Genomic DNA, 115343 nt, shown 5'->3' on the forward strand with positions numbered 1-115343 from the left:
GATAACCTTTTTAGCTTGACTAACAAATGTTGGAGAATTACCAACAGAGGTAGTCGGTACTAAAGAACCATCTTCGTTGATTTGACATACTTCAATTATTGCTACATCTAAATCTCCGAAAAATCCATAACGAATATTTTGTGCCATTGTGCTTAAATGCATATCGATGTATTTAACATCTCCACTATTTAAAGCCTTTCTCATATCTTTATTGGTTTGATATGGAAAGCGGCGATTAATACCATTAGCACGAGTTAACGCACCATCAGCTTCATCACCTACGGAAGCACCTGTCCACAAATCGATTTTGAATGGTTCTTTTTCCATTCTTTCTGCCAATGCCAATGGCACAACTTTTGCATAACCCGATGGTGTAAAGCCGGAAATACCAACTTTGTCATTAGGGTTAATCAACTGAGCTGCATCATAAGCAGTGACAATTTTACCTTGCAGGTCCACATTTTTTACGCGGTCTTTGATGTCTATCACCATAACCATCTCCTTTAAGAGTAACATTGTTAAACGACAATTGAATCTCTTTGGTCTAATACGTTCCTTAAACCGACTTCATCGTAGTCCACATCCAATGTATTGTCAACTTATATGACTAAAATGTATTTTTTATCACACTCCGACTGTGCATTATGACCAAAACGCATAGGTTTTTACATTTTCACATAAGTTTTATTCACACCGATATAACTCACAGGAATTATCAATTTAATAGTATATATTGTTGTTTTTTATGTATATCGAACTATCTCAATACAATATATAGAGCCTTATCAATATAATAAAAAAATAATATATACAGAAACTGACCGCTACACCTCCTATAAAAATATAGATATACAAAAAACCGGTTTTCAAATGCAAGCAATAATGTTCAATTATTCTAACATTAGAAAACCGGTTAAATATACTTAAGCTTACCCTGCTAAGGTATGTATAAATTATACCATACTATGAAATTGTATCGCTACCATAAAACTTACTAATTATACAAAATATACCTTTTACATATGGGCCTTTGTGGAAAGTTGTACTTTCACAAAGGCCCCAACCCAACCAAGGAGTTGCCAAAAAACAATAGTAACTTGATGGCTATAGAGCTCAAAATCAGACAATCCACTAAAAAGAACTCCGATAGCTAAAGCGCCTATACCTATCTGTGCAGCTTGTCGGAACATATCCCCTTTCAAACGAACAGATGTAATAACATGACCGACGATAACTGCTAGGAATGATAGCAAGCCAGGAATACCTGTTTCAGCCAATATATTTAAATATAAATTATGGGCATGATACATCAACACATTAGGACCTTGAATGTAATAGTTATACTCTGGATAAACTAAGTAGAATGTATTCCACCCAATACCAAAGATTGGATTTTCTCGTACGATATACATTGTGCTATCCCATAGAGCCCAGCGAAGATCTGATGACGTATCATGACCTTGGAATATAGACCAAAGTCGCGAAGCAACTTCCCCTTCATAGAAGTATAGAATTAACGGTACCACTAACAAGGATAAGAATAGTCTTCGTTCTACGAAAATAGCCCAATACAGAATCATGGCCGCAAAACTAATCCAAATGCCACGCGAATAGGTTAATAACATCGTTAAAAATAATACAACACCAATAATCAGCATTGTAACAACTTCACGAGTACGATTCTCTTTCATATAAACAAGAATATAGCTAATACATACACTTAGTACCATCAATAGATAAGCCCCTAACAAGTTAGGATTTTGCAATGTAGACGCCATTCGACGCATCAATTTAGGGAATTGTGCTGCATCTACCCATTCTTTTATATGTATATTAGGAACAAATATATACTGATAGGCCCCAATAATGCATACAAGAACGGCTGTACCTAAAAAGGCACGAAGAAAATAGTTCCACTGTTTAGGTGTTCGGATATAGGTACGAACTAAATAGTACATGCCCCCACCCGCTACAATTTGGTAGAACCAGCTCTGAATAGACCAATCCCAGTTTGGGGACATTAACGACGATATACCTGTCCAGATAACAAAGATCATAACAGTCCAAGATAAATAACCTGTCGGCAAACTCAATGATTTACTAGAAATCAAATCATATAATGCTAGACCTATAGCCAACCAGAGAAGTACATCTCCCACCATTGGCTGAAGTGGCATCGCAATGACAACACCATAGATTAATCGTTCAATATAAAAGGTAAGTCGTTTCTGATTAGGAATGAGTGAGAGTTCCATATTCTCACCTCAATGGCTCATCTCATGGAAAAACCACTGACGAGCATCTCCTAGAATATATAAAGAACCACATACAGCAATGATATCACCAGTCTTTGTATGTTTATAAGCCAATGCTAATGCAGCCTCAACAGATTCTGCAGTTTGAGCCGTCACCTTAGGTACAGTACGACGAATCACTTCAACCAAGTTTTCAGGTACCTCTGTTCTATCTGTTGGTGCAGGTACAGCGAGGACTGTGTCGCCAGATTTAATTACTTCACGAATAATAGCCTCTTGATCTTTATCTTTAAGGATAGCCATTACCACCGTTTTCGGTGTGTCCTTAAATAATTCATTGTACGTCATGGCAAAAGACTCAGCCCCTGCCGCATTGTGAGCACCGTCAAATATAAAGGTACGATCTAAGCCTCGTTTAACTTCAAAGCGCCCCGCCCACGTAGTGCGGGCAAATCCTTCACGCATCGTTTCTTCACTGATGTTCGTATCCTCTTTCATCAATAAACGTACGGCCATCAATGCACAAGCGAGATTTACAGATTGGTGAATGCCAGCCATCGTCGTAAACAACATAGCAGGTGCAGCATCGTTAGAACTAATCGTAATCATTTGACCACCCGTTACAGCGCTGCGGCTATCAATACCAAAATCTTTATTAAAAACATAAAGCTTGGCATGTCGTTTTTTAGCTACGTCCTCAATGATATTAAGAGGTGTATCTTGTGCAGCTGTCACTACAGGCACCTTAGGTTTAATAATCCCCGCTTTATGGCGTGCAATTTCCTCGACAGTATCACCACAATATGCTTGATGATCTATTGTTACATTAGTAATAACAGATACTTTTGGAGTCACGATATTAGTAGAATCTAGTAAGCCACCTAAACCAACTTCTACTACGGCATAGTCGACACCTTGCTCCTTAAAGAATAAAAATGCGGCAGCTGTTAATATTTCAAATTGTGTTGGCGCTTCTATTCCATTGTTAATAATAGTATCTACGGCAACCTTTACGCGACTAATTAATGTCCCAAAGGCTTCCTCTGTTATATTTCCATCATTAATTTGAATACGCTCCGTATAGGATTGAAGGTGAGGCGATGTAAATCGCCCCACCCGTAATCCACTTGTAAACAGTGCGTAGGAAATATATGAGGTAACCGAGCCCTTACCATTTGTACCTGTAACATGAACAATTTTATAATCTTCTTGTGGATTCCCTAACACATCCATAAGAGCCGTAATTCGTTCAAGGCCAGGTTTAATACCAAATGAAGATGCCTGCTCCAAATAGGCTAAGGCCTCCTGATATGTCATATAAACCTCCTATTATAAGGTTTCAAGGAACGCTTCACGTTCCAATAACGCTTGTTGTTTTTGTTTATATTCTTCTAACTTTTCTTTTTCTTTTGCTACTACAGCTTCAGGAGCTTTTGCTAAGAAGCCTTGGTTAGACAATTTACCTTCCAAACGAGAAATTTCTTTTTCCATTTGGATTTTTTCCTTTGCAATACGCTCTCTTTCTTTTTCACCGTCAATCAAGTCTTTAAGTAAGAGATATACTTCCATACCATTGACAACGGTTACAGTCGCATTTTCTGGTTTTGGATCATCGGTACTAAGAATTGTTACTTTCTCAGCCCAAGCCAATGTTACGAAGTAGTCACTATGTTCTGCTACAGTTTTAGCTAATGCTTCATCTGTTGGCGCTACGATAACCTCAGCTTTTTTACCTAAAGGCACATTCATTTCAGCACGCATGTTACGAATACCTTTGATAGCATCCATCATAACTTCCATTTGACGTGCTGCCCCTTCAAGATTATCGAATTTCAATGCTTCAGGCCATTTAGTAACAACGATGCTGTCCCCTTCGTGTGGCAAATGTTGCCAAATATGTTCAGTTACGAACGGCATGAATGGATGTAATAATTCGAGCATATGACGTAAGATTGTTACAAGTAAATATTGAACTGTACGACGATCACGTTCGTTGCTTTCACTATACAAACGAGGTTTCGCTAATTCAATGTACCAATCGCAGTACGTATTCCAAATGAAATCATATACGGAACTTGCTGCTTCACCAAGTTCGAATTTATCGAGATTAGATGTTACGCTTTGTACTGTTTCATTGTATTTTTGAACAATCCATTGGTCTGCTAATGTCAAATCATCTGCTGTTGGAACGAAACTTTCATCATAATTAGTAAGGTTCATCAATACAAATTTTGATGCATTCCAAATCTTATTGGCAAAGTTACGGTTAGCCTCAACACGTTCCATATAGAAACGCATATCGTTACCAGGTGTGTTGCCAGTTACAAGAGTAAAGCGCAATGCATCAGCACCATATTGGTCGATAACTTCAAGCGGATTAATACCATTGCCCAAAGATTTACTCATTTTACGGCCCTGGCTATCGCGAACAAGACCATGAATAAATACATGTTTAAATGGAATTTCATGTTCAAACTCAAGAGCCATAAAGATCATACGAGCAACCCAGAAGAAGATAATATCGTAACCAGTTACAAGCACACTTGTTGGATACCATTGTTTAAGTTCTGGAGTTTGCTTAGGCCAACCCATTGTGGCAAACGGCCATAAACCAGAGCTAAACCATGTATCAAGAACATCTGGATCTTGTGTAACATGACCGTGGCAATGAGGACATTCTGTAATATCTTCACGGCTAACGATAGTTTCACCACAGTCATCACAATACCATGCAGGAATGCGATGGCCCCACCACAATTGACGAGAAATCGTCCAATCGCGGATATTTTCAAGCCAGTTCACATATGTTTTTGTAAAACGTTCAGGAACGAACTCTACTTCGTGGTCTTTAACAACCTTAAGAGCGGGCTCTGCCAATGGTTTCATATCTACGAACCATTGTTTAGATACCATTGGTTCGATGATTGTATTACAACGGGAGCAATGACCTACTGCATGGTCATGATCATCGATTTTTTCAAGTAGGCCTAATTCTTTAAGTTCTGCTACTACTTGTTTACGCGCTTCTTCACGAGGTAAGCCATTAAATTTGCCAGCACCTTCATTCATTGTTGCATCATTGTTCATAACAACGATGGATTCCAAATTATGACGTTGGCCCATTTCAAAGTCATTAGGGTCATGAGCAGGTGTAATTTTTACACAGCCTGTACCGAAGCTAGCATCTACATAGTCATCAGCAATTACAGGAATTTCTCGATTAACAAATGGCAAGATCAATGTTTTACCAATGAGATCTTTATAACGATCATCATCAGGATTTACTGCTACTGCTACGTCACCAAACATTGTTTCTGGACGAGTTGTAGCAACAACAACAAAACGATTATCTTCACCTTTTACAGGATATTTAATATGCCATAAATGGCCATGTTCGTCTTCATGCTCAACTTCAACATCAGATAACGCAGTGGCACAACGAGGACACCAGTTGATGATGCGTTCACCGCGATAGATCAAACCTTTTTCATAAAGGCTTACAAATACTTCGCGCACTGCATGGTAATACCCTTCATCCAAAGTAAATCGCTCACGGTTCCAATCACAGGATGCGCCAAGGCTACGGATTTGTTTTACAATAGTATCACCATATTCTTTTTTCCATTCCCACACGCGCTCTACGAATTTTTCACGGCCCAAATCATAGCGAGATTTTCCTTCTTCTTTAGCAAGCATCTCTTCTACTTTGATTTGTGTAGCAATACCAGCGTGGTCTGTACCTGGCATCCACAATACATTGTAGCCTTGCATGCGTTTGAAACGGATGAGGATGTCTTGTAATGTGTTATCAAGGGCATGCCCCATATGCAACATACCAGTTACATTAGGAGGTGGTAATACGATACTAAATGGCTCTTTATTCGTGTCTACTTCTTCGTGAAAGTATCCTTGATTTTCCCAATAAGAATACCATTTGCCTTCTATTTCACCAGGATTATATGTGGTTAAATTTTCGTAGGTTTTCATCGTTCCTCCTAAAAGACTCCTTAGCGCTTCATAATTTTAGCCAATACAAATAGGCTTGTTTCATATAGCAATATCATAGGTAATGCAATCATCGTTTGCGAGAACATATCCGGTGTAGGTGAAATGACAGCACCTATGATAAAGGATATAAGAATAAATATCTTTCGCTTCGTTTTTAAAAAGCGTGATGTAATTAAGTTGAAATATCCCAAAATAATTAAGATCAACGGCAACTCAAAGATAAATCCAAAGGGCAGTACAAAGGATAATACAAAGTCCATATACTGACCAATAGAAAACATCGGCTGTAATTCATCTGTAGCAAAGCCCATAAAGAACTTCACTGCTGCAGGCAATACGAGAAAATAAGAAAATACAATACCTATCCCGAATAGACCAATTGCTACTGGTAAGATCCAGTTAGATAGCTGCTTTTCTCGCACAGTTAGTGCAGGCTTAACAAATAGCCAAATCTGATGCAATATAATGGGAGCGGCTATGACTAAGCCACCTACAACAGACACCTTCATATATGTAAAAAATGCTTCAGTAGGTCTCATATAATAAAGCTTGCCAGCCGGTTTTAGGAGTATTTCCAATAATAAGTCTACATAATAATAAGAAATACAAGTTCCCACAATAACCGCTACAGCTATTATAATCAATCGTTTTCGCAGCTCTGAAAGATGTCCTACAAGGGACAATTCCCTTGCTTCATCCATCATCTTCTGCTCTATAGCCGTATAAACTGGTTCATCTTCCACATCCTCAGAAATGTGTTGAGTTGCCACCTTATATCGTTCTTGCTCAGACTTTTGTTCTGCTTCACGCCTTTTTTGACGAACTACACTATCAAAAGAAGGTTTTTGCATGGGATATTCGAAATCCGATTTTGGTTCGAATGGTTCCATATTATACCTTTCTATCAGCCAGATTTTCTACAGCCATCACAAGAAATTCCTTCCCTGGGAAATCACGCACTGCAGCGAGTGCCGCTAGAGCATCTTTACAATATTTATCAGCTACAGCTAATGTATTATCAATTCCACCTTGAGCAATAACATAATCAATAATGTCTTGCTCATTACCACCATTATTTAAGCCTTTAATCTCTTCAAGCAATTTATCTTTATTACCATCGTTAACGATGCTTAATAACGGATACGTCAATAGTCCCTCTCGAAGATCATTCCCTACAGGCTTTCCCGTTGTTTCCGCTGTTTCACGATAATCCATAATATCGTCTGTAATTTGGAATGCCATGCCTAATGCATGACCATATTTTTTCAACTCTATGATTTCATCCTCTTGCCAATCTCCTAAGAGACCACCAAGCTCCATACAGCCTTCCATGAAGTCTGCTGTTTTCTTTTGCGTCTTTGTCATATAACGCTCTATGCCTTGATCGATGCGATATACATCTTCCATTTGCATGAACTCACCTTCTACGAGGCATGTAATAATATGAGAGAATACTTGAAGATACTTCATATTCGTCATTTCAGATACGATTTTAAATGCTTTAGCAAATAAATAATCACCACTAAGGATAGCTACCTTATTGCCTTTATGCATGTGAATTGTATCCTCCCCACGGCGAATTTCAGCTTGATCTAAAACATCGTCATGGATAAGTGTTGCTAAATGAAGCATTTCAACAGCCTCAGCAATTTTAATGCGTTGACGCTCTATAGATGTACCTGCATTAGCAATCAATAGACACAATTGAGCGCGCAAACGCTTACCACCTGCTGCTGATAACGGTCGAATCAGTGCATTGAAGTCCTCTGCACCGGTATTAAAAGATGATGCAAGAGACTCTTCGACACGCTCTAAATCTAGAGCAATGCGTTCCATAATCTCTAATTCGTTCGTTTGACTCATGCTTCATCTCCTACCAAAATTTTATTGATTCGTTGTTGTAAAAGCTCACGTCCAGTATGCTTTAAAGAGCTGTACAAAATCGGCGGGGTAGCCGTTGGATATAGCTCTTTAATAATAGACAAGTTTGCAGACTTTTCTTTAGCCGTCAATTTATCGGCCTTGGTCACTACAATTTGTAACGGAACACCGGCTTCGACGAGCCAATCAAAGGCCACCTTATCAATGGCCATTTCAGGATGGCGACCATCGATAAGTAAACACAACAACATCAATCGTTCAGAATGTAAAATATAATCGGCAATAAAGGAAGACCACAGATTGCGGTTTCCTTTATTTGTCTTTGCAAAACCATAACCAGGAAGGTCCACGAGAAACCAGTTATATCTGCGTTCCTCGGTGTCAGAAATATCCTCTTTTGATTCAATATCAAAGTAGTTTATCGTCTTAGTCTTACCTGGCTGACCACTAACGAGGGCTAACCCACGATAGTTACATAAAGAATTAATCAACGAAGACTTGCCCACATTAGAGCGTCCAAGGAAGGCGATTTCTACGGTATCCCCTTCAGGATATTGATCCGCCTTCACACAGGAAGTATTATATTTTGCAGCTATAATACGAGGCCCCTTTGGTTCTTTTCGTGTATATTGTGGTTTTGGGCCCATTGGTTTAGTGGATTTTTTCTTCTTTTGCATTACACAAGTGCCTTTGCTAATACTTCATCCATTGTCTTAACTGGCGTAATGATGAGTCCTTCTTTCACAATGTCAGGTAATTCTGCAATATCCTTTTCATTGCCTTTTGGAATCAACACCTCTTTAATACCATGAGACAAGGCTGCTAATAATTTTTCTTTTAAGCCGCCTATTGGTAATACGCGGCCACGCAATGTGATTTCACCAGTCATGGCAATATCAGAACGAACCTTGCGGTTAGTCAAAATAGATACCATAGCTAATGTCATTGTAATACCTGCAGAAGGACCATCTTTAGGGGTTGCCCCTTCTGGCAAGTGAACGTGAATATCAAGCTTTTTATAAAAATCTTCTTCAATCTTTAAAGCTTTTGCATTATGGCGAATATAACTCATAGCCGCTTGACCAGACTCTTGCATAACCTTGCCGAGACTACCAGTTAAAGCCAATTTACCGGTACCATTCATAGTTGTAGCTTCACATGGTAATACTACACCACCAACAGATGTCCAAGCTAATCCATTTACATAGCCAACTTGTGCTTTCTTTTCTCGCTCTTGGTCAACAAAGATTGGTGCGCCTAAGAATTCGTGCAGATTCTTAGTAGTGACTTTTGGTGCGTCTCCGCCTTCTTCAACTACTTTGAAAGCAATCTTACGGCAAATCTTAGCAATTGTTTTCTCTAAAGTACGAACACCTGCTTCGCGAGTATATTCGGAAATTACCTTTCTTAACACAGCATCAGATAATTTAACCTTGTAATCTTCAAGGCCATTTTTCTTAATTTGCTTAGGTGTTAAGTAACGCTTAGCAATTTCTAGTTTTTCTTCTTCCATATAGCTGGACAACTCAATAATTTCCATACGATCTAACAATGGACCAGGAATATTAGATGCTACATTAGCCGTAGTAATCCAGAAAACTTCAGAGAAGTCGAACGGTACTTCGATAAAGTGATCACTAAATGTGCTATTTTGTTCTGGATCCAATACTTCTAATAACGCTGAAGATGGATCACCTTTATAATCAGATGCTAATTTATCAATTTCATCCAATAAAAATACAGGATTCTTAGTACCTACATTTTTTAACCCCTGAATCATACGACCAGGTAAAGCACCAATATAAGTACGTCGATGTCCACGAATTTCAGCTTCATCACGAACACCACCTAAGGATGCACGGATAAACTTACGATTCATTGCTTTAGCAATAGAGGTAGCCAAAGAGGTTTTACCAACGCCTGGTGGGCCTACTAAACAAAGAATAGAGCCACTATTTTTACCGGTTAATTTACGAACCGCTAAAAATTCTAAAATGCGTTTCTTAACCTTTTCAAGGCCATAATGATCGGCTTCGAGCATAGCATGAGCGCCCTTGATATCTAAGCGGTCTTCCGTTAATTCATTCCACGGTAATGCCAATACCCAATCTAGGTAATTGCGCAAAATTGTTGCTTCCGGCATCAATTGAGGCATGCGGCTGTAACGAGAAATTTCTTTATCAATACGCGTATGTACGTCTTCACTTAGGTTAAGTGCTTTTAACTTAACTCGTAGTTCTTCTGCCTCCTCCTCGGGATCTCCTTTATCACCCAACTCATCGTGGATAACGCGGATTTTTTCGCGCAAGAAATATTCCTTCTGCGCTTTTTCCATAGATTGACGCACTTGATTATTGATGGAATTTTCCAAATCAGAGATTTGTAATTCCATATTTAAAATGCCTACAATCATGTTAAGACGACGAGCTACAGATAATTCTTCAAGTAACTCTTGACGTTTCAAATTATTAATAGGCAATAGAAATGCAACTTGGTCAGCTAATTCACAAGGATTGCGTAATTCCATAACGCGCGTTACACCTTCATCAGTAACTGATTTAGCTTCTTCTGCCCATTCGCCAAATTTAGCTTGAACCAAACGACGATAAGCTTCAAGCTCTACATCGTCTTCAAATTCAGACGCCACTCGTTCATAGTCTCCTATATAATAAGGGTCCATGCTAGTAATATTCATAAGACGAATACGAGTGATGCCCTCTACAAGAACACGTACTATACCACCTGGTAAGCGCAACATTTGTTTAATTTTTACTAATGTACCCATTTGGGCTAAATCATGAACTGTTGGTGCATCTACAGCATCATCTTTTTGAGTTACGACGGCTAAAATGCGGTCCTCATTCATTGCGGCTTCCACCGCCTTAATGGATTTGTCTCGACCGATATCGAGGTGAATCACGATATTCGGGTATACTACCATGCCTCTGAGAGGTACGGTAGGGATCCCAACTTCGAGTAAATTCATACTTCCTCCAGGTATATATATTATGAAAAGAAACTCATTCCTACACAGAAATGAGTTTCTTCGAATTACGATTTCAACTGGATGTCTTGGTCTGCCTCATTTTTGAGTATAGGTTCACCTGTGCTTAATACGGATTCACGATTCACAATGCACTTAGTTACTTCCGGCATGGAAGGAACCTCAAACATTACGCGTTTCATCACCTTTTCAATGATAGCACGCAAACCACGAGCACCTGTTTTTCGCTGTAATGCTTCATCAGCGATTTCTTCTAATGCATCTTCAGTGAAAGTTAACTCTACACCATCAAGGGATAGAATTTTTTCATATTGTTTTGTTAATGCATTTTTAGGCTTTGTCAAAATTTGAATTAATGCATCTCTGTCTAATTGATCTAATGTCACCATTACAGGCAAACGTCCAATAAACTCAGGGATCAAACCAAATTTTAATAAATCTTCAGGTACAACATCTTTTAAGATAGCCGATATATTACGTTCTTCTTTACGCTGTACATCTGCACCAAAACCAAGTGTTTTCTTAGCGGTACGCTTAGTAATAACCTTGTCCATACCATCAAATGCTCCACCACAAATAAAGAGAATATTCGTAGTGTCGATTTGAAGCATTTCCTGATTAGGATGCTTTCTACCACCTTGAGGAGGAACAGAAGCAACGGTACCTTCTAAGATTTTAAGCAATGCTTGTTGTACACCTTCACCAGACACATCACGTGTAATAGAAGGATTTTCAGACTTACGAGCAATTTTATCGATTTCATCGATATAGATAATGCCACGTTCAGCCCGAGCTATATCATAATCTGCAGCTTGAATAATTTTGAGTAGGATGTTTTCTACATCTTCCCCCACATACCCAGCTTCAGTTAAGCTTGTAGCATCTGCAATAGCAAATGGTACTTCTAGCATTTTCGCTAAGGTTTGAGCCAATAGTGTTTTACCACTACCAGTAGGACCAATGAACAATACATTAGCCTTTTGTAATTCTACATCATCTACTACATTATCTGTTTGTAAGCGTTTGTAGTGATTATATACGGCCACAGCTAAAGAGATTTTAGCATCATCTTGACCAATAACATATTCGTCAAGATGAGCTTTAATTTCTCTAGGCGTTGGCAATTCTTTTAAATTGAAGTCGTCCGTCTCAACCGCACCCAACTCATCTGCAATGATGCGTTCACAAACTTCAACGCATTCGTCACAAATATACACGTTAGGACCCGCCACTAATTTGCGGACTTCTTCGCTTGTGCGTCCACAAAAACTGCAGCGCATAGTATCTTTATCTTTTGCCAAGGGGCGCCTCCATTACTTGCTTTCTACAGGTTCTCTTGTGAGTACCTCATCGATTAAGCCGTATTCAACGGCATCCTGAGCACTCATGAAGTTATCGCGATCTGTATCGCGAGCTACTACTTCAATATCTTGTCCACTGCGAGAAGCTAAGATACCATTTAACTCTTCACGCATGCGAAGAATCTCACGGGCATGGATTTCAATTTCAGATGCTTGCCCTTGCACACCGCCTAATGGTTGGTGAATCATGATGCGCGCATGAGGCAACGCATATCGTTTACCTTTAGTGCCAGCTGTTAAAAGCACAGCACCCATGCTCGCTGCAGAGCCTACACAAATAGTAGACACATCTGGTTTGATATATTGCATCGTATCATAAATAGCCATGCCGGCAGTTACAACACCGCCAGGGCTATTGATGTACAAATGGATATCCTTATCAGGATCCTCTGCTTCTAGGAATAACATTTGCGCAATAACCGCATTTGCCACATTATCATCGATGGGGCCACCAAGGAAAATAATGCGATCCTTTAACAAGCGAGAGTAAATATCATAGGAACGCTCTCCGCGTTCACCTTGTTCAACTACGATTGGTACATACATATAATCACCTTTTCATGTACCTAGTTGAGCAAACTATTATTCAGCCGCTTCAGCGCCTTTTGCATTATCAATAATGAATCGAGCTGCTTTTTTGCGAGCTACAGAGCCTGCCAACATAGCTACACGACCTTCTTTTGCAATAATATCCCAAACTTCTTTAGGATCTGCCCCAAAGTTTTGAGCCATAATGAAGATTTCACGGTTCATATCATCTGGAGTTACTTCGATACCTTCAGCAGTTGCAATAGCATCCAATACTAAATCAGCGCGTACGTTTTCAGCTGCGGAATCTTTGTATTCAGAGCGTAAATCTTCGATAGTTTTATTGGAGAATTTCAAGTAGTCATCAAGTTTCAAGCCACGGCCTTCCATATTCATAGCCAATTCTTGAATCATTTGTTCTACGCGATCTTTAATCATTACTTCTGGGATTTCTACAGTTGCATTTTTAACAGCTGTTTGAATCAAGTCAGCATTGTAAGTATCGATTGCACGACGGGAAGCTTCTTCCTCCATTTTAGTGCGAAGATCTTTTTTCAATTCTTCAATAGTTTCGTAAGAGCTTGCTTCTTTTGCAAATTCATCATTCAATTCAGGCAATTCTTTACGTTTAATATCATGGATATGAGTTTTGAATTCTGCTTCTTTACCAGCAAGTTCTGCTACGAAGTAGTCTTCAGGGAATGTTACTTTTACAGTTACATCATCACCAGCTTTAGCGCCAATTAATTGATCTTCGAAGCCAGGAATGAAGCTACCAGAACCGATTTGTAATGGGTAGGATTTACCTTCACCACCATCAAAAGGTTTACCATCAACGGAACCAGCAAAGTCGATTACTGCGAAGTCATCTTTTTGAATTGTAGCGCCTTCTTCAGCAACAACCATTTTTGCTTGTTGTTCACGAATATTGTTCAACTGTTCTTCGATTTGTTCATCAGATACTGTAGCATCTTGTTTTTCTGCTTCTAAGCCTTTGTAATCGCCAAGTTTAACTTCAGGGCGTTTAGTTACAGTAGCTTTGAAAATCAAATCTTTGCCTTCTTCGAATTGTTCTCGTTCGATTTCAGGTTCAGATACAGGCACGATATCATTTTCACGAAGTGCAGCACTATAGTTTTGGCTAGCCAATACTTCAAATGCTTCTTCCAAGATAGCTTCTTTGCCGAAGTTCATTTCCAAAATACGGCGAGGCGCATGTCCTTTACGGAAGCCAGGGATGTTCACTTGACCTGCAATGCGTTTTACAGCTTGTTTAATGCCCTTATCTACTTCTGCTGCAGGTACTTCAATAGTTAACGTTACTACGTGTTGATCAACAGGATTTACAGTTGCTTTCATTTAAAATATGTCCTCCTCGAAGGGCAATATGCCCAAATTTCTGTAGTATATTATGCACTCCTAATAATAACATAAATGCAAGGTCAATGCAATTCTTCTCAATATACACTAAAAGACCACCCCAAAATGGGTGGTCTTTACATATTTTACATAATTATGCTAATTAGTTATCTTTAGCAATCAATTTGATAATGTCACGACGAGACAAAATCCCGATCAAACGATACTCTTTATCTACAACTGGCACATTTTTCAAATGTTGATCAAGCATAACAGATACAATTTCTTCTACATCTTTATCCGGTGTGGTTGTAATTACTTCATCAGTCATCAACTCATGAACGTGAGATGCCAATAATTTTTTGAATTGAGCATTGTATTCGCCAATGCCATTGTAATAGATGCTAGCGCCTAATACATTAACATAATGAGGCACATGAGGACGTACTTTTTTATATAGTAAATCACCTTCAGAGATAATACCTAACAACTTATTATCATCATCCACTACGGACACAGCTGTTAAATTATATTTAACCAACAAATCAGCTACATCAGAAATCGGCGCATCTTTGCCAACAGTAACAGGGTATTTATTCATTACTTCTTGGATTTTCATAGTGAATTCCTCCTTACAAATACATCTTGCTTTATTATACTATTCGCCACAGTATAATAAAACTCCTTTTTTCTGAAAGTATTATACAAATAATTTTTAAATCTACTTCTTCTACCAATGATAAGGTTCATTGCGATTAATTTTTGATGCTCGATATATTTGCTCTACGAGTAACAATCGAACCATTTGATGTGTAAAAGTCATAGGGCTAAAGGATAATTTATAATTTGCAGTCTGACGTAATGTATCACTCACCCCAAAGGCACCACCAATAATGAAGGCCATATCGCTCACACCATCCACCTCAAGTTTAGATACCGTCTTAGCGAGTTCTTCAGAGGACATCGTTTTGCCATACACGTCAAGTAATACGGTATACGCATTTTTAGGAACCGCTTTTAATAAACGGTCTCCTTCTTCGGCAACAACTTGTTTGCGATCCGCATCACTCGGCTTATCTCCAATTTTACTTTCATTCAGCTCTGTAATTGTAATACCACCATAGGGACGCATACGTTTCACAAACTCTGCTACACCCTCACGTAAATAAGCATCCTTCAATTTACCAATACAGACTATATAAAATCTCATTTTTACCTCTTCACAGATTGGATGGACACGATTTCATTAGGTTGACCATGTTGCAGCTTCATTTCAGGTCCAATACGAACACCACCATCCACAAGCATTTTACCAATGGTTTGAGTAACAAGGACAGCGTTATTATTATTTTCAGATCGATGAGCCAATATAACTTGCATAAAATTAGGACGCTTCATCATGAGTAGAGCTTGTGCAGCCATTTCATTACTCAAATGACCTTCATCACTAGCCACACGTTGTTTTAAAAACGGCTGATAGGGTCCGAAACGCAACATATGCGGATCATAATTTGCCTCTAGCACTAACAGCGTCGTATCATCAAGCCTGCGTAAAATATCATCTGAAATCACACCTGTATCAGTAACAACAGTTGCCTTATCGTTCCCAGCAAACACATTTATTCCAATTGGATCAGCCGCATCATGACTTACCGAAAACGGCTCTACGGTGAGACCGCCCAACGTTAAACTGCCCTTTGTAAGCTCAATCAATCGATTCTTCGGTACGATTAACTTATCTTGAATTTCACGCCATGTGCCCTGCTTCGTATACACAGGAAGATCAAATCGTTTTAGTAATTGTTGTAGTCCCGCAATATGATCACTATGTTCATGACTGACGAATATGCCCTCCACCTGAGCCATGTCTATATGCAATTCTTTTAACCCATTGACAATGCGCCGGCAACTAATGCCTACATCATGCAATATGACAGAGTTCCCTTTTTTTATTACTGTACAATTGCCCTTGCTACCACTGGCAAGGACATGGACCTCCAACGGTGATGATTCACTCATCAAAACACTCCATATACTTAATCATAAATCTATTATTTCTGTAAAAGTCAATAGCTTAGTTATTTAGTTAAACATTGTATTAACTCATTTAAATTCAAGCTATTATTACGTTCTTTCAGATAATTTAGTCAAACGCTCTACAAAGTACGACATATTAGCCTCAATATCTGGTCCTCGACGGAACATGTCACCGCCAACGAGGAACATAGTATCATTTCCGTACAGCTCAACGAGTTCATTAAGACGAGCATCTGTAACACCACCACCCGGTGCCGGGCAAGCTGCTTTCATCAAACCTAATGGCTGTTTAATGTAAGAGGAAATCCTCTTGCATTGTTCCTCTGTAAAAGTAAAGCGTCCACCATAAGATACGAAAATTGGCATATCAGCCCCAAAGATACGAGGTAATAAACCTAGTTGTAAATAGTCAGCTACTCCAGATACACCAGGGCTTACAAATCCACCAGAATAAGCTGGATGATGAATAATGGGCAATCGTAAGTTTTCATCAGTAGCTAATTTGTGTAACCAACCGAAACCAACGAGACCTGCAGCCACCATGAGAGCTGTAGCACCAGCCTCTTTGGCAAAATAAGCGCGTTCTAACACATCTGTACCATCACCTGATACGTTTGCAGCATATAAAGTATGTGTACCATGTACAGCATTCATTTCCTGTACCATAGCAGCACATCGTTTTACACGATCTTTATATTGAGAGAAGGACTGATTAGAAATACCATGATCATCCTTTATGACATCTGCACCACCACGTGTGTAAGCGCCACACATACGAGCCAATTCTACATTCGGTGTGCCCATCGGCTTTACAACGGCTTGAATCATTGGACGCGTCGGGGTTTCCACTAATCGACGAATTCCTTGTAAGCCAAATTGTGGTCCCTTAAACACATCGTAAAGTGTTGGACATAGTTCAATATCTACTACCCAAATATGTGGCTGTAACGAAGAATTACCAAAGACAACATTTAAAAATTGTGTAGCCTCTAAGGCCGTGGTATCTACGTGATATGAAATACGAGCCAAATAGTAACGAGAGGTGTCAATTACAGCATTTGGCATCACACCTACATTGATATAAGGAGAGTCTTCTACTATAGGTTCAAGAGATTCTAGTCGACCAGTAATAGTTTCTTTAATGTATGGATCCGTTACAAACTCATAAGGAAATTCTATAGTTTGCTCCACTTGAACAGCCCAAGCAATTGATTTTGCTTCTTCATATGTACTCGCTTCTATTCTATATGTAACTATAAATCGCTCGTCTTTCATAATGCGTCTCCTTTGCAATAATATTATTTAATTATATACCAAAGTAGTATACGATTCCATAAAAAAAGACCTCACTCCAAATCAGAGTGAGATCTTTTTAACAAACGAAACCATATATATTGATGTTTTACCTATACTAACAAGGTTTCTACTGTGAGAGACAATACATATAATCGCATGAGAGTAAACTCGTCTAACTATATCTTATTGGTAGAAATGTTTAGGATAACCTTTGAATCGTGTGAAGTGGCGATATTTACGAGTCGCACGATTAGGTTCGTTAACAGTTTTATAACCAAAACCATTAAACATTACATTTAAAATAACAGCTACTATACTACCAGCTGTGATACCAGATTTCAAAAGAATTTGAGCCCATGCTGGAAAGTGTGTATAGAATTGAGGTGCTGCAAGAGGAATCATGGATACCCCAATACTAATGGCAACTAGCATCAGGTTATAGTTACCATCGAAACTAACTTTACCAAGAGAACGAATCCCACTGGCGATAATCATGCCGAACATAGCAATCCCTGCGCCCCCTAGTACAGCATTTGGAATACAAGCTACGATAGCGGCTAATTTAGGGAAAAGGCCTAATAAAATTAAAATTACACCAGATGCTGCTACAACGAAACGACTCTTAACACGTGTTACAGCAATAAGACCTACGTTTTGAGCAAATGCTGTATACGGAAAACTATTAAGGATACCACCAATAATAGTAGACAAGCCATCCGCGCGAAGTACCGCAGCCAATTCATTTTGACCAATAGGTTTATCTACAATTTCACCTACCGCAATACTATCACCAGTTGTTTCTACCATAACTACGAGCATTACAATAATCATAGATACAATAGAAGCAAAGTCAAAGGTTGGAAGACCAAAATAGAATGGTGTTACAACAGAAATCCATTGAGAACGTCCTACCTCTGAAAAATCTGTAATACCAACAATCATAGCTAAGGCTGTACCGAGAATAAGGCCAACTAAGATTGCCAAATTACCAAGGAAACCTTTACCAAATCGATAAGTTAATATAACGAGAACAAATGTAGCTACACCAAGAGCTATGTATAGTGGATCGCCAAAGTTTTTATTGCCTACGCCACCCCCCATCCAGTTAACAGCTACTGGCATCAAGTTGATACCAATAATAGTAATGATAGTACCTGTTACTACAGGTGGGAATAGCCGAATCAAACGACTGAAAAATGGTGCCACAAGGAATGTAAAGAGACCAGCTACGATAATCGCACCGTAAATCGTATTGATATCATGCTGTTGACCAATCATAATCATAGGGCCTACAGAAGCAAATGTAACACCTTGAATAAGAGGAATACGCCCGCCAACTGATCCGAATCCTAATGTTTGAATCAATGTAGCTACACCACATGTAAATAAGTCAGCTGTAATCAAACGAATTAAATCTTCAATTGGCAAATGCATAGCTTGTGCAATAATAATTGGTACAGCTACTGCCCCAGCATACATAGCCAGAACGTGCTGTAAACCATAAGCGAATAACTGCGGGATTGGCAGCATACCATCTACATGGTCGACACCAGATGCACCTTTACTCATAAGAATCACCTCATATCTTACGTTTTAGTTACTAGTTAAACAATATAGTCATACTATCGTACATGATAGAGTTTAGAAATCTCATCGACTTCACGTGGGAACCTTGATGGCTAGGGGCAAAAGCCCCTACCATTAAGCAAATATTCTATTTTTTATAACCTGTATGTTTAATCGGCAAGGACCTACGTGGTTCTCCGTCGATACGACGATACGCATTTGCAATAGCCGGTGCAATCGGAATGCTAGAAATTTCGCCAATACCTTTAGCTCCGTATGCATATTGTTCTGGTGTCCCTTTTTCGATAAGACTTACATGAATTGGAGGACATTGGGTAGCTCTAAGAAGTCCTAGCGTACCGTATTTAGATGTTACATACCCTTCTTTATAAGGGAAGTCTTCTGTAACTGCATAACCCATTCCCATAATGGCACCACCTTCGGCCTGACCTGTACAGGATTGAGGGTTCACTACACGACCTACATCGTATGCTACATGTAAATTAGCAACCTTATTGTCTTCACCAATTGTTGCTACACATGCACCATAACCATAGGCAACGTGATTTTTTGGATGCGATTTATCAGAATTAAATGGATCTGTTTCACCGAGGAACTCTTCATAAATCTCTACGCCATTCAGTTCTTCTAATGTTTTAGAAGCTAACATTTCTTTTAAGCGAAGACTTGCTTTGCGCGTTGCTTCACCGGTAAAGAGCGTTTGACGAGATGCAGTAGTTGTACCAGAATCTGGTGTGCGTACTGTATCAGGACGTTCTACAAATACTTTATCCGCCGTTAAGCCTGTTGTTTCACAAAGTACTTGTGTTGCCATAGTAGCCATGCCTTGACCAATACAAGCAGCACCCGTACGAATACGAACTTTACCATCACGTACTTCTAAAATAACGCGACCCGTATCAGGTAGTCCTACACCAATACCACTATTTTTCAAACATACCGCAAGACCAGTACGATCAGAGGCATAATATGCATCTTTTACAGCTTCCAAACATTCTACTAAAGCGGTTTCTTTGGAACAAATTTGGCCATTTGGTAATGAGTCACCAGGGCGCACAACATTTTTATAGCGGAATTCCCAAGGATCCATGCCTACCAACGCAGCTAATTCATCAATATTTTGCTCTTGACCAAAGATAGTTTGTGTTACGCCAAACCCACGAAATGCACCACCAGGAACAGTATTTGTATAAACACATACACCATCAAAGGCAAAATTATCAAAGTGATAAGGGCCACAAGAATGGGTACCAGCACGTTGAAGTACAGGACCTCCTAAAGATGCATACGCGCCACAATTAGAAATGATATTTACCTTACTTGCTACCAGATTACCTTCTGCATCACAAGCTGTTGTAATATCCATTTCCATCGCATGACGTTTAGTATGGATATTAAGACTTTCTTGACGAGAGAATAGAACCTTAGTTGGTTTACCTGTAAGCCAAGCTACGAGAGATGCATGATGCTGTACGGTCATATCCTCTTTACCACCAAAACCGCCACCTACGAGCATGCTATGAACCTTTACAGATTCATTTGGAATGCCAAGCATACGAGCAACTTCACGCCGATCATCATAAACATTTTGGCTACCTGAATGCAGATGAATTTCGTCTCCCTCACGATATGCAACGGCACATTCTGGTTCCATAAATGCATGGTCGGTTTGAGGCGTAGAATAATGATTTGTTACTACAAAAGCAGCCTCTGCAATAGCCTTATCTACATCGCCACGAGATAACGTTTGACGAGACAATACATTTCCCTCTGGATGTAATTGAGGAGCATCTGGTTTTAGCGCTTCCAATGGATCTAGTATGGGTTCTAATTCAGTATAATCAACTTCAACTAAAGCCAATACTTCATCTAGATACTTCTTCTCAGTAGTTGCTACCAATGCAATTGCATCGCCTACATAACGTGTAATATCACCTTCGGCGATAAGTACATCCCAATCCGGTACTAAATGACCAGTCTTATTGAATGGTACATCCTTAGCGGTCAATGCCGTTACACACGCTGGATGTTCAAGAGCTTTAGATACATCAACACGATCAACTCTAGCTCGTGGGTATTTAGAACGCAATGCTTTGGCATAAATCATGCCATCCATATAGATATCATCAGCATATTGTCCAGTACCTAATGCTTTTTCCTCAGCATCTACACGGTGTAAACGAGCGCCTACATTACCATTTGTATCCTTTTCTGGAACTGGTAAATTCTCACGGAACATTTTTGCAGCTAACATAATGCCCTCTTCAATTTTTACATAGCCTGTACAACGGCAAATATTACCTAATATCGCCTTTTTAACATCGTCAGGTGTAGGGTCATTATTTTCGTCAATCAATACTTTTGCACTAATAATCATACCTGGTATACAGAAACCACACTGCACCGCTCCGCATTCACCAAAAGCATAGGTGTATACTGCTTTTTCTCGTTCAGATAAACCTTCAATCGTGACAATTGATTTACCATCTAATTGAGATAGTTTGCTTACACAAGCCTTTGCTTTTTTTCCGTCTATAATTACTGTACACGTACCACATGCACCAGCACTACAACCTTCTTTAGTGCCCGTCAGCTTTAAATCAGCTCGCAAGAAATCAATTAAACGTTGATCCTCTTGAACCTCATATTGGGTGCCATTCACTTGAAAGCGGTACATATATAGCCCTCCTCTCATTAAGGAATACATTCACCAAGATATGATTCTGTTAAGGATCCATCTTGTACCACATGGTGACCTCTAAAGATAACATCTCGAACCTTGCCAGTTACAGATATTCCTTCGTAAGGTATATAGTCAGCCTTTGTATGGGCGGACTCTTTTGAAAGCACATGTTCTATATGCTTATCTACAATTGTTATATCCCCATCACTACCTACAGCTAATGTGCCCTTCTTGGGATACATGCCATATAACTTTGCTGGGTTTTCACTAACTAATTTCATAAAATCTACAGCGCTCATATTGCATTGGTTAACCAACACATCATAAGCAATGATACCCCGTTCTTCGGCTCCAGGAATACCTCCAGGAATTCGGGTAAAGTCATACCGACTCTTTAATTTTTGATCATTAAAGGTAAAGCTACAATGGTCGGAACCAATGGTTTGGAATACACCATTTACTAGTGCATCCTTCAATGCCATTTGATCTTGTATCGTTCTAAGTGGAGGACTCATCACATATTTAACCCCTTCAAAATCAGGTAATTTATATCGTGATTCATCAAGCACCAAATACTGTGGACATGTTTCACAAGTCACTTGATGTCCTAATGCCCGCTCACGTAGAACTTCATCTACGCCTTCTTTAGAACTTACATGCACAATATGCACGGGATACTCTAATGCAGCACCAATTGTACTAAATCGCTTAATCGCTTCCGATTCAATCATGGCCGGTCTTGTGAGTGGATGATTGTCTACATCTAATTCACCACGTTTACGTTTATCTGCTACAAAGGCATCGATAAGATCACCGTTTTCACAGTGAGCCCCTACAAGCGCACCCGTTGGTTTTATAGCTTCAATAGCATCATAAATTTCTCGATCTGTTAAACGGAAGCCATACGCTAAGTACACTTTAAAGGACGATACACCAGCTTCTACAACCTTTGGTATTTCATGAGATACCTCTTCATTCATTTCTACAAGCTCCATATGGAATTTGTAGTCACAGGAGCAATGCCCCAAGGCACGCTCCTTATGAACTTCTAACCCTTTACAAAGGGATCCATCCTCAGGAGAAGCAAAGTTGATGATTGAAGTAGTGCCGCCAAGAATAGCAGCCTTTGTACCACTATCAAAATCATCTGCAGTAGACGCCAAGGCATTTGTCATTTGAAAGTGTGTATGAGGATCAATAAATCCAGGGAACACATAGCAACCTTTTGCATTAAGAACTTTAGCCCCTTCTGGAACAGAAAGGTATTCATCAATGGCGACAATTTTGTCGCCATCAATTAATATATCTCCGGTAAGGATTCTGTCAGTTAAGACCAATTCCCCTTGTTGTATGATAATCATGATACATAGTACACATGCTCTTTACAGAAGGCATGTACAACTCCTTTCAATTCTTCAGGTAATGCATCAATGTCACATACGGCTTCTTCACCTTTAAAGCGATAACCACAGCTAGTGCCTTTGATGTAGAAACCATCATTTGTACTATCTGCTAAAGCTTCAGCATTGTGGAAGAATGTAATACGATCCTTGTATGGTTGACAAGGTTCTACGCAATGACACGCACAGTTACCACATTCATTACAGCTTTGATCAACATGGATGATCAATTTAGCATCATTTACAGTAACGACTTCATTACATCTATTAGGACATACGCGAACACAAGCACCACACACTACGCGACAGTGGTAGTCAGAGCTATGTGTACCAGGGAAGGATGGCATTGCTTCGCGTTTTTTCTTCATAGCATCGCTCTTCTTGAAAATTTTGTTCTCAGCGATGTCTTTAGCGAGTTTAGCTATAAGTTCTTTATGAACTTTTAAAGCAGCATTGTAATCAGTAGATTCCACTTCGTCTGCTAAGCCTTTGAAAGTATTGTAACCTTCACCTTGTAGAAGAATTGTACATACTGTTACAGGCCAAATACCACAATCAAAGATAGCTTTGATATTTTGTTTTACAGCACCACCACTATAAGACATAGGTAAACGTTCGCCGAATTGAGCACTTAGGAGCTCAGCCACACCAATTGTTACAGGTAACAAGGATTTACCAGACATATACATTTGCTCGCCTGGCAATTCATTGTTGTGAATTTGTACAGGGAATGTATTTGTCAATTTAACACCGAAAATCTTATTGTGTTTTTCACCAAGAGCGATAAGACGCTCTAACATCGGAACAGCTTTATCGAATTGAAGGTCAACTTCAAACTGATGATCTTCAAAGTCAATGTATTCAAAGCCAGCGTTATCCAATAATTCTCTAATGCGTTTTGGACCTAACAATGTAGGATTACATTTCAAGTATAAATGAAGTCCCTTTTCACTGATAAGATAAGAACAAATGGATTCGATTTCTTCTGCTGGGCAACCGTGCATTGTGGACAATGTAATTGCTTGGCAAAGTTCATCACTGATAGAGTTGATATAATCAGCATCGATATGTTCAAACTCATCTACATGGTCAAGACACCATTGTTTACATGTATCCCACATAGGGGATTGAGATGCATTTCGCATGGTGTTGATGAATTTATCAACCATAGGGCTCTTGATACCAGCCAAGTTGTAGCCAACACTCATGATGAATAAAAAGCCATCTGGATTGCCTAAACCTAATTCTTTAGAGATTAATTTCAATGCGAACCAAGCTTTGATATATTCATCAGCAGCTTCATCACAGCTATATTCAGAAGACCACTCTACGTTATAGGCTTCGTCTACAGAGTAGATACAAGGTCTAGGAATACCTAATTCTTCACCGTACATGATTTGTACGGTTTTTAATTCGATGCAACGAGCACCAGCTACATAGGATGCCACAATGTTTTGTGCCAACTGTGTATTAGGGCCAGCTGCTGGGCCTACAGGATTTTCAATGGATTTACCAAAGATAGATAAGCGTTGATCATGATTCGTACGATGAATTTTATTTACATTGTAAATACGATTGTACATCTTGTACTCAGTCATAATGTGGTTCATCAAATTTCCGAAACTTACCGGATACATAATGTCACTCATAATGTCACACTCCTTTAAAGCGTTTGCGTTATGGGTTTAGTCGTTTCCATAAACCTTTAGATGTTGCTAAAACTTCGTCCATTACTTCAGCTTTATCAATGCCTTGTAATTTACGATCAATCATGCGTGGTACACCATCACTAATAGTTGTTACCACATACATACCATTAGTACCGAATAGTAAGTGACCATTGATGTTGTTTTCATCAAGTGGTGTTGGTGCTGCGTAATCAAGAACAATTACGTCAGCTGCGGCACCTTTTTTAAGGATGCCTACCGTAGTATCGAAGAATTCATTAGCCATTTTGCGATTGTTTTCAAATAGCATATGAGGTACTTCGCCCCAGCCTACATATGGTTTATGTTGCTCATGTTTCACGAGACAATTCGCTACTTTATAAGATTCGAGCATATCATTTGTATAACCATCTGTGCCAAGCCCAACAGTGATCCCTGCATCTAATAGTTTTAAGATATCTGTCGTGCCTACTGCATTACCCATATTACTTTCTGGGTTATGTACGACCTTAGCTTGAGAGTTTTTCAATAATGCCACATCTTCGTCAGTTACGTGTACACAGTGACCAGCGATGCTCTTAGGGCCTAAAATACCTGCCTCTACGAGGCGTCTAACAGGTGTCATGCCATATTTTTCTTTACTATCTGCCACATCTTCTGGGCCTTCAGCAACATGAACGTGATATCCTAACTTGTCTTCATTTTGTGCTTTCACATAATCTAATGTTTCAGGACTTAGAGTAAAGGATGCATGTAAGCCCATCATAGCAGCGAGTCTAGATGGATCTTTTTTAGCCTCTTTACCAAAACGTACATTTTCTGCAACAGCGGCTTTCATCTGATCAACACCGTTACGGTCAGACACTTCGTAGCACAAGCAAGAGCGAACACCAAACTGTTTAGCTACATCTGCAATGATGGATAAGCTGTTAGGCACTTCACCATAACTTGCGTGATGGTCAAAAATAGTAGTTACACCATTTTCGATACAGCCTAAATACGTAAGTAATGCACTTGCTTTTACATCAGGAGCGGTCAATTTATTATCTAAGTAGAACCAAAGTCCTTCCAAGATTTCACCGAAGTTAGTCGGTGCCGGACCTGGCAATGATAAACCTCGTGCAAGAGCGGAATAAATATGGTGATGTGCATTAATGAAACCTGGCATAATTAGGCCACCATGAGCATCAATGATTTCTGCATTTACATACGTTTTACATAATTCATCATATATACCAATATCAACAATTTGAGTCCCGTCGATAGCAATAGCACCATCATAAATGATAGGTCTATCAGCGTCGCGAGTAATAACAGTACCTTTTCCTAATATAATCATGTGGGCACCTCCTCAACGATTCGTTGAAATGCATACTTATAAACTTATATATTATTATAATACGATACGTGTGCCTGTTTTTCCTGCTATACCATCTTTAGATTTCTCTAATAATGTGACAATTGAAACACGGCCTTTTTTGGATTCTGCAAATGCTATAGCGGCTTCTACCTTTGGTTTCATCGAGCCTTCTGCAAACTCACCAGCTGATACAAATTCTTTAGCTTGTGTAACGGTTATTTCATCAAGCCATTTTTCATTTTCTTTACCAAAGTTAATGGCAACCTTTTCAACAGCTGTTAAAATAACGAGAACATCAGCATCAATTTCTTGGGCCAATAAACTACTAGTCCAATCTTTATCAATAACAGCAGCTGCACCATGAAGTTCATTACCTTCTTTAGTTACTGGGATACCTCCCCCGCCACAAGCAACAATTAATTGTTTACCTACTAAACCTTTAATTGCTTCTAGTTCAATAATTTCTTTTGGTGCTGGAGATGCCACCACACGACGATAACCACGCCCCGCATCTTCTTTTACCACATAATCGTAATTCTTTTCTGCGTATTCAGCTTCTTCCTGAGTCATAAAGTGACCAATTGGTTTTGTAGGATTTTGAAAAGCTGGGTCATTTTGATCAACAAGTACTTGTGTAACCATGGTCATTGTTGGCAAATCTTTAATACCACGATTTAAGAGCTCTTCGTGAAGAGCATTTTGTAAGTCATAACCAATATAAGCTTGGCTCATTGCTACACATACAGATAATGGAGTGTTTGGTTGACCTTCTACTTCACGAGTCAATGCAGCCATCGCATTGTTGATCATACCAATTTGAGGTCCATTACCATGTGTTACCACTACGTCACAATCAGCTTCTACTAAATCAATGATTGTTTTAGCTGTACTTTTTACTGCAATTTTCTGTTCTGGTAAGGAATTGCCTAATGCATTCCCCCCTAGTGCTACTACAACTCTCTTTTTCATGTTATGCCTCATAACAAACTATTAAGAATAAAAGGAGCCATCAATACGGATGGCCCCTAAACTTTACTTTACGGTTGAACTCGTTCGGTTCCCTTCCGTTCTAATTCTTTTAAGGTTTCTACAGGATTTTTAAATTTGCTAAGGAAAATCATAGCTGCAATAACATATGGTTTGTAGCTTGCTTCCTTATAAAGAGGTATGCGGTAGCGATCAAATACTGTTGCATCTACTTCGCCTTCTTCACAACTTACACCTGTAATATCTGCTGGTAAGCAATGTAAGTAAAGAGCTTTGCCGTCCTTTGTGAGACTCATCATCTCTTCCGTACATGCCCAATCTTTATGTTTACCATTTTCTTCAAGAAGAACTTTTTCTAATGCTTTAATACCTTCATGATCATTTTCACCATACAGTTTTGTACGTTTTTCCATTGCACCGAATGGAGCCCAGCTCTTAGGATATACGATGTCTGCATCTTTGAAAGCATCCTTCATGTCGTTAGTTCTACGGAATGAACCGCCGCTAGCTTCAGCTTGTTTCTTAGCGATTTCTTCAACTTCCGGCATTACTTCATACCCTTCTGGATGTGCTAATACAACTTCCATACCTAAACGAGTGAATAAACCAATAGCACCTTGAGGTACGGATAAAGGTTTACCATAGGATGGAGAATACGCCCACGTCATAGCAATCTTTTTACCTTTAAGGTTTTCTACACCGCCAAATTCTTTGATGATATGAGCTGTATCAGCCATGATTTGCGTAGGATGGTCGATATCACATTGGAGGTTTACAAGCGTTGGGCGTTGCTCTAGTACACCATCTTCATGACCTTCTTTAACTGCATCAGATACTTGATGCATATAAGCATTCCCTTTACCGATATACATATCATCACGAATACCGATAACATCTGCCATAAAGGAAATCATATTAGCTGTTTCACGAACTGTTTCACCATGAGCAATTTGAGATTTACCTTCGTCTAAATCTTGAACTTCAAGACCTAGCAAATTACAAGCGGAAGCAAAGGAGAAGCGAGTTCTTGTAGAGTTATCACGGAATAAAGAAATGCCAAGGCCACTGTCAAATACTTTAGTAGAAATATTGCGTTCTCTAAGAGCACGTAATGCATCAGCTACGGCCCAAACACCTTGCAATTCATCATCAGATTTTTCCCAAGTTAAGAAGAAATCTTCGCCGTACATTTTACTAACGTCTAATTTTTGTAAAGTTTCAATACTTTTATTGAAGTCTGTCATCTGTAAGTCCTCTCTTTCAATTCCCTAAAGGGCTACTTAGGATCTAACTTTATACGATGCCTCATCAAATGTTGAGGTACCATATGAAATTCTTAATATCAACTATTTTCAGTTATTTTCGTTAAAATAAATCTAATTCAACGTATGTGATATTAGTCTTTGCAGTATACGGATGGTAATAATGCATATACAGCAGCACATGTTACAAGATCTTGTTTCCATGTAATTTCGTTAGGAGCATGTGCTTGTGCTTCTGCACCAGGACCGAAGCCAATACAAGGGATGCCATTACGACCCATGATAGATACACCATTTGTGGAGAATGTCCATTTATCAGTTAATGGGCGAGCTTTACGCATTTCAACTGTATCTTCTGCACCAATACGTTCGTTGCCATATAAGCTAGTGTATGCTTCTTCCAAAGCTTCTGTTACTTTATGATCTTTAGGAATTACCCAAGTTGGGAAGTAACATTCGATTGGATATGTCAAACCAGTCCAAGATGGACGAGCGTATTCGTACATGGATACTTTTGCACCATATTCTTTAACATGTGGTAATTCTTCGATTTCTGCCAAGCAACTTTGCCAAGTTTCACCAGCAGTCATACGACGGTCCAAGGAAATAGCGCAGGAGTCAGCTACTGCACAACGGCTTGGAGAAGTATAGAAAATTTGGGAAGTAGTTACTGTACCGCGACCTAAGAAGCGAGCTTCTTCATAGTGGTCAGGGTTGAATTTTGGATCAAGCATTTTAACAAGGCCCTTAATTTTTGTGCTTTCATCAGCAGAGTTAGCATTCAATTCACGGATGTCTTGAAGTATATCTGCCATTTTATAAATTGCGTTATCACCGCGTTCAGGAGCAGAACCATGGCAAGATACGCCTTGTACATCTACACGAATTTCCATGCGACCACGTTGCCCACGATAGATACCGCCATCGGTTGGTTCTGTAGATACTACAAATTCAGGACGGATATTGCGTTCCTTAATCATGTATTCCCAGCAAAGGCCATCGCAGTCCTCTTCTTGTACGGTGCCTACAACAAGTACACGATATTTATCACTTAGAAGTCCTAAATCTTTCATAATCTTAGCGCCGTATACAGCGGATACGATACCACCCAATTGGTCAGATACGCCACGGCCACCAATTTTAGTTTCGTCTTCGAAACCATCATATGGATCAAAATCCCAATTGTCACGATTGCCAATACCAACTGTATCAATATGTCCATCAAAGGCAATGAGGGTTTTCCCTGTACCCATATATCCAAGAATATTCCCCATAGGATCTACTTCAACTTCATCAAATCCTAGGTCTTTCATCTCTTGTTCTATACGTTTTACATGATCTTTTTCTTCAGCACTTTCACCTGGGAATGCTACGATCTCACGTAAAAATTTTGTCATCGCTGGGCCATAAGTTGCCGCTGCTTGTTTAATTGCTTGTAAATCCATAATTAATGCCTCCTAACGATCTTCACCATACCACATAATATTTTTATATCTTTCAGGATCCGTATCACCTTCAGTGGAGAAACAGAGTACCTTTGAAGACGCATCTAGTTCTAACTCTTTCCGTAAATCTTCATATTCCGGCATCGTCATAAGTGCCATTACAAGGCCTAATGGAACTGCACCAGACTCACCAGTAGTAATTGGAGTATCACCTTTAATTGGTGCACCACCAACGCGCATGCCTAAACGTGCCACCCAGTCAGGCGCAGAAACGAATACATCTGCATGATTTCTCAAAATATCCCAAGAAACTGTGTTCGGTTCACCACAAGCTAAGCCTGCCATGATTGTTTCTAAATCACCCTCTACGATACGAGGTTTACCATCATCAGCTACAGCACCTTTGTATAAACAAGCTGCAGCTGCCGCTTCTACAACAATTAATTTAGGTTTTTTAGCCACATTGCTGTATAGATTAGTGAAGTAACCCACTACAGAACCGGCAAGGGAACCTACACCAGCTTGTACAAATACATGAGTAGGAACTTTACAATTATCAGCTTCTAATTGATTGGCTGTTTCCATAGCCATTGTGCCATAGCCTTGCATAATCCAGTTTGGAATTTCTTCATAACCTTCCCAGGCAGTATCTTGAACTACAACACCATTAGGAACTTCTTTAGACTTTTTAGTTGCTAAGCGTACACACTCATCGTAGTTGAAGTCTTCGATTGTTACAGTAGCGCCTTCGTTTTCGATTTGTTTTCTACGATATTCTGTAGAGCCCTTTGGCATAAATACTACAGATTTTTGACCTAATTTATTGGCTGCCCATGCTACACCTCGACCGTGGTTACCATCAGTGGCAGTAAAGAATGTAGCTTGACCAAACTCTTCTTTTAATTTTGCTGATGTTAATACATCATATGGTACATCCTCAACAGCTTTACCAGTTTGTTGCGCCACATATTTTGCCATCGCATAGGAGCCGCCTAATACCTTAAATGCATTAAGGCCAAATCGGTAGGATTCATCTTTTACAAAGAGTGCATCAACACCGATATAAGACGCTAAATTCTTAAGCGATACAAGTGGAGTAACGCTATATTGTGGAAAACTTTCATGAAACGCTTTAGCTTTCTTAACCTCTCTAACATCCATAACGGACAAAAACTTGTCACTTGATGGTACCATTGTATTACGTTTCCACTGAATTCGTTCCATATTTGCCTCCTAGGATTCTTCCTTTACAGTATTTAAATCACTATAAAGAGTAAACTTAGAAATATTAAAATACTCTGCTATCTTCTCAGAAGACTTCGAGATAAGAAAAGCCCCTTTTTCGTTTAAATAGGAAATAGCTTTTAAGCGTTCCACCTTATTCATCAATGGTCCTGGTTTACCAACTAAACGTTCTACGTCTAGTAATAAATCATCTAATAGTTCCGATACACTCGTCGTAATTTTTTCAACAGATCCTGCATCTTCCTGACCTGTATTGACCAAACTATCCAAAAGTCGATGCATCATAACAAACTCTGTTATATCTTGGTTAATCCCCAACAAGTATGCTATACGACCTGTATCATCACGAATATACATGGTAGAAGATTTTAATATTCGACCATCTTTAGTCTTTGTGAGATAACCAAATCTGCCCTCGCTACCATCGTCATGACTCAGCACATCTAAAACCACATGCGATGGGCCATCACCAACATGTCTATTAGTTATAGTTCCATTCTCAATATATACAAGAGAAGAATTAATATCCCCTTGTAAATCATGAATCAATACTTCACAGGATGGTCCAAATTGTACCGCTAATCCATGGGCTATGACTTTTATTCGCTCTAATGTACTCATTGAAATAACCCCTCTTTCAATGTCATAGATTAACCTTTCCCGTTTAAATTACGCTAGCCCGGTTAATAGCTAATATAAAATTAACCCTAACTATTTTTGTATCAACCTAAATTTTTGTTAGGTTCTTTAACTAAATTATAGGACTATGTGTACAAAAACGCAATATAATTATGTATTAAAGTTATTTATAATTATGCGCTTATATACACAAATAGAGATAAAGATAAATAAACATTATGATTTTCATCACATTTACTTATCGATATCAAAATTTTTAATGACCTTTGCTCCATCATATCAATCATAAGTACATACAAAAAAGGCTGTAATAACGAATTATCGTCATTACAACCTTTTATTATTAACTATTAGTATTTATGTTAGTAATTAAAATCAAATTAAGCGTTTGCTAATGTTTTACCTAATTCTTGGCATTGTGCATTACCATCATCATCAGGTTCGCCCAAGATTGCTACGCCATCAGCCACTAATTCGCCACCAGCATCTTTAATTCGAGTGCCCCAGTCTTCCAACCAAGTACCACCCCAACCATAGGAGCCAAAGATCGCTATTTTTTTACCACTCAACTTGCCTTCTAGTTCAGTGTAGAATGGTTCAAATTCGCCTTCTTCTAATTGTTCTGCACCCATATCAGCACAGCCAAGAGCTAATTTTTCATAAGCGGCTGCTTCATCAACAGATACTTCAGAAACGGATTTTACTTCAACTTCTTGACCTGCAGCTTTAATACCTTCAGCTACTTCATAAGCCATGCGTTCTGTATTGCCTGTACCGGACCAAAAAATTACACCAATCATCTTGTACCTCCTAGGCCGTTCTTGCGACCAATGAACTAAATGTTTTTCCCAACATCAATTGAGTTTGACAAAATTCACGACATGCTTTGTAACACAAGAAAGAGCGTTGTGCATTTACCACATCATGGTAAACCTTCCACTCTCCGCACATTCGGTATCCCCCACCACGATAGGAAATAAAACATTTCACATCCTTTAATGGGTAACCTAGAAAAATGCCGATTTCATGTGGAAACTCAATGCTTACTTCCATACGATATCTAAGATGTTCGAGCATCTCCATAATGCTCATTCGATCATGATAACCGTAGGCTTTCAAAAATAACATCACCGCAGGTTGCCGTACATAGTCTCTTAATTGCTTCTCACGGAATACCAATAATAGTCTTCGCGCTTTACAACGACATAATTCAAAGAAGAACAATCCTTTTTCATTGAACGCTTTATTATACTCTATCAATACAAATTGGATTTGTTCATTCATGTCCCGTGGAATAGAAACCAAGTTCGATAGCTTAATACCTCGAATTGCCGGTGCACAATGATATCCAATGATATGGTCAATTGAATTCATCATAATAGTACCTGCCTGTTGCACATCGTTAGAATTTCCTCTAATGAGAATAATTCCTATAGGCTCATAGTACTCTTGATGAGAAAAATTGTCAAGAATAATTGATATATATTTTCAATAATTATTTATTATTTGGTATGTAATAAACCTTTAACTTTAGGGAATACAACACTATCATTAGCTTCGTCAACAGCAATTAAATGAGCATTTGGTCCTGTATATTTATCTTCAGAAATACTAATATGTAATATCTCATTATAAGAATTATTATTAGCTATACTTTTATATTTCAATGTGCCTTTATAGGCATTGCCTTGTTTTACTAATGGGTTTATTACCGTGAAAGTACCAAGTACAGGACTATCGCCATTGTTAATAGCCGCAGCTAATACTCCAAGAGATGAAGAATCTGTATTCAAATGTTTTGTTTCACTCATGCGACCAAATAATTGTTTACCTAACACAACATTCGCATAAACAGCATATTGCATTTCATTCTCATTTTTAATGTTTAATGTATATACGTCTGCAGAAGACGCGCCCAACCCAAGAAGTACAGACTTAATATCTTTTTTACCCTCCCCAGCAAACAACGCTTTAGGATTATTTTGATACATAGTAACACCTTCAGGCAATTTAACACCTTGATATGTTATAGTTTGACTTCTATTTAAAATGGACTTTATGTTTGCTGCAGAACCCGTAGCAGGCATAGATACCAACGCAGCCGCTACCGTAGCAAGTAGTACTATTTTTTTCATTTTTCTCCTCATGAAAGCATTAATATAATAAACTAGCAATACAACATCTAGAGATTAAAGCCAAACAATGGCTTAGGCTATTCTAAACATCTATTGTCATTAAAGTATTTATAGTAATAACCCAGTGTTAAAGAACCGCCCACCAAGGAGCGGTTCTTTAACATTATAGTAATATAAAATAAGCGTTATATTATTTCTTTTGTGCCTTAGCCCAACTATCGCGTAAACCAACAATACGGTTCATCACAATATGGTCTGAAGTACTGTCTTTATCAGTTACAAAGTAACCTTGACGCAAGAATTGGAAATGATCACCTGGTACAGTTGTAGCAAGACTTGCCTCACCTTTACTATGGAATACTTGTAAAGACTCATGATTAAAATCACCTAAGAAATCTTTGCCATCAGAATCTTCTTTGAGCAGGTAATCATATAAACGGGATTCAATATCTACTGCAGTAGATGCTTCAACCCAATGTAATGTGCCCTTAACCTTACGTGTACAACCGCTACCGCTCTTAGTTTCAGGGTCATATGTACAGTGAATTTCTGTAATATTACCATTTTCATCTTTAATAACATCAGTGCATGTAATGAAGTAAGCTCCTTTCAAGCGTACTTCTTTACCTGGTGCCAAGCGGAAGAATTTCTTAACTGGTTCTTCCATAAAGTCATTGCGTTCAATGTAGATTTCACGACCGAATACAACTTCACGGTTACCCAACTCTTCATTTTCTGGATTGTTTTCAACTGTGCAAAGTTCAGTTTGACCTTCTGGATAGTTCGTAATAATAACTTTCACAGGATCAATAACTACCATAGGGCGTGTAGCTTTGAGTTTCAAATCTTCACGGATACAGAACTCAAGCAAAGCAATATCAACAACGCTATCAGCTTTAGCAACGCCAATACGATCACAGAAGTCACGAATAGATTCTGGAGTATAACCACGACGGCGCAAGCCTGAAATAGTTGGCATACGAGGATCATCCCAACCAGCTACGAGACCAGCTTCAACAAGAGCACGCAATTTACGTTTGGACATAACCATTTTAGTTACATTCAAGCGAGCAAACTCAATTTGTTGAGGAATTTCAGTATCATCCCATTCCTCTAACACCCAATCATATAATGGCCGGTGAACTTCAAATTCTAATGTACAAATAGAATGCGTAATGCGTTCAATAGCATCTTCAATAGGATGGGCAAAATCATACATAGGGTAAATTTTCCACTCATTACCCGTATTATGATGCTCTGTATTTACAATACGATAAATAACAGGATCACGCATTACGATATTAGGATGCGCCATATCGATTTTTGCACGCAATACCTTTTCCCCATCTTTATACTTGCCAGCTTTCATTTCTTCGAAGAGCATCAAATTTTCTTCTACACTACGATCACGGTATGGACTATTGACACCAGGAGTAGAGAAATCGCCACGATTTTGTTTAATTTCATCTGCAGTTTGATCATCTACATAAGCTTTGCCAAGCGTGATTAATTTCTTAGCATACTCATACATTTGGTCAAAATAATCAGATGCATAACGTGGTTGTTCATTCCAATCAAATCCAAGCCATTTAACATCTTCCATGATGGAGTTTACATATTCGACATCTTCTTTTACAGGATTTGTATCATCAAAGCGAAGATTTGTTAAGCCATTGTATTGTTTACCAATACCAAAGTTGAGGCAAATAGATTTAGCATGTCCAATATGCAAGTAACCATTTGGTTCTGGTGGAAAGCGAGTCAATACACGGCCACCGTATTTGCCAGTTTCGTTATCTTTGTTGATAATAGCTTCAATAAAGTTAACAGATACAACTTCTTCAGGAGCTACATCTTTTTCAATGTCTTTATGTTCCAACGTTCTTACCTCCATAGGAAAAATATTCTTTTATTTTACCATATTTTGTATAAAACCGCATATCTTTTAATGTCTTCCACTTTTAGTCGAAATCAGTTAAATCAACGCCAGCCTTTTTAAGCTCTTCTAGCGCAGACTCTACATCCATTTGAGGTTTCTTATAATTTACTTCTTCATTTACACATGTTTTTAAAGGTTTCTTATAAACGCCGGCAATAATATTGTCTGCTGTCAAAATAGACATATCTAAACGAGTTCGATCTGTATAAGAACCAATATGTGGTACAATGAGGCAATTTTCTACATCTAATAATGGATGATCCACTGGTAATGGTTCTGGATCCGTTACATCAAGGGCTGCATAATCGATTTCACCCGTTTTAAGGGCATTGATAAGTGCCTCTGTATCTACTATAGGTCCACGACCAACATTAACAAATAAAGCGGTATTCTTCATTTTCTTGAAAAACGCTTCGTCACACATATGATATGTTTCATCTGTCAATGGAGCCATAACGCATACTACATCACTAATGGCTAATAAATCATCTAACTCCATATAAGTAGTCTTATGAATCTTATCATCCAAACGTTGATTACGATTATGATACACAACAGTCATACCAAACGCACGGGCACGTCGAGAAATGGATACGCCGATAGCCCCCATGCCAATGATACCAAGAGTGCGACGACTTAAATCAAAACCTTTAATATTAGAAGGTCTTTGAGCCCAACGACCGTCTTTTACAAAGTTAGCATTTTCTATAATACGACGACTAGCCGTGGCAATCAACGTAAACGCAAGTTCTGCTACCGTTTCATTGAGAACACCTGGCGTATTGCCATAAGGAATACCTGCCGCTGTTAGTTCATCAATATTTACATTATCATAACCTACGGCCGCTTGTGCTATAACCTTTAAATTTGGCGCATTCTTTACAAGATCACCATCTACATCTAAAGGTCGTACACACCACAAACCATCCGCATTAATGAGCCATTCCTTCAGTACCTCACGAGGCATCACTGTTTTTTCAGTCCATTGGCGCACATCTACATGCTCTTTTAAATATGCAATCGCATCTTTGCGAACCAGTCCATTTACTACTACTAGAGGTTTCTTTTCCATGTATATCCCTCCCTAAAAAATTCTATATATTATAATTATATTTTATACTAGAAAGCTAACGTAATACAACAAAAAGGAGTAAGGCCAAAACCTCACTCCTTTTATGTATAATTTAAATTTGAACTAGTTCAAATCTGCAGTACAGTTAGGACATTTAACTGCATTAATATTGATTTCAGATTTACAGAATTGACATTCTTTCGTTGCAGGTGCTTCTGCAACTTCCTCTTCTTTCGCGGATTTCATCATTTTAGCCAAACCACGAACCATCAAGAATACAACAAATGCCAAAATCAAGAATTGAATCAAATCAGTAATAAATGTACCATATGGCAATACAGATCCAGCTGCACGAGCTGTAGCAATATCAGCGCCAGCCATGAATGCATCTTTAGAACCTGTGCTCAATGGCAAATACAAATTACTAAAATCAATACCACCTGTGAATATACTGAGAACAGGCATGAATAGGTTGTTTACAACAGAATTAACCAATGCTGTGAAAGCAGCACCAATAATCATACCAATAGCTAGGTCCATCATATTGCCTTTGAAAGCAAATGCTTTAAAGTCGTTTAAAAAGTCTTTCATTTTCATACTCCTAGATACGTTTAATTGAGAATGCATTAATAACAGTACTAATCATAAAATAAAGATAAAAAGATGTCAAGAAATTTCGATGTAGTTTTTAAAATTTAGTTAATATAGTTTTTCATAATTCTATCTATTATTGTAATAAATCACGTATTATGCGTATTTTTTGCACCATATTTTCTATGCCTACACTCTAAAACGCTTTGATACATACTAGAAAATAGAGCCTAACCAAACTTTGGTCAGACTCTATTAATTAGAAGTATTAATGTATTGTTCCATTAACCTAAACCTAGTGAAAGAAGTTTAGCACGCTCTATTACTGCAATAAATGCAGGTGGTATCATGGAAGCATCTAAGAATTGACTAATACGACGCCCTACAATTACCCCTTTATTGGCATAGAACCAAGAGAAGTAATAAATATGTAAATCATCTAACTTACGATCCGAAATATTCGATAAACATCGTTGTACAATTTGACTTTTAGTAATACCTAGTTTCGCATAACCACGACGTGCCATGTCCTTTGTTACCATTGGCCGAGCATCATCAATAATATCCTTGATAATGGCATCCATTATGGAACGCTTGTGCATCGCAAGCAAATACGATACAAAATCCATTTCAAAACAAATTTCTTGTGTGTAAAATATATTGCTATGTGCTTTTGCATACTTTCCCTCTACATCTCGATCATAGAGAGCTACTGTTGGAATAGAGAATCTATTAAATAATTTTTGTAATTTACTAATAGAAGACTCTCCTCGGGCATTGATAAGACAGATGCCAAAGTAATCAAAATCTACCCCCAATCGTTTACCAAAACCTGCAAAGCTACCGTACTCTGTCTCTCCTTCTACAATGATAATACACCGAGCGTAGAGCGCCTCCTTAGCCTCTGGAAAATGCATAATCAAATGTTTCTCTACCTCTTTAGGGAAGTTAAACGTAACCCCACAAGCTGCACAGACCATATTATTTTCATCCCGATAAAGGCGAATAATGTGCCGATAATCATCAACAAGCGCATCTGTACTATGTGTAACTACAAAAAGTTGTCCTAACAATCCATCAATTTTAAATACATCTCGCAACAACGATAAAAACTCTTCATTTTCATTAGTTGCAATTTGGCGGTAATAATTGAGCACAGCCCGTTGCAAATAAGGGCTTAAATGTAGCTCTGGCTCATCCACACTGATAAAGATTGGTAAAAACTTGCGACCCTTTCCATCATATACAAGTAAAGCTTCTAGATTTGTAGTCGCACTACTCACCTTCATATAGATTTGAGCTAAAATTTTAAGAGCCACAGCCATTATTAAACGCACATTATCAGCAGAATACTTGCGTTCTATAGCAGAAGATGTAGACAACACCTCTATAAGGTGTTGAATATTGAGCATACAATAGGGATCTAAATCCTTGCGTAAACTGACAATTTCACGCTGCAAATCATCAGTCGCCATTTCTAATCGAGATACATAAGCTTGTAAGAGATGTCCTAATTCAATATATACAGCAGAGGGTATAGAAAATAGCTCTTGCTCTGATGTATCGCGATGACACACATATAAGGCATGACGAATCATAGATAACGCCATAGGTTCAATCCCTGCATCAGTGACTCTGTATAATCGTGGATATACCTCTTGTACAACTTGTTCAAGTCGTAAACGGTAGGTGGGGCCTTCATCAGCAGTATACATGCTTTTATAATTTAACTCACCTAAAGATATTTCAAAATCAATGCGGATAGGCTTGTTTACATCCGTGAAATCACTTTCAATGAACCCATGGCACTCCATGATAATTTCTAAGAGATCTAGAAAATTAGACTTACCTACTGCATTCTCACCGACAAAGTAATTAATATCATTGTGAAAGCTTAGTGTTACATCGGCTAAGTTCCTATAGTTTTCAATATGCATCCATTTTATATACATAGCTCCTCCGTCTGTAGCTACTTTCAAAATGAAAGAGCTCTAGTATATTTCATTACCACAAATCACTAACTAATACCCTTGTATTATCTCTTTTATGTAAAAAGGTGCTAATCACGAATGTAATCAGCACCCCACTGTCATATACAATCTGATATTGTATATATTCGACATTTATTTGATTTTATCCTCTATGACCTTGCCCTCTCTTAATGGACCACTCTGTTCTTTAAGACGCGCCAACATAACAGAAGATATAAACATGGCAATACCAGCACCCACTGTGGCTATGGATAAACTTTCACCAAAGATCAAGAACCCGTAGAAGGAACTAATAAATACGCCAACGTATTGCAAGAATTGAGCCACTACAGCATTGGTCGTAACAAAGGCTCCGGTCAAGAAAAACTGAGCCACTACACTAATACCACCGATAGCAAAGATAATTAGCCAGTCTGTACCTTGAGGCATAACGAGCTGTTCTGTAGTGACGAGGCCCGCAATCATACCAGTAATCATAAAATAGGCCATAATTTCAAAATTACTATGTTGTCCGCGTTTACTAATAGTTCGTATTGTCGTATAAGCCGCCGCAGCTAGAGCAGCACCTAAAATTGCTACCAAGGCATACCAAGAAAATGATTCATAACTAAAAGGATTTACCATTACTAAGACAGCAATCAAAATAACTCCGAGCCATTTGCCAGCCCCTTTAGGTATCGATTCCTTCAGAAACAGAGCACTAAAGATAAAAACAAATATTCCTGTCGTCTGAAATAGAATTGTTGCATCAGATAATTTTATGTGTACCAAAGCAATAAAATTACAGACCATACCAAAACCGCCGTATAGGCCACGCATGACAAGGAGCCCCCGATCCTCTTTTGAAAATCGGATTCCCTTCACATACATGATAATGAGCACCGCAACAGTCCCAAAGAATCCACGGGCAAAAGCGATCTCCCCAGGTGGAATATTCGTCCCCAACAGTTTTACGAATACATTCATCGTACTAAACAAAAGTGCAGATAACAATGCATATATAAGGCCCTTTTTAGCCATAGCCCCTCCTATAATTATATTTCTCTATATAATTATAAACCCATATTTCTATAAATAATGGATACATCAATACATACTAACAAAATTCCATATCATATATGATGAATGTTAATTTAATGAGAAAATGAATTAAATTGGTTAATCAATAAAAAATGGTTACTCAATAAGAAACATATAGATATGCCGCCCTTCTAATGAAAGGCGGCATTGTATTATTTAGAGAATGTATCTACAAAATCTAAGATTTCTTGTTTCATATTCTCTTTGTCGATTGCTTTTGTAAAGCGCAATGGTTTGGATTGTAAGGCTTCCAATTGTTTAGGGAAGGCAACACCCGTTACAGTAGAGATATTATCTAAGCTTTCATAAGGAGTCTCGCCTACCTTGATATCCAATGCCTCACAGATTGGTGTAGGGAATTTAAATGGATGTGCTGTAGATGCAATCACTGTATGACGAGCGCCATCTTCAGGATGTTTCTCCAACTCCTTCATATAGGCCCCCATAGCAACCGCCGTGTGAGGATCCATTACATAACCGTAAGAATTGTATACTTGTTCAATGATTGCTTTCGTTTCTTCATCATCCACATAGGCACCAGCAAAATCAGTCTTAATACGTTTGAACTCTTCTTCATTAACAGTTAATTTGCCTGTTGCTTTAAGATCTTTCATCCATCCTGCTGTACGTTCGCTATCTTCACCAGAAATATAATATAAGAATCGTTCAAAGTTAGAGGACTCAAGAATATCCATAGATGGAGAAATCGTCGTATAGAATGGGCGGTTCATATCGTAGGTACCGTTTTCAAAGAAGTCAGTAAGTACGTTGTTTTGATTGGACGCACAAATCAATTTGCCGATAGGAATCCCCATTTTTTTAGCATAGTAAGCAGCCAAAATATTACCGAAGTTACCAGTTGGAACTACAACATTGAAAGCTTCGTCTTCATGGATTGCACCTTGTGCAACCAGTTCAGCATAGGCATTTACATAGTAAACTACTTGTGGAGCTAAACGACCAATATTGATAGAGTTCGCACTAGAGAACATAACCCCTTTTTCAGCAACCTCTTCTGCAGTTACTTTATCAACAAAGAGACGTTTCAAGAATTGTTGCGCATCGTCAAAGTTACCATGAATGGCTGTGACATTGACATTCGCCCCTTCTTGTTTTTGCATTTGTTCCGCTTGCATAGGACTAACGCCATCAGTTGGGTAAAATACCTGAATATGAGTGCCAGGTATATCCTTGAAGCCTTCAAGAGCTGCTTTACCAGTATCACCAGAAGTAGCCGTTAAGATAAGAACTTCTTTTTTCTCACCTTCCGCCTCTTTAGCTGCCACTAACAAATATGGGAATAAGGACAACGCCATATCTTTGAAAGCTTGTGTGCGGCCATGGAATAGTTCCAATACGGAAACCTTTTCCAATAAAGAGTGTAATGGTGCAATATCACGGGTGCTGAAATTAGCATCGCAGTAAGCAGAATTAATCATTTCATTTAAATGAGCTTCAGAAAAGCATGGAAACAACTTTGCTAAAACAACGGCTGCTACTTCTTGGTAGTTTTTATCTTTCACATCATTATAAGTTAAGCAGTTTGTAGGGAATAAAGATGGTACATATAGGCCACCATCCTCTGCCAATCCGTGCAACAATGCATATGTTTCATTTACCGCAACGGTACCGCGGGTGCTAGTATAATTCATAGAATACCTCATTTATAACTACAATGGATTTTTACGAGTTTAATAGATTTATTATAGCATAAAAGCGCCCACTTGGGGCGCTTTCTATAGAATTATATAATAAATTTTAATCTTGTAGATAGAACTAAACATTACTAGCTAATTAGATAAATGTTTAGTCTCCACCATCAATTAGAAATCGATTATAGTTCACCTTCTGCAATAGCATCCAATGTATCAAGAGACGGAATGAAAAATAGCATGCCCGTAATAGGCTTAGAATAATCAAGCAATTTATCATTTTGTGTAAACATATTGGTAAGCATTGTTTTGGTCACATCCCAGTAACGAGCATAACCTATAAAGTATGTGCCTCGAACACCTTGACCAGGTTGAGCAAATGGAACATTCATACGAACGATCTTATGTTCTTCATCATCACGATTGTCTTGAGCCACTACATTGTGAGCTGCCGGGTCTTTTTCGTCATCCTCTAATTCGATATCACTAAATTTGCGGCGGCCAATGAATTTCTCTTGCATTTCTGTAGGAAGTGCACGCCATGCATCAAGATCATGTTCATATTTCTGTGCAAATGCATAAGAGCCATTAGTAAATTCAGGATCTTCATCTCCAATAACGCCCCACTCTACAGCCTCTTGGCCAACAGGGTTTTCCGTACCATCAACGAAATCAATAATCGCACGACCTTGTTCGTAGTGGAAGCCATGGGTTTCATCTACAACAGATGTAATAGGGCGTAAGAACTCCATAATTTGATCTACTACAGTATACGTAACAGATTCATCATTAGAGCGGACATGCAAAAATAAGTCAGCTGCTACAGCGGGTACATCTTGTTTATCACCTTTTATGCCTTCGAAGTCTTCTAACTCTTTTGGTACCGGTGCATTAGGGAACAAATAATCCCATGCCTTACGGCTAAAGCCAAAGGCAATGCCCAAACCTTCCCCATTAGCGCGAATACTAACAGAACGTTTAATGGCTTGAATACGATCTGCCATATCTTGAATCACTTCAAGCTCTGCCTCATGATCTTTACGGTTTAATAACAAAGTGGTGAAGTTGACACTTTGGCCAGCATCTTTATACACATCTTGTGTTCTAGAAACATCTACTGCCATTTGGTACCTCCTAGTGAGAAAACTATTATAAAACCATCATAAGCTATTATAGTTTTACTGTCTATAAAATATATTATATTGTATCAATACTATATTCAATTAATATCAAAGTTTATAAACTTAATTAAATCAATGACTACTCGTTTGAGAAAAATAGGATTAAACCACAACGTATTTTAACCATGTAAATAACTATATAAAGGCTAAAAAGATATGTAAAAAGCTAAAAGAAAAATATTTACACAAAAAAAGAACTCACACAAAATGTGAGTTCTTTACTCTGGTGGACCACCAGGGGTTCGAACCCTGGACACCCTGATTAAGAGTCAGGTGCTCTGCCAGCTGAGCTAGTGGTCCATGACATGAATAATTATATGCTTATTTTATAGGAATGTAAAGAAAATTTATTACACTCCTATAAAATATCAACATTCATATTATTAATATTGTAATACCCAATCCTTCATAATATTACAGGCCTCAGTAGGGAGTAGATCACTAGTCCCTACGCAGTTTTCACCACTATATAGTTGAAGCACACTATGAGTGCGACTTACTTCTTTTACAATAACATTCGTCAAATTAGACTTAGGAACGCTAAACTGTAACCCATAACGACCAAAATAAGTAAATACGGTTTCTTGTGTATTGTATTCTATATGGACTTGAAGCATCTTGCCTCCAGGCCAGCATGATTCAACATTCTCCTTTGATCTAGGCTTTAAAAAATCAAAAAATCCCATACTACCCTCCGATTCGCCACATTGGACGCTCAGGTTGATCCATACCTATACCATCATGTCGTTCTTGTTTTCGTTGCAAAGCACGTTCAATATGATTAGCTAAGTCCTTTATAGATACACCTTTGCGTACGAGTGATACGAGATCAGCCTCATCATCTCGCAACAAGCACAATCGCATTTGACCGTCAGATGTAAGACGTACACGATTGCAAGTGTCACAATAGCTATGAGACATAGAGAATATAAAGCCTACAGCCTTACCACTAGGTAGTGCCAAATATGTAGCAGGACCAAAGCCATAAACAGAATGAACCTCTGTGAGAGATCCGCCACTAACGCGTTCTAGTTGTTCCTTCCATTCATCAAAGGTAGGCCCATGAAAGGCATCACCTTGGAACGGCATGTATTCAATAAATCGCCAAACAACAGGCCATTTTTCAACATATTGTAATAAAGATTTAACTTCATCATCGGACCAATAACGAGATAAAACCGTATTAATCTTAACGGATTTAAAGTTAGCATTAATAGCACTACGTATACCGTCGAGGACGGACTCCAACTGTCCCGCTTTACCAACACAGGTGGCAAAAGCTTCAGTTTCAAGAGAGTCCAAACTAATATTCACACGATTCAAGCCAAGTTTTTTTAACCGTTGCGCTCGTGAGGCTAATAAACTACCATTGGTAGTCATAGAAATATCTTCAAACCAACCTGTTTCTTTAATACGACCTAGTAACTCTTCGATATGTGGATAGAGCAAAGGCTCACCGCCTGTGAGGCGTACTGCCTTCACACCAATATGATGGAAGGCCCCTAATATATTCATCCATTCATCAACAGATAATAGTTGTGTTTGACTTTGAGGAGTAATTTCTGCAGGTCGGCAGTAGGGACAACAAAAATTACACGCATCTGTCAACGACAGACGTACATATTCAATTGTACGGCCCCATGCGTCTTTCATAATACACCTCGTTTACCAACTCAAAATTATTTAATAATAGATACTTCATCACCTACGCGAATCGTACCGTTTTTAAGAACCTTACCAAAGATACCTTGTGTAGGCATAATGCAAGAACCAACTTGTTTCATGATTTCGCAACCATGATGGCATTCCTTGCCAATTTGAGTAATTTCAAGAATAACATCAGTCCCTACTTGTAAGTGAGTCCCTACAGCTAATTCATAAAGAACCATACCTTCTACTGTAATGTTTTCAGCAAAATCACCAGGTTTTACATCTGCCCCTTGTGCCCGCATATGTTCAATACTAGCGATACCAAGTAAGCTGATTTGGCGGTGCCAATTTCCTGCATGAGCATCTCCCTCCATCCCATGATCTACAATGAGATTGGCGGATTCAATATTATGTTTTTTTTGCCCTTTTTTCTCACTAATGGAGATAGCAATAATCTTTCCGTCTGCCACGTGCCCCTTCCCTTCTTATAGGAACATTCCATATACATAACTTTTTATAAACACTTAATTGTAAATCCAGACTGTATTCCTATTTTATGAAAGTATCACAAAATAGTTCTACAATTATCTATATATTATAACATAGTATTCATACATTTTCCCTGTGAATTTAATCACTAAAAAGAACTCTATTCTATAGGAATAGAGTTCTCGTATGTATTATTTAGCGACGACCCATTTCTTGAATTTCATCGCCATGATTAACACCATTGAGTAATAAGTTAAGCAAGATTGCCGTAATACTACCAAAGGTAATGCCAGATTTTAAAATAATTTGTGCCCAATCAGGGAAATTAGCATAAAAGTTCGGCGCCGCAATAGGGATCATAGCCACTCCAATACTAATCGCCACAAGCATCAAGTTATGATTACCATCAAAACTAACCTTGCCAAGAGAGCGGATACCACTGGCAACAATCATGCCAAACATAGCAATGCCAGCACCACCGAGTACTGCATTTGGAATACTAGCAACAATAGCGGCTAACTTAGGGAATAAACCTAACAAAATTAAGATTACTCCAGATGCAGCTACTACAAAACGACTTTTAACACCTGTAACCGCAATAAGTCCTACATTTTGAGCAAAGGCTGTATATGGGAAACTATTAAGAATTCCCCCTATTAAAGTAGAGATACCATCGGCACGAATAACAGAGGCTAATTCTTTTCGACCTATTGGCTTATCCACAATTTCACCAATAGCAATACTATCACCTGTCGTCTCTACCATAACAACGAGCATGACGATAATCATAGATAATACAGAAGCCCAGTCAAAGGTTGGCAAACCAAAATAGAATGGTTCAATGAAAGCAACCCATTGAGATCGACCAACTTCATCAAAATTAGCAACACCCATTGCAAAGGCAATTGCTGTGCCTGCGATCAAGCCTATTAATACAGAAAGATTACTTAAGAAACCTTTAGCAAACTTGTATACAAAGACAACAATTAAGAACGTAAGAAATCCAAGTCCTATGTTCGTATAACTTCCAAATTCTGGATTTCCTACACCACCCCCCATCCAATTAATGGCAACTGGCATCAAATTAATCCCAATAAGAGTAATTATTGTTCCCGTTACAACAGGGGGAAACAGTCGAATTAGACGGCTAAAGAATAGAGCTACTATAAAAGTAAATAGACCTGCTACAATAATGGCACCGTAAATGGCAGTCATACCATGCTGTGCCCCAATCATAGTCATAGGTCCGACAGATGCAAAGGTAACACCTTGGATCATAGGAATACGCCCACCTATATTACCGAAGCCTAATGTTTGAATTAAGGTCGCAATGCCGCAGGTAAACAAGTCTGCTGTAATAAGTCGAATCAAGTCCTCCACCGGTAAATTCATCGCCTGTGCCACAATAATCGGTACCGCAACAGCTCCAGCATACATAGCAAGTACATGCTGTAAACCAAAGGCAAAGAGCTGTGGTATGGGCAGCATGCTATCGACCGTATTCATTTGTTTTTGATCTGTCATAATGTCTCCTACATAAAATCTCGAAATATCACCCGTTTATTTTACACTATCGTTCGGATTTTAACAATACAAAAAAGAGAGTCTATTATTTTATATGTATTAATAGGCTCTCTTTATATTATTTCCCGAACTTTTATAGTTTGCTCGGTTATATTATTGGATTTATATTATAATCTCTTATTATTCATATAACCCTATGATAGACGACTCTTTAACATCAAGATCTTTTTCAATGGCATACATCTTAGATGTTAGTTCTGCTACAAAACTTTCATCTTTAATACCAGATAAATTAATACGCACATTCAAAAAAGCTGATTTCACCGCAGCACGCGCATTAATAGCAGCAATAATACCATCTGTAATAAGGTTTTGATTCCCCTTACGAGAGGCTAGTTCTGCTAAATCAAATATTTGATTCGCTAATTCTCCAATCTCAAAAGGTACCATAGCCGCATCTTTGTAAGCTTGTTGAATAGCAGCTGTACGCGCAGCCTTTTCTTCATCTGTATTCTTTGGCAATCCTAAGGCGTTCATAAAGATGTTAAATACATCTGCATCAGCTTGAGATAATTCGAGCATGCGCTCGCGAATCGCTTCTGCTTTAGCTTGAAGCTCCTCCATTTCGGTCTGAACCGCTTCATAACCTTTTTTACCAAATGTAAGGTTTGCTACCATTTCTGCTAAAGCCGCACCTGTTGCGGCAGTTAGTGCTGCAATAGCACCACCACCTGGTGTTGGCTCTTTAGATGCAGTAGCAGCCACAAAATCTATCACTCGTTGTTCCACTAATTTCATAACAAGGCCTCATGTAAAAGCGATAACAAGATATGTCTTGTTATCGCTTTGTAATTACTATAAAAATCTACAAATATTGAACACAATAAAAATATAACTAATTATAGCAGACACTATAAATCTCCAGTTAAGAAACGTTCTACTATAAACAATATCTATTAAAATAAGCCTTTAATTGTGCCGTCTGCTTCAATATCCATATTAAGAGCAGCAGGACGTTTAGGAAGACCTGGCATTACCATTACATCACCTGTACGACATACAATAAAGCCTGCCCCATTGGCAACACGAATATCGGATACAGTAATAGTGAATCCTGTTGGAGCCCCTAATAATGCTGGATTATCAGATAAGGAATATTGCGTTTTCGCCATACATACAGGCAAACGATCCAGTCCCCAATCTGCTAATTGTTTAATTTGCTTTTTGGCTTTGTCCGTAAAGATAACTCCATCGCCACCATAAATAGTTTTAACGATTTTATTAACTTTATCCTCTAAACTATCTTCCAAATCATATACGAATTTAGGTGCTGGCTTAGGGCCTTCAAGTAACTCTACAACTTTTTTCGCCATATCAGTGCCGCCTTCGCCGCCCTTTTCCCAACATTCATTAAGCTCTACAGGCACGCCAAACTCATCACATAGGCGAGTCAACTCAGCAATTTCTGCATCTGTATCGCTAGCAAATTTATTGATTGCCACTAATACAGGCACATTGAAATAACGCATGTTTTCAATTGCTTTTTGCAAGTTACTGAAACCTTTAGTTATGGCTTCAACATTTTCTGTATTCAACTCTTGTTTTGGTACACCACCATGCATTTTAAGAGCTCGTAATGTAGCTACGATGACGATTGCATCAGGGAAAATATCGCCGTATCGGCATTTAATATCAAGGAACTTTTCAGCACCCAAGTCAGCGCCAAAACCGGCTTCCGTAACTACGATATCACCAAGCTTAAGTCCTAGTTTTGTAGCTACAATGGAGTTACAACCATGAGCGATATTGGCAAAGGGACCACCGTGAACAATAGCTGGTGTATGTTCCAATGTCTGTACAAGATTCGGCTTGATAGCATCTTTCATAAGGAGAGCCATTGCCCCTTGGCAACCAAGTTGATGAACATAAACAGGATCACCTGCTAAGTTACAACCGATAACGATGCGACCAAAACGTTCTTTCAAATCTTCTAAATCCTTAGCTAAGCAAAGAATAGCCATGATTTCAGAAGCTACAGTAATCATAAAATGATCTTCCCGAGGGAATCCACATACTTTGCCACCAAGAGCCACCGTCACATTGCGAAGAGCACGATCATTCATATCCAGAACACGAGTCCATGATAATTGACGCAAGTCAATTTGCAATTCATTGCCTTGATGGATGTGATTATCAATCATAGCGGATAATAAATTGTTAGCCGCTGTAATAGCATGCATATCACCTGTAAAGTGAAGATTGATGTCATCCATAGGTACAACTTGAGCATAACCGCCACCTGCTGCACCACCTTTAATCCCAAAAACAGGTCCTAAGGATGGCTCACGTAATGTAGCAATTGCATTTTTACCGATTTTTTGTAAACCTTGTACGAGACCAATGCTCGTTGTAGACTTACCTTCCCCTGCTGGTGTTGGCGTAATCGCTGTGACTAGCACTAACTTACCATCTGGCTCAGATTCTAAACGACGAATAGCATCAAAAGAAATTTTAGCTTTATAATGACCATATTGTTCAATGTCATCAGGTGTTAAACCACATTTATTGGCAATAACCTGAATCTTTTCCATTCTATTCTGTTGGGCAATCTCAATATCGCTTAACATAAAGCCTCCTCGGCACCATGGCCAGCTCAAAAACTATATAACAACTATGAAACCACATTCAATGTCTACTGTAGATGTATATTTGTACAACTACAGTAATCTATTATATATGAAAGTAGCCCTTATGTCTAATCAATTCTTACCTATCTATACATTATATTAACTTATTACTAAAATATTCTCTCCCAATAGTACAAAAATAAAACCGCCACCTATGGTGACGGTTTTGTATGACTAACCTTTATATAATTATGGGTTAAACGGGAACAAAATCGGTAACAACACTAAAGATACAATTGCAGATACTACAATTAACGGTACGCCTGCTTTTACATAGTCTTTAAAACTATACCCAGCTACATTATATACCATAGTATTTGCAGGCATCCCTATAGGTGTACCATACGCAAGAGAGCTAGAAATTACGATGGCAACAAGAATCGCTTTAGGATCAAAACCTAATTGAGATGCTAGAGACAATCCGATTGGAGCTAGCAATGCAACATCTGCTGTATTGGACATGAAGTTTGTCATAAATACAGATAGGAAGAAAAGTACCGCTAATAATGCCAATGGATTAGGTGTATCCCCCAAAGCATCAACAATAAGATTTGCAATATATGCACCTGCCCCAGATTTTACCATTGCTGTGCCAAGAGCTAAGGAACCTACAAATAATAAAATAGTCTTCATATCAATAGACTTAACTGCTTCGTTTTCGGTAATAACTCCTGTCGCTACGATAACAAGTGCGCCTACCCAGGCACTAACCGCTAAGGATACGCCAATTTGTTTTTCAAAAATCATAGCAGCGATAGTCAACACCAATACCAAACCAGCTACCCATTTTTTCCAAACTGGAACATGACTGAAATCAGCATTTTTTTGATAGTTTGGATCAGGTTCACGCGTTGGAACTTCAGGTAAGAATCTTTTACCAATGAATGCATAGAATAAAGTACCTACGATAAGCATAGGTAAACCTACTTCACCATAAGCAAAGAAACTAAAGGATCCAAGGCCGGCTTCTTGCAAATTAGAATTTGCAATCATATTACCAGGAGAGCCAATCATAGAAATATTCCCCCCCATAGCAGCGGCAAATACGATTGGCATTAAGAATTTAGTTTGGTTAAAACCACCCTTTTTGCAAATACCAATAACAACAGGAATCATAACCGCTGCAGTACCTGTATTAGATAAGAAGCCAGACATAATACCTGTAAGCATCATAATAGCAATAATAAGGATAGTTTCATTTTTAGCAAATTTATTAACAACGTTACCAACATCAACAGCTACACCTGTTTCAAAGAAAGCAGCGCCGATAATAAACATAGCAATAAACAAAATAACATTAGAGTCAACGAAACCTTTAAAAGCTTCCGCTGCAGTTAATACACCAGAAAGATGTAATCCAACGGCCACAATCATAGCCGTAATAGACAATGGAATTTTCTCCAATGCAAACATTACGATTGCAAATACAAGAAATCCCAGTGTAATAGCAATACTATAATCCATGAGAATTCCTTTCATGGTAGTCATACTCTTATAGTATATCTATATGAAGATACGCTGTAAATCACAAAACAATATTATTAATAATTATTTCTCATATAGATATATTTACAAGTTATGAAGTTATTCATAATATAAAGAAATCGCTATTCTTATCTTATTATTTGATGAAACCTACGTGTTTATATATTTCGTCTAATATTTCATCTTTTTTCTTATTATATTCTATTTTCTTTTCTTCAAAGTAGTTATTACCGTCTGCATCAATGGATACGATAAGCGGACCAAATTCTTTAACCTTAAAAGTCCACAAAGTCTCACACATACCTAATTCACGCCAATTAGCAGATTCTACTTTTTCGACTTCTGTAGCAGCAAGAACCGCATTACCTGCAGGGAACACACAGTGTAGTGCACCAAAGTCTTTGCAGGCACGTGCTGTTTCAGGACCCATGCCACCTTTACCTACAATGAGACGTACACCTGTCTTTTTAACAAATTCATATTCGTATTTTTCCATCCTCATAGATGTAGTAGGTCCTACAGATACAACTTCAAATTCATTATCGCTTAAAGTACGAATAATTGGACCTGCATGAAGTATAGCCCCATCTTTAACATCAACCGGTAACGTTTTACCTTCTTCTACCACACGACGATGCCCCATATCACGACAGGTTGTAATATGCCCAGTCAAATAAATCACATCGCCTGGCTTAATGCCTGCTAAATCAGATTGTTGAATAGGTGTAGTTAATATTTTCTTAGCCATTATAATGTCACTCCTTTATGAGATTTAACTGTGCAATTACCATCCTTGTCAAATACGAGATCGCCGCGACGATGATTCCAACAACCTACACTAACAGCACAAGAAATAACAGATGGATGACGTGTACCATGTTCAATGTTCACACCTAAAACAGTTTTATCCCCACCCATACCTTGAGGTCCAATACCAATCTTATTAATTCCATCTTCTAACAATTGTTCCATATAAGCCGCTTTTTCATTAGGTGCTTTTGAAGATACAGGGCGCATTAATGCTTTTTTAGATAATCCAGCAGCGGTATCAATAGTTGTAGCAATCCCTACACCTACCAATAGTGGAGGACACGCATTCAATCCATAGCTTGTCATCAAATCAAGAACAAACTTAGCAATACCTTCATAGCCTTCGCCTGGCATCAATGTTTTACCTGACCCTGGCAAGGAACACCCGCCACCAGCCATATAAGGGAAGATTTCTACATCATCACAACCAGAAATGATATCCCAGTGAATATAAGGTGCAGTGAGGCCAATATTTTTACCAGTATTAAACTCATCAAAAGTTTCTACACAGTTCAATCGTAATGGAGCCTCTTGTGTAGCCTTATAAGTTGCTTCTCTTAGAATATCTTCTAATTCTCCTAATAAGGGATAATTAGATCCAACCTTTACCCAAAATTGTAATACACCAGTATCTTGACAAGAAGGACGATTAAGCTGAGCTGCTAAATCCATATTATGTTGCATTGTTTCATAAATAGATTTGGCCATAGGATTTTTTTCATCCTGTGCCAATTCATGAATTTTTTCTTGTACATCATCAGGCAATACCTTTGCCATATAAGAAATGAAATTAGCTATCTTATTTGTCATTTCTTGTACTTGTTGTTCCTTCGTACTCATCGCAAACCTCCAAAAAGACTTCAATATTTAAGACGTGATTATTTCTGTTTCGGAACCTTAGCTCCTTTCGATGATTCTATTCTACTCTTTTTTCAGTATATAACTATCCAATTTACAAGTTGATTTTTATTGGTGAAAGTCTGTCAAACACATACAAAATTTCCTTAATTATTTTCTTTTAACCCATTAAAAATATACAATTTCACCTATATGATTATAAAAAAAAGAGCACTACCATCAGAACGTAGTGCTCTTTCACCATATATTTTAATAGGATTAACAAATATACAAAATCACCTATACCTAATAATTGTATATCCACCTAATTTAATTTTCAAAATCATGAAATTATAGCTAATTACAAGTTATTATAAGAATGAAAATTATGATTGTAATCTTTTTACAACCATCTCAAGTTGGTCTCTAACATCCTGTAACTTTTGATTAGCCTCATCTAATCTATTCTTATCGATAGAGACATCTTGATAGGGTAAGTAAGTTTGTAAAATGTCTATAATATCTTCTTCCTGAGTAGAAATAATTTCCTTCCAATCATGTAATTTTGTCTTACGCCCCATCTCTTTTGCTTGCTTTCTATATTCAGATGGTGTTGTATGGAAATGTTTCTTGAAGGCCACATTAAAGGCTTTAATATCTGCAAAGCCACAACTACTTGCAATATGTGCTACTCCATCTTCAGAGTTAGCTAAACGAACTGTAGCCTCTCGTAATCTCAACCGCAACAAATACTCTAAAAAGGAAACCCCTAATTGGCGTTTAAAAAATTGAGATGTATAGTTCACATTATAACCGCCTATTTTAGCAATATCTTCTAACTCTATCTTCTGCTTATAGTTTTCATCAATATAGGCAATCATTTTATCAAAGGTAGCTACAGTCATATCAGCAGGCTTTGTATGTATAGGGATAGTCTTAACCGCATCAATTTCACGATATATATCACTCGTCATGGCTAAAAAGTGACTCTCCAACCATAATTGACGATCAGGACTTTCACTATTCACCATTAACAACATCATTTGTGCCGCAAGATAACGTAAGGACGTAAAGAATTCATTATCCCTATTAGTTTTATCTGAGCGCAATACAAATTGGTACATGCCGAAGTTAGGATCAAAGTATTGGAAAAACTCCTTACTCACATGAATAACAAGAGCTGTTGTATCCTCCTCTAAGGCCAACGTAGCATGACCTACTTGAGGGGAAATAATAATGGTATCAAGAGGTTCCATTGTAAAAACCTCACTATTACAACTCATGTCGATTCTGCCCTTTAACAAGATCAAGACTTCAACGCCACTGTGCCAGTTGTAATGATATGTACTAACCTTATATATATCACTATTGAAATCTATATGATTGTGTTTATAGGTATAGTGAAAGTAATCCATAACAACGTAATACCCCTCATAAAATCAAACAAATACCTCTCAATTATTTACATAAAAAATGCACCCCTTATTAATCAAAGGGATGCATTCATTATGATATATATAATTAATAACGGTCAACAGTAATCTTATTTTATATATTAATAAATTATAGTTTTATGCTTCTATAGCATTATATATCTATTCTTAAAATTACATAACCGCTGTAATAGCCGCTGCTAAACCAAAGAAGATACCTGGTGCATTGGCTAATGCTACTGGAATATCTCTATGTTCTTTAAACAAACCATACGCTACCCATAATGTACAGTTGATTGCAGCTACAAGTGGTTGAATCCAATCACCAGTACCTGGATGTGCAAGGTTATGCATGATTTGTGGGAAATAAGATACATACATAGCTACAGCAGTAACAGTTGCAACTTTACCTACGTTTTCCATAAATTTTACTTGATTCATATATCCTCCAAAATTATAACTTACTAATTTTTTTACTCCTGATGAGATATATTCTACTCAGTTTAGTGAATATAACTATCCAAATTAAAAGATAATTTTTATATTAAAATCAACGAAAAAAGATAGATTTCTCTCGATTTATTGTATTTTGGGACTATAACAATATATAAATTCACCCGGAAAATACATATAAAAAAGCACTACTTATCAACAGTAGTGCTTTTTCAATAACTTTATAGGGTTTTTTGATATAGAAATTTACCCAATTCTAATCTTTCTATATGTGTCATAAATTCATCAAAATAATTTGCTTACCAAACTCTTATCACAAGAATATAGCTACTAAAAGAATTAGCTACTATAAGAATTAGTTACTATAAGAATCTAGTTGCCATAGAGATATAACAAAATACCTTTATAAATCCTTTACTACATCTGCTAACTTTTCTTTCAAAGATTCCAATTTTTTGCTCATAAATTCCAATTCACTCTTAGCTCGGGAATCATCTTCATACGACAAGAATGAATGCAATACATCAAGAACATCTTGATTGTCTACAGAAATAATTTCTTTCCAATCTTGTAAGACGGTTTTACGCCCAATGCTTTTGACTTGCTTACGATATTCTGTGGGAGTCATATTAAAGTGTTTTTTAAAAGCCACATTAAAGGCTTTCACATCTGCAAATCCACAATCGCTTGCAATTCTTGCGACAGCCTCATCCGTACCAGCTAAGCGAACAGTAGCGTCACGGATTCTTAACCTCAATACATACTCAACAAATGAAATCCCCATTTGCTTTTTAAAGAACTGAGATGTATAGGCAACATTATAGCCCCCAATTTTTGCAATATCTTCCAACTCTATTTTCTGCTCATAATGCTCATCAATATAGGCAATCATTTTATCGAACGTTGCGGGTTTCATATCACCAGGTCTAGCATTTTCATGAACCTTTTTAATGGGATCAAACTCTCTAAATACATCCCCAGCCAACGCTAAGTAATGATGCTCTATCCACATTCGATGTACCGGGCTTTCACCTTTAGTCATCAATAACATCGTCATAGCTGCATGATGCCGTAAGGTTGTAAAGAATTGATTGTGACGAGTACTATTATCTGAACGCAATACAAATTGATAGGCGCCAAAATCTGGATCATACTGTTGGTAAAATTCATTTCCTACATGAATGACAAAGGCAATGACATCCTCTTCCAGAGCTAATGTGGCATGTCCCACTTGAGGAGAGATAATGACCACATCAAGTGGTTCCATCGTAAATGTCTCACCATTACAACTCATCTCCATTTGGCCTTTTAATAAAATAACAATCTCCGTCTCACTATGCCAGTTGTAATGGTATGTGCCAACTCGATATATGTTGCTACTAAACTCTATGTAATTATGTTTATATGAATAGTCGAAGTAATCCATTACACTTTTACTCCCTAAGGTAATTTCGCTCTTAACTCCTGTTCCTGTGATTTACTCTCTTCTAACAAGGCCGATTCATCTTGAGTCCAAGGACCAAATAAAATTTGGTCTACAACAGTTCCAACAGATTCAGTACATAATTTTGAATTATATACTTGTTCTAAATCACGTTTATACACTTGAATAGTTTCAAAGACTCCACTCTGTTCTAGTTCAGTAATATTAGCGACCAAGGATTTTACAATTCCATCATGATGATCTTTAGGAGTGGCTCTCGCTTGTAAAGGATCCACAATCATCATTTCTAAATAGCGCAATTGCGTCGTCAAATAAGATAACTCTGGCTTAGTAGCAATCAAACAAAAATCGACGGTATAGCCTTTAGATTTTAATAATGTAGCTGTATTAATTGGTACTGCGGCGGAACGTAATGTGCCTTCAATAATTAAATTGTATTTTAAAGAGCTTAATTTATCAATTACAGCCTCTACCATCTTACCTGCAAACATTTTTGTGTAATCTACACTATCAACACCATATTTTTCTTGTAACTCTCTAAAATACGGGTGTTGAGCACGGTATGTATCGCCATCAATGATAATATAATTACCTTTTGACTCTAGCATTTTCACACGATGAATTGTGGTTTTCCCGGCTCCACTTTGACCACCTAAAATAACAGCACGAGGTGTACTAGATATATTTTTATTAAACGTTAAGAAATCAATGGTACGTTCTAAGGCCTTATCAAAGTCTTCAGAGCTATAGGATTCAATAGCTTGTACATCACTAGTCTCTTTAACAGCTTTAACATCACTAATGTCATGAGAAGCTTGTGCTAATGACTCTTTAATATTGCTTTCAAGGTCTACCATATCTGATTTTAGAACGTCTAACTCATGTATAGACGTGGCTAAATATAACTCTGTATTTACAATATGAGAATACGCTTTTAATAGCTCTACACAGTCACTAGTGTCACTCTCCTCAACTAAGTTACAGAGACGCGCTAATGTTTCCGCGCTTTGTTCTTTTAGAACTTCTATTTGTAAAGTTAAATTATACTGTTCAACGACATTCATACATTCGACCTCTCTCAACGCATTAAAAATGCACCCCTTATAATCTAAGGGATGCATTTATTATGATATATTTATTTAACAACGGTCAACAGCATCTTGAAGTTTTCTTGGGCATCGAGGCTATGAGGGACTTCAGAAGGCATGATCAATGTTTCACCAGCTTTCACATTGTGTTCCACATCACCGACGACGATATGTGCCTCTCCATCGAGGATTTGCACAATCGCATCGCCTACAGTTATATGCGTTGAGATTTCTTCGCCCTTTGGTAACGCAAATAAGGTAATACTGAGGCGTTCATTTTGGGCAATCGTAATACTAATCACTTGCCCTTCTTTATACTCTAAACAATCGCCTAGATGTAAAATTTCGTTGACTGGGATATTTTTTGTGAAAGTCTTACTCATAGAAAAAACCGCCACCAACGGTGACGGTTTAGTATGACTCACCTATATAAAATTACGGGTTAAATGGGAATAAAATTGGCAATAATACAAAAGAAACGATGGCAGATACAATAATCAATGGTACGCCAGCTTTTACATAATCCTTAAAGCTGTAACCCGCCACGTTATACACCATAGCATTTGGAGGCGTGCCCATTGGTGTAGCATATGCAAGAGAACTGGAAATAACGATAGCTACGAGAATCGCTTTTGGGTCAAAGCCTAATTGAGATGCCAAGGACAAGCCGATAGGTGCCAACAATGCAACGTCCGCTGTATTGGACACAAAGTTTGTCATGAATATAGACAAGAAGAAAAGCACTGCTAACAAGACCAATGGGTTAGGTGTCTCACCCAAACCATCAACGATAAGGTTTGCAATAAATGCACCTGCGCCGGATTTTACCATTGCTGTACCAAGAGCCAAGGAACCTACAAACAACAGAATTGTCTTCATATCGATAGACTTAACAGCCTCTGTTTCAGTAATAACCCCAGTTGCTACGATAACAAGAGCACCTACCCAAGCGCTAACAGCCAAAGATACACCGATTTGTTTTTCAAAAATCATAGCCGCAATAGTCAATACAAGCACCAAACCTGCTGTCCATTTTTTCCACATTGGAACATGATCAAAGTCAGCATTTTTTTGATAGTTTGCATCAGGCTCACGAGTTGGAACCTCTGGCACGAAACGTTTGCCAATGAATGCATAGAATAGAGTGCCGATGATAAGTATAGGTAAACCTACTTCACCATAAGCGAAGAAACTAAAGGAACCAAGACCAGCCTCTTGTAAATTAGAGTTTGCAATCATATTACCAGGGGAACCAATCATAGAAATATTACCACCCATAGCGGCTGCAAATGCGATTGGCATTAGGAATTTAGTTTGGTTGAAACCACCCTTTTTACAAATACCGATGACAACAGGAATCATAACGGCTGCCGTACCTGTGTTGGACAAGAGACCAGACATAATACCTGTAAGCATCATGATAGCGATAATAAGGATTGTTTCGTTTTTAGCAAATTTATTAACAACATCACCTACATCAACAGCAACACCTGTTTCAAAGAAAGCAGCACTGATAATAAACATAGCAATGAATAAAATAACATTAGAGTCAACGAAGCCTTTGAAAGCTTCCGTTGCGGTTAATACACCAGAAAGATGCAAACCAACGGCTACAATCATAGCCGTAATAGACAATGGAATCTTCTCCAATGCAAACATGACGATTGCAAATACGAGGAATCCCAATGTAACAGCAACACTATAATCCATGAGAACTTTCCTTTCATGGTAGTCATACACCTATAGTATATAGATATAACTCAGTGATGTAAATCATATAATTTTTTATAATGAATATTTTTCATATATCTACAACGCTAGATAATACCTTATATATTAAAAGGGGCACAGAATTGGCAATAATACCAATACCACAATACTAGATACAACAATAAGTGGTACACTAGCTTTCACATAATTCAAAAAGCTATAGCCAGCTATATTGTAAACCATAGTATTGGCAGGCATACCAATTGGTGTCGCATATGCCAAGGAACTAGCAATTACGATAGCCGCGAGCACTGCTTTTGGATCTACTTTCGTGCTCATCGTAAACCTCCAGCAGGACTTCCTTTTCTAGACCTCTAAAATAAAATCTATTAAATATGTTAACGCCTCTCCATAATTTTATTGTACTCTTTTTTACAAATATAACTATCTAAATTATATATTTTTCTAACGGAATATAAAAATACACCCCTTATTAATCCAAGGGATGCATTCATTATGATATATTTATTTAACGACGGTCAACAGCATCTTGAAGTTTTCTCGGGCATCGAGGCTATGAGGGACTTCAGAAGGCATGATCAATGTTTCACCAGCTTTCACATTGTATTCCACATCACCGACGACGATATGTACCTCTCCATCGAGGATTTGCACAATCGCATCGCCTACAGTTACATGCGTTGAGATTTCTTCGCCCTTTGGTAACGCAAATAAGGTAATACTGAGGCGTTCATTTTGGGCTATAGTAATACTAATCACTTGCCCTTCTTTATACTCTAAACAATCGCCTAGATGTAAAATTTCGTTGACTGGGATATTTTTTGTGAAAGTCTTACTCATAGAATATATAACAAATAGACGAGACCTCTAGAGAGACCTCGTCTTATTATTATCACTAAATATTACAGATATGTAACATCCTAAATTTTGAAATATTAAACGTCTATAAATATTAATCTCATATAATTTAAATCGCAGGTAGCAGTCCTAATAGATACACATCAAAAGTATCGCCAGGCCGTACCTCATGTACGCCTCTCGGAATACACGCCAAAGCATTAACCGTATATAAGCCTAACATGCTACTACTGTTAAAGTGACGATTAGCCACAAAGCGTGGCGCGCCACCACCGAAGATTACTTTACCTTGTACATAGCGATCAAAAGCATTGCGTTTAAAAATTTCCGAATCCATAACACAGGCCACCACTGGTGTAGTCCAGTTTGCCAAACCTTTATAGCGTTTCAAGGTTGGTGCTACGATTAAATGCCACCCATTAAAGGCAGCCCCTGGATTACCGGACAAACCAAAGATAATCTGACCTTTTGGGGTAACCGCACCATAAGATGCTGCACCCGGTCGCATTTGAATACGGGCATAGATAGATTTTGCTCCTAGTTTTTCATAAATAAGAGGCATCGTATCGAAAAGGCCTACCGACACACCACCAGAACTGATAATAACATCTGCTTCTTCACTAAGCTTCAACACATGGTTGATTTCAGAGTCTAACTCCTCCGGAGCATCACTTACATGATAATGTGTTATCTTATGAAAACCTAAATCCTCCAAGAGCCCACAGATCATAGCTCGATTAGAGTTGTAGATTTTACCAGGTGTTAAACTTTCACCAGGTTCAATAACCTCATGGCCAGAGGTAAGAACTAATACACGAGGCATGGCATTAACAGATATCTCCGTCATACCTAGCCCCGTCAAAATGGTTTGTACTGTAGATGTTACCTCTGTACCACGTGGGATCACAATGGTGCCGGCAACACACTCCTCACCTTGTGGAATAATATGATCACCACAATGATATTTGCCTTGAATCGTAATTGTAGTTTGTGGTTCACCAGTGCCAACCACTTGTTCTTGCATGATGACAGTATCACATGTATCTGGTACCGGTGCACCAGTCATAATACGCACCGCATGACCAACGTCTACGGGATGTTCCCATACAACACCAGCACCAATGATACCGTCAACGATATATTCATTACGACCTTCTTCGTAGGCGATGGCATAACCATCCATAGCAGATTTTGGGAATGCAGGTACGTCTGTGGGTGCAATAATGTCCTCTGCTAACACGTACCCCTTCGCAGCCTTAACATCTATTGTTTCAACTTTATGAACTTGCGTTTGTAAGGCTTCATCCCACAATTGGAGCGCCTTCTCAACAGTAACGACGGCCATTTAAACTCCTCATCATTTCCTGTATGTGACGTACCAATTCAGGTACGTCTTGATCTAACTTACCAATTTCTATCGTCGCCACTCGGTCCATGGAATCCGAGATAAGCTCTTCCGTATGTCCCTCTTGGGTAACCTCTATAATAGGGGCAATCCCTTGAGACCGTGATTCTAGTATAACTATATCTACGGGCATAAACTGTGATATTTCATACAGATTTGATTGTTCTTTTGTACGTATGCGAATCGCTGTTTCAGTAGGCCCTGCAATAGCAACCGCATCAGCCCCAGCTTTATAAGCAAGATCTGTATCTGTTCCCTCATGATCCATCTGAAAGCCATGTTTATCGCTTTTGACAACACCAACGGATAAACCGATTTTTTGTAACTCAGACACAAGACGCGTTACAACAGTTGTCTTACCTGTTTTACGTTTTGATGCGACCACACTAATTAAAGGTACACGGCGAAATTCATTTTCCGCCAAAGCTCGCGCCCATTGATAATCTTCAAAGCGATTAATATTACTTAATTCCCAGCTATAGTCAGTAGCATCAATGGACTCAACATGCCCAATGACGTCAAGAGCATGATGCAAGGATACATTTTCGCCAACAAGAATAGATTGAATTAAGGACGCAATATATGGCCTATAAATACCGGCCATCGGCTCAGATTTACCACTTTCACTATATGGGACAATGGCATTCCAATCATTATGATCTACTTGATAGAGCCAATCATAATACAAATCCATTTCCATGAATGGCATATCTACTGCCATTACTGCATAAGCAGAACTAGTACCAACCGCTAGAGTGCTATACAGCCCCCCTAAAGGTCCGCATCGCCCAACAGAATCACGAACAATAGAAACCTTATTTTTCTCATCGTTCGATAATGTATCTATAATATGAGTCTGTATAGCAAGTCCTAATTGCTCGTCATCACCAATGGAGATAAGAATATCTTGAACATCTGCATCTAAGCCCTTACGAAGGGCATGAGATATAAGACTTTCACCATTAATCCAAGACAACAAAGCCTTAGGTTGCCCCATTCTAGTGCTGAGTCCTCCAGCCAAAATAATTAAACCTAATTTATCCACGACGTTGTAAACCTCGTTTAACACCTTGGTAGATGAATAGTAAAACTGCAATATTTAAAAGCCCATCTGGTACCATATAGGATGCATTATAAATCATGGAATAAACCCAAGGATTCTGCCCTTGCGGAGCATAGCTAGCAAAGACCACAGCACCGCTCGTAACAGATGCCCCCCAACGCAATACAATACCTACGATGGATCCAGTGATAAGTCCAGAAAGAGAATCTTTAAAGTAACCACAAACGCCAATAGCACCGTAAGCAACCAAGTAGTCTAATACAATACTTAAATAATGAACAGATGATTTAAAGCCTAAAATAAAGTGTAATATACCATATACAACACCTACGAAGATACCTCGTGTTCCGCCCCAACGATATGCGTAAATCATGAGTGGTACCAAAGCTGCCGCCTTAATAGAGCCTCCCTGTGGCATATGAAAAATCGTAATAAATGACAACACTTGAGCAATGGCAATTGCTACGCCAGCTTCAGCAAGCATACGGGTTTTAGACTGTTCCACATTAATCAACCTCCTTTTACCATATATCTATAAATGAATATATTATTTATACAATCTACTTGTATTGTACTACAGTTTATCCCTTATACCAAACAAAATATTCGGAACGTATTGAAAATTTTATGAGTCTCTTGTATAATGGTACAGGTTCAATATGTAATACTCGAAGGAGATATAGAAACTATGATTAATACAACTAACATCTTTGATTATGAAGACGTGCAATTGATTCCTAACAAATGTATTGTCTCCAGTCGTAGCGAATGTGATACACATGTAAAATTAGGTAAACGCACATTCCGCTTGCCAGTAGTACCTGCTAATATGCAAACTATTATCGACGAAGAGTTGGCTGAAAAATTAGCTCGTGAAGGGTATTTCTATATCATGCATCGTTTCCAACCAGAACGTCGTATGGACTTTGTAAAACGCATGCACGACCTTAACCTATATTCTTCTATTTCTATCGGCGTAAAAGCTGAAGAATTTGCTTTAGTTGATGAATTTAAGAAAGCAAACTTAACCCCAGAATATATCACTATTGATATTGCACATGGTCATTCCAATGCGGTCATCGAAATGATTCAATACATAAAAAAGAACTTACCTGAAACCTTCATTATCGCTGGTAATGTAGGCACTCCAGAAGCAGTTCGTGAACTAGAAAATGCTGGTGCTGATGCGACTAAAGTAGGCATCGGTCCTGGTAAAGTATGTATCACAAAATTGAAAACTGGCTTTGGTACTGGTGGCTGGCAATTAGCGGCTGTTCGCTGGTGCGCAAAAGCAGCTACTAAACCTATCATCGCTGACGGCGGTATTCGTGACCATGGCGACATCGCAAAATCCATTCGCTTTGGTGCTACTATGGTTATGATTGGCTCCCTCTTTGCAGGTCACGAGGAATCCCCAGGGGAAGAAAAGATTGTTGACGGCAAAGCTGTAAAAGAATACTTTGGTTCCGCTTCTGAGTTCCAAAAAGGGGAACGCAAAAATGTAGAAGGTAAAAAAATCTTCATCGATTCCAAAGGTTCTATCTTCGATACATTAACTGAAATGGAACAAGATTTACAATCCGCTATTTCTTACGCTGGCGGTACGACTCTACAAGCCATCCGCAAAGTAGACTATGTGCTTGTTAAAAACTCCATCTTCAATGGCGATCGCTAATCTAATCAATATATAATGATAGTTCTAAAAGCCACAGGTTCTAGACCTGTGGCTTTTTAATGCGAGAAATACATAAAATATAAAAATATGAAAAAGGAGCTACGATACGAAAATCGTAGCTCCTTAATTATAGGCTATTAAATTTGTTCTTCACTAAGACCACAGTCTTTACTCATTAAATGGTATGCGTATTTACCAATACCTGCACTTACAACAAGCAATATAGTCAATACGATAAATGCTACTGTAAGACTTGTACCGTGCGCAATGAAACCAATTAAGGCAGGTCCCATCAAAATACCCATATAACCGAGCATTGTGGATGTTGCGACCGCTTGTGTCATAGGAATGACATTTTGTTCCCCCATTGCAGAGAATAGGTTTGGTACTATCATAGCTAATGAAATACCCAATAATAAGTAAGTATACATGGATGCATGACCTGGCAAGAACACGATAAGCCCCATCGCAATAGAGCCAAGTAAGTAGCCACCAACAACAACTTGCTTTGATGTTAAGTGTTTACCTAATCTATTACCAAGCAAACGGCCTATACACATAGTACCATTAAAGAGCATTACACCCATGACAGCCTCTTCAATAACAATCCCTTTATCTTCAAATAAATATAATGCACTCCAATCCCCTACAGCACCTTCTACCAAGTAAGAAACAAAGGACAATAAACCAAAAATAAGAGCGATTGGATGAAAGGACAATGGGCTTTTAGATTTTTTAGTAACCTTTGCATTTGGATCACTACCAAAGGTCAACATAAATTGGCTAACTACAACCATCGCAATAAATAGTACGATGAGAAGTCCCCAAATACTTTGATTAACAGGCAGCGATAAGATTTTTAAAAGCACGAGCAAAACACCGGCACCAGCAAAACCACCTAAGCTCCAGCCACCGTGATAGGCGCCCATTAAATGTTTTTTGCTCACCTTTTCTGTTAGGATAGCTTGTAAATTAGCAGAAGCACCACTAAGGCCTACACCAATACCAAAAAAGAACAGGGCTACTGTTGTTGTAGCAATAGTAGGACACATAGTAACGATGGCAAGAGATACCATACCAATAAAGCTAGCTAACAAAACGACTCTCTTACACCCAAAGCTTTCTACAAGCTTACCTGCTATAGCCATGGATAAACAAGAACCTACACCGAGCAACAAAATCATGGAACCTAATACATCTTCACCAATACTAAGCTTTGCTTTTAAATATGGCACAAAACCAGCCCATAAAGCTGTGTACATACCAGGGATAAAAAATGCCCCAAAAGCACCACGAATATTTGCTGTTGAAATAGAAACTTGATCGTTCATTACATCCTTTCTGGCTTCTAGAACCGTCCGGCGAAGAAAGGCCCTTTTTATCCGCAAAGCACTAAAACTTGTACTTTAACAGGAAACCATTTTAATTACATATGATTTAATATTGGAATATAATAACCCTCTTTACAAAACATGTAAAGAGGGTTTTGTAAATTTAAATTAAAATTAAAAAAGCACCCATATTCCCGCACAACTTGTAAGTAATGCCACAAGAACTGGCACAGCCGTGCGTCTAAGTAAATCTACCGATTTAATATGAGCTACACCAGCTACACCAACCATAACTGGACTAATTGGGCTTAAGAACAAACCAAGGCTAGCTCCATTTTGCATGCCAAGCATAGTGGTAATCGGATCAAGGCTAAGATTAGATACAATATCAGGTACTAGTGGAACTAATGTGAATAATGGTGCTACGTTACTACCTGTAACCATACTAAGTCCTAGCATACCCCCTCCAAGAATAGAGGTAAGTCCAATAGAGTTTAAGGATAGTGTTTGAAGTGTACTAACTAACGAATCAATAAGGCCTAGGCTAACCAAACCTTGCGCAAAGATTTGCCCCCCTATAATAAGAGTCACTGCATAAGAGAACTGATTCCCCATACCTTCAAAGAAAACTGTGGTGCTCTTAAGTACAGTTCTCAGATTTCGATGACGAATTAATTCTGTCATTAGAGCAATGCCAAAGGCAAGCATCATGGCAAGAGTAACATTCATCTTTACACCAGAAAAACCATACTGGCTAAAGCCTAAGATAAAACACAATGGTAATAATGGGAATATCATATATAGCTTGGGACCAATAGGCGCTTTAGGAATGCTTTCAAGATCATTTACATCCATAGGGCCATCAATTCGATCTCGATATCTCTGCCACCAGAAGTGCGCTATGGCAGTCACAATAGCAACTAAGAAATAAATCCTCAACTGATAGCCTACAAAATAGTTTGGCACAGGAATATTTAATACCTTTGCAATCAATAAAGTAGACACCGCCCCAGGTCCTACATCCATAAGGTGTCCCGTAGCAATAACTGCAGCCGCCCCTACAGGACTTACACCTAATCGAACTAAAACAGGATACATTGTGACCATCATGAGGAGAGCAAGACTCAAAGGATTGGGAACACAAATAGCTAATCCCATATTGAGTAAAAACATAAGGGCTAACACAATATATGGTCGATTAAGGCGATATAAAGGGCGGATAAAAGTATCTGCGAGTCGCGTTCCTGCCCCAATATATTCCATATATTTTGCATAGCCTGCACAAGTCATAATCATAAGGCCCAAATTAACTATATTATTAGATGTCGTTATCCTTACGATATCCATGGCATCAAATATAAGAACCCCTGTAGATTGACCATCAACTAATATGGCATCAATCCATTTTCCCTCATAAGCGATGAACATCATGAGGATTCCCATGCCAATCAAAATAGGCTGTGGTTGATAGCGCTTCATCAATAATATGCCTGTTATAGCAATAATAATGAGACATATAACTATATTCATAAGAACCTCTTACATAGAATTTTAGTTATGTTCTTTTAACCACTGAATTGCATATTCAGTATACACCGCAGATGCTGCAGATAATACGGTATCATCCATATTAAATCTATTATTATGATGATCGTATGTAGCTTCTACTTCAGGGTTTTGAATACCAATAAAGGCAAAGCATCCTGATTTATCTTGTAAATACCATGCAAAATCTTCTCCAGGCATTACTTTACGCATCTTAGAAAGCTTGTCCTCACCTAATGTATCAATAACGACACGTTCTGCAAGTTCACTGGATTCAGGATCATTAATAGTAGGAGGCACTTTTTTTATATATTCTAATGTAGCAGTCGCTCCATAGGCTTCTGCAGTGTGTTCCACAATGCGGCGAATAGTATCGACAATGTATTGTTCTTGGTTTGGATCAAAGAAACGAACCGTACCGCCCATGGAAGCTTCCCCAGGAATGACATTCCATTCTGAGCCAGAGTGAATATTGCCAATCGTAACAACGACGGAATCAAGGGCACTCACATTACGAGAAACCACAGTTTGCAAATTCATAACGATGGCACTAGCCACCACGATAGCATCGACCGCTTGGTGTGGCTGCGCACCATGACCTTGTTTGCCTTTTACGTTAATAGTAATTTGGCTACTTGCAGCCATACGAGGACCTTCCTCAACAGACACAAGACCCGCTGGCAAATCGATCCACACATGCCCTCCAAAGATAGCATCTACCTTATCATACCAATCGCCAAACTTAATGAAATCCGGAGCCCCTGCTCCAGTTTCTTCCGCAGGTTGAAATGCTAAATATACATCGCCTTCGATGCGGTCTTTCATAGACATTAGCATCTTTGCCGCACCTAGTAAAATAGCCATATGTCCATCATGACCGCAGGCATGCATTTTACCCTCTACTTCAGATTTATAATCTACTGCATTATGTTCATGAACAGGCAATGCATCGATGTCAGCACGTAACGCAATGGCTTTGCCAGGCTTAGAACCATGAATAATGCCGATTAATCCGATACCACGGTCTGTATCTACATGAACCTCTACGCCCATAGACTCTAGCTCTTTAGCCAAGGTCTTCGTCGTTTCAAACTCTTCATTACTAAGCTCTGGATGTTTATGAAAATATCTACGCCAATCTTGCACGTAGCCTTTATATTGCTCTATTAAATCGCGACTATGCATGATATCGCCTCCTCACTAAATCCCAACATTACTAGGAATAACATGGTAAAAGTAAAAGAAAACGACAGGCAACGCCATGTCGTTTTCTTAGTTTCTTATCGGTTGCGCAATACCGCTTGTACCGCTAAGGATACAATAGCCGTTGCAACTGTCACAGCAGCAGTGATTTTTGCCGTTGTGATAAGTTCTTCTTTTGTAGGTTTTGCTTTTGCCGCAATGTCCAACGTTTTTGCTACCGCTGGAACCAATACTTCATTACGTAAGGATTCTGTATTCATATTTACTCCTCCAATATAGACTATTTCTTCTAGGGTAACACGAATACGGACTAAAGTCTATATAATCATCGGTTTATTTCCATAGTTCAATGTTACATAACTATAGTAAACGATATTTATGAAAGCTAGACGAATTCTTATTTTACGGCTAATTCTTCAATCACTTCCGCTAAAATAGCAATCGCTTTTTCTAGTTGCTCTTGTGGAATATTAAGGGCTGGTAAAAGACGTACCTTATTTTTAGCAGATAAACATACAACACCTTTTTCAATGCATTTCTCTATAACGGTTTTAGCATCAACCGTAGTTTCAATGCCAAGCATGAGTCCCATACCGCTAACACCAATGACACCAGGTTTATCAGTTAAGGTCTCCTTTACGTATTCCCCTTTTGCTTTTACAGAATCGAGAAATTCAGGAGTTAAACGACTAATGATGGTATTACCTGCAGCCGCGCAGATTGGATTACCTCCAAAAGTAGTAGCATGAGCACCAGCATTTAATACATATTGCATCTTTTCATTGAATAAGGTGGCACCCATGGGTAGCCCTCCGGCCAAACCTTTTGCAGTAGATACCACATCTGGTTCGATACCAAATTGTTGGTATGCATATAAGCTGCCAGTCCGACCATTACCAGTTTGTACCTCATCGATGAGTACCAGTTGATCGTGTTCATGCGCATATTTTGTTACCGCTTGGACAAACTCTTTATCTAAGGGCATAACCCCACCTTCACCTTGGATAGGTTCCATCATGATGGCACAAACAGCTGGATTAGCAAGGACTTTCAAAGCCACATCAATATCATTAGCTGGTGTGTGAATAAAGCCTTCCGTAAATGGGAAGAAATGTTGATGGAATACATCTTGTCCTGTAGCAGACAAGGTGGTAATAGTACGACCGTGGAAACTATTGACCAAGGTAACAACTACATGACGACCTTCTCCGTATTTATCATGGCTATATTTACGAGCTGCCTTAATAGCACATTCGTTAGACTCCGCACCAGAGTTAGAGAAAAACACCTTTTTCATCCCCGTTTTCGCGCAGAGCTGTTTCGCTAGTTCAATCTGTGGCAAAGAATAGTATAAATTAGAAATATGATTCAACGCATGAGACTGCTTAGTAACAGCGTCAGTCCACTCATCATCGTCAACACCAAAAGCCGTTACGCCAATACCAGAGCCAAGGTCGATGTACTCTTTACCATCTACGTCCCACAAAAGGGACCCCTTCCCTTTTTGAAAGCATACGTTGAACCGACCATACGTATTGGCTATATATTCTTTATCTTGTTGTTCAAAATCGATTGCATTACTCATTATATCCTCCAAATGTACGGTCATGCCGTCGTCTATCTATGTAAAAGATACCCAATAGATGATTACCAGTATTATGTTTACTATATTAAGCAACAAACATTGTGCCAAGGCCTTCATCGGTTAATAACTCGATAAGAATGGCATGTGGAATTTCACCATTGATGATAAATACCTTTTGTGCCCCAGCTTCTATGGCTTCTAAGCAGCAATCTACCTTTGGAATCATACCGCCTACAATGACACCATCCGCTTTTAACTGAGCGGCCTCGGCCATCGTAATTTTAGAAATTAAAGAATCTGGATCATGCACATCTCGCAGTACACCATCAATATTGGTCATAGCCACCATGGTTTCCGCCTTGAGGGCACCTGCAATTTTCGCGGCTACCGTATCCGCATTAATATTGTAGGTCTTTCCATCGGCTCCCATGCCGATAGAAGAAATAACCGGAATATAGCCACGGCTAATTACGTCATGGATAATACTCGTATCAATGGTATCAATATAACCTACGTAACCAAGTTCTTCGTTTTGTTTATGAACTTGAATCATGTTGCCATCTACGCCACAAAGGCCAACAGCTTTGCCACCAAGATCCGTTAAATCCGCCACGAGCCCTTTATTCACCTTGCCGGCTAGCACCATTTGTACAACATCCATTGTTGCTTCATCGGTAACTCGTAGACCATTAGCAAAATGTGATTTAATTTGCATCGCCTCTAAAGTACTATTAATAGCTGGGCCACCGCCATGAACAAGGACTACTTTGACCCCCACTAATTGAAGTAATAGTAAATCCTTCATAACAGATTTCTTTAACTCTTCATCCACCATGGCATTGCCACCGTATTTAACGACAACGTACTGATCTGTGTATTGTTTTATATATGGAACGGCCGCCGTTAAGATATGCGCCCGCATTGCATTTGTTACATTCTTCATAGATTCCTCTCTAACCTAAAACTAAACCAGTATCCTCTGGTAAACCCAATGCAATATTCATACATTGAACGGCGGCACCCGATGCACCTTTACCTAAATTATCGAAAATGGCGTGAACCATGATGCGTTCATCGTTACCAGTGACATAGATTTTCATACTGTCCGTATTGCTCAATTGATTAGCGTTTAACATACCGCTATTACTATTTTCAGTAAATGGTGCAACCGTAACGATTGTACTATCTTTGTAAAAGTATTCTAACGTTTGTTGTACCTTATCAATACAAACAGGTTTATGACATAAACGACTATGAATACCTACGGTAACCTCCATTCCAGAGTAGTAATCATCAACAATTGGCATAAAAATTGGAGCTTCACTAAGGCCGCATACATGTTGTACTTCGGGTAAATGTTTATGTTCTTGACCAAGCCCATATTGACGAGGCGCATAAAGGAAATAGTCCTTAGGACTGCTTTCATATTGACCAATCATCTTCTTACCACCACCGCTATAGCCTGTTAAGGATGTAATGGTGAAAGGATAATCCGCTGGCACGAGCCCTGCTTTTACAAGAGGCGCTATACAAGCAATCATACCGCTCGCATGACAGCCAGGATTTGCAATATGTTTTTTAGTTGCAATATCTGTTTTGTAGCTTTCACCAAGTTCTGGGAACCCATATGCCCAACCAGCTGTAGTTCTAAACGCTGTAGAAGTATCAATAACCTTACATGGAAAATCACCAATAGCGGCCATAATTTCCTTAGATGCCACATCAGGTAAACATAGAAATACAAGATCCGCTTTTTTTGCAACCACTTTAATGGCCTCTACATTTTTGCGATCCTCATCAGCAGTCGCTAAGAGTTCTATATCTTTTCGATCGGATAATCGTTCATGAATTCTAAGACCAGTTGTGCCTTCATGACCAACAATAAATACTCTATGGGGTGTCATAATAAACCTCAATTCTCACCTATTGGTGACTCACACCTATTTATATAGCCCTTTATCCAATATAAATAGGAAACAAACTATACGATTCATCACCATTTAGGAAGATGAATTTATTTCAATGGGTAATCTCCAAAGGTGGCAACCATAACTGCCTTAATCGTGTGGAGACGATTTTCTGCTTCTTGGAACGCTAAAGAGTTTGGACCTTCAAATATCTCTTCGGTCACCTCAATGCCATTCAGGCCAAACCGTTCATAAATATCTTTACCCACTTGTGTTTCTGTGTTGTGGAACGCAGGTAAACAGTGGCAGAACTTAGTATTGGGATTACCAGTTAATGCCATCATTTTTGCATTTACTTGGAATGGTTTAAAAGTATTGATACGTTCCTCCCACATATCGTAAGTATCGCCCATCGTTACCCACACACCAGTGTAAATGACATCTAAACCTTTAACACCTTCAGCTACATCGTCTGTACAAGTGATAGTAGCACCCGTTTCTTTAGCCACTTTTAAGCACTCTTCGTAAAATGGACCAGCCGGCCAGTATTGTTTAGGGCCAATGAGTCTGAAATCCATCCCCATTTTAACGGCACCACTCATCAAGGCATTGCACATATTTGATTGACCGTGTCCAACATAAGCAAAGGAAATTTTATTCAACGCTTTATCGATATTTTCTTGTATGGTTAAGAAATTTGCTAATGTTTGTGTAGGATGATCCATATCGGTAAGCCCATTCCAAACAGGTACGCCAGAATAATCAGCTAATGTATCTACATCGGCTTGATCAAAACCTCTAAACTCGATAGCATCATACATAGATCCTAGAACACGAGCTGTATCTTTTAAGGATTCTTTTTTATTCATTTGGGAACCTGTAGGGCCAAGATATGTTGTAAAAGCCCCTTGATCAGCAGCCCCGACTTCAAAGGCACAACGTGTCCGTGTGGAATCCTTTTCAAAAATTAATGCAAAGTTTTTACCTACTAAGGTTTTAATCTCTTTACCTGCTTTTTTATCGGCTTTTAATTTAGCTGCTAAATCTAAAAAGTATTTAATTTCTTCTGGTGTATATTGAAGCATTGTTTTAAATGATGTATGTTGTAAACTTTTCATGATAACCTCTTATTTCAAACTATGTGTTTAACTACTTTTCTTGTAAATATTCGGCGGCAATAGCTGCCATCATTGTTATACCAGGTTCGAGGATGCTTTCATCGATGGTGAAAGCTGCATTATGCAAAGCCGGATTGCCTTCAAAGCCAGTGCCTAACCAAAGGAACGCGCCTTTGATTTTATGAAGATAGGCAGAGAAGTCCTCTGCCGCCATAGATGGGAATTCAGGATGTACCACTGCGTCTTTACCAAGATATTTCTCTACAATAGATGTGGCATAATCGACGGCCTCTGGATTATTGATAGTTGCACCATGACCACGTTTATAATCCAAAGTACTTTCCGTTTTAAACATCACATCGAGGGCCTGTAAGCTTTCACCTAATCGTCGTTCAATGTAATCTCGTTTCTCTGGTTCATAGGTACGGCAAGTACCCTCTAGGTATACATCACCGCAGCCTACGTTATATCGGTCACCACCATTGATAACACCGATAGTACACACGAGATTTTCCATTGGATTCGTTTCACGAGCTACCATGGACTCCACATTTACAATCCAGTTCGCTGCGGCCACAATAGCATCAACCCCATTGTGAGGCTCCGCACCATGGGTTGATTTGCCCTTAATATGTACAAGGAAGTGGTCAGATGCAGCCATCAAATTACCTTTTTTTAGACCTACAGTACCAACGGGTAATTGTGGCCATACATGAAGTCCATATATCTCGTCTACATCATCGAGGATACCACTATCGACAATGCCTTGGGCCCCTGGGAATAAAGCTTCTTCTTCGGAAGGTTGGAATACAAGTTTCACGGTCCCATGTAATTGATCTTTAATGGATTGTAGAATCGCCGCTGCACCAAGCAAAATTGCTATGTGGCTATCATGACCACAGGCATGCATAACGCCTTCATTTTGTGAAGCAAAGGGCACTCCTGTTATTTCATGTATGGGTAATGCATCCATATCGGCACGCAATGCAATAATAGGGCCTGTATGAGCACCTTCTATCTTACCGATAACAGCATAATCAGACACATCATTTACAAAGGGAATTCCTAGTTCACCAAGCACCTTTTGAATAAATAAAGATGTATCTTTTTCTTCACCAGATAACTCTGGATGGCTATGAATATGTCGACGCCATTCCACAACTTGTTCTTTATATTGGGAGGCATATTTCTTAATTAAATCTTGTAATGTGTTCATTACTCTATCTCCTTTATACACTGTATGTATATTTTATACATATTTTGTGTATTTTTATAACCCATACACGTATTATAATACTACACACCATAATTAGCAAGTATTTATACAAATCCACTGTATTTTTATTTGTTATATTGTAAATCAATTTTACTCATAGATTCTTGCAACCTTTGATTAGAGAAAAATAGACAAAAAAAGACACCTCCCAAAGGAGGTGTCTTTTTCTTATTTTTCAATGACTGATTCGTCAAGCTGAGTACCATCAGGTAAAAATGATTTTACAATCAGCTTATTCGGTGTCACTGTCATAGACATATAATTATTCGTTTCAGGCTGAGGTGCTACATATACATCTAGAGGATGTTGCTTCCACTTAGGACGTCGTGCATCACCAGCTATCCCTGTAAGGATATATAGTGGACCAGATGGATCTCGATCAAAGTTTCGTACATGGCCACGGTTGCGGTATGTATGTAAATGAGCAGATAAAACTAAGTCTACATTAAACTCATCGAAAATAGGCATAAATAATACGCCCTCATCATCGAAACCTACATCGCGACTTGCGCCTGGTCGATCAAAGGCATATTGGAATGGATCACGATGCATGAGGACTACAGTCCACTTTTTAGTATGAGCTGCTAAATCTTGACGTAGCCACTGAACCTCTACATCGTACAAATCAGGATGATGAGTATCATGATTATCCTCATGATTACTTTCATACAACATCGTATCTAATACAACGTAATGCACATCGCCAAAATCATAGGAATAATAACGGCGATTAAATGTTTCATTCCCATTAGGTGGTAATGCAAAGTAATTCAAATACGCATAAGGCTCGCGCATTTTCCAATCTAATGTATACATCTCATGGTTGCCTAAGGTCGTTGCTAACGGCACATTAGCACTCAAGGGTCTGATGGAATTCAACCAAGTGCGCCATTGATAGTCTTGTTCCCCATTATCTACAAGGTCCCCCATGCTAATATACAGGGCTGTCCTTGAATTGCGATGTGCGGAATCCTTAACAAGCTGCTCCCATCCGGAATAATCGCCAGATTGAGAATCTGGATAGATAAGAACATCATACACACTGGAACCAGCAGTTTCCAACGAATACCAATCACTGCGACAATCATCGCCATAACCAACGCGATATTCGTATTTAGTATTAGGCGCCAAACCAGTTACTGTACCCTCATGGATATAGGTGGTACTGCCATCATCGGTAAAAGCTTTGTCTGTAGCTCTTATCGTTTGAGTCGTATCGGATCCAACAAGACGATACTCTATTACCGCATCAGCTTCGCTGCTATCTGATTGCCACATAATAGTACGACTCGTGCTGTTATCTTGAGCTACAATTTGCCGAATATAACGACTTTCAGAATCGAGGAGTGGTTTTATCTCTTGGCCACTCACCACAGCCGCTGTTCTAGCTATACAACTCTGTATAGCATCCTTATGGACATATCCACCTATAGTAACACAGACCAAGGAAATAATGGCTAGCACGGATATAATTAATCTTTTTTTGTTCATATAATTCTAATTCTTTTCGTAATATTGTTTCATTTGTGTATAGCCATTAACGATGACTTCGATTTCACCCGTTCTAGGATGGAAGATAAGACCGTGAATAGGCACATCTTTAGGAATCAAAGGGTTCATACGCAATTCGTCTACTGTTTCTTCTACATTCTCTGCAGGATGGGTAAAACCATCAGCCCAACGCTCCATTTCTTTTCGCACCATGTGAATCGCTTCTGGAGAAATGCCACGAGCTAACATTTTTTCTGTTAAATCTTTTGCTGTAGTTTTAGCCATGCCACATTCGTGATGACCAATGATAAAGATTTCGTTAACACCTAACTCATAAATACATACGAGCAAGCTCCGTACAATACCATCAAAAGGGCCTGTAATACAATTGCCTGCCGTTTTAACAATCTTTGCCTCACCTCGCCCAATATCCATTGAATCCTCTAAAAAATTTACGAGGCGCGTATCCATGCATGTAACAATAGCCATTTCACGGCTAGGCATTTTACTACACTTTGTATCTGTATCTACATAACCTGTATTTTGATCTTCTACGTATTCTCTATTATGGGCTAAAATATCATCTAATAAACTCATAATACCTCCTATAGTTAAAGGTCTCGGCATACAACCAAGCTCTCTATATCAATAATGGTCGATATACATATTATATCATATCGAGTTGTACACGCTTTAAGCCACAAAAAATAGGTCTATTCAAATACATGTATTATATATTTGAATAGACCTAAAACGCCTATAAAGTACATTTAGAGTACACACCTTATCTATCAGGTGTGGATAAGGCTTCGATAGCAACGCTACCACCGCGCACGACTTCAATGCGGTTCACGAACATATCTTTAAACAAGGCAATCATATCATTATTTTTAGATACAGTTTTTACACATTGAACAAGTACAGATTTACGATTATAATCCACAACTAACAAATCAAAGGTTTTGGCAATGCGGAAAATTTCTTGTTTATCCGCTTCTTTACAGCTATTGACCTTGATAAATAGTAACTCTTTTTTCGTAATTCGCATGTCAGTAAAGTCGATAACTTTAATAACCTCCACACTGCGATTTAGTTGCTTAATAATTTGTTCATACGTCAAATCATCACAAGTAAGATCAATAGTCATGCGAGACATGGTAGGGTCTTCAGTTTCCCCTACCGTCAATGTATCAAGATTATAATTTTTGCCTGCGAAGAGGCCTGAAATCTTAGCTAGTACACCGATTTGGTTTTCTACATACGCTGAAATACAGCGTTTTTTCATATGTACTTCCATAACCCCTCCTATTTTTTATCCTTCAACAACATATCACTTAAAGACTTACCTGCTGGTACCATTGGCAACACATTGAGTTCCGTTGGAATGATGAACTCGAGTAGGGTTGGACCATTTTTGAAAGTATCTGCCAATTGGAACCCTTTTTCTATGTCCTCTACTTTAGTAATGCGCATAGCCTTAGCACCATAAGCTTCTGCCAATTTCACAAAATCCGGTACATATTCAAACTCATCATTGTCGATTATGTCTCGCGTAACAATAGCACTTTCATCCATCATCAAGTTCGTACAAGCGTAACGTTTATCGTAGAATAATTGTTGCCATTGACGTACATTACCAAGGAATCCATTGTTTAATACAATAAGCGTTATAGGCAAGCGATAATGCATAGCAGTAGCAAATTCTTGAATATTCATTTGCACACCACCATCGCCGCAGATGGCAAATACACGTTTATCAGGGTTGCCGATTTGAGCACCTAATGCAGCAGGGAACCCATAACCCATCGTACCTAGACCACCGGATGTCAACATTTGATATTGACCTTTCACATCAAGGAACTGGGTAGTCCACAATTGATTTTGACCCACATCGGTTGTAACGATAGGATGTTCATAGTGATGATTGATGTACTCGATAACAGTTTGAGGTGTTAACCCCTCTTCGTCAGCTTGAGTGACAGGACGCTCTGCCTTAAGTTGCTGTAATTGTTTTGGCCATTCGCCAAGGTCGTGAGGTTCAATATATTCTAAGATTTTTTCAATAGCCAATTTAGCATCTGCTACGATTGGAATATCAACCTTAATATTTTTAGAAATAGATGCCGCATCTACATCAATATGGATAATCTTACAATTTTGTGCAAAGGTACTTAGTTTACCGGTAATACGATCATTAAAGCGCGTACCAATAGAAATCATCACGTCACAGTCAGTTATAGCCACATTAGGGGCATAGCCACCATGAATCCCTACATTACCAAGATACAATGGATGACGGCTGTCAATAGCACCTTTCCCCATCAAGGTTGTTACAACAGGAATCCCTGTTTTTTCGACCAACTCCATCATAAGGTCGTTGGCACCACTAATGCTTACCCCACCGCCTAATAGGAATAGAGGCCTTTTAGCTTTACTAATAATAGAACAGGCCTTTTTAACTTGACCTACGTGAACAGTGGTATTTGGTTTGTAACCGCGAATATTAATCTCTGTTGGATATTCATCTGACCCCATAGCCTTCTGAATATTCTTAGGAATATCTACTACAACAGGGCCTGGACGACCTGTGCGAGCAATGTAAAAGGCCTCTTTCAAAATACGGCCAAGCTCTTTACGGTCGCGAACAGTAACGGCATATTTACAAATATTGCGGACGATGCCAACAGTATCTACCTCTTGAAAAGCATCATTGCCCATGAGGCCTAAATCAACTTGTCCAGTAATACAAACGAGGGGCACACTATCTGCATACGCTGTGGCAATACCAGTCACAAGATTTGTAGCACCTGGACCGGAGGTTACCATACACACCCCTACTTTACCAGTACTCCGAGCATAGCCATCTGCAGCATGAGCTAAGGCTTGTTCATGACGAGGCAAAATAACCTTTACTTGATCTTGTTTATATAATTCATCCATGATATCGATGGTTGCGGCCCCAGGATAGTTAAATAAAAACTCTACCTGCTCCTCTTGAAGGGCTTTTACCAAATACTGTGCGCCTGAAATCATAGGTATCTCCTTATTTATATAATGCATGCATATCGAATTCTCAATATTCACATCAGATATCTCTAAAAAATTGAATATCTTATCTAAATATGTTATACTCAGTAGTGTACCATATGTTGTGGTACATGAATATGTATAAAATCTCAAATTATAGAAATATATGTAGATTCTATTTTGAAAGGACTGAATATCATGAAAGAAATCTTAGGTTTCCATTTAAACGGTTGCCCTTATTGCGCCAATGCATTCCGTGCTATCGATGAACTCGTTGCAGAAAATCCTGCATACGCAGATATTCACATCAACTGGGTTGAAGATCAAGATGCTCATGAGCTCTTCAAAACTCACCCATATGAATACTATCCAAACTTGTGGTTCGACCTCGACAAACAATACGAGGCACAACCTGGTGAAAGCTATGACCAAACAAAATCTTTAATCAAAGCTGTATTGGACAAAGCACTCGCGTAAAAGGCTATATTTACAAATAAAAATGCACCCCTAACATATAATCTAATGTTAGGGGTGCATTTTAGTATACTGTAAGATTATAGCTTTTTTTGTACCATAAACTTGCTGACTGCCTTATACACAATTAAAATCAGTGCAATTTCTAAAGGGAAACAAATTATATTTTTAATAAGACGTCCAATAAATATAGCAGATACTGCCTTGTTATAAAATATTGTAAGCCACATTGTATTCAATATCAGATGTATGCATACAGTAACAATTGTCTCCGGTAAAAGCAATTGTTTAAATGTAACATTACGACCGTGTAAAAAATATCCATACACATAGCCTACAAGAAATTCAGATACGATAAAGCCGGGAAAGAATACCCCTTGCCCAAATAGGGACATACCTATAAAACAGGCAATAGCGGCCATTATACCTGCTGCCATAGGCCCATAAAGAATGCCAAATATAGCGGTTGATAAAAATCCAAAGGTAATATGTATAAATGTAGTATGAATAGCAAATATATAAGATAGTAAGACCGTCAAGGCTACAAATACGCCTGTCTTTACAATCATATCAGTTTTCATAAGATGTACGGTTCCTTTTTCTATCCTTCCACTCTAAATACATATGACGAACAACTTGAATGGGTGATACAAATAACATTCTAGGTCCACCATAGCGCATGATTTCACGTATTTTCTCACGATACGTAGGAGCATAGCAATGCGTTTTACATACGCTACAGAAAGTTTTGCTTTCCATATGAGGACATACATCTATACGATGTTCTGCATATTGCCAAACTTTCTGACACTCCTCACAAAGTTGCCCTTTAGGAGTGTGGTGCTTATTATGACAATAGATGCCAATAATTTGGTACATAGTTTTTAGTTCTAACTTACGTTTTTCATCAACTGTCATGGTTCTCTCCTATTTCACAGACCAAGAAACCCATGCCACCTTATCAACGGTCTTATTATGGATTTCTCCATCAATAGCTAGTGGCTCAATGAGATTTCTAATCTCTTCTTTCATGTCTTCCATGTCTCCCCATCCATTATTATGAAGTCGCATGGTAAAATAATTAACTGCCTTTTCAAGAGACATAACCTCTGTTTCAGGAACCGTTTTGTAAGTTACTTTCACATTATGCCCCATCTCATGGATTGCATCTAAACACTTTTTCATCTTACCATCCCACGGAAAAGAATCACGACCAAAGAAATGTTCAGATAGCATATCTACCATTTCGTCACTCCGTTCGCTAAAAGCAATCCACAAGCATTTATCATGACTTGCATCATGCATAGCGCGAATATTTTCTACATCAAACATAATTGGGCAGAAGATACTGTATGCCAAGTCAAAGCTTTTATCCCAACCTAGTTCTCGACGAGTTTCATCAGACCAAGGGCCGATATATAAGCTAAGGTCTAAACCTTCTGACTCTGCCAATTGTTTAGCACCACGAATCATACCATCCGATAAATCTATGCCTGTCGCTTTATACCCTTCACGAGCTAAACCCAATGCATAATCACAAACACCACAGCCTACATCAAGCGTACGACCATTCGCTGCAGATAATAAATTCTCATCCTTTAAGAAGGCTAAAAAGTCAGTGACCTGTGCTTTGCGATCCTCGCGATTGTGCATTTCTACAAAGTACTCAGAACGATGGTTCCATGCGTCTTGCTCATCACGCCAAACTTCGTTGACGGTAAGCTTTTGTATTTTATTTGTCATATTATCCCCTCTAAATAGCCACATCCCTAAATAGATGAGCTATAGATACATATATAAGTAATTTTTCACTTAGTTAAATTCACTACGTAATTTAACGCTCCCCTATATGTCCTAGTGTTCCGGCTAGGATGTTCAGATTTTCATATAGCTATCCTTATTGTACATCATTCTCAAAACAAAATGTGTTACCCAAATCACATTTATTATGTTATTTCGATATTATTAAATATAAAACTCTATATCGATAGCTTATCAGCAACTCAACTCATGTAGTTATCTATCTCTAACTAGTTCATGCATATATCGCCATGTATTTCTCTTCCATTAATACAAACAAATAGCGCTTCAAAGTTGATTATACAAATTATTTCATCCGATACCTATTTTTATTATAATAGAAATAAGAAGGAGTTAAAAATATGGGAATCTATATAATAATCCTAATGTTTGTATTAGTCGGCATTGCTGTAGCTTTTGCTACTTATAACCTATCTATAATTAAATCCATGCCTCCTGAAGAACGTTATAAACTTCTTTCCTTTAAAGATGATCAAGTGTCTATAGGCATTGGATTAGTAAAAAGAACCTATAAATTAAAAGATATTCGAGAAGTGCGTTTTTCCAAGGGCAAAAAATTCCGTAGTATGGGAAGCTGGGCAGGAAGAATGAAGATTTACAAACTAAATGGTAAGACAAGTCATTGGATAGAATTTGATGGTACTGTCTATTACAAAAAGATGGTATATATAACAAATGAAGAAATCATTGATAAATCAATAAATATACTCATGAATGAATTTAGATCTAGAGGGATTCAGTATAATATATATAGATAGTAACATACAAAAAGGCTTCTCGAATTTTTGAGAAGCCTTTTTATAGGTAAATCTAATAGAATTTGAACCTGTAGAGCTAGTATCGGAATTTTATTACTATCCATTCATATAGATTATTCGAATATAGATAAAAAAACATAAGCTATTAATATCTAAAAATATATTTGATTAATTAAATCAACAAACTTATAAAACTCAATCAGTTCTTCTATTATACTTTTCATAAATTTCATATAAAGGATATGTTTTTAATTCCATTTGTCTCTGTTCTGGTATTTGATTGAAATAAGTATTTGCCTCTTCATATGATTTCATTAAAATACATGCACCCCATTTAATATTAATATCAGTAGAAATATCTAATAACTTTATAAGTTGCTTAGTATCGTTACTTGACATTTTCTCCTGTAAATACTTTATCATTAATAAATTTAATAAATCTATTTCACTAGAATTATTTTGGGATAATATTCCAGAGATATAGTATGCTATATTTAAAAATTCAATATTATTACTATTAAGATATGCACGAACTAACTCACAAATAAATCGTCTCAATACATTACAATGTGATAATAGTATATGGCTTGACAACTTTTTAAGTGCACACTCTATTTTTGGGAGTGATAAATTCATCGCATTTATAAGAATACTGTAAGTAGCAAGAACAAATGCAGGTAGCCGTTGTTTTCCCTCTTCACCATACTCTAACCGTAAATTAAATAAATCAAAAAAACACGGTTCAGGCACATCCTGTTCAATTAGTAAACCTAATTGTAAAGATCCTATGTGAAGTAATTGTGGGCTCAAAACAGAGGAAGCTTTTGCAGTAGTTTTTTTACAATCAGAGAGTTGAATATATAAATAAGATAATTTATGAATTTCATTTTCTGTAAATGGTCTACTACTTATATCAATATCTAAAATCCCCTCTAATTTTTTTATATTATTAAGCATACTAATTAAAGTTTTTATTTCATTCAATGCATCTGCATTTTTTTCTACTGCTGCCCAATTTTTCTTATTCCAATAACAAGTACGTCCCTCATAAAAGTTCTTTAAAATCTCTAACGTAATTAAAGATTGAGTTATAGTACCATTGTTCAAATCATAAGAAAAGTTTTGTGCTGACCTATAAGGGAAAATTTTTATTTGTTGGTTTAACTCTATAAATTGATCAGACTCTTGAGTGGTAAAATTAACTCTCCCTTGAGTAACTATACTCTTTTTTTTACCACTAAAATTTAGTTCAAAATCAAAGGGAATGGATAATTCACCTGGTTTTATCATTGATACTGGTGTAATCATACCAAACTTATCTTTATAATATGGTTGGACAAGTTCATCATTTAATATAATTGAATTTAATGACTTTTTTAATGATATCTTACAAAAAAACTGACCATCAAGATTTTGAATATCAATAAAGCTTTTTGCCCGCCCATTTAGTCCAATTTGCCATTTACTCTCTTGATAAAACGAGAATAAAGAACTATAAATAAACTTTTTACTTGTATGGAACCTATCTAGTTTTATAGAATATGACTTTTGATCTTTTTTACCTTTATCAAATAAATTCTGAATAAATACTGGTAATAACGATTTATAAAATACAATTTTCCTATTATCATCTATTACGAAAAGAACTGCTCCGCCATTTCTTCTATAATTATCTAAATCATCACGTTCCATGCGAAAGGATTCTTTACCAACCTTTAGGAGTGTCGTGCCCTTTACTTGAATAGGTATTGGGCCTATTAATTTACATTTTGTTAAATCGTCTGATCCCTGCTCATATAAAAATATATTACCATCCCATGATTGTCCTTTATCTTGTTCAGGAATATCATAATCTATATTCTTACATAAAGTTAATTGATTTTTTAAAACAAGCAAAGAATCTCTTTCTATTATTCTATTCCCTTTCATAATTGAACACCTCTTTATAAAGCTTTATCAAATGGGAAGTAAATTCTACTTATATAATATTAGTTTTTAATTCATATGATCTAAAATAAATTGATTATTAGCTATAAAAGTCTCACATAAGTCTTTAGTATAATTAATCAATGCAAAATTAGAGAGGAAAATCAAAGAAATTTAATAGCTGATAATTATGTTCTTTAACAGAACAATCATTTTTCAAACTCATAAAACTTTACTATTTTCAATATTATAATCTAAATGCTCAATTGATTTTAATACTCTCTAAAATTATATTTTCATAAATAACTACTACATGTATATAAGAAGACTTCACAATAATCTAACCTACTCTTCATATTTATTTGTCGTAATTACAGAATAAGGCTTCTCGAATTTTCGAGAAGCCTTTTATTTGGTTTGCCTAGTAGAAATCGAATCTGCGCACCTGGTTCAAAAGTTTTAATATATCATTGTTATAAATATAAAAAGCTTTCTTATAAAAATTCTATTACTAAATATAATCTTACTCACTAAAGATTTTTTATATAAATAATAGTCATATGTCTATATGATTAAAATAATGAATCGATTAAATACATATAATTATAATAAATAATTTTAATTATCTATCTTTTTATATAATTGAATTAATTCATATACACAATCACTTTCAGACATCTTAATATCAAAGCCATACGCCTCCATTACAGCTCGATTATTATTTCTATGAGCCGTTAATAATTCTATAGGCATTACTGTGTCATCATATAAATTTGCTAAAGATTCATTAGGATATTTACTTCTAGCATTAATAATCTCTTGAGCAGTTTTCTCAATTTTCTTTTTTTGGATATCTGAAATTACTGGCCAAGGAAAATTATTATAAACAATATTACCAGAATATTGATAATCACTTTTCATTCTACCAGCTACAGCTCTCATCCAAGCATTATGAATATTGGACATTAAAACCCCAAATTCATAAAGCCCAGCTTCAGGAATAATTAAAGCACTACCACTTACTATAGTATTTTTATCTACAAAATCAATTGGAATATATCGTCTTGTTTGAGATGAAACCTTTGGTATGACTAACATTTCACAATTAGGTTGCCGAATTTCTCCAAATAACCATGGTATATCAGCAAGCTTTTTAGTTTGAGGCCTACTACTACTCAATCTAAATTCTTTTACTTTATGAATTCTATCCATAATAAAGTTAGACCTTCTTAATTCAGAAGGAGAAAAGTCCTTTAGCCACAAACACCATTTCTTTGTATTTCTAATTAGTTCTACCCCTCCAAGATAGGTCCTAATAAATTTAATATTACTTTTATCTTCTTTGAGTAATACTTTAACATCTTCATGAGTCAACGAAAAATGTTTGTTATCAATTCCCATACTACCATAAGAAATCTCTAATACATTAGAAATCGGCTTAGTTCTTGATTTAATAAAGAACATAGGCATATCAGTAAGGTACGCACTAATGTGTTTCACTGCTTTCAAAGAATTATCATTATAAATATACTTAGAATGTACAAAATTATTACTAGCCGTAAATCCAATAATAACACAATGAACTGCGGCTTTATTTCTAGCATCACTATCCCATTTAAATGAATGATAAGCAAAAATTGGTTGAATCATAGGTGAAAGATGTTCCCATAGTACTGGCGCTTGTTCCCCTTGTGCAATACTATTAGTTGATACAAAAGCACATTTTATTGTTGTATTCTGAATATATTCAGCTGCTTTTGCATACCACGCAGTAACATAATCAAGATTACCAACCCCTTTACTTCCTTTAAATGAAGCAATTAATTGTTCTTTTTGCTTTACTGTTTGTTCTTTTTTCCCTGCAAAAGGGGGATTCCCCATCATAAAAGAAAGCTCACCTGGTTCAATTATATTCGACCACTCAACCTCTAATGCATCTTTCTCATGTATATTTGTAAAACTATGCAATGGTAAAAAATCCATCTCACGATTGATAATTCCTTCTGTTTCTTCAAACATTTGAGCTTCTGCAATCCACATCGCAGTTCTTGCGACAGCAACTGCAAAATCATTAATTTCAATACCGTAAAATTGCTGAATACTTACTTTTATAGGATTAAGCTCAGCCTCCTCAAATCCTAATACGCCTGAGCCAGATTTATCAGTAATCGTTTCTCTCAATATATCATTTTCAAGTCTTCTTAAAGATAAGTATGTTTCAGTCAAAAAATTACCAGAGCCTGCAGCTGGATCAAAAAAGGTCAATGAAGCTAACTCATCTTGTAACTGATTTAACTTTTCTAATCTTTTCTTTATTACTTTTTCATTCATTGCAGTTCTAAACTTCTCTTTATATTCCTCAAGAAAAAGAGGATCAATAACTTTATGAATGTTTTCCAGGCTAGTATAATGCATCCCTCCTGAACGTCGTGTGTTAGGATTTAAAGTGCTTTCAAATATTCCACCAAATATAGTTGGAGATATTTCACTCCAATTAAACGAACAAGCCTCTTTTAGCATCATATTTATAGCATCTTCATTAAATGGAGGTATATCAATTAGCTCACTAAACAAATTTCCATTTACATATGGAAAAGCTAACAACTCCTCTTCATCGAAAGGATCTCTAGCATCAATAGGTGTATCTAAAATTCGAAAAAGTTCTAATAACGCTTTTCTAAAATGTTGAGGTTTAAACTCACGCAAATAATCGTGAAATAAGGCTCGACTCCCAAATAAACCTGCATCTTCAGCATAAAGACAAAAAACTATACGTACACATAACCTATTAATATTTTGTAAAATGTGCGTATCTGATAAATCTTTATTTAACTTATATTGTTTAAGTAGAATATCATATATTCTACCAACTAATTCCCCAGCTGTTTTAGAAATCTCTAACTCTTTTTCTATATGGCTATCTTTCACATTAACCATAAAATTAAGCCTATAATAATCTTTTTCAAAATCTTTAAGATAAATGATCTCTGGTGTTGCATTAGGATTATCCATATCTAAAATCTGGAACTCAGAAAAATTACAGCCTATAATCCAACGTGGTCTATCACTATAAGGAAGATTTGCAGAATATCTCTTTGCTTGTTCTAATGGGGTCAATTTTGTTCCATCAGATTGTTTAATCACTTCTGTAAGAGATTTACCTATACTTTTCTGTTCAATCATTGTATGGGTAGCCGGAATCATTGCATCTATATAACTAATATTTTCTAATTTTACTTTCTGTTCAAAGCGTATAAAATCAGATGCATTTTCTACCCCATATACAGTTTGTAGTAACTCAATCCAAAAACGTTGAGTGTCCTGCTTCTCATCACCAACCCCCAACCATTTTTCTGCAAATTTTTTTGCAGCTTTTTTTTGTGCTTTAAGTGTTAACATATATCCCCCTAATTCCCTTCTTTTAACCACATAATATTATATTCGCACTCATACGAATTATAATCGCAAACTCCCCATTCAGTATAATCAACTCAGCCTATATCTCCCTCTATTAACTTCAAAAACAGTTTAATACTAACTATTTCCATACCATATTATCTATATTTGTCTAAATTAAAGCTCTACTTTGTAGCTTTATAAACCAAATAACTTAAACTTTATAAATTCTTGATTTATTTGTAGTTCCAACAAATAGCACATTGAAAATAATAATAATTTAGTAGATAAATTACTATCCAAAATATAATGTTACCATTTTATAGATAACCACATCATATCAACAATAAAGTAACTTATTAATGTTTAGATAAAAATTTTTATCAATCTAAAAATAGAAATCAATTACAAAATAAGGCTTCTCTAAATTTCGAGAAGCCTTTTATTTGGTGCGCCTAGCAGGATTCGAACCTGCGCACCCGGTTCCGGAGACCGGCGCTCTATCCCCTGAGCTATAGGCGCATGAATACCTAAAAATTATACCATATTACGCTATGGTTCGATAGTATAAAGTATATGGGGCAGATAGGCTTATAGAAAAGCCCTCAATGTAGACTAAAATTTCAGCTACCATTGAGGACCCATCAGTATATATATTTCGCTTAAAGTTTCTCTTTAAGCACTGCTAGTAGAGCATCACAGCTACGACTGACATCGTCATAGGTTTCGTCAAAATTCCCCGTATACCAAGTATCCTTTACATCACGGCTTTCACCAACGAACGACATTGCCTTGTAAACCTTAGAATCTACATCATCACCAATGATACGACGTAAGTTCCGCCCATTATTTTCATCCATAATAACAAGGTAGTCAAAGTTATGATAGTCATCAACCGTTACTTGACGAGTCTTATGACGTGTATAAGAAATACCCATTTCATCTAATTTCTCTTTAGTCCCATAATGGGTATCATTCCCTATCTCCTCCCGAGATGTAGCTGCTGATTCAATATATATAGAATCACTTAGTCCAGCCTGTTCAACGATATGCTTCATATAAAACTCTACCATTGTTGAACGACAGATATTACCATGGCAAATGAATAGAACTTTAACCATAACAAACACCTTAAAAATTTTCCTACATCTCCACCTCCTATCACTCTATCGAAATATCATAATCTTTTAATTTACCTTGAAAAATCACTAAAATAATATTTCATAAACATATAAAAACCAACTGTCAACTTTACGGAAAAGAATACAAGTCATTATATCATTTTATAAAAAGTTCATATCCATTTCCTAATTCAGCCTCTGTAACAATCCCTACCTCACCACATTCGGCATAATCAACATTCTTATTATTTACCTGAATGCTATTAATTTTAGTATATACCCATTGTTCATCCTTTTTAGCATAAACCTTATCTCCAATTCTAATTTTGATATTTTCAAGTATCAATATTCCAGCTTTAGGCTTCTTAAAGTATTCAGAATATGTTCCAATGGATTTTAAATTCTTTGGTATCAAGGATATAATCCCACAGTCCTTTAAAGCTTCTCTAGTTTCTTCTTTTGTAAATATTTTATTTTCAATCAATTTATACTGTTTATATAACTGCCATGTAGTAAGAAGACCTCTTTCATCATTCTTTGCATAATCAACTTGATCACTACTGAACGGGGGATTTTGTCTTAATGAAGGATTTATATATCTTTGATGATTCACAATATATATAGGAATTATTGTTTTATCAGGATTTTCTTTTTCTCTTCTACGTCTATGCTTTGCGACTTGTGAACACTCAGAATCTGTAGACGTCCCACTAATGCCTTTTACTTCAACTATATATATTTTATCATCTTCTAAAATCTGTATATCTTCTCTAAGAATATCCTCACTTCCATCTATTGATTGTACATCTTTAAATCCAAGCCATTCAAAATATTTACATACAGCTTGTACCAACTCCTCGCCGGTTGCAGTTAGCAAATCATGCAAAAATTTATACTTTTGATTAACTGCATCAATTTTTTGATTCAATAAATCAATTTTTGATTCATATTCTTCTTGAAGTGCTTTTCTCTCTGCCTCGATTTCAAAAATTTCACTATGACAAAACTCTTTACCTTTTATCCATTCAAATTCTTTTGATTCTGGGAAAATTTTAGGTAATATCTCTGGTAAATAAGATGTTAATAAACGATCAATTAACTCATCTTTTTTATCACACACCGGAAGCAATAATTCATAGCCTAACGTTTCAGAATAACCTATATATGAAATAACTTCCCCCTCTGAATTTTTCAACAATGGAATAAAGTTTCGCTTTATAATATATTCTTGAGACTCACTATCCCATATTTTAGGAATTTGAAAAGTTACATTGTACGCTTTTGCAAAGTTAAGTATCAAATTTGCCATTTTATTATTCTCTGGGATAATTTTCTTTCCAGATTTTGAGCATCCATTAGCCTCAATAATTTCATATGTACTATGTGTTTTCTCAATAGGGGAACTAACATGAAGCTGATTTAAAACTTTAACTAGATTATATTTTTCTGTATAATTTTTACTAGCAAAAATTATTTTTAATGATTGTTTTTTTAGTTTCCCCTTTATTATATTTAAAACTAAAGGAGCGGGAAAAAATTCCTTTTTAGGATACTGTAATTCATATAAAAAAAGATTACTATCTAGTTGATCACTGCTACTATAATACTCGTATGTACTTTCAGTTTGTAAATCAATAATAACAACACTATATTCGTGTAAATTATCTACAATATTATACTCAAGATTTACATAACTTTTATTTTCAAGTTTTCGAAACTTTACAAGTTTATTCACACCCAAATTACCAGTCGCTACATTATAATGCTCACTCAATCTATCCGCAATTTCTTTATTATTAACAATAAATATTTGTGGTTCTCTATACCTCTCCATATAATATTCATCTCCAATTCAACCTTATACAATACATATTACTATATGGCTATTCTATACATCACGAATTATCACCTACATATTTATGATAATTCTTCTAGCATAAAATTCTATATAATATAAGCTCATAGTAATAAAACTTTTTGACTATGTTTATCTCATTATCTCATGCACTCATATTCTATTCAACTGTATAAGTACTAATAATACTATTTCAAGTCTTTACAAAACAATTGTATACCACCCATAGATTTATCAATTCTATCACAGTTTAAAACTTAAGCAAATTCAAAAAACCTCTATAGCATATGAACTGCACCTCGAAAATTGGACACAATTTTTGGAGGTGCAGTTTTTTATGTCAAAATACTCAAAAGAAATTAGAGAAAAAGTCATTGCCTTTTTGAAAAAGAATTTAGCCCCTTTAGAATTGCTAAGGAGTTTCAAATTCCAGAAAGTACTGTAAAAAACTGGCTATACAAATTTAAACTTAGCCATAATTTGACCCATAAAATTAGTAAACGAATATTTTCAGCAGATTTTAAACGTAAAGTTCTTGAAACTAGGTGGAAAGATAAGTTATCCTTTGAAGAAACAGCAGAATTATTTAATTTAGATAATCCTAGCCTAATTGCAGCATGGCAAAAGCGGTATTTAGCCGAAGGGATTTTGGGGTTGCAACCCAAGCCTAAAGGTAGACCATCTATGAAACCGAAAGAACCAATATCTCCCACAAAAAATCAAAGTATTAAATCAGACAAAGAACGGATAAAAGAACTAGAAGCTAAAATCGCTCGGTTGAAATATGAAATGTCTTTTTACGATGACTTTATGAAAGAAATGCGTGAAATTGCTAAACCCAATAGAGCTGTAAAAAAAAGCACAAACAATTGCCATCGAAAGATTAAGAAAAATATACCCCCTTCAGTTTATGCTCGAGTACTTTGGCATTAGTCGTAGTACATATTATGCACGTTTAGCTAGCTTAAAAAATGGAGACAAATATGCAGAGGAACGAGAAGCTATTCGCACACTTGTGGCGATGAATAAAGGTCGTTATGGGTATCGCCGAATTACAATAGCATTGCATAAATTAGGCATTCATATAAACCATAAAGTTGTAATGCGTATTATGAAGGAAGAAAACTTAACATGTAAAGCTCGCCTAAAGAAATACCGCTCATATAGAGGTACTGAAGGAAAAATCGCTCCCAATATTATTAAGAGGAACTTTACTGCAACAAAGCCAGATCAAAAATGGACCACAGATATTACAGAATTTCACGTGTTTGGGCGTAAAGTTTATTTATCACCAATCTTAGATATGTATAATGGTGAAATTGTATCCTATGAAATATCAGAACGACCTGTATTAACACAGGTTTTATCTATGCTGGATAAAGCCTTTAAGAATAGACCAAATAGCAAAGGCTGCATCCTACATTCAGATCAAGGATGGCAGTACCAGCATAGTACTTATCAAGAAACATTAAAAAATCACGCTATCATCCAAAGCATGTCCCGTAAAGGAAATTGTTTGGATAATAGCGTGATGGAAAACTTCTTTGGCTTGTTGAAGTCAGAGTTGTTATATTTAGAAAAGTTTGCTTCCTATGAAGATTTTATCAGTAAATTAAAGGATTATATTATTTATTACAATACAAAACGCATTAAGCTTAATTAAAAGGAATGAGTCCGGTATAATACCGAACTCATTCCCCAAGAGTAGCTTAATTATATCTGTCCAAGAAAATGGGTGCAGATCAAGTATCTGCTACAGAGGTTATTAAGTATTCAATTAAAAATTATGCCGTATCCCAGCGTCAATGCGCCATGTATTTTCTACAGTAGCACCAAAGTTTTTAGTGAATGTACCATATAGATATGTACTAGGACGGACACTCCAAGACCCACCAATTTCAGCATCGAGCCATGTATCCTTCAAATCTACTGTTGTTTGTACTGTTGGATTGCCTGGTGCGGAATATGTTGTATTTACCTTACCAGAGAATTCATGCGCTAATGCTAATTTAGCGAAGATATTGGATTTTTCTGTTTCTTTCCCAATGCCAATACCAAGTCTGCCTACAGCAGAGTTCACAGCATCAGCTTTCACATGCATAGAACCACCACCGACAACAGAAGCATCATAGGATACACCATTCAAACGACCTACAATAAATTCTACACTAGGATCGATGTAGAAGCCATTTTCCTTCTTAATACGTTTACCATATTCAGCGCTTAAGGATGTGCCATATGTATGGTAATCACCGTTCACACGTTGTCCACCTACGGAGTAGAGCTTATAATCATTGGATAATCTATTACCACGTGCAATGATATCTAAATAACGACCATCGTCATGATGTTTTGTACCATATAAGGCAATACCACCAAGTTTACCGTCCCCACTACCATTAACGTATGAATTACTAGAAGTACTGTAATCAATAGCACCACCAAAAATCCAACCATTAGATACTTTATGATCGTAGCCAACTTGTACGCCATTATACGTCATATGTGCATCAGCACCGTCTGTGATTTTAGATTTACCGCCTATATATTTCGCCCATACACCTTGATTTGTATTAGCTAGACGAAGATCTCCTAAACGGCGTTGTAAATCATTGGTATTACTCTTCCATGCCATAGCGGTCGATGTAAGAGCAGATTTTGAACCACTCACTAAGGATGATTCACTAGCACGATTAATCTTTGTTGTATCATTTACAACAAGACGCCCCTGTGAGTCAAAATGATCTGCACCTAGTTCTGCAACAGCACCAGGACTAGTAATACCTTCATTAATTTGAACTGTTGTGCTCAGTTTCTTATCATTGCCCGTATATTGTAATTTATTGGCTAAGGCTTGTATTTCCTTTTTATAACTTACCTCATCAATGGTATTACCAGAATGTTCACCTTGAACGGTAATATGGCTATTGTCTGCTGCATGTTCAACTACAATTTGCCCTTTTCCAGCTTCACTAGCAGGTACGCCAGATTTATAAATAGCATTCACATAGCCACTATAGTTCTGAATCGTAATAGGACGTGCATCAATAGGATGAATATTACCAGCTGCCGTTGGATTAACACCACCTACAAGGTTACGAACCTTACTACCCTTATATAAATATGCTGCATTATCCCCAGATGGACGTTCTCTTTTAGGGGTAGGCCGCTCCATACCAATCCATTCATTATTCCAAGTTCCTCCATTTTGTAAATAAATGTCAGCACCAGAATTATGAGGGTTCTTATTGCTTTCAGCATATTCATTTAATACAGCACCCGTAAGTTTAGAATTAGGTGTTGTAAAAGCTAATGCTATATTCGTTGGCGTTTCGTTATGATTTGGATCACGTCCATAATCCTTATTAATTAACCCTACATTCCCAACAGCGACCAATTCTTTAGACCCTGGATGTTTACCATCAGAGCCAGTATTAACGTATACATCACCCTCTTCTGCCACCACAGAGTAAGTATCAGAAGTTTCTAAAGGATGAGTAATGATACGTCCACCACCATCAACAATGATATGACCACGTTGATTAGCTTGTAAACCGACACCAATAGCATCGATATCTACATTGCCTTTGACGTGAATATTAGTATCTCCATAATCTCTATTAGGATTGTCCTTGCTGAGTCTTGGCACTTTACCGCCGTAACCAGCATACACAGCGCTCATATAGTAATGACCGAGTTCCCTTTTTGAGGCTGGTGCATCATTCTTAAGACGTACAATCAAATCTTTATCCACCGTCAATTGTGATCCAAATCCATTATAAATACCTGATACATTTTTAGTTTTACCTGTATCTGTTAAGCTTTTACCATGCACATTAACCGTCAAGGTATCCTCTATATGCTTAACTTCCGGTTGTGTTTGTACCGGTGACCCCATTGTTAAGCCAAGCAATTCCTCCGCTTTATCACTTGTGGCATTAATTTCTGTAGCAAATGCAGAGCAGGTCATTCCAGTTAATACCAACGCAGCCATCACAGCCGATACATTTCGTTGTAATTTCATAAAAATCTCTCTTTCTTACCTCGCTTAATACGAGGCTCTCACAGAACGCATTTATACGTACACCCTAAAAATATAACAAGACCCCCTAAGTCCAACTTAGGAGGTCTTGTTTATTTCACACACTTAGTAAATAGTTATATCCTATATTATTCAGGATTGATGATGAAGGACAATGCACTGAAGTATTTATTTTGCTCACCTTTAGTTTGAGTTGGGAAGCCCACTTCAACGCCTACTACGTTAAGGCCGTTAGCACTTACAGTAACAGTTGCTTTACCATTAGCATCTGCTTGACTTTCATTAGTAAGATCATTAATTACGTCTTTAATAAGAGGTGCATTTGCATATGGTTTACCGTCTTTCAAGACTTGGATTTCATATGTATCACCTTTTCTAAGAGTTAATGGATTAACAGATGGAATGATTTGAATGAAAGCATCTTTATTATTGAAAGGTTTTGCTTCTGCATTCCAGTAGTGAACGTCATATTTAATGGCATGTGTACTTTTTTGAGCACCTGGTACTTCAGAGATTGGTTTATGAACAGTTTTGCCATCTTTGTCTTTTGTCCAATAACCATAGTCAAAGTCAGTTACTGTAATACCCAATTTATCATTTGGTACAACTACTACATTTTTTTCATGTTTAATAACTTGTACAGGAATTACCATGCCATTGTTATCTAAGCCAATGATGCTTTTTACCATTTCTGGGCTATACGCATCATCAACAGGGCCTTCGCCAAGTACTAGCGCTTTTTCATCTAAGCGGTTAGCAAAGAATACGCCATGCGCATCAACGGAAGAGCACACACAACCTGCAGCTAAACCTACTGCAAATAAAGAAGCTAAGATTTTCTTATTCATAAGAACCTCCATAATCAATAACTTTTTCAATAAACTTGTTATTATTATACAGCGTTACAAATATTTCGTATATACCAATACCCCTATCAGCAAGTTATTATGCGTATTTAGTATATTAACTTATTTTTATACCCAATAATCATAAATGATAAAATTATCACCTATTTTCATGAATATATGACTTGTAAGAATATGTTAGATAAATACTTATAGATTAGATAAAAAAGGCGCTCCTTAAGGAGCGCCATTATATCCGCATGAGATATTATTTTTTATTCTTCGCTGCTTTCGCACGTGCGTTACGATCAAGAATTGTTTTACGCATACGAATGCTTTCAGGTGTTACTTCAACAAGTTCATCATCGTTGATCCACTCAAGAGCTTGTTCCAAAGAGAAGATACGAGGTGGAGTCAAGCGTACCGCTTCATCAGAGGAACTGGAACGCATGTTGGTAACATGTTTTTTCTTACATGGGTTAACATCCATATCAAGTTCACGTGTATTTTCACCGATAACTTGGCCTGCATACACGTCTTGGTTAGGGCCAACGAACAATGTACCACGGTCTTGAACAGAGTTCAAACCATATGGAGTAGTTTCGCCATTTTCGAATGCTACCAAAGCACCACGTGTACGGGAAGGAATTTCACCTTTATATGGTGCATAACCATGGAATACATGGTTCATAATACCATTACCTTTTGTAGCTGTTAAGAATTGGGCACGGAAACCAATCAAACCACGAGCAGGAACTACGAATTCCATGCGAAGGTAACCAGCTAATTCAACCATATTAGTCAACTCAGCTTTACGTTGACCAAGGTTTTCCATTACGGTTCCCATGAATTCTTGAGGCACGTCGATAGTCAGTGCTTCAAGTGGTTCACACAATTGGTCGTTAATAGTTTTGAAGATTACGCGAGGTTTACCTACTTGTAATTCGTAGCCTTCACGACGCATAGTTTCAATCAATACTGCCAAATGCAATTCGCCACGACCAGATACTTTGAACGCATCTGCAGAATCAGTTTCTTCTACTTTCATGGATACGTTAGTTTCTACTTCGCGGAACAAACGATCACGCAAGTGACGGGATGTAACAAATTCACCTTCGCGGCCTGCGAATGGAGAGTTATTTACGGAGAATACCATGGACAATGTTGGTTCGTCGATGGAGATGGATGGTAATGCTTCAGGATTTTCAGCATCTGCTACTGTTTCGCCGATGTTGATATCGTCAATACCAGCAAATGCAATGATATCACCCATTTCAGCTTCATCAGTTTCAACACGGTTTAAGCCATTGTATGTGTACACACGACCGATTTTCGCTTTACGAGTACTTTCACCATTCATGATAGCCACTTGTTGGTTGGTTTTCATTTTACCGCGAACGATACGACCTACGGCGATTTTACCGATGAAGTTATCGTAATCAAGTGTAGTTACCATAAATTGAAGAGGACCTTCCATATCACCTTGTGGTGCAGGAATTTCATCGATCAATGTTTTGAATAACGGCTCCATGTTTACAGCTTCATCATCCCAATTAGTTTTGGACACACCTGAACGAGCAGATGCGTATACTACAGGGAAATCGAGTTGATCATCATCAGCTTCAAGCTCCATGAACAATTCAAGAACTTCGTCCTCAACCTCTTTAACACGTTGATCAGGACGGTCGATTTTATTAATTACTACGATTGGTTTCAATTTTTGTTCTAAGGCTTTACGCAAAACGTATTTAGTTTGAGGCATTGGACCTTCGTAAGCATCTACGAGAAGCAATACGCCGTCAACCATGTTAAGTACGCGTTCTACTTCGCCGCCGAAATCAGCATGGCCTGGAGTATCAACGATGTTGATTTTAATACCATCATGCATTACAGCAGTGTTTTTAGACAAAATAGTAATACCGCGTTCACGTTCCAAGTCGTTGGAGTCCATTACGCGTTCTGCTACTTTTTCATTTTCACGGAACACATGGCTTTGTTTTAATAACGCGTCCACCAAAGTAGTTTTACCATGGTCAACGTGGGCGATAATCGCTACATTACGAAGATTTTCGCGAATCATAAGATCCTCCCTTTAATTCTTTCAGTATATTCTATATCACATAGCCTCGATAAAACAGACTATGCAGGTATATTCCCCAAAATTGGCAACAGTTAATTATAACGCAGTCTATAGAAAAAAGTCAAAACAGTTATAGAAGATTCTTATACACGTAATTCACACTGATACTCAACTGAGCTAATATAGTATTTTACAACATTAACACATTCACATTTACAGGTATCTAAAGAGGTTTCGAACAAGACAATATTTCTTTCAGTTTGACTATGCGTACTAGCAAACTCAATACCATCATAGATTTTTTGATTATCATCATCTGTTATACTTTTTATATAATCTGAAATATACTGTGTCCCTATGTAGTCTAATGGATCGTCACTACTTGCCTGTGGCGTTCTTATATTATCATTGAGCTCCTCTAAAAACTTTCTATTAATATCAATCTCCGCAATATCAAAGGCAGCATTATTACCATATGGAACTTTAAAAGGACTAATCTTATTAATCTTGGATAAATTAACTAATTTAATTGGACTATTTACTTGAAATTTACCTATACAGACTATATCAAATACACCAGCACGAATCTCTTTAATGCATGTTGGCTCATCAGTTGCTAAATATAAGCATGCGACACCTTTAGCATTTATTCTTCCCTCACCACTTTTTCCTGGCTTAGGTGCTCCCATATTCCTTTTTTCTATTGTTTCACCCTCACGACTTTTTCTTGCTCTATATAAAGGCAAACTGTTAGGTTGATAGTCACTTTCAATATATGAAAACAGAGATTTTAATACATCTATATTTATATTACTAGGATGATAACGATTTTCTTCCTTTAGTTGTTTTCTAAAATCAGTCCAACTAATATTTTTTAAAATACTATGCTGTTTAACATATTCAGAGTCTAGTTTTTTTATTAATACTATTTTTTTAGTTAATAAATCCCGATGATTATTGAAATAATCTCTACAAATAGATTTCATCAATGACATTATTGTATTTTCATCTAACTGAGAATTAAATACTTTCCATACAGATTGTAATTCATCAATTAACAATGCTCCTGCATCATGTACCTTATAGCTATCCAAAAAAGCTTCAAAAAGTTCTTTTATAAACTTTATAGTTGTAGTATCTTCGGTATCATATAATACGGAATGATTACCACAGTTAGGACAACAATCAAGAACTTCATTATTATTAGATTTTCTTAAGACAGCTTTCAATTCCTCATCATTAAAACAATTTTCACAAATTTTCATATTTATCACCCTTGTTGTGATTGAAAATATTGATATACGACCTCTAAATGTTGTTGAATTGATAATTTTTTTATAGTTCCTAATCCAGGATATCTACCTTCCGACTTTAATTGTCTAAATTGACGTAATGCAGGTGAATCCATTCCCTCAGAATTGATCCAATTGATTAACTTGTCTAATGCTTCACTAAATTTTCCTGCGGGATTTGTTATATCAGAATTAGAGTCTGAAACAAAGTGCCTAATATACAAATCTTGAGAACTGGAATTTATATATACAATGTGAATTGCTACCGCTCTAGGAGCAAATCCCCCCACCATAAGATCATTACCTACTATTGAGTAGTCTGAATACCCAGCAAAATGATCTTGACCATAATATAGATGATCAGAAGAGAAGAACTCATTATCATTGTATGCATAATCAGAGTTTCTTTGAAGCTTATTAAATCTATCATTGCACAAAACTAACGGACCAGCATCTTCCTTTAGCATACGAGTAAAATCACGGCTCTCACCAACTAATGTATATAAAAAAGAATCTGTATTATTATGAAATTCCAAAGCTTGAGATATCTGAGACTGTTCTAAGCAAAGAGAAATACATCTATTTACAGAATATCCAACATTAACTATAGTTGACAAAACATCATTACAATTATTATCAATATATATAACAGGTAGTACATAATCACTACTTCCCTCTATTGTACTTAAAAAGGCCGCTATATCTTCATGTGTAACTTCTGTTAGTTCTCTTTTAGGGTTAAAAATTATTCCTATATAACTATTCCTTTCAATAAATGTATTTATAGTTCTATTTAAACGAGTAGTTAAATTAATTGGTTCCACAATCGGTATAATTTGTTTTTCTGTCTCTAACGAATCAGAAAACAAATTGTTTTGAACTTCTTCTTCCAACGCAAGTAATTCATATTGTCGCCCTCGAAAAATAGGTAAATACATATGAACCTCCTTCAATAATTAAGAAAAGAAATTAACTTAGAATAATCAGACTTACTAAATTTAGAAAAATAAATTAAAGATCGCAAAGACTTTGGTAATATTTCAATTTGTTCATTAGAATATTTTTTAAAATTTCTATTTTTCAAACATAGTGAAAAATTTTTGTATAACAAATCCCTATCTATTTTAAAAAACAATTCTTTGCATGCATTATAATATTCAAAATCATTCGTTTTAGGCAAAAAGCCATAATATGACATTAAAATTTCTTCAAATTCATATTTACGCAACATAGAAAACCATACATTTTTATCCAAAGTCTTGGTATAACGTATTGCCTCTTTTTTTGTAGATAATGTCATCTGTGATGTCAACACAATAATTCCAACCGGACTAGATTTAAGAATGTCCATTACAGACTTTAAATGTTGCTCTGATATCACAACATTCACTAAATCAAATGCTTTATAATAGTTATTTAATTGAGTTTTTAAACGTTCTAATGAGTCTAATTCGGTCTTAATTTCATATACAGTAGCTTTACCATTCAAAAGCACAAAATCTGCAATTGATTTGTCTATAGGTAACTCCACAAGTGCCGATGTTGTATTTAAATTATGCTTACCTAACAATAATTTATTAAATAATGTATTCTTATATACGTATTCACTACGATAGTTTCTAACTAACTCTTTATATAGACATTCAAAAACATCATAATGACTCAATTCTAATGATTCAGCATAAGATTTTAATTTAGAATCATCATTCATGGCTTTAAGTATATTTTTTTTTGTAAAAACTTTATTTAATGCTATCATTTCAGCCATGTTTTGCAATCCTTTTATTGAAAAATATTATTTATCTCCCATACTACTTTATAATTATTTTAATATGAATACTTTATTAAAGCTATAAAAAAGTTCAATTTTCTACAGAAAATTGAACTTTTATATATCTATTTAGTTAATCTTCACCAATCATACGTACTTCGGGCTCAAGGTGTACGCCATGTCTATCGTACACACGACGCTGTACTTCTGCAATCAAATCAAGTACGTCCTTTGCACTAGCACTACCTGTATTGATGACAAAGCCTGCATGTTTGTGGGACACTTGCGCATCACCTACACACAACCCCTTTAGGCCTGTTTGTTCAATCAATGTACCTGCAAAGTACCCTGGTGGGCGTTTAAAGGTTGAACCTGCACTAGCATACTCTAAAGGCTGTTTAGATTCGCGCTTTTCGGTCAACTCATCCATGCGAGCCTTAATGGTATCCTTATCACCTGGTTTGAGTGTCATAATAACTTCCCCAATAACTTCATGATTATCGTGGAATACACTATGACGATAAGCAAAGTCCAAGTGAGATGCATCATATTCTTTGATATTACCTTGGAAATCTACGGCTCTCACTGCAGTAACTACGTGGCTCATTTCACCGTCATAAGCACCTGCATTCATAAATACGGCACCACCAAGTGTGCCTGGAATACCAATGGCAAATTCAAGACCAGATAAACTATTCTCCCAAGCAAATTCAGAAGCATCTTTTAACATATACCCAGAACCAATGCACAATGTGTTTTCGTTACAATCCATGATTTGGGTCATATGTCGAACTGATACGACAGCACCACGAATACCCCCGTCTTTCACCAAAATATTAGAGCCACAACCAATAATAGTTACAGGCACATCTAATTCGTGAATGATACGAAGTGTAAAACTAAGTTCTGCCATCGTAGTAGGCTCAATAAATAAGTCCGCAGGTCCTCCAATTTTGAATGTCGTATGATGACAAAGAAGCTCCTGCTCTCGTACACGTGTACTTGGTAATTTTTCTAGTAAAGCTGTTTGTAATACCTTAATGTTGTGGTTGTTGTTCGCCATGATCTAACACTTTCATCCCCTCAGTGATTGGTTCGCTAATGATTTTGTAAATATCATTAGAAATCTGGCTCCAACGCATTTGCGCTTGCAAATAAGCAGCCGCTGCAGCATTTTCCTGAATTTGAGGCATCAATTCCTCTTGTTTCTTTTGCAACTCGTCCGCTTCTGGAGCCCCAGACAACTTAGCATATTCCCATTGCATTTGTTGTGCCATAAATGTGCGAACCAAACCCGTTGCTACTGCATCTGCCTTCACTGCTTCCTGAGCAGCCATTAATTCTTTGTACTCTTCGGATTCACGCATTGCGTGAGCTAAATCATGAGCTTTATCGTAGTTCATAATATCCTCCTCCAAACAACACCGTTAAAATCGCTACCGGTCATATAGATTTGGTAGGTCTCCTAACACATAAGTATAATATATTCCTCAATTGTAAAAGTCTATTTATTTTGATTGAATCCAATTGCCTTCAGCCTTAAGGTCTGGATAATCAAGTTGACGCATACCTTCATAAGCTATGATTGCCACCGCATTAGAAAGGTTCAGAGAGCGTGCTTCATCTACCATGGGTATACGAATGCATGTATCCTCTTTACCATCTAATAAACTTTCAGGCAATCCTCTTGTTTCAGGGCCAAAAACGAGCATATCACCAATTTCATATTTCACCTCGGAATGAGTATGCTTTGCTTTGGTAGTGGCATAGAAATATCTACGATTAGGATATTTCTCATATAATTCTTGAATATTTTCATGTACCTGTACATCTACCAAGTGCCAGTAATCAAGGCCAGCACGTTTTACATGCTTGTCATCAATAGAAAAGCCAAGGGGTTTGATCAGATGTAAGGTCATATGATTGGCGGCGCATAAACGCGCTATATTTCCTGTATTACCTGGAATTTCAGGCTCATAAAGTACTATTTCCATTTTCAATCCCCTATTCTTTATATCTATATTATTCTACAAAGGAACGGACAAAATGTCCACTTTTCCCACCTTCTTTTTCTACAAGATATGTAGGACCTATAATCATCCCCTTATCAATAGCTTTACACATATCGTAGACTGTTAAAAGTCCTACTTGAACCGCTGTAAGTGCTTCCATTTCAACACCTGTCTTTCCTGTCGTTTTTACGGTAGCCTGAACCTTAACAACACGATTATGGGTAGCATCCGTACAGGCAGGACTTTCACCATCAACAAGAGTACAATGCACCTCAACCTTAGTTAATGCCAATGGATGACAAAGGGGAATGAGATTACTCGTCTGTTTCGCACCCATAATAGCTGCTAATTGAGCCACACTAAGAACATCCCCTTTTTTTATAGTTCCCGACGCAATACGCTCGTAAATAGCATCATTAATAGCAATAAAGCCTTCTGCCATGGCAGTACGAGTTGTAATATCCTTATCTGATACATCTACCATCCAAGCATTTCCATCTTGATCAAAATGTGTTAAATCCATAATACATCCTTACTAATTATGTATAAATTATCACCAATAGTTTTATTTTCATTTATTATATTATACAATAGAATTAAGAATTGTATGTACAAGGAAGGAAGTGTTCCTATGAAAACAAAACTAACTTATTTTGGTCACGCTTGCTTTATGCTCACACGTGGCGATGTATCCATGATTTTCGACCCATTCTTGACCGGTAATACATGGGATATCGCTAAAAAAGAAGACATCAAATGCCAATATATCTTTGTCAGTCATGGTCATGATGATCACTATGGAGACACAGATTTTATTGCCAAAGCAAATGATGCACTCGTTATCTCCACTGCTGAGGTGGCGGGTAAAGCGGCAGCTGCCGGTTGTCGTACACACGCCATGCATTTAGGTGGCAAGTTCGACTTTGAATTCGGTTCTGTTCGAATGGTTCCTGCCTTTCACGGCTCTGGTATCCCTGGCGGTCACGCTGCAGGTTGTATCGTAGATTTCTACGGAGATATCCTATACTTCGCTGGTGATACAGCACTCTTTAGCGATATGAAATTATTAAATCGTTTTGGTGAAATTGATTACGCCCTTCTTCCTATCGGTGATAATTACACAATGGGGGTTGAAGATGCAGCTCTTGCTGCTTCTTATGTAAAAGCACGTATTTCCATTCCAATTCACTACAAAACATGGCCCGTTATCGACCGCGAACCAGGTGTATTTACAAGCCTAGTAGAGGGCAAGTATAACCAAACAGCACTCATTATCGATCCAGGTTCCTCTATTGAGCTTAATAGCTAATACAAAATCTACAGACCTAAAAATGACGCAATCCAAAGGATTGCGTCATTTTTGTATATCGTCTTGGTTCAAAATCAAACCCATAAAAAATTGCATTCTAATAGACTAAATCTCTTGATTTGCCATAGAAAATCCCCCACGGTTAGCCATACGTACAAACTCATCAATATCTTGAGTTTCATCAACACCTACATAGCCGAGTTCACGAACCATGCCGTATGGGTTATGCAAAGATAATTGTGGATTCTCACCGGTCAACACCCACAGCACCTTATATCCCCTTGGCGCCTCTCGGAGTCGCTCTTCCCCTTTGCCATCTGTAAAGTATACAAGTAAATCTACACGGTTTTGATTAGCCAGAGAGAATACAGGGGTAAAGGCTGTAGCACCACGCACATCAAGGCGCGGCTTCACATCTTTTACAGATTCCATCGTATAGGTGCGGCGCACCTCATTATCACATTCTACAACGGTAATGCGATGGTTATAGGCATGCACGATTTGTAACACTTGCTCTAAGGCATTCGTAAACTCCACATCAGTTATACTACCACTCATATCGAGAGCAACCCATACATTTGCCTTATGTTGGCGCAATGTACCTGACAACTCCAAGCGCTCAGGTTGACGACGATTACGACGCATCGTCGTTTTTTTGTATCCACTCGCTACCTTGCCCATTAGCTTTTTGAGATAAAAATACCACGGCAAAGCGCGTCGCGTTTTTTGGAATGTATCGATAAGACTTTTCACATAGCCTTCCATATCACCCTTTGAGGCTTCATTGATATAGCGCTCTGTGATTTGGTCCATCGTGTCTGTATCAATAGAATCAGATTCATCCCAAATATCATGGCTAGTTTGAGGGTCAAACTTCATAGCAATCGCCGTATCTGCGTTATCGATAGGCACAAAGAGGTCTGGTTTTTCTTTCATAACATTATCAATAGCCTTCGCATAGTATTCAATGGTACGGAAACGCTTTAATAACAAACCAAAGCGCGCATTTACATTGGCTACCGTTACTGCATCACGGTCTACATGTTCAAGGTAATCGTTTACGACCATGTCCATAGCCATATGGACTGCTGTTTTGTGAAAGCCTTGGCTCAGTGCTTTTACCCGCATCAAATGAGCAGAAATGATATGAAGAACTTCACGCTTAATACCATCCTTCATCACATCAGGTGATTGGCGTAACAAGATAAAGGGATTTACATATAATACATATCCGCCCTGTTTAAGATTAATACCAAAAGCACTGGCCATATCAAAGCGAATGCGATGAGTCATTTGTAAGTAAAAGTAACCAAAGAATTGGTCCTCTTCAAGAAGCAGACTGTTTACATCATGTAATATGTTCCACAACCGTTGCTCATAGGCAGGTGTCATTATCGCTTGCTGCATAACGGAAAGGTCTGTCCCCTCCACTTGTACGTCTTCAAGAGCACGACCGATAGTACCTATATGGCTATCCGACATATTATGGTTCATAAGATCAGCCGCTATACGTTCAGGCGCCATGCTATGATGTTGTTCTTCATAGCTATCTACATAGGCCTCATAGGATGCGTATATTTGCGTATACAAAGCCTCTGCTTCGCGATGTATGCGCTCTCGTTTCGCATGCCATCGATCAAGAGCCTCGATAGCCTCCGCATCATAAGAACCCGTTTTTTCCCAGCCATCGATATGAGTCAGTAAATCCGACGCATCACGTATATCATCCTTATCTAAGTTTCGTTGCATATTTACACCCCCTTTTCTTTAGAAAACAAATTTAATATATGTCACATACTATATATCAATTAACCTCATAACTAATAATTTACTACAGTTGATTATCTATATAGATAGCTTCGATTTGGTTAACTACGCACATAAAATTATTTTTGCGCGTCAAAGAAAGTATCTACAAAAAGGTCATCTTCAATAGCATAAGCGTAAACGCGCTCATACGTGTTACGAAGATCTTTCATAACCGCTACGCGCAAATCCCCTGGATACAAGGTTAAAAACTCCACAAAATGATGTACTTCCTGCGCATTGCTATTGCGATTTAAACGATGCAACATATTTTTTGCTGCTACATAAAGGCGAGTTGGGCTTTCACCTTTAACCTGCTCAGCCATAGACATAATAGCACCTGGTTTTTGAACCGCTGCTAATACATCATCAAAGGTAATAAGAGGTTCTTGGTCAGACTCGATAAAGTTTACAAAAGCCTCCGCAATGAGTTTACCTACGTTACCGCGGATAACATTCATAAATACGTCACGACTATAGCTTGTGCCCTCTTGCTTTTTATAAATGGTATATAGACCGGACACGCGTTCAAAGGAACGAGGTGTGGCATCGATATCGTCTTCGTGACGTTGATTTAAATATTCTGGATAGGAAGAAATAAATTCAATAACCTTTTCTTCAATACCAGCACCAATAGCCCAGTCAATCCATTGCATATAATCAGCATTCATATAAAGCCATACAAAACGGTTTTGTTGTGCCGGATCCATATCGATGGTTTGGTAATCAAAGGAATCCTCAGGGTTCATAGCGGCGATGATGCGCACTTGATCACTTAAAGAAAAGCCATTAATTTCACGGTTTAGAATAAGGTTCATCAACTCTTGTTGAACTGCATGTTCTGCGCGGTTAATTTCGTCGATAAACAACAATACTTGGCGCCCTTTATCTACGGCTTGTGCCACATGTTCCAATGTATGATGCACAGCGTATACTGTAGTTTTCACATCCCGTGTATTGCCATGACCATCCGTATGAGTCACCGTTTCTACTGTAGGCAAGCCACCAATTTCACCTTCTTTTAAAAGGTTTCCGTCGATAGTTACTAATTCCCAATTATGTACCTCTGCAACGCGCACTGCGAGAGAGGTTTTGCCTATACCCGTCTCACCGACGAGCAAGGGCACTTGATTAGCAGCAAGCACTAACTCAACGCTTGCCATTGTATCTATAAAGTTCATTGTATCTCCGTTCTAATATCTCAAATATTCGCCTACTGCAATTTTCTTAACAGTTCTAGTACCATACCTATCAATAAGTGACAATATATCAATAGGCCATTTGGATTGACGTCCACCGATAGCTTTATTGTTGATTAACTCGCGTACATAGTCTTCATCAACGGTATCGCTAGAAATGGCATCTAGAATTATATCTTTGATTTCGTCTACCGTAATGCCCAATGTATTAGGTATATAACCGACGATAGCCGCACTTACCTTAAATAGATGCAAGGCCAAATCCTTAGTAAGGTTTGTAATCTGACGCATTGCCTGTGGATCTTGCTTTACTGCTGCTTCTAGTACAGCTACGCTAGGCTCATCAATGTAGCGCAAGGCTAAGTAACTCTCTTGCACGGCTTGTAACTGCACAGCTTCGCTTGGGGCCTTGATATATTGTAAGGCATCATAATTCGCCTTTACTGCTTCTAATTGCAATTCTTCAGATGGGTTCGCAATATAGCGAATAGCCCAACCTGATTGAGCTAACGCACTTTGAATTAGTGTATCAGACGGATCACTGATGTATTCTAAAACCGCCCAATCTTTTTCCACTAAGGCTTTTAACAATTCTTCTGTAGGATTTTCAACGAATTGTATAGCTCGTGGTGCTTGTGAAAGCGCCGTTTCAATAACCTTTTGAGTAGGTTCTTTAATATATTGTAACAGCATGCCGTTTTGTCCCACACATGTAAGTTGCATAGCTTCTGTAGGATTTGGAATATTTCGAATCCCATGTGGGTTATTGGTCAGCGCCGTTATATATTGTTCCTCTGTCATAATAACCTTCATTTCTATATTAAAAGGCCATACGAATACGTATGGCCTATACTGAATTCTATCTTATTATATCATATTTTTTCGATATATTTATATCTCTTTCGTATACTTACTACACTGTTAATGCATCTAAATCAGAATTATTTCCTATGATTAATAGTTTTTCCTCTGCTGAAAGAATCGTAAACGGATTAGGAGGGACTTCTAAATCCTCCCCACGTCTAATCCCTACAGCATTAAGATTATATTTCTCACGCAGATTAGAATCTTTTAAGCAAGTGCCTACCAAAAATTTTGGCATATCAACTTCAATAAGGCTAATGCTTTTAGATAGCTGTAAGTAATCCATTACATGTTCTCGTGTCAACGATTGAGCTAACCGTTGTGCCACATCGTATTCTGGATAGATAACTATATCTACCCCCATCTTCTTGAGCATCTTACCTTGGAGTGCATTTTCAGCTTTCGAAACCACATGAGGCATTTTCATTTCTTTCAATAACATAGAAGTCATAAGATTTGCCTGGATATTATCCCCAATAGCAACAATAACTATATCAAATTGGCTCAAAGCTAAGGCTTTAATGGCTTCTTCATCAGTAGTATCTGCTACGATAGCATGTGTGACATAGGGGGAAACCTTTTGTACAATTTCTGGATTAATATCTACACCCAAAACCTCATGATTCATAGAGGCTAACATCTTGGCGATGGTCGTACCAAATTGTCCAAGACCAATGACAGCTATTGTTTTATATTTCATGCTATATCTCCTGATAGGCTAACCATTCTACTCAATTACAACAATACATTCTCTTCTGCATACCCAATTGGCTTCGTTGGTGATGTCCTAAGAGCCCATGTACCAATAACGGTCATAACACCGACACGACCGGTAAACATAACAAGCATCAGCACCCATTTACTGCTTTCAGATAAATCAGGCGTAATTCCCGTCGTAAGGCCTACAGTCCCAAAGGCAGACGTAACCTCAAATAACAATCGGATAAAATCATAAGGCTCATCCCAGGCCAGATAACATGTGGCTATTAAAATAAGAAGGAGCGATAAAAATATAATCCCGTTGGCTTTAAGCACGGTTACTAATGAAATACGACGTTCAAAAATCTCCGTATCTGGACGGTTATTAAACAAGGTACGCGATGCAAGTATGGTTACTGCTACGGTGCTAATTTTAACGCCTCCACCGGTAGAGTTTGGGCCAGCACCAATAAACATGAGAATAATAGTAACAAACAAGGTAATTGGATGTAATGCATTATAGTCAACCGTTGCAATCCCCGCTGTACGCGGCGTAATCGCTTGAAATAAAGAGGCCATTATTTTATTCCAAATCGGTAATGACCCAAAGGTTTTTGGATTTGACCATTCCACTCCTAAGAAAATGACGGTCCCTAGTAGAATAAGAGTCATTGTGCCTACTAACATAATCTTAGTGTGAAGTTTTAAGTCAACAAATCGTCGCACCTTACGGTGTGACCATATGTCAAAGGCCGCTAAATAACCAAACCCCCCAATCACAATTAGCACAGCTGTATTGATATTAAATAATATGTCCCCCACCATAGCATAAGGTAGATCATTATCAAAAAATACAAATCCAGCATTACAAAAGGTGGAAATAGCTTGCATGATACCGGTATACAATGCAGCCTGTCCAATATAGGGATATAGCTGAATCGTATAGATTATGCCTCCCACAATTTCAATAGCAAAGGTATACAGCGTTAACTTTTTCGTAATATGTAATAAACCAGTCATACCATCCTGTCCGACGTCCTCGGACAAAAGCACACGATTTTTAAGGCCTACTCGTTTACCTAGAAGCAAAGCAATTATGGTCGTGAAAGATACAATTCCTAACCCACCTAACTGAATAAGGATAACCATTACAATCTTACCAAATAAAGACCAATGATAATAAGTATCTACAGTGGTCAGCCCTGTTACCGAAACACAAGATACGGCGGTAAAAGCGGCATCTACAAGAGCCGTCGTTTGCCCCTGAGCACTCGCCATCGGTAACATAAGCAATATTGTACCTATAATCATGACGCCTAGAAAGCTAAACGCTAATAACCGATAGGGATTTTGTTGCATGTACCGTTGTACATGAGAATGGGAAATATCGTGCCACATACTGATTTACTCCAATCCCATTAACTTATTTACAACTTGTAAACTTGGTAAAGCGCTACGACCACCAATCCCTTGCGTATTTAAAGCTGCTACAGCGGACGCAAAAATAGCAGCTTTTTCTAAATCAGAATGTCCACAATGTTGTAATAAATCTATAGCATATGTAGAGGTCTTTAACCCTTCTACTGGGGCTAACTCTCTCAATAATGTAACAAGCTTTGAAAGAAATGCACCATGAAAACTATCTCCGGCCCCCGTTGTATCAACTACATATTCTTGAGGGAATGCCTGACAACGATAGAAAGTTCCATCAGGCCATACGAAATAACTACCATTAGCGCCATCCGTAACCCCCGCAATAAGAGCACCACGGTCATGAATGATATGGCAGGCTTCTTCTAAATTAGTAGTGCCCGTATATTTTTCAGCATAATCACGAGCAACAATAGCAATATGACTTGACTCTGTAATAGATTTCATTTCTTCATCGTAGCGCTGTGCACCTCCATCGAGGGAGATAATATTACCTGCCTCTTGTGCTAACGCCATGGCAGAACACATGAATTGTCGATGCCGTCCGTTAACATGTAAAATGAAAACTTCTTTAATTAATTGCTTATGAGTATCTAAAAATACTGGCTCTGGCGCAGTAGAGCGTTCAAAAAATACGGCACGCTCGCCAGTGCTATGCTTTACTAGGATTGTAGCAACGCCACTCTTTTCCCCCTTTTCAATGTGAATAGCATCAGTATTAACATTATATTTTTTAAAATCATCTAAAATATGACGCCCCACCATATCGTCACCGATACTGTCAATCATGGCCGTACGTGCACCATATTTACCTGCAACGGCTAATGCTGTAGCTACAGGTCCTCCACCATCGGTGGTAGAAGATACAACTTGTTGTACCTCACGTCCCGTTGGGTAATGATCCACAACGATGAAGCGGTCTAATGTGCTAGCCCCAATACCTAATATATCTATTTCTTTTTGAGGACATGTACTCATACTAACCTCCTAAGCCTTTTATCAGCTATACAAGCAATATCACTTCACATCTTATAGATTTACTATCTCACTTATTGTTTTATGATTTTAACAGCAATTAGATTTTTATTGTCCTTATAGACTTATACATCTATTCCTATACATCTATTGCTATGCTTTTTAAAGTCATTTAAGTCTTATACCTACAGAATACCTTTCGCTCTATAAAAAGTAAACCCCAGACTACAGTCTGGGGCTACTTTGTACTACAGAGAGCACGTATATGTCACGTAATATGTCTTGTATATTATATGTTGGTTATTGGGAGAGGTTGTTAGAATTAAGGTGTAACATAACAGTTTAAGACATCATACGTTCCATCATATATTCAATCTCATCAGCACTTAAATTGTACATAGCTTGTACCATTCGTTCTGCTGCTTCGCCAGAAGCACCGCTCTTAGCAATTTCAGCTTTAGCCTTAGCAATGAGAGCATCTTTACGTTGTGCTTCGGAATCTTCGTCAGTTGGTACAGAGATATTGGCTTTACCTTGGCCAATGCCACGGACCTCTTGGTTAGGATTTTCTTTAGAAGTTGTTTTTGTATCTTGTGCTGCTACTGCTTCTATAGCGAAGGAATTCTTACCAGTCATGATATATTCAACAGCTTCTAATGTACTTTGCGTAAGGTTTACAGTCCAGAATTCACCTGCATCAGTCAATTTATAAAGCAATCCATTATAGGCAACAAGACCTCGTTTTTCCCATAATTTATAGAGCCAGTTCAATTCATCTAATCTGGAATCCATTTTTACTAAGCTCATAATATTGAGGAATCCTTGTTCTAATTGACTTACTACTCGGTTTACGATAGGTTGTAAATCACTTTGTTTCATAAGGGCCATAAATGGTTTTTCACCGCGGGTAACCATATCTTCGTATGGTTTTAATGCACGATGTAACATCATCCCATAACCGTCGACGTTACCACCTGCACCACTACCAAATGGGAACATTGGAACGCCCGATTTAGCTAAAGTGTTATACAAGCTACGTTCACGGTTATTAGCACTCCAGTGAGCGGCACTCAATCGACGATAGGAACGTTCATCAAGGTATTTACGACCAAATTCAAACATATCCCCTTGCATCGCTGTTGTGGCTGCAGCTGGAACTTTGCCGTTTGTAATGTCTTTATTGAGATCACTACCATCAAATACATTTAATTGATATAAGTCCGCACCATCTACGCCAGAGCTTACCAAATCTGCTAAGTCTTGTTCCCAAACCTCCATAGTTTGACCAGGTAAACCATAAATCAAGTCAATAACAACAGAACATTGACCATAAGCTTTCAAAGCAGCTAGTCGTTCTAATACGGTTTCTTTCGTATCTAAACGGCCTACCATTTGACGCACTTCTGTGTTAAAAGATTGTACGCCGATGGACATACGGTTAACGCCGTTTGCCATCCAAACTTCAAGATTTTCAGGGATCAAATCGTGAATACGCCCTTCTAAGGTAAGCTCATAATCGTTTGCCAATGGCAAGTACGCTTTAATCGCTTTAAGCAATCTTTCAGAATTTGTAGGTGATAAAGATGTTGGTGTGCCACCGCCGATAAATACGGCATGGATCAAACCATCTTTTAATCTCGAACGCTCACTAGCGAGCTTTAATTCACTGATAAGACCATCAATATATTGGTCTTCAACACTTTGACTCGTACCGTTTTGGAAGAATCCACAATATGTGCATTTTGTCTTACAAAACGGAATATGAATGTAAGCGCATTGCATTTCGCCCTTTTTAGGAGTGCCATTCATTAACGAATCCCAAACGGCTTGTGTTTCTTTTGGAGAAACAAGCGTACCATTGAGACCTGCATGCACAACACGTTTATGAGGAAATGCACCACTCATCGGATTATCGCATTCTAAACCTAGTTGTAGATTGCGTTGTTTCTCCGGAATGGACTCAAAGAAACTTGCTAAACTCATACTCCAATCCCCTTTCAGAAATTAGGCTTGCAACTTTGCAAGTACAGATTTTGTAAATTCTTTTGCATTTGCAAAGTCTTGTTCATCTGGATGAGTTTCCGCCGCTTTATGTAACGCATCGCGTTCTGGGCTTTGCCCATGTGCTGATCCAGGTGGGAACATTTTATACATCATTTCGATTACTTTAGGATCGATTTTACCTTGGCATACGAAGCCGTCTACAAGAGTTTCTTTGTTAGGCAATAATTCAGATGCTTTTTCGATACTTTCACGAGCATGATCAGAATCAGCATACATCCCTAGTGTGGCAAAGAATACCACATTAGGATTCTTTAAAGTTTCAATCAATTTTGCCGCTTCTTTATTCGCTGTGCCTCGATCCACCCAGAAACCTACGAATACTGTATCATAATCAGCTAAATTTTCAGGTGCATCTTTTACAGGAACGCAAGGTGTACCTTCAGGCATAACGGAAGCCATTGCTTCCGCTACACTTTTAGTATTTCCCGTAAGGGAAGAATATAAAATAATAGATTTCATATTTATCTCCTTTATTACTTAGATATATTTATTCTTCTTCATCTTCGCCATCGGCCTGTACTACAAAGTGTACAGGAACTTCTACTGGTTGTATATCCCCTGTTTCGTTTGGATACGGAGTCGCTCGTCGCACTGCATCAAGAGCCGCTTCTACAAATATCTCATCCCCACCACTAGTTGGATATACGTCTATTAAATTACCATTAGTATCTAATTTAGCCATTACATTAATTGTAACATCTACGTTCATTTTACGTTTAATAGCCGCATAAGGAATTTGTTTTTGGCTATCTACGGCTGCATAAAAGCCCTCTACATTGAACGCGGCTTTACCTGTACCGTGGCCATCACCTTCACCGGTACCATCACCTGTACCAGTACCATGGCCTCTACCATCACCAACGCCAGTACCTTCACCGGTACCATGACCGCCACCAGAACCGCCACCTGATCCAGGGCCTGTGCCACCAACAGCGGAATTATCACCGGATGTATTGCCTTTATTTTCACTTGCTTTAGCTGCCACATCTACTGCATCAGGAATATCTGTTGCTGTAGATGGTTCAACATTTGCTACAACAGCCTTTGTTCTTGCCGCTACTTCATCTGCTGACAATGGTTTTGGGAACAGATCTGCTCTGTTACCTCCGCCACCACCAGCATGTCCACTGCCACCATCATCGAGTACACTTTGTGTGAGGTCGATTTCATAGGTATCCATTTCTTGAATGGCTGGAACCACTACAAAAAAGATTACAGCAATAAAGAGAGCAATAAGATGAACTACGGCGGATATAATGGCTGCTTTTTTCCATGATATGCCTAGTCCCATAGTTATCCTTTCTGTTCAGCTGCAATAGCTAAGCGTTTAACGCCAGATTGTTTTAACATGTCCATAATCGCTACTACTTGACCATGAGCCGCTCGTTTATCGGCTTGTAAGATAACACTAGCATTAGGGTTTTCTTGGATACGTTGTTTTACCATTGCCTCAGCATCGTCAATGCTCATTGGCTTGTTATCAATCGTAATATGACCCTCCGCATCTAATGTTAAAACCACTGGTAATTGAGCGGGTGCAGAAGCACTAGTAGCCTGTGGTAATTGTACAGACAAGGCTTTTTGAGCCACTGTTTGCAAGCTGTTCATCATGAAGAATACCAACAAGAAGAAAATGATATCAATCATTGGAATAATCATGAATTCCGGCTTAGTTTTCATACGAAAGCTTTGCAAGTTCATAACTATTTCCACCCTTCTCGTTTAGCTGTAACTATATTTACACACATATTTTCAATTTGGTTAATAATGGAGTCCAAACGATGACTAAAAATTGTGTAGACGATAAACGCCATTATGGCTACACATAAACCAGATGCTGTAGCGATAAGAGCCTCACCTACACCACCAGTAATGGCAGATGCACCGGCACCGGAGTCAAGGATACTGAAAGAACCTATCATACCTGTTACCGTACCAAGCAATCCCAATAATGGAGAGATTGTAACTGTTGCACTTAAGTAGTCCATATATTTTCGGAAGCCAACTGCATCAACCCCCATTTGATCAGCAAAGGCTGTCTTCATTGCTTCTTCGCTAGAATCATTTTTTAAACCTGCTTCCGCAATACGACTTGCAATAGAAGGGTTCTCTTTAATGACTTTATCGATTTCATCCCAACGTTGTAGTTTTGCAAATTCATTTACTGCATGAGTTACAACAAATGTTTTGCCTGCATACTTACGATAGAAGAAAGCACGTTCTGCAGCTATAGCGATAACCATGAAAGACAAGAGTAACAATGGATACATTACATACCCACCACTATGAAATAAGTGAATGACATAATTTAAATTTTCCATATTTGTAACCTTTCTGCCTGTTTACAGACTGAGCATTAGAACCTATAGGTCCCTTGAATTCGTGTATAATCGCCTAACTTAAAGCTTTCACTACCATATAAAGTATCTCGTTTATTAGTGCCCTTCGCATCAAATGTATAGAATGCTTCAAGAAGCAAGTCCTTGCGCGGTACATAGCCGGCACCAAATGTAAAGCTGCGAACACCATCTAAATAACGATCAGGTACTGCGCCCGTACCATTGCCACCGAAGAAGGAACCATGTTCAAAGTATTTGTAATCGATGAACGCATTCCAAGATTTCGGAACATCTAGATCAGCACGCCCAATATCTAGACGAGCCATCCAGAAGTGTGGTGTGCCGCCCATTTGGTGACCTTTTAGAGTAAAGTCTGCTGTGCCACGTTCATGTTGATATACGGTATTACCATTGAGGTAACGTCCTAGGTTAGAACGGTTTTGACCATAATCAACCGTAACAGCCGCATTAGCACCAAGTTGATACTTAGCACCGATACCAAAT

The 115343-nt window shown here is 37.7% G+C and carries 102 protein-coding genes, 2 tRNA genes and 1 pseudogene (2 of these 105 only partly in view); 6 read left to right on the top strand and 99 right to left on the bottom strand.

Going from position 1 to position 115343, the window contains the following annotated elements:
- From E7K77_RS03265 to thiT, 56 genes and pseudogenes are all read right to left on the bottom strand, one after another.
- Positions 1–492, bottom strand: the 5' end (the start) of a protein-coding gene (locus E7K77_RS03265; protein ID WP_004696497.1) for an acetyl-CoA hydrolase/transferase family protein. Its footprint begins 1014 nt before the window's first position; 492 of the gene's 1506 nt are visible here — the first part of the coding sequence; the start codon lies at positions 490–492; its stop codon lies off the left edge, out of view.
- Between the two features lie 524 nt (positions 493–1016).
- On the bottom strand, positions 1017–2255 hold the full coding sequence (locus E7K77_RS03270; protein WP_004696499.1) for an O-antigen ligase family protein: 1239 nt from the start codon (positions 2253–2255) through the stop codon (positions 1017–1019).
- Positions 2256–2264: 9 nt separating this feature from the next.
- Entirely contained in the window at positions 2265–3572 is a 1308-nt protein-coding gene (locus tag E7K77_RS03275; protein WP_021148369.1) for a bifunctional folylpolyglutamate synthase/dihydrofolate synthase, read from the bottom strand.
- A gap of 12 nt (positions 3573–3584) precedes the next feature.
- Positions 3585–6242 carry a valine--tRNA ligase gene (locus E7K77_RS03280; protein WP_021148370.1) on the bottom strand — a complete coding sequence of 886 codons (2658 nt, stop codon included), beginning with the start codon at positions 6240–6242 and terminating at the stop codon, positions 3585–3587.
- A gap of 20 nt (positions 6243–6262) precedes the next feature.
- Positions 6263–7153 carry a twin-arginine translocase subunit TatC gene (gene tatC, locus E7K77_RS03285; RefSeq protein ID WP_021148371.1) on the bottom strand — a complete coding sequence of 297 codons (891 nt, stop codon included), beginning with the start codon at positions 7151–7153 and terminating at the stop codon, positions 6263–6265.
- 1 nt (position 7154) lies between these two features.
- Positions 7155–8126 carry a polyprenyl synthetase family protein gene (locus tag E7K77_RS03290; RefSeq protein WP_021148372.1) on the bottom strand — a complete coding sequence of 324 codons (972 nt, stop codon included), beginning with the start codon at positions 8124–8126 and terminating at the stop codon, positions 7155–7157.
- On the bottom strand, positions 8123–8821 hold the full coding sequence (gene yihA / locus E7K77_RS03295; protein ID WP_008601447.1) for a ribosome biogenesis GTP-binding protein YihA/YsxC: 699 nt from the start codon (positions 8819–8821) through the stop codon (positions 8123–8125). The genes E7K77_RS03290 and yihA overlap by 4 nt, the downstream gene beginning before the upstream one ends.
- Positions 8821–11130, bottom strand: a complete 2310-nt coding sequence (lon, locus tag E7K77_RS03300) for an endopeptidase La (protein ID WP_004696511.1) — start codon at positions 11128–11130, stop codon at positions 8821–8823. The genes yihA and lon overlap by 1 nt, the downstream gene beginning before the upstream one ends.
- Positions 11131–11195: 65 nt before the next feature.
- Positions 11196–12449, bottom strand: a complete 1254-nt coding sequence (clpX, locus tag E7K77_RS03305) for an ATP-dependent protease ATP-binding subunit ClpX (RefSeq protein ID WP_004698679.1) — start codon at positions 12447–12449, stop codon at positions 11196–11198.
- A 12-nt stretch (positions 12450–12461) separates the two neighbouring features.
- The gene (gene clpP, locus E7K77_RS03310; protein ID WP_004696517.1) at positions 12462–13055 is read right to left on the bottom strand and encodes an ATP-dependent Clp endopeptidase proteolytic subunit ClpP; all 594 of its coding nucleotides are present in this window, start codon (positions 13053–13055) and stop codon (positions 12462–12464) included.
- 36 nt (positions 13056–13091) lie between these two features.
- Entirely contained in the window at positions 13092–14396 is a 1305-nt protein-coding gene (tig, locus tag E7K77_RS03315; RefSeq protein ID WP_004698674.1) for a trigger factor, read from the bottom strand.
- A gap of 163 nt (positions 14397–14559) precedes the next feature.
- On the bottom strand, positions 14560–15015 hold the full coding sequence (locus E7K77_RS03320; protein WP_004696521.1) for a CBS domain-containing protein: 456 nt from the start codon (positions 15013–15015) through the stop codon (positions 14560–14562).
- Positions 15016–15126: 111 nt separating this feature from the next.
- A complete protein-coding gene (rlmH, locus tag E7K77_RS03325) occupies positions 15127–15606 on the bottom strand; it encodes a 23S rRNA (pseudouridine(1915)-N(3))-methyltransferase RlmH (protein ID WP_004698704.1) in 480 nt (159 codons plus the stop codon).
- A 2-nt stretch (positions 15607–15608) separates the two neighbouring features.
- Positions 15609–16415, bottom strand: coding sequence for an MBL fold metallo-hydrolase (locus tag E7K77_RS03330; RefSeq protein WP_004698746.1), 807 nt, complete (start codon positions 16413–16415; stop codon positions 15609–15611).
- 105 nt (positions 16416–16520) lie between these two features.
- Positions 16521–17708, bottom strand: a complete 1188-nt coding sequence (locus E7K77_RS03335) for a RuBisCO large subunit C-terminal-like domain-containing protein (protein ID WP_325306056.1) — start codon at positions 17706–17708, stop codon at positions 16521–16523.
- Between the two features lie 204 nt (positions 17709–17912).
- The gene (locus E7K77_RS03340; protein ID WP_021148373.1) at positions 17913–19298 is read right to left on the bottom strand and encodes a nucleobase:cation symporter-2 family protein; all 1386 of its coding nucleotides are present in this window, start codon (positions 19296–19298) and stop codon (positions 17913–17915) included.
- A 145-nt stretch (positions 19299–19443) separates the two neighbouring features.
- The gene (gene xdh / locus E7K77_RS03345) at positions 19444–21993 is read right to left on the bottom strand and encodes a selenium-dependent xanthine dehydrogenase (protein ID WP_278605011.1); all 2550 of its coding nucleotides are present in this window, start codon (positions 21991–21993) and stop codon (positions 19444–19446) included.
- A 17-nt stretch (positions 21994–22010) separates the two neighbouring features.
- Positions 22011–23360: a dihydropyrimidinase gene (gene hydA, locus E7K77_RS03350; RefSeq protein ID WP_325306057.1), complete on the bottom strand. Its 1350-nt coding sequence runs from the start codon at positions 23358–23360 to the stop codon at positions 22011–22013.
- Positions 23357–25048: a glutamate synthase gene (locus E7K77_RS03355; RefSeq protein WP_021148376.1), complete on the bottom strand. Its 1692-nt coding sequence runs from the start codon at positions 25046–25048 to the stop codon at positions 23357–23359. Before E7K77_RS03355 ends, hydA begins: the two co-directional genes overlap by 4 nt.
- A gap of 28 nt (positions 25049–25076) precedes the next feature.
- On the bottom strand, positions 25077–26405 hold the full coding sequence (gene ssnA / locus E7K77_RS03360) for a putative aminohydrolase SsnA (protein ID WP_195394640.1): 1329 nt from the start codon (positions 26403–26405) through the stop codon (positions 25077–25079).
- Positions 26406–26459: 54 nt separating this feature from the next.
- On the bottom strand, positions 26460–27395 hold the full coding sequence (gene arcC / locus E7K77_RS03365; RefSeq protein ID WP_101928837.1) for a carbamate kinase: 936 nt from the start codon (positions 27393–27395) through the stop codon (positions 26460–26462).
- A gap of 68 nt (positions 27396–27463) precedes the next feature.
- On the bottom strand, positions 27464–28657 hold the full coding sequence (gene ygeW, locus E7K77_RS03370; RefSeq protein WP_004696537.1) for a knotted carbamoyltransferase YgeW: 1194 nt from the start codon (positions 28655–28657) through the stop codon (positions 27464–27466).
- Positions 28658–28809: 152 nt separating this feature from the next.
- Entirely contained in the window at positions 28810–30120 is a 1311-nt protein-coding gene (locus E7K77_RS03375; RefSeq protein ID WP_004698551.1) for a YgeY family selenium metabolism-linked hydrolase, read from the bottom strand.
- 12 nt (positions 30121–30132) lie between these two features.
- The gene (gene dpaL, locus E7K77_RS03380; protein WP_278617781.1) at positions 30133–31344 is read right to left on the bottom strand and encodes a diaminopropionate ammonia-lyase; all 1212 of its coding nucleotides are present in this window, start codon (positions 31342–31344) and stop codon (positions 30133–30135) included.
- 9 nt (positions 31345–31353) lie between these two features.
- A complete protein-coding gene (locus E7K77_RS03385; protein ID WP_004696542.1) occupies positions 31354–31986 on the bottom strand; it encodes a helix-turn-helix transcriptional regulator in 633 nt (210 codons plus the stop codon).
- A 398-nt stretch (positions 31987–32384) separates the two neighbouring features.
- On the bottom strand, positions 32385–32804 hold the full coding sequence (locus E7K77_RS03390) for a flavodoxin (protein ID WP_004696544.1): 420 nt from the start codon (positions 32802–32804) through the stop codon (positions 32385–32387).
- A gap of 10 nt (positions 32805–32814) precedes the next feature.
- On the bottom strand, positions 32815–33402 hold the full coding sequence (locus E7K77_RS03395) for a DUF3793 family protein (protein WP_008714331.1): 588 nt from the start codon (positions 33400–33402) through the stop codon (positions 32815–32817).
- A gap of 104 nt (positions 33403–33506) precedes the next feature.
- Entirely contained in the window at positions 33507–34139 is a 633-nt protein-coding gene (locus tag E7K77_RS03400) for a hypothetical protein (RefSeq protein ID WP_195394636.1), read from the bottom strand.
- 190 nt (positions 34140–34329) lie between these two features.
- A complete protein-coding gene (locus tag E7K77_RS03405) occupies positions 34330–36018 on the bottom strand; it encodes a glutamine--tRNA ligase/YqeY domain fusion protein (protein ID WP_195394635.1) in 1689 nt (562 codons plus the stop codon).
- An 82-nt stretch (positions 36019–36100) separates the two neighbouring features.
- Entirely contained in the window at positions 36101–37150 is a 1050-nt protein-coding gene (locus tag E7K77_RS03410; protein ID WP_195394634.1) for a 2-hydroxyacid dehydrogenase, read from the bottom strand.
- Positions 37151–37273: 123 nt separating this feature from the next.
- Positions 37274–37741, bottom strand: a complete 468-nt coding sequence (gene mscL, locus E7K77_RS03415; RefSeq protein ID WP_278604567.1) for a large conductance mechanosensitive channel protein MscL — start codon at positions 37739–37741, stop codon at positions 37274–37276.
- A 284-nt stretch (positions 37742–38025) separates the two neighbouring features.
- Positions 38026–39693 carry an ATP-dependent nuclease gene (locus tag E7K77_RS03420; RefSeq protein ID WP_004696557.1) on the bottom strand — a complete coding sequence of 556 codons (1668 nt, stop codon included), beginning with the start codon at positions 39691–39693 and terminating at the stop codon, positions 38026–38028.
- A 171-nt stretch (positions 39694–39864) separates the two neighbouring features.
- A complete protein-coding gene (locus E7K77_RS03425) occupies positions 39865–40752 on the bottom strand; it encodes a DMT family transporter (RefSeq protein WP_004696559.1) in 888 nt (295 codons plus the stop codon).
- Between the two features lie 212 nt (positions 40753–40964).
- The gene (thrC, locus tag E7K77_RS03430; protein WP_278617783.1) at positions 40965–42464 is read right to left on the bottom strand and encodes a threonine synthase; all 1500 of its coding nucleotides are present in this window, start codon (positions 42462–42464) and stop codon (positions 40965–40967) included.
- A gap of 182 nt (positions 42465–42646) precedes the next feature.
- Positions 42647–43588 (bottom strand): Dyp-type peroxidase, encoded by a 942-nt coding sequence (locus E7K77_RS03435; protein ID WP_008714341.1) that lies wholly within the window; start codon positions 43586–43588, stop codon positions 42647–42649.
- Positions 43589–43869: 281 nt separating this feature from the next.
- A tRNA-Lys gene (locus tag E7K77_RS03440) sits at positions 43870–43945 on the bottom strand.
- A gap of 83 nt (positions 43946–44028) precedes the next feature.
- A complete protein-coding gene (locus E7K77_RS03445) occupies positions 44029–44331 on the bottom strand; it encodes a hypothetical protein (RefSeq protein ID WP_008714343.1) in 303 nt (100 codons plus the stop codon).
- 1 nt (position 44332) lies between these two features.
- Positions 44333–45298: a GTP 3',8-cyclase MoaA gene (gene moaA / locus E7K77_RS03450; protein WP_215675472.1), complete on the bottom strand. Its 966-nt coding sequence runs from the start codon at positions 45296–45298 to the stop codon at positions 44333–44335.
- A gap of 26 nt (positions 45299–45324) precedes the next feature.
- Positions 45325–45765, bottom strand: coding sequence for an MOSC domain-containing protein (locus E7K77_RS03455; protein WP_278617785.1), 441 nt, complete (start codon positions 45763–45765; stop codon positions 45325–45327).
- Positions 45766–45979: 214 nt separating this feature from the next.
- On the bottom strand, positions 45980–47308 hold the full coding sequence (locus E7K77_RS03460; protein ID WP_278617786.1) for a nucleobase:cation symporter-2 family protein: 1329 nt from the start codon (positions 47306–47308) through the stop codon (positions 45980–45982).
- A gap of 180 nt (positions 47309–47488) precedes the next feature.
- On the bottom strand, positions 47489–48106 hold the full coding sequence (locus tag E7K77_RS03465) for a cyclodeaminase/cyclohydrolase family protein (protein ID WP_195213091.1): 618 nt from the start codon (positions 48104–48106) through the stop codon (positions 47489–47491).
- Between the two features lie 158 nt (positions 48107–48264).
- Complete coding sequence (locus E7K77_RS03470) at positions 48265–49935, bottom strand: formate--tetrahydrofolate ligase (RefSeq protein WP_278617787.1); 1671 nt, start codon at positions 49933–49935, stop codon at positions 48265–48267.
- 249 nt (positions 49936–50184) lie between these two features.
- Complete coding sequence (locus tag E7K77_RS03475; protein WP_077708600.1) at positions 50185–51459, bottom strand: SLC13 family permease; 1275 nt, start codon at positions 51457–51459, stop codon at positions 50185–50187.
- 157 nt (positions 51460–51616) lie between these two features.
- Positions 51617–52228, bottom strand: a complete 612-nt coding sequence (ttdB, locus tag E7K77_RS03480; RefSeq protein WP_195394632.1) for a L(+)-tartrate dehydratase subunit beta — start codon at positions 52226–52228, stop codon at positions 51617–51619.
- A complete protein-coding gene (gene ttdA, locus E7K77_RS03485) occupies positions 52228–53130 on the bottom strand; it encodes a L(+)-tartrate dehydratase subunit alpha (protein ID WP_004698665.1) in 903 nt (300 codons plus the stop codon). The genes ttdB and ttdA overlap by 1 nt, the downstream gene beginning before the upstream one ends.
- A 383-nt stretch (positions 53131–53513) precedes the next feature.
- Positions 53514–54542 (bottom strand): AraC family transcriptional regulator, encoded by a 1029-nt coding sequence (locus E7K77_RS03490; protein WP_038150581.1) that lies wholly within the window; start codon positions 54540–54542, stop codon positions 53514–53516.
- Positions 54543–54734: 192 nt separating this feature from the next.
- Positions 54735–55001: a SemiSWEET family transporter gene (locus E7K77_RS03495; RefSeq protein WP_004698672.1), complete on the bottom strand. Its 267-nt coding sequence runs from the start codon at positions 54999–55001 to the stop codon at positions 54735–54737.
- Between the two features lie 415 nt (positions 55002–55416).
- Positions 55417–56439: an AraC family transcriptional regulator gene (locus E7K77_RS03500; RefSeq protein ID WP_004698749.1), complete on the bottom strand. Its 1023-nt coding sequence runs from the start codon at positions 56437–56439 to the stop codon at positions 55417–55419.
- A 14-nt stretch (positions 56440–56453) separates the two neighbouring features.
- Entirely contained in the window at positions 56454–57521 is a 1068-nt protein-coding gene (locus tag E7K77_RS03505; protein ID WP_004698578.1) for a zeta toxin family protein, read from the bottom strand.
- Positions 57522–57592: 71 nt separating this feature from the next.
- A complete protein-coding gene (locus E7K77_RS03510) occupies positions 57593–57928 on the bottom strand; it encodes a cupin domain-containing protein (RefSeq protein ID WP_004698659.1) in 336 nt (111 codons plus the stop codon).
- Positions 57929–57980: 52 nt separating this feature from the next.
- Positions 57981–59255 carry an SLC13 family permease gene (locus tag E7K77_RS03515; protein ID WP_004698525.1) on the bottom strand — a complete coding sequence of 425 codons (1275 nt, stop codon included), beginning with the start codon at positions 59253–59255 and terminating at the stop codon, positions 57981–57983.
- Between the two features lie 126 nt (positions 59256–59381).
- Positions 59382–59579: pseudogene (locus tag E7K77_RS03520) on the bottom strand (hypothetical protein); the annotation flags it as partial.
- Positions 59580–59780: 201 nt separating this feature from the next.
- On the bottom strand, positions 59781–60035 hold the full coding sequence (locus E7K77_RS03525) for a cupin domain-containing protein (protein ID WP_443084074.1): 255 nt from the start codon (positions 60033–60035) through the stop codon (positions 59781–59783).
- A gap of 208 nt (positions 60036–60243) precedes the next feature.
- Positions 60244–61479 (bottom strand): molybdopterin molybdotransferase MoeA, encoded by a 1236-nt coding sequence (locus E7K77_RS03530; RefSeq protein WP_195394631.1) that lies wholly within the window; start codon positions 61477–61479, stop codon positions 60244–60246.
- Positions 61460–62584 (bottom strand): molybdopterin-guanine dinucleotide biosynthesis protein B, encoded by a 1125-nt coding sequence (mobB, locus tag E7K77_RS03535; RefSeq protein ID WP_195394630.1) that lies wholly within the window; start codon positions 62582–62584, stop codon positions 61460–61462. Before mobB ends, E7K77_RS03530 begins: the two co-directional genes overlap by 20 nt.
- Positions 62577–63107 (bottom strand): energy-coupled thiamine transporter ThiT, encoded by a 531-nt coding sequence (gene thiT, locus E7K77_RS03540; protein ID WP_105086691.1) that lies wholly within the window; start codon positions 63105–63107, stop codon positions 62577–62579. The genes mobB and thiT overlap by 8 nt, the downstream gene beginning before the upstream one ends.
- A 183-nt stretch (positions 63108–63290) precedes the next feature.
- On the opposite strand from thiT, the gene E7K77_RS03545 reads away from it, so the two are divergent.
- A complete protein-coding gene (locus tag E7K77_RS03545) occupies positions 63291–64277 on the top strand; it encodes a GMP reductase (RefSeq protein WP_004696596.1) in 987 nt (328 codons plus the stop codon).
- Positions 64278–64414: 137 nt separating this feature from the next.
- Here E7K77_RS03545 and E7K77_RS03550 read toward each other — a convergent pair whose 3' ends face one another.
- The 13 genes from E7K77_RS03550 to ilvB all read right to left on the bottom strand — a co-directional run bounded on the left by E7K77_RS03550 (position 64415) and on the right by ilvB (position 78766).
- Complete coding sequence (locus tag E7K77_RS03550; RefSeq protein WP_195394629.1) at positions 64415–65608, bottom strand: MFS transporter; 1194 nt, start codon at positions 65606–65608, stop codon at positions 64415–64417.
- A gap of 174 nt (positions 65609–65782) precedes the next feature.
- The gene (gene dcuC / locus E7K77_RS03555; protein WP_195394628.1) at positions 65783–67138 is read right to left on the bottom strand and encodes a C4-dicarboxylate transporter DcuC; all 1356 of its coding nucleotides are present in this window, start codon (positions 67136–67138) and stop codon (positions 65783–65785) included.
- Between the two features lie 21 nt (positions 67139–67159).
- Complete coding sequence (locus E7K77_RS03560; protein ID WP_278468251.1) at positions 67160–68338, bottom strand: M20 metallopeptidase family protein; 1179 nt, start codon at positions 68336–68338, stop codon at positions 67160–67162.
- A gap of 95 nt (positions 68339–68433) precedes the next feature.
- Positions 68434–68616, bottom strand: coding sequence for a hypothetical protein (locus E7K77_RS03565; protein WP_042977898.1), 183 nt, complete (start codon positions 68614–68616; stop codon positions 68434–68436).
- A 137-nt stretch (positions 68617–68753) separates the two neighbouring features.
- Complete coding sequence (locus tag E7K77_RS03570; RefSeq protein ID WP_278606783.1) at positions 68754–69941, bottom strand: aspartate aminotransferase family protein; 1188 nt, start codon at positions 69939–69941, stop codon at positions 68754–68756.
- Between the two features lie 85 nt (positions 69942–70026).
- The gene (gene argB / locus E7K77_RS03575) at positions 70027–70884 is read right to left on the bottom strand and encodes an acetylglutamate kinase (protein ID WP_004698655.1); all 858 of its coding nucleotides are present in this window, start codon (positions 70882–70884) and stop codon (positions 70027–70029) included.
- 10 nt (positions 70885–70894) lie between these two features.
- Entirely contained in the window at positions 70895–71845 is a 951-nt protein-coding gene (gene argC / locus E7K77_RS03580; protein ID WP_004698661.1) for an N-acetyl-gamma-glutamyl-phosphate reductase, read from the bottom strand.
- 110 nt (positions 71846–71955) lie between these two features.
- A complete protein-coding gene (gene argF, locus E7K77_RS03585; protein ID WP_369124198.1) occupies positions 71956–72966 on the bottom strand; it encodes an ornithine carbamoyltransferase in 1011 nt (336 codons plus the stop codon).
- Positions 72967–72997: 31 nt separating this feature from the next.
- Positions 72998–74182, bottom strand: a complete 1185-nt coding sequence (locus tag E7K77_RS03590) for a M20 metallopeptidase family protein (protein ID WP_325306453.1) — start codon at positions 74180–74182, stop codon at positions 72998–73000.
- Positions 74183–74410: 228 nt separating this feature from the next.
- Complete coding sequence (locus E7K77_RS03595; RefSeq protein WP_325306454.1) at positions 74411–75733, bottom strand: purple acid phosphatase family protein; 1323 nt, start codon at positions 75731–75733, stop codon at positions 74411–74413.
- Positions 75734–75739: 6 nt separating this feature from the next.
- Positions 75740–76330 carry a beta-class carbonic anhydrase gene (locus E7K77_RS03600; RefSeq protein WP_278457705.1) on the bottom strand — a complete coding sequence of 197 codons (591 nt, stop codon included), beginning with the start codon at positions 76328–76330 and terminating at the stop codon, positions 75740–75742.
- 187 nt (positions 76331–76517) lie between these two features.
- Positions 76518–77030: an acetolactate synthase small subunit gene (gene ilvN, locus E7K77_RS03605; protein ID WP_325306456.1), complete on the bottom strand. Its 513-nt coding sequence runs from the start codon at positions 77028–77030 to the stop codon at positions 76518–76520.
- 8 nt (positions 77031–77038) lie between these two features.
- Positions 77039–78766, bottom strand: coding sequence for a biosynthetic-type acetolactate synthase large subunit (gene ilvB, locus E7K77_RS03610; RefSeq protein WP_316692022.1), 1728 nt, complete (start codon positions 78764–78766; stop codon positions 77039–77041).
- Between the two features lie 192 nt (positions 78767–78958).
- Between ilvB and E7K77_RS03615 the strand changes: the two genes are divergently transcribed.
- Positions 78959–79237, top strand: a complete 279-nt coding sequence (locus tag E7K77_RS03615) for a hypothetical protein (protein ID WP_008601532.1) — start codon at positions 78959–78961, stop codon at positions 79235–79237.
- A gap of 77 nt (positions 79238–79314) precedes the next feature.
- Here E7K77_RS03615 and E7K77_RS03620 read toward each other — a convergent pair whose 3' ends face one another.
- The 3 genes from E7K77_RS03620 to E7K77_RS03630 are packed head-to-tail and all read right to left on the bottom strand — an operon-like array spanning position 79315 to position 80977.
- The gene (locus tag E7K77_RS03620; protein ID WP_155086015.1) at positions 79315–79815 is read right to left on the bottom strand and encodes a folate family ECF transporter S component; all 501 of its coding nucleotides are present in this window, start codon (positions 79813–79815) and stop codon (positions 79315–79317) included.
- Complete coding sequence (locus tag E7K77_RS03625; RefSeq protein WP_008601536.1) at positions 79805–80152, bottom strand: nitrous oxide-stimulated promoter family protein; 348 nt, start codon at positions 80150–80152, stop codon at positions 79805–79807. The genes E7K77_RS03620 and E7K77_RS03625 overlap by 11 nt, the downstream gene beginning before the upstream one ends.
- A gap of 9 nt (positions 80153–80161) precedes the next feature.
- Complete coding sequence (locus tag E7K77_RS03630) at positions 80162–80977, bottom strand: class I SAM-dependent methyltransferase (protein ID WP_278457701.1); 816 nt, start codon at positions 80975–80977, stop codon at positions 80162–80164.
- A 419-nt stretch (positions 80978–81396) separates the two neighbouring features.
- Here E7K77_RS03630 and E7K77_RS03635 point away from each other — a divergent pair, with 419 nt between their 5' ends.
- Positions 81397–81813 (top strand): hypothetical protein, encoded by a 417-nt coding sequence (locus E7K77_RS03635; RefSeq protein ID WP_278457700.1) that lies wholly within the window; start codon positions 81397–81399, stop codon positions 81811–81813.
- A 195-nt stretch (positions 81814–82008) separates the two neighbouring features.
- On the opposite strand, the gene E7K77_RS03640 is transcribed toward E7K77_RS03635, so the two are convergent.
- The 5 genes from E7K77_RS03640 to E7K77_RS03660 all read right to left on the bottom strand — a co-directional run bounded on the left by E7K77_RS03640 (position 82009) and on the right by E7K77_RS03660 (position 90090).
- Entirely contained in the window at positions 82009–83742 is a 1734-nt protein-coding gene (locus tag E7K77_RS03640) for a hypothetical protein (RefSeq protein WP_278457698.1), read from the bottom strand.
- 615 nt (positions 83743–84357) lie between these two features.
- Positions 84358–87138: a DNA methyltransferase gene (locus E7K77_RS03645; RefSeq protein WP_278457697.1), complete on the bottom strand. Its 2781-nt coding sequence runs from the start codon at positions 87136–87138 to the stop codon at positions 84358–84360.
- Positions 87139–87582: 444 nt separating this feature from the next.
- Positions 87583–87657 (bottom strand) — tRNA-Arg (locus E7K77_RS03650).
- 140 nt (positions 87658–87797) lie between these two features.
- Entirely contained in the window at positions 87798–88256 is a 459-nt protein-coding gene (locus E7K77_RS03655) for a low molecular weight protein-tyrosine-phosphatase (RefSeq protein WP_278457696.1), read from the bottom strand.
- Between the two features lie 157 nt (positions 88257–88413).
- Positions 88414–90090: a hypothetical protein gene (locus E7K77_RS03660; protein ID WP_278457695.1), complete on the bottom strand. Its 1677-nt coding sequence runs from the start codon at positions 90088–90090 to the stop codon at positions 88414–88416.
- 501 nt (positions 90091–90591) lie between these two features.
- Between E7K77_RS03660 and E7K77_RS03665 the strand changes: the two genes are divergently transcribed.
- Complete coding sequence (locus tag E7K77_RS03665) at positions 90592–91044, top strand: helix-turn-helix domain-containing protein (RefSeq protein WP_278457693.1); 453 nt, start codon at positions 90592–90594, stop codon at positions 91042–91044.
- On the top strand, positions 91022–91774 hold the full coding sequence (locus E7K77_RS03670) for an IS3 family transposase (protein WP_278457691.1): 753 nt from the start codon (positions 91022–91024) through the stop codon (positions 91772–91774). The genes E7K77_RS03665 and E7K77_RS03670 overlap by 23 nt, the downstream gene beginning before the upstream one ends.
- A 114-nt stretch (positions 91775–91888) precedes the next feature.
- Here E7K77_RS03670 and E7K77_RS03675 read toward each other — a convergent pair whose 3' ends face one another.
- The 10 genes from E7K77_RS03675 to moaC form a co-directional block, all read right to left on the bottom strand.
- Entirely contained in the window at positions 91889–94135 is a 2247-nt protein-coding gene (locus tag E7K77_RS03675; RefSeq protein ID WP_325306463.1) for an autotransporter family protein, read from the bottom strand.
- A 146-nt stretch (positions 94136–94281) separates the two neighbouring features.
- On the bottom strand, positions 94282–95001 hold the full coding sequence (locus E7K77_RS03680) for a DUF4198 domain-containing protein (RefSeq protein WP_004696641.1): 720 nt from the start codon (positions 94999–95001) through the stop codon (positions 94282–94284).
- A gap of 265 nt (positions 95002–95266) precedes the next feature.
- Entirely contained in the window at positions 95267–97078 is a 1812-nt protein-coding gene (typA, locus tag E7K77_RS03685; protein WP_004696644.1) for a translational GTPase TypA, read from the bottom strand.
- A 143-nt stretch (positions 97079–97221) separates the two neighbouring features.
- Positions 97222–98343: an RES family NAD+ phosphorylase gene (locus E7K77_RS03690; RefSeq protein ID WP_119562683.1), complete on the bottom strand. Its 1122-nt coding sequence runs from the start codon at positions 98341–98343 to the stop codon at positions 97222–97224.
- Positions 98344–98348: 5 nt separating this feature from the next.
- Positions 98349–99308 carry a sce7725 family protein gene (locus tag E7K77_RS03695; protein WP_021148414.1) on the bottom strand — a complete coding sequence of 320 codons (960 nt, stop codon included), beginning with the start codon at positions 99306–99308 and terminating at the stop codon, positions 98349–98351.
- Between the two features lie 11 nt (positions 99309–99319).
- On the bottom strand, positions 99320–100138 hold the full coding sequence (locus E7K77_RS03700) for a sce7726 family protein (protein WP_278472737.1): 819 nt from the start codon (positions 100136–100138) through the stop codon (positions 99320–99322).
- Between the two features lie 136 nt (positions 100139–100274).
- The gene (gene murB / locus E7K77_RS03705; RefSeq protein ID WP_278472739.1) at positions 100275–101204 is read right to left on the bottom strand and encodes a UDP-N-acetylmuramate dehydrogenase; all 930 of its coding nucleotides are present in this window, start codon (positions 101202–101204) and stop codon (positions 100275–100277) included.
- On the bottom strand, positions 101179–101544 hold the full coding sequence (locus tag E7K77_RS03710) for a YlbF family regulator (protein ID WP_004696650.1): 366 nt from the start codon (positions 101542–101544) through the stop codon (positions 101179–101181). The genes murB and E7K77_RS03710 overlap by 26 nt, the downstream gene beginning before the upstream one ends.
- A 105-nt stretch (positions 101545–101649) precedes the next feature.
- Positions 101650–102135, bottom strand: coding sequence for a tRNA (uridine(34)/cytosine(34)/5-carboxymethylaminomethyluridine(34)-2'-O)-methyltransferase TrmL (gene trmL / locus E7K77_RS03715; protein ID WP_155086004.1), 486 nt, complete (start codon positions 102133–102135; stop codon positions 101650–101652).
- A 28-nt stretch (positions 102136–102163) separates the two neighbouring features.
- Positions 102164–102676, bottom strand: a complete 513-nt coding sequence (gene moaC, locus E7K77_RS03720; RefSeq protein WP_278472741.1) for a cyclic pyranopterin monophosphate synthase MoaC — start codon at positions 102674–102676, stop codon at positions 102164–102166.
- Positions 102677–102784: 108 nt separating this feature from the next.
- On the opposite strand from moaC, the gene E7K77_RS03725 reads away from it, so the two are divergent.
- Positions 102785–103462 carry a metal-dependent hydrolase gene (locus E7K77_RS03725; protein ID WP_004696654.1) on the top strand — a complete coding sequence of 226 codons (678 nt, stop codon included), beginning with the start codon at positions 102785–102787 and terminating at the stop codon, positions 103460–103462.
- Between the two features lie 105 nt (positions 103463–103567).
- Here E7K77_RS03725 and E7K77_RS03730 read toward each other — a convergent pair whose 3' ends face one another.
- The 12 genes from E7K77_RS03730 to E7K77_RS03785 form a co-directional block, all read right to left on the bottom strand.
- Entirely contained in the window at positions 103568–105211 is a 1644-nt protein-coding gene (locus E7K77_RS03730) for a vWA domain-containing protein (RefSeq protein ID WP_325306468.1), read from the bottom strand.
- 137 nt (positions 105212–105348) lie between these two features.
- Positions 105349–106449 (bottom strand): AAA family ATPase, encoded by a 1101-nt coding sequence (locus E7K77_RS03735; RefSeq protein WP_325306469.1) that lies wholly within the window; start codon positions 106447–106449, stop codon positions 105349–105351.
- Positions 106450–106461: 12 nt separating this feature from the next.
- Entirely contained in the window at positions 106462–107268 is an 807-nt protein-coding gene (locus tag E7K77_RS03740) for a hypothetical protein (RefSeq protein WP_195394609.1), read from the bottom strand.
- Between the two features lie 112 nt (positions 107269–107380).
- A complete protein-coding gene (locus E7K77_RS03745) occupies positions 107381–108031 on the bottom strand; it encodes a potassium channel family protein (protein WP_195394608.1) in 651 nt (216 codons plus the stop codon).
- A gap of 35 nt (positions 108032–108066) precedes the next feature.
- Positions 108067–109428, bottom strand: coding sequence for a TrkH family potassium uptake protein (locus E7K77_RS03750; RefSeq protein WP_278606794.1), 1362 nt, complete (start codon positions 109426–109428; stop codon positions 108067–108069).
- 6 nt (positions 109429–109434) lie between these two features.
- Entirely contained in the window at positions 109435–110439 is a 1005-nt protein-coding gene (locus E7K77_RS03755; RefSeq protein ID WP_278606795.1) for a carbohydrate kinase family protein, read from the bottom strand.
- A gap of 339 nt (positions 110440–110778) precedes the next feature.
- On the bottom strand, positions 110779–112419 hold the full coding sequence (hutW, locus tag E7K77_RS03760) for a heme anaerobic degradation radical SAM methyltransferase ChuW/HutW (RefSeq protein ID WP_038150578.1): 1641 nt from the start codon (positions 112417–112419) through the stop codon (positions 110779–110781).
- A gap of 21 nt (positions 112420–112440) precedes the next feature.
- On the bottom strand, positions 112441–112959 hold the full coding sequence (locus tag E7K77_RS03765; protein ID WP_004698523.1) for a flavodoxin family protein: 519 nt from the start codon (positions 112957–112959) through the stop codon (positions 112441–112443).
- Between the two features lie 28 nt (positions 112960–112987).
- On the bottom strand, positions 112988–113791 hold the full coding sequence (locus E7K77_RS03770) for an energy transducer TonB (RefSeq protein WP_004696671.1): 804 nt from the start codon (positions 113789–113791) through the stop codon (positions 112988–112990).
- A 2-nt stretch (positions 113792–113793) separates the two neighbouring features.
- Entirely contained in the window at positions 113794–114201 is a 408-nt protein-coding gene (locus E7K77_RS03775; RefSeq protein WP_004698605.1) for an ExbD/TolR family protein, read from the bottom strand.
- A 2-nt stretch (positions 114202–114203) separates the two neighbouring features.
- Positions 114204–114821: a MotA/TolQ/ExbB proton channel family protein gene (locus E7K77_RS03780; protein WP_004696674.1), complete on the bottom strand. Its 618-nt coding sequence runs from the start codon at positions 114819–114821 to the stop codon at positions 114204–114206.
- A gap of 35 nt (positions 114822–114856) precedes the next feature.
- On the bottom strand, positions 114857–115343 hold the 3' portion of the coding sequence (locus tag E7K77_RS03785) for a TonB-dependent receptor domain-containing protein (RefSeq protein WP_325306470.1). It continues 4592 nt past the right edge of the window; the window shows 487 of its 5079 coding nt (coding positions 4593–5079); its start codon lies off the right edge, out of view; its stop codon occupies positions 114857–114859.

It is taken from the genome of Veillonella parvula, assembly GCF_032577575.1.
Taxonomy (GTDB): Bacteria; Bacillota; Negativicutes; order Veillonellales; family Veillonellaceae; genus Veillonella.

Bases quoted from the DNA above. Each gene is read 5' to 3' on its own strand.
- E7K77_RS03410 (WP_195394634.1), bottom strand. From the start codon at position 37,150: ATGGAAAAGAAACCTCTAGTAGTAGTAAATGGACTGGTTCGCAAAGAT.
- E7K77_RS03620 (WP_155086015.1), bottom strand. From the start codon at position 79,815: ATGAAAACTGATATGATTGTAAAGACAGGCGTATTTGTAGCCTTGACG.
- E7K77_RS03640 (WP_278457698.1), bottom strand. From the start codon at position 83,742: ATGAAAGGGAATAGAATAATAGAAAGAGATTCTTTGCTTGTTTTAAAA.
- E7K77_RS03670 (WP_278457691.1), top strand. From the start codon at position 91,022: ATGCTCGAGTACTTTGGCATTAGTCGTAGTACATATTATGCACGTTTA.
- argF (WP_369124198.1), bottom strand. From the start codon at position 72,966: ATGAAAAGTTTACAACATACATCATTTAAAACAATGCTTCAATATACA.
- E7K77_RS03500 (WP_004698749.1), bottom strand. From the start codon at position 56,439: ATGGATTACTTCGACTATTCATATAAACATAATTACATAGAGTTTAGT.
- E7K77_RS03280 (WP_021148370.1), bottom strand. From the start codon at position 6,242: ATGAAAACCTACGAAAATTTAACCACATATAATCCTGGTGAAATAGAA.
- ssnA (WP_195394640.1), bottom strand. From the start codon at position 26,405: ATGATTATATTAGGAAAAGGTACTGTTATTACTCGCGACGCTGATAGA.
- E7K77_RS03700 (WP_278472737.1), bottom strand. From the start codon at position 100,138: ATGGCTGAAATGATAGCATTAAATAAAGTTTTTACAAAAAAAAATATA.
- E7K77_RS03385 (WP_004696542.1), bottom strand. From the start codon at position 31,986: ATGAGTACATTAGAGCGAATAAAAGTCATAGCCCATGGATTAGCGGTA.
- E7K77_RS03770 (WP_004696671.1), bottom strand. From the start codon at position 113,791: ATGGGACTAGGCATATCATGGAAAAAAGCAGCCATTATATCCGCCGTA.
- E7K77_RS03355 (WP_021148376.1), bottom strand. From the start codon at position 25,048: ATGAGTGACATTATGTATCCGGTAAGTTTCGGAAATTTGATGAACCAC.
- E7K77_RS03595 (WP_325306454.1), bottom strand. From the start codon at position 75,733: ATGAACAAAAAAAGATTAATTATATCCGTGCTAGCCATTATTTCCTTG.
- argB (WP_004698655.1), bottom strand. From the start codon at position 70,884: ATGAAGAATGTAACAAATGCAATGCGGGCGCATATCTTAACGGCGGCC.
- ilvN (WP_325306456.1), bottom strand. From the start codon at position 77,030: ATGGAAGTACATATGAAAAAACGCTGTATTTCAGCGTATGTAGAAAAC.
- E7K77_RS03565 (WP_042977898.1), bottom strand. From the start codon at position 68,616: ATGAATACAGAATCCTTACGTAATGAAGTATTGGTTCCAGCGGTAGCA.
- dpaL (WP_278617781.1), bottom strand. From the start codon at position 31,344: ATGGAACGAATTCAGTGGAAACGTAATACAATGGTACCATCAAGTGAC.
- E7K77_RS03320 (WP_004696521.1), bottom strand. From the start codon at position 15,015: ATGAAAATCCAAGAAGTAATGAATAAATACCCTGTTACTGTTGGCAAA.
- moaA (WP_215675472.1), bottom strand. From the start codon at position 45,298: ATGAAAGACGCATGGGGCCGTACAATTGAATATGTACGTCTGTCGTTG.
- moaC (WP_278472741.1), bottom strand. From the start codon at position 102,676: ATGGATTTAACACATTTTGATCAAGATGGAAATGCTTGGATGGTAGAT.
- E7K77_RS03495 (WP_004698672.1), bottom strand. From the start codon at position 55,001: ATGAATCAAGTAAAATTTATGGAAAACGTAGGTAAAGTTGCAACTGTT.
- ttdB (WP_195394632.1), bottom strand. From the start codon at position 52,228: ATGGCTAAGAAAATATTAACTACACCTATTCAACAATCTGATTTAGCA.
- E7K77_RS03465 (WP_195213091.1), bottom strand. From the start codon at position 48,106: ATGAAATTAGTGGAACAACGAGTGATAGATTTTGTGGCTGCTACTGCA.
- E7K77_RS03475 (WP_077708600.1), bottom strand. From the start codon at position 51,459: ATGGATTATAGTATTGCTATTACACTGGGATTTCTTGTATTTGCAATC.
- clpP (WP_004696517.1), bottom strand. From the start codon at position 13,055: ATGTATGTACCAATCGTAGTTGAACAAGGTGAACGCGGAGAGCGTTCC.
- E7K77_RS03630 (WP_278457701.1), bottom strand. From the start codon at position 80,977: ATGACAAATAAAATACAAAAGCTTACCGTCAACGAAGTTTGGCGTGAT.
- E7K77_RS03755 (WP_278606795.1), bottom strand. From the start codon at position 110,439: ATGAGTACATGTCCTCAAAAAGAAATAGATATATTAGGTATTGGGGCT.
- rlmH (WP_004698704.1), bottom strand. From the start codon at position 15,606: ATGAGATTTTATATAGTCTGTATTGGTAAATTGAAGGATGCTTATTTA.
- tig (WP_004698674.1), bottom strand. From the start codon at position 14,396: ATGAAAGCAACTGTAAATCCTGTTGATCAACACGTAGTAACGTTAACT.
- E7K77_RS03340 (WP_021148373.1), bottom strand. From the start codon at position 19,298: ATGAGTAAAGGTGCATCTGGTGTCGACCATGTAGATGGTATGCTGCCA.
- yihA (WP_008601447.1), bottom strand. From the start codon at position 8,821: ATGCAAAAGAAGAAAAAATCCACTAAACCAATGGGCCCAAAACCACAA.
- ygeW (WP_004696537.1), bottom strand. From the start codon at position 28,657: ATGACAGACTTCAATAAAAGTATTGAAACTTTACAAAAATTAGACGTT.
- E7K77_RS03460 (WP_278617786.1), bottom strand. From the start codon at position 47,308: ATGACAGATCAAAAACAAATGAATACGGTCGATAGCATGCTGCCCATA.
- E7K77_RS03750 (WP_278606794.1), bottom strand. From the start codon at position 109,428: ATGTGGCACGATATTTCCCATTCTCATGTACAACGGTACATGCAACAA.
- E7K77_RS03390 (WP_004696544.1), bottom strand. From the start codon at position 32,804: ATGATTGGTGTAATTTTTTGGTCCGGTACAGGCAATACAGAACGCATG.
- lon (WP_004696511.1), bottom strand. From the start codon at position 11,130: ATGAATTTACTCGAAGTTGGGATCCCTACCGTACCTCTCAGAGGCATG.
- mscL (WP_278604567.1), bottom strand. From the start codon at position 37,741: ATGAAAGACTTTTTAAACGACTTTAAAGCATTTGCTTTCAAAGGCAAT.
- E7K77_RS03635 (WP_278457700.1), top strand. From the start codon at position 81,397: ATGGGAATCTATATAATAATCCTAATGTTTGTATTAGTCGGCATTGCT.
- E7K77_RS03545 (WP_004696596.1), top strand. From the start codon at position 63,291: ATGATTAATACAACTAACATCTTTGATTATGAAGACGTGCAATTGATT.
- E7K77_RS03590 (WP_325306453.1), bottom strand. From the start codon at position 74,182: ATGAACACATTACAAGATTTAATTAAGAAATATGCCTCCCAATATAAA.
- xdh (WP_278605011.1), bottom strand. From the start codon at position 21,993: ATGTACCGCTTTCAAGTGAATGGCACCCAATATGAGGTTCAAGAGGAT.
- E7K77_RS03445 (WP_008714343.1), bottom strand. From the start codon at position 44,331: ATGGGATTTTTTGATTTTTTAAAGCCTAGATCAAAGGAGAATGTTGAA.
- E7K77_RS03780 (WP_004696674.1), bottom strand. From the start codon at position 114,821: ATGGAAAATTTAAATTATGTCATTCACTTATTTCATAGTGGTGGGTAT.
- E7K77_RS03570 (WP_278606783.1), bottom strand. From the start codon at position 69,941: ATGAGTAATGCAATCGATTTTGAACAACAAGATAAAGAATATATAGCC.
- E7K77_RS03400 (WP_195394636.1), bottom strand. From the start codon at position 34,139: ATGAAAAAAATAGTACTACTTGCTACGGTAGCGGCTGCGTTGGTATCT.
- E7K77_RS03625 (WP_008601536.1), bottom strand. From the start codon at position 80,152: ATGACAGTTGATGAAAAACGTAAGTTAGAACTAAAAACTATGTACCAA.
- murB (WP_278472739.1), bottom strand. From the start codon at position 101,204: ATGGCGAACAACAACCACAACATTAAGGTATTACAAACAGCTTTACTA.
- E7K77_RS03270 (WP_004696499.1), bottom strand. From the start codon at position 2,255: ATGGAACTCTCACTCATTCCTAATCAGAAACGACTTACCTTTTATATT.
- E7K77_RS03615 (WP_008601532.1), top strand. From the start codon at position 78,959: ATGAAAGAAATCTTAGGTTTCCATTTAAACGGTTGCCCTTATTGCGCC.
- E7K77_RS03505 (WP_004698578.1), bottom strand. From the start codon at position 57,521: ATGAATGTCGTTGAACAGTATAATTTAACTTTACAAATAGAAGTTCTA.
- E7K77_RS03600 (WP_278457705.1), bottom strand. From the start codon at position 76,330: ATGAGTTTATTAGATGATATTTTAGCCCATAATAGAGAATACGTAGAA.
- E7K77_RS03510 (WP_004698659.1), bottom strand. From the start codon at position 57,928: ATGAGTAAGACTTTCACAAAAAATATCCCAGTCAACGAAATTTTACAT.
- E7K77_RS03425 (WP_004696559.1), bottom strand. From the start codon at position 40,752: ATGGCTAAAAAGGGCCTTATATATGCATTGTTATCTGCACTTTTGTTT.
- E7K77_RS03560 (WP_278468251.1), bottom strand. From the start codon at position 68,338: ATGCATAGTCGCGATTTAATAGAGCAATATAAAGGCTACGTGCAAGAT.
- E7K77_RS03530 (WP_195394631.1), bottom strand. From the start codon at position 61,479: ATGGCCGTCGTTACTGTTGAGAAGGCGCTCCAATTGTGGGATGAAGCC.
- hydA (WP_325306057.1), bottom strand. From the start codon at position 23,360: ATGATTATCATACAACAAGGGGAATTGGTCTTAACTGACAGAATCCTT.
- ttdA (WP_004698665.1), bottom strand. From the start codon at position 53,130: ATGAGTACGAAGGAACAACAAGTACAAGAAATGACAAATAAGATAGCT.
- E7K77_RS03765 (WP_004698523.1), bottom strand. From the start codon at position 112,959: ATGAAATCTATTATTTTATATTCTTCCCTTACGGGAAATACTAAAAGT.
- E7K77_RS03690 (WP_119562683.1), bottom strand. From the start codon at position 98,343: ATGAAAATTTGTGAAAATTGTTTTAATGATGAGGAATTGAAAGCTGTC.
- thrC (WP_278617783.1), bottom strand. From the start codon at position 42,464: ATGAATTATACTAGCACCCGCGGTACCGTTGCGGTAAATGAAACATAT.
- E7K77_RS03710 (WP_004696650.1), bottom strand. From the start codon at position 101,544: ATGAACTACGATAAAGCTCATGATTTAGCTCACGCAATGCGTGAATCC.
- E7K77_RS03735 (WP_325306469.1), bottom strand. From the start codon at position 106,449: ATGAACTTTATAGATACAATGGCAAGCGTTGAGTTAGTGCTTGCTGCT.
- E7K77_RS03335 (WP_325306056.1), bottom strand. From the start codon at position 17,708: ATGAAAGACGAGCGATTTATAGTTACATATAGAATAGAAGCGAGTACA.
- E7K77_RS03725 (WP_004696654.1), top strand. From the start codon at position 102,785: ATGAAAACAAAACTAACTTATTTTGGTCACGCTTGCTTTATGCTCACA.
- tatC (WP_021148371.1), bottom strand. From the start codon at position 7,153: ATGGAACCATTCGAACCAAAATCGGATTTCGAATATCCCATGCAAAAA.
- argC (WP_004698661.1), bottom strand. From the start codon at position 71,845: ATGACACCCCATAGAGTATTTATTGTTGGTCATGAAGGCACAACTGGT.
- E7K77_RS03740 (WP_195394609.1), bottom strand. From the start codon at position 107,268: ATGACAGAGGAACAATATATAACGGCGCTGACCAATAACCCACATGGG.
- E7K77_RS03275 (WP_021148369.1), bottom strand. From the start codon at position 3,572: ATGACATATCAGGAGGCCTTAGCCTATTTGGAGCAGGCATCTTCATTT.
- typA (WP_004696644.1), bottom strand. From the start codon at position 97,078: ATGATTCGCGAAAATCTTCGTAATGTAGCGATTATCGCCCACGTTGAC.
- hutW (WP_038150578.1), bottom strand. From the start codon at position 112,419: ATGAGTTTAGCAAGTTTCTTTGAGTCCATTCCGGAGAAACAACGCAAT.
- E7K77_RS03470 (WP_278617787.1), bottom strand. From the start codon at position 49,935: ATGTTAAGCGATATTGAGATTGCCCAACAGAATAGAATGGAAAAGATT.
- E7K77_RS03290 (WP_021148372.1), bottom strand. From the start codon at position 8,126: ATGAGTCAAACGAACGAATTAGAGATTATGGAACGCATTGCTCTAGAT.
- E7K77_RS03645 (WP_278457697.1), bottom strand. From the start codon at position 87,138: ATGTTAACACTTAAAGCACAAAAAAAAGCTGCAAAAAAATTTGCAGAA.
- E7K77_RS03745 (WP_195394608.1), bottom strand. From the start codon at position 108,031: ATGAAATATAAAACAATAGCTGTCATTGGTCTTGGACAATTTGGTACG.
- dcuC (WP_195394628.1), bottom strand. From the start codon at position 67,138: ATGAATATAGTTATATGTCTCATTATTATTGCTATAACAGGCATATTA.
- E7K77_RS03695 (WP_021148414.1), bottom strand. From the start codon at position 99,308: ATGTATTTACCTATTTTTCGAGGGCGACAATATGAATTACTTGCGTTG.
- E7K77_RS03775 (WP_004698605.1), bottom strand. From the start codon at position 114,201: ATGAACTTGCAAAGCTTTCGTATGAAAACTAAGCCGGAATTCATGATT.
- E7K77_RS03680 (WP_004696641.1), bottom strand. From the start codon at position 95,001: ATGAATAAGAAAATCTTAGCTTCTTTATTTGCAGTAGGTTTAGCTGCA.
- E7K77_RS03420 (WP_004696557.1), bottom strand. From the start codon at position 39,693: ATGTATATAAAATGGATGCATATTGAAAACTATAGGAACTTAGCCGAT.
- E7K77_RS03435 (WP_008714341.1), bottom strand. From the start codon at position 43,588: ATGGCAGTAGATGTTTCTAGAACACAAGATGTGTATAAAGATGCTGGC.
- E7K77_RS03375 (WP_004698551.1), bottom strand. From the start codon at position 30,120: ATGGATTTACAAGCAATTAAACAAGCAGCGGCAACTTATGGCCCAGCG.
- trmL (WP_155086004.1), bottom strand. From the start codon at position 102,135: ATGGAAATAGTACTTTATGAGCCTGAAATTCCAGGTAATACAGGAAAT.
- E7K77_RS03550 (WP_195394629.1), bottom strand. From the start codon at position 65,608: ATGAACGATCAAGTTTCTATTTCAACAGCAAATATTCGTGGTGCTTTT.
- E7K77_RS03490 (WP_038150581.1), bottom strand. From the start codon at position 54,542: ATGGATTACTTTCACTATACCTATAAACACAATCATATAGATTTCAAT.
- ilvB (WP_316692022.1), bottom strand. From the start codon at position 78,766: ATGATTTCAGGCGCACAGTATTTGGTAAAAGCCCTTCAAGAGGAGCAG.
- E7K77_RS03655 (WP_278457696.1), bottom strand. From the start codon at position 88,256: ATGGTTAAAGTTCTATTCATTTGCCATGGTAATATCTGTCGTTCAACA.
- E7K77_RS03675 (WP_325306463.1), bottom strand. From the start codon at position 94,135: ATGAAATTACAACGAAATGTATCGGCTGTGATGGCTGCGTTGGTATTA.
- E7K77_RS03330 (WP_004698746.1), bottom strand. From the start codon at position 16,415: ATGAGTGAATCATCACCGTTGGAGGTCCATGTCCTTGCCAGTGGTAGC.
- E7K77_RS03730 (WP_325306468.1), bottom strand. From the start codon at position 105,211: ATGCAACGAAACTTAGATAAGGATGATATACGTGATGCGTCGGATTTA.
- E7K77_RS03515 (WP_004698525.1), bottom strand. From the start codon at position 59,255: ATGGATTATAGTGTTGCTGTTACATTGGGATTCCTCGTATTTGCAATC.
- E7K77_RS03660 (WP_278457695.1), bottom strand. From the start codon at position 90,090: ATGGAGAGGTATAGAGAACCACAAATATTTATTGTTAATAATAAAGAA.
- arcC (WP_101928837.1), bottom strand. From the start codon at position 27,395: ATGAAAAAGAGAGTTGTAGTAGCACTAGGGGGGAATGCATTAGGCAAT.